We start from the raw sequence: 115343 nt of genomic DNA, 5'->3' as shown, positions 1-115343 counted from the left end.
GTGAGACAGCAAAACATCAAGTGTTGCCGGCAAGCGGTCCCGGGCATTAGTAATGATGACCGGCACATCTCTCCATTCATCATCAAAAAGCTCCCGACAGACAATCCATCCCGGGTCACCTATAAAAACAACCAATCGAGGAGGTATATCATGCTTTCGACGTAACTGTTCTACAATTGCAGTTGCCTCTTTACGGCTACAAAGGGCTGGTACAGACAGAGATTCAGCCGTTACGGCAACATCTTCCTTCTGCAATTCCTGATGTACATACCAATATATACTTTTTGCCCAGGGAAGATTAAAGTTAATAGAATTCAGAAACAACACATCTCCACCGGACCTGTCCTTGTGAGCCGATAGCCGACAGTTCATTCCTCCCAACAGAATCAGAAGGAAACAGAAATATCTGAATTGCATTTGTTTCATTTGTAACGGTCGATTGCTAAAATCGGTGACAAAGGTATCATTATTATTCGTATACAGAAAAAGGCACCCTATTATTTTAGAGTGCCCTTTTATATTTATCTTCTAAAAAGATCTTCTTACGCGTTTCTCAGAGATGCAATACTCTCTTTGAGCGATTTAATGATACTTTCGGCATCAGCCTGTTTCTTGCGTTCCATTTCAATAACGGCAGCCGGCGCATTACTCACGAATTTCTCATTGCTGAGTTTCTTCAAAACGCCCTGCAAGAAGCCCTCTTTATGTTTCAGTTCGGCTTCCATACGTGCTATCTCAGCTTCCACATCGATCATATTACCCAAGGGGACTGCAAACTCAGTCGTTCCGATCATGAATGAAGAAGCTCCGTCAGCTTTTACATCCACTACCTGAATAGCAGACAAGTTACACATTTTAAAGATAACAGGGTTCATTTTCTCTACCGGGTTTACTCCTACCACTTGTAACTCAAGCGGTTCTTTCATTGCAATATTCTTTTGCAAACGGATGGCACGCACACTACTGATTATCTCTTTAGCCGTTTCAAATTGTTTCAAAAACTCCTCGTTCACTTCTCCGACTTCTGCCAACGGTTCTACCATCAGACTTGCCCCCGGCTCACGCTCACGCAACTGCTGCCACAATTCTTCCGTAATAAATGGCATGAAAGGATGGAGCATAGCCAACAGACGTTCGAAAGCACTCAAAGTCATTGAATAGATAAATCCGTTTACAGGTTGTCCATAAGCAGGTTTCACGATTTCGAGCAACCATGAAGAAAATTCATCCCAGAACAGTTTATAAATCAGCATCAACGCTTCGCTCAAACGGTACTTGCTGAATAAATCGGCTACCTCAACTGCGGCAGCATCCAGTCTTTGGTCAAACCATTGTACAGCCAGGTGTGCATCCGCCGGAATATCGATTGTTCCCATTCCATTCTCCCAACCTTTCACCAGTCGGAAAGCATTCCATATTTTATTGCAGAAATTACGTCCCTGTTCGCAAAGTGCATCATCAAAAAGAATGTCGTTTCCGGCAGGAGCCGAAAGCATCATCCCCATACGTACACCATCTGCTCCGTATTTCTCTATCAACTCCAACGGATCCGGTGAGTTGCCGAGCGACTTGGACATTTTACGTCCCAATTTGTCGCGGACAATACCCGTAAAATATACATTTTTAAACGGCATTTTACCTTCATACTCATAGCCTGCCATAATCATGCGAGCCACCCAAAAGAAGATAATATCCGGACCGGTCACCAGGTCACTGGTAGGATAGTAATAGTTAATTTCTTCGTTACCCGGATTATTGATGCCATCGAACAAAGAAATAGGCCACAGCCAAGAAGAGAACCAAGTATCCAGACAATCTTCATCCTGACGAAGGTCAGCCATTGTCAGATGATCGTTGCCTGTTTTTTCTTTAGCCAGTTTCAATGCTTCTTCGTCAGTAACGGCTACTACATATCCGCCTTCCGGAAGGAAGTAAGCCGGGATGCGGTGTCCCCACCACAACTGACGACTGATACACCAGTCTTTGATGTTCTCCATCCAATGACGATAAGTATTTTTATATTTGGCAGGATAAAACTTAATCTCATCCTTCATCACCGGCTCAAGGGCAATCTGAGCCAAATGCTCCATCTTAAGGAACCACTGCATAGAGAGTTTAGGCTCTATCACTACATTGGTACGTTCAGAATAGCCGACTTTATTGGTATATGCCTCCGTCTTTTCAAGTAATCCGGCGGCTTCAAGATCTTTCTCAATCTGTTTGCGAACTTCAAAACGGTCCATACCGATATACATACCGGCAGCTTCGCTGATAGTCCCGTTATCATTGAAAATATCAATACTTGGCAAGTTATACTTCTCACCCAGCATATAGTCATTCACGTCATGTGCCGGAGTCACTTTCAGACATCCTGTACCGAATTCGATATCTACATAATCATCCTCAATCACCGGGATGACACGGCCTACCAGCGGAACAATAACCTTCTTACCTTTCAGGTGCTGATTTTTCGGGTCATTCGGATTGATACACATAGCGGTATCGCCCATAATCGTCTCCGGACGAGTAGTCGCAACAACGGCATAACTGTCTTCACCCTCTACCTTATATCTCAGATAATACAGCTTTCCATGCTCCTCTTTGTAAATCACCTCCTCGTCAGACAAAGCTGTCAATGCCTTCGGGTCCCAGTTTACCATACGCACGCCACGGTAAATAAGTCCCTTCTTGTAAAGGTCTACAAATACTTTCAGCACACTTTCGCTACGCTTTTCGTCCATAGTAAAAGCAGTACGGTCCCAGTCACAGGATGCCCCCAACTTACGGAGCTGTTTCAGGATAATCCCACCATGTTCATCTGTCCATGCCCAAGCATGCTTCAGAAACTCGTCACGAGTCAGATCAGTCTTTTTAATACCCTGTGCAGCCAACTTATTCACCACCTTTGCTTCGGTAGCGATAGAGGCATGGTCGGTTCCCGGCACCCAACAAGCATTCTTGCCTTCCATACGTGCACGACGAACGAGGATATCCTGAATGGTATTATTAAGCATGTGTCCCATATGCAGCACACCGGTGACGTTAGGCGGCGGAATAACGATGGTGTAAGGTTCACGTCCATCGGGTTTCGAACTGAATAATTTATGGTCCAGCCAATACTGATACCACTTTCCCTCCACGTCAGCAGGGCTGTACTTACTTGCTAATTCCATGTTGTATATATCTATTTTATTAGTTTATTGCGAAAGATTGGCGCAAAATTAATAAAAATAAGTAGAATATAGGGACAGGAATATGTACTTTTGTTCCTCGAAAGAAAGAAGTAGCAATGAAAAGCAAAAAGCGAGTCATACGGTACTCTGTTTTAGGAACTTTAATTATCCTTGTCTGGGTCACTCAGGCGATCCCGGCAATGGGGGAAGGATATGCACGCTCGGTCTATCCTGTTATCTCGTACGTCCTGTCCGGTTTTTCCAATTTCTTTCCTTTTGCTTTGGGTGACCTGTTCATAGCATTCAGTATTACAGGGATTATTCTTTATCCGGTATACGCACGCATCCGCCAAAAGTTAAGTTGGAAAACAATCCTGAGAAGGGATACGGAATATCTGGCATGGATCTATGTATGGTTTTACCTGGCATGGGGACTCAACTATTCGCAAAGAAACTTCTACGAGCGTACAGGGATACCATATATTACCTATACTCCGGAAAATTTTGACCACTTTGTAAACCAATACATCTATTTACTGAATGAATCATACGTTCCCATAACCCGGATCGACAAGGAAACCATCTGTAAAGAGGCAGTCAGCCAGTACAGTCTGATCAGTGACAGTCTCGGCGTACACCATCCTCCACACTCCATGCCACAGGTCAAAACAATGTTGTTCACTCCACTTATTTCAATGGTAGGAGTAACAGGAAGCATGGGACCGTTTTTCTGTGAGTTCACGCTGAATGGTGACTTGTTACCTCCACAATATCCGGCAACCTATACGCATGAACTGGCCCACTTATTGGGTATAACCAGTGAAGCGGAAGCCAACTTTTACGCCTATCAGGTCTGCACACGTTCTACAAATAGAGAAATCCGCTTTAGCGGTTACTTCTCTATCCTGGGACATGTGCTTGCTAATGCCCGCAGATTGATGACAGAAAATGAATACCGGGAATTATTCAGTCGGATACGTCCGGAAATCATCGAACTCGCCCGGAAGGATCAAGAGTATTGGATGGCTAAATATAGCCCGTTGATAGGTGATATTCAAGATTGGATATATGACTTATATCTGAAAGGAAACAAAATAGAAAGCGGACGGAAAAACTATTCGGAAGTCATCGGTCTGCTGATTTCATACAACGAATGGAAAAAAGAATCAAATAAAGAATAAACATGCATACAAGAGAAGAACAGATGGAAGCCTTCGGGCGCTTCCTGGATATACTCGACGAACTTCGGGTAAAATGTCCCTGGGATCGCAAACAGACCAACGAAAGTCTGCGCCCCAATACTATCGAAGAGACTTACGAATTGTGCGACGCATTGATGCGCGATGACAAAAAAGATATTTGTAAAGAGTTGGGAGATGTATTGCTGCACGTGGCCTTTTATGCAAAAATAGGCTCAGAAACCGGTGATTTCGACATGAAAGATGTTTGTGACAAACTCTGCGAAAAACTGATTTTCCGCCATCCACATGTTTTCGGAGAAGTAAAAGCCGACACAGCCGGACAAGTATCCGAAAACTGGGAACAGCTGAAACTAAAAGAAAAGGACGGAAATAAAACTGTATTAAGCGGAGTCCCTACTGCCCTACCCTCACTTATCAAAGCTTACCGGATGCAGGACAAAGCACGTAATGTAGGATTCGATTGGGAAGAAAAAGAGCAAGTCTGGGAAAAAGTCAAAGAAGAAATTGCAGAATTTCAGGTAGAAATAGCCCATATGGACAAAGATAAGGCGGAAGCCGAATTCGGTGATGTCATGTTCAGCCTCATCAACGCTGCCCGTCTCTACAAGATCAACCCGGACAATGCCTTAGAACGTACAAACCAAAAATTCATCCGCCGATTCAACTATCTGGAAGAACACACCATTAAGGAAGGCAAAAACCTGAAAGAGATGTCTCTCGCAGAAATGGATGCAATCTGGGATGAAGCCAAAAAGAAAGGACTGTAAAAAGTCCTCTCTCCTCTAAAAGGATAATACCAAAATTCCACTGCAAACTAACGGATTGCGCAGAGTATGTAATTGACGGATCAATAAATATCCCCAATTAGTGTTTATCTGTGCAATCCGTTAAGTCTGTGGTAAATTCTCCCGCTCTTGCAGGAAAGCAATTTTTCATTCTATTTTTTCTTTCCTTTGTTATCACGAACCCCTTTCAACAACTCTCGGTGAAAACGCATTTCCGCTCGCTGTATCAGATAAATTTTCTTACACGGAAGTATCTTTTTAAACTTCTCAAAATAAGTTTTATCCAGACGGTCTGAAGCAATACGGGCATCGTATACCCCTTCCAATATTTCTCCATATTGTGCGTCAGTGGTTTTATCATCTTTGCCACTACGAAGCAACTTCCAGGCCTCGTCATTCAGTTGTTTTTTCCGGTCCTGTAATTCAAAGTAAACCGGGAAGAACTTTGCTGCCTCTTCCTTAGTCAAACCGGCTTTTTCTGTTATAAATGCTCGTTGTTTGGCCCTGAATTCTTCGGGTGACAAATGTTGGTTAGGATCTCCCATGGCATTCAGTGCCGGGATACAACTACAAACTATAATCAATAGAATAATCAGTTTCTTCATTTTGCTTTATTAAATCAGTTTAGTTTACTTATTCAGCTGTAGCATCACTGAGATAGACGTACAAAGAGTAATCGTCCAGCATCGAGCGATCCAGTGCTACATCAATATATTCATCCGAAACAACTTCGGTTCCTGCATCATTTGCAGTCAGTTGATCATCCACCGTTGCCGGCTGGTGATTTGAAGAAGCCACACGGATAATCAATGCAGCTCCTATAAACATAGCCGCCATATAGAATAAAGGTTTCACCCTAGTCCACATTGTGGGTTGCTTCACTTCTTCAAAAGCAGGCTTCTCTTTTTCCGGAAGTTTACCCATCACCTCTGAAGTCAAGTTTTCAAAGTATCCCTCAGGTACTTTAAAGGAATTCTCCCTCCCCACTTTCTTCAATATGTTATCTTCTTCTTTCATACGTTCTTCTCCTCTCTTCTTCTTAGACATTATGCATATTAAAAGGTTTAATCAGCCTCCTCCAAAAACTTCTCGATTTTTTTCACGGCATGGTGATAAGAAGCTTTCAGAGCCCCCACCGAAGTGCCGAATATCTCCGACATCTCTTCATATTTCATTTCCTGATAATATTTCAGGTTGAACACCATCCGTTGCTTTTCAGGAAGGGTCAGCAATGCCTTCTGAAGCAATAACTCTGCCCGATCCCCCGAGAAGTAAGGATCGCTCTCCAGTTTCTGAGTCACGTCGGCCTCCGGATCGTCAATGGCAATTGTATTCATAGCCCGTTGTTTATTCAGGAAAGTGATACATTCGTTCAGGGCAATACGGTAAAGCCAGGTAGACAGCTTTGCCTCAGCCCGGAAATAGTCAATGTTTATCCATGCCTTAATGAAAGTATTTTGAAGAAGGTCATTGGCATCGTCATGTGAAAGTACCATCCGCCTGATCTGCCAGTATAATTGTTCGCTATACTGCGAAACGATCTGCTCAAATCCCTGCTTCTGTGTCCTCTCATCCTGAAGGAGTGCCAAAACCTCTCGTTCATTATAAGGGTTCATAGGTTCGTTTGTAATTCGTATATGTTATTTTAGACAATTCTATTCAACAAAGGTTTAATCGATCTCCCGAAATTAAAGACTTATACACAAGTTTTCTTTTGCAAGTATAGTATCCGGAAAGATAGCCGAAGCTTCTTTCAGCAAAACATTTTCATCTTCGTAGCGGGCAGAGAAATGACCGATCACTAATCGCCGTACACCAGCTTCCACAGCTATCCGGCCGGCTTGGGCGGCTGTAGTATGGTACGTTTCTTTAGCACGTGCCAGTTCCGATTCGGCAAATGTAGCCTCATGAAAAAGCAAGTCAACACCTGAGATCTGTTCCGCAATCTCCCGCCGGAAAATCGTATCCGAGCAATAGGCATACCGTCTGGGAGGATCCGAGGGGCGGGTCAAGCGCACATTAGCAATCACTTCTCCTTCCGGAGTTATGTAGTCTGCACCGTTCTTTATCCGATTCAGTTCATAGACCGGTACTTTATAGAAATCGATCATATCACGGATAATATGGTTCGGCCGGGTCTTTTCCGCAAACAAAAAGCCACAACAGGGAATACGGTGCTGGAGCGGGATGGTGGTGACTGTCATCGAACGGTCTTCATAAATCACCGACGCTTGTCTGGTGTCAAATTCATGGAAAATGACTTTATATGCCAACGTATGGCAAAAGAAATTAAGCATAGGAGCCAATAACTCCTCCAATCCTTTTGGAGAATGGATATGTAACTCTGCCGTGCGCCCCAATAACCCGAAAGTGGAAATAAGCCCCATCAATCCGAAGCAATGATCACCATGCAGATGCGAAATGAAGATATGGTTCAGCCGCGAAAATTTCAACCGCGACTTACGCAATTGCATCTGTGCCCCTTCTCCGCAATCGATCATAAAAAGTTTATCACGCAAGTTGACTACCTGCGAAGTGGCAAAATGCCGGGTAGTAGGCAATGCGGACCCACAACCCAATATATGTAATTCAAATTTTTCCATCTTTCAAACTGTATTTGCAAAGATAGACAATTAAAGTTCAGCGCAATGATTCAACATACAAAAAAATGAAGGGTATCCCATTGAATGAGATACCCTTCTATATCAATCTATGAAAGATTTGAATTACTTCTTACCTTCCAGCTGTTCTTTCAAAGCAGCCAAAGCATCGATATCACCCAAAGTAGTAGAAGCAGCCTGATTTTGGATAGCAGGAGTTTCTTCTCTCTTAGAAGATTTCTTTGCGTTAGAAGCAGCTTTCTTCTCAGCTCTTTCTTCCGCCTTGGCAACATCTTCGAAAATGCGGCTATGAGATAGGATGATTCTCTTAGCGTCTTTGTTGAACTCGATTACTTTGAATTCCAGTTTCTCGTCCATCTGAGCCTGTGAACCGTCTTCTTTAACGAGGTGTTTCGGAGTAGCGAAACCTTCAACGCCGTAAGGAAGAGCAACTACAGCACCCTTATCCAACATTTCGATGATTGTACCTTCATGTACAGAACCTACAGTAAATACTGTTTCAAATACATCCCAAGGATTTTCCTCAAGTTGTTTGTGACCAAGGCTCAGACGACGGTTTTCTTTATCGATTTCCAGTACCTGAACTTCAATATCAGCACCAATCTGAGTAAATTCTGACGGGTGTTTAACCTTCTTAGTCCAAGACAGGTCAGAGATGTGGATCAATCCGTCAACACCTTCTTCGATTTCTACGAATACACCGAAGTTAGTGAAGTTACGAACCTTAGCAGTATGTTTAGAACCTACAGGATATTTTTCTTCGATAGTTTCCCAAGGATCTTGTTTCAGTTGTTTGATACCCAAAGACATCTTACGTTCTTCACGATCCAGAGTCAGAACTACAGCTTCTACTTCGTCACCGACTTTCATGAAGTCCTGTGCAGAACGCAGGTGCTGTGACCATGACATTTCTGATACGTGGATCAGACCTTCAACACCCGGAGCGATTTCGATAAATGCACCGTAGTCAGCCATAACCACTACTTTACCTTTCACTTTGTCACCTACCTGGAGGTTCGGATCCAAAGCATCCCATGGGTGCGGAGTCAGTTGTTTCAGACCCAAAGCGATACGTTTCTTCTCGTCATCAAAGTCGAGGATAACTACGTTCAACTTCTGATCCAGCTCAACCACTTCCTTCGGATCGCTTACGCGGCCCCAAGACAGGTCAGTGATGTGGATCAATCCGTCTACGCCACCGAGGTCAATAAATACACCATAAGATGTGATATTCTTAACGGTTCCTTCAAGAACTTGTCCTTTTTCAAGTTTACCGATAATTTCTTTCTTCTGTTGTTCCAGTTCAGCTTCGATAAGAGCTTTGTGAGAAACAACCACGTTTTTGAATTCCTGGTTGATTTTAACAACTTTGAATTCCATTGTTTTGCCAACGAATACATCGTAGTCGCGGATCGGTTTCACGTCGATCTGAGAACCCGGCAAGAATGCTTCGATACCGAATACGTCAACAATCATACCACCCTTAGTGCGGCACTTGATGTAACCCTTGATAATTTCTTCATTTTCCAGAGCAGCATTAACGCGATCCCAAGAACGGGTAGCGCGGGCTTTTCTGTGAGACAGAACCAACTGTCCTTTTTTGTCTTCCTGGTTTTCGATGTATACTTCTACAGTGTCACCTACTTTCAGATCAGGATTGTAGCGGAATTCATTCAAAGGAATGATACCGTCTGATTTGTAACCGATGTTCACAACAACTTCACGTTTGTTCATTGCGATTACAGTTCCGTCAACAACCTCACGGTCATTTACTTTGTTAAGCGTACCGTCGTAAGCTTTTTCAAGTTCTTCGTGGCTGGCACCAGCGAAGCTCTCGCCGTTTTCATACGCATCCCAGTTGAAGTCTTCAATAGGAGCAACGTTCTTTAAGTTTTCCATTAATAATTAATTGTTTAGTAATTCTTTAATTAAATAAGACATTATATTGATTATATAAATCGGGCGCAAAGATAGAACTATTTTCTTGAATTAGAAAAGAATAACAAAAAAAATATCAAAAAGAGCTACAATCGGTATGTCTCACATCAAGCTCTTTAAAGCCGCGATAGAATCGGATACATATCGGTTATCCGGTTCTATGGAACGCCAGTAACACAGATTGCCCAATAAACGCTTCAGATAAACCGGATCGGTGGAGCCAATATGCTCCTGATGACTGGCCAATCCTTTTGTCAGGACGTAATGCACATTCTTACGGATCTCCCTCTTTTTAGTTTTGGGAATTGTCATCTTCGTGCCCGAACTAACTGATACTCCGGTAATTATCTTACGTTTATGCTCAGGCAGAAAACGGGTTTTCTTCACATTCATCGTAAACCCTTCCTCCCTGATAACCTGATCAATCCGTGACAAGACTTTATCCTTCGGCAGAAAATCTCCCGAAAAGGTCAGGTCATCGGCATACCTCGTATAGACCAGCCCGTATTCATCGGCTAACGCCATCATTTTTTTATCCATCGGATAAGCAATAATATTGCTGAGAGCCGGACTTGTAGGCGCACCCTGCGGAAGGCACCTGTTACAACAGCAGAGTTCCGCCAGTACTTTCGCTATAGGACGTGAATATCCCATCTCCCTGAATGTCGCTCTCACTTTGGGCGAACGTATGGAAGGGAAAAAGTCATGAAGATCTACTTTCAATACATTTTTTCGTCCCAAATGAACCCGCGCATTATCGGATACAGATTTACCAGGACAGAATCCGGTAACAGCAGGATGCACATTGGCTAACAATAAAACTCGTTGGTAAATGGTCTGCTGCATAACTCGCAACTGACCTTGGGGAGCTGTAATGATCCGGACTCCTCCGCTTCTCTTCTTTATATAGAACTGGGTGTATTGCCTCGGAACATAATCCAGCACCTCTCTCAACGTGTCTTCTTTGACTCCAAGTAAACTGGCACACCAACTGACAGCTCCGGCATCGAACCGCTTTGAGCCGAAAGCCACGGCTTTCCTACCAAAAATATTCTTCAGGGACGAAACACTTTCCTTCTTCTCTTTAGCATAAGGATTCTCACCGGCATAGTTTCCGGCTTTCCATCTTTTATATCCTTCCTGGCCTTTACTTGAACGAATGATACTAAAAACCAGCCAACCGGTAACGACAATCACAATAGCTAAAAGTAGTTCCATCCTTATACCTTAATTAATATATAGAAGCAAGTAAAAAAGAGGATGAGAGTATTTACTTTTCTTTATTATGAGTATCTTAATAAAGAAATCCAGAAAGACCCTGAATTCACGAGGCGACTGCACCTCTTTTTTGCTAAATCTTTATCTCATCCTCTTACGGGCAAAGATAAAGGTTTTCTCCTCCCCGACAAATAATAACAAGAATAAAATTAGCGGTTGAATAACTCAAACGTAAATTTACAGCCAACCTCGGTATACCTCCAGTTCTCACTTCCTACGAAAACGCCGAAATCGAAAATGTGAGTGCCGATTCCATATCCCAGCTCAATATAAGGCTGAAGATGGGGTACCGATAATATACTTGCATACAACCGTTCGTTTTGCACATAGCGTGTATACTTGATCAGATGCTTTAGAAGTAAAAAAGGAGCTTCATAGGTGAAATGCCCCCGTATGTACTTGCGTGAAGCATTGTACCAACGTCGGTCAAGAAGCTGAAATACTCCGCCAATTTCATCATTCCAACCTTCAGGAAGATTGCTACGGGTGAAATTATTAAAGTCAACAAAATACATTTCTTTCTGGTTAGTAAACATACCGAAACCAAAACGATAATAGATATTACGCATCAGTCCCAAAGGGATATGGTGTTGCAGGTCAAACTCCAGACGTTCATATTGCCCGGTGCTGCCAAACACCCCCTTGATACCCCTCTCCCAGTCTATTGAAAAAGTGGGGTATTTAGAACGCAGGTTGATCTTACGATGGCCGTTCATATAATAGTAAAGGCAAGGGGTCCACTCCAACCGGACCCGGGGAGCAAAGCTTAAATAGGTATTCCTGATTTTTCCCTGAATATCTTCGTTGGGAAGTTCCAGGCTCTTGGTCAATGGAACCAACTTGGAGGGTTTCACGGCTTTTCGTCTATGGGTGGAAAAGCCCACACTCAATTCCAGTCCATTAATAATTTCGATACTGTGCCTGAAGTTAAAGTATAAGTCATAGAAATAATCCAGATGAATCTGGTTGAAATCGAATACACTATCCGGTATGGCCTTCAGGTCATCGAGCACATCACTGCTGTAAATCCGGTTTCCGTTACCAAAGTCCACGTGGAAGGTCCCCATTTTCTCGGGCAGATAATTAAATTCGGAATTGACAGACCAATAAAACTCCTTGCGCGTAAAGTTGTAACCCAACTTAGGCACCACACGCAACAGCCGGTCGTGCTTAAAAAGCCGGTTGTACTTAAACGATTGCCTGTAAGAAAGCCCGTTACTCCCACTGTAACTCAATAAGAAAGGATTGATTATGGGCGAGCACTTCACACTTCCCAAATTGGACAGATTCAATTTATAATCACTGATCAGCACATCTCCTACCTGTCCCCAGAACACCTGGCTCTTACTCTTTGGCTTGATATTGCGCTGAATGGTGTCTTTACGCAGCGCATCTTCCTCGTACAATTTACGCTCACTTTCCGACAAGGGAATAGGCCGTAATGTTTCAAAGTAGGCACTATCCGTATGATAAGAAGCAGTCTCACATTGCAGGTTGTAAGAGTCTGAAAGATCATATTTACTTTTTCCTTTTGTCCTTGCCCTCACTTTTTCTTTCCATTCATTCTGGTTTTCTTCAAGTACGATGTCATGGTAGTTGAGTGATGCCACATAAACCCCGTTGATACGATTACCCAAGAAATTAAACTGTCCCTCGACATTGTAGCTGACAGGCAGAAATTCATCATCTTCTCCAACTCCTCCCATCTTTATCAGACAACTGAACAGCAAAAGCTCCGACCTGCCGGAAAATCGTATCTCGCGGACACTCCATACATCACTGCTCACAATCATATACCCGCCCACCAACTGGTCGCTTTTGCTTTTGGGGATAAACCGTATCTTATACTGCCGGTTATCTGTCCCACCCATAATGGAATCAATCAGATACTTATAATACTTCCGTCCATTTTTGGCCAAGGGCGAAAGCAACCGATCATAAAGCAGCGTAGACGAATAGAGGTTGATATTGAAATACTCCAGCATACCCGGCACTCCCCGGCTATTGTGTACCGTACCTACAGAGGCTTTCACTTTTTGGTCATAAATATTAGGAGCCGTAAAATGCAGGTCACTATATGTTTCCACCATATACTGGCGCACTCCTTTCTGAAGACGGAACATGGAAGGCACATACCGGAGAATAAAATTTTTGCGTTTGATGTCCATCGTACCTTTTATATAGAGGTCGGCTCGGTAGTCGGTCACCAACTTTTCATAAAACGGGGCAAAGGTCATCACATTATTTAAAATGGAATCGGCAGAAATCGGACGTTTGGTCTGAGGATCAAGAACAACGTTAGCCACTCCCTTTTGTGAAAAAGAGAGCAAGACAAGCCCAAACACCCATATCCATATCTTGTATCTCAAATAGTAATCTCCTTTATTCAAGGCAAATATAAAAAAAATCCGATTATACGACTAATAAATTAATGATTTATACGAATCCGATCTACCTTCTTAAAACAGGGTGTCATCTTAAAAAAGAGACTAATTATAGAAAATACCCCTATAAAAATAGGGGTTATCTCAGAAAAAACACATAATTTTGCGCCCAACAACCGATAAAAAAGGCACCATTATGTCAAAAATGAGATTTTTCGCATTACAAGAGCTATCTAACAGAAAGCCCTTAGAAGTTACCACTCCCTCAAACAAACTATCCGATTATTATGCCAGCCACGTATTCGACCGCAAGAAGATGCAGGAATATCTTCCCAAGGAAGCATACAAAGCAGTGGTAGACGCTACCGAAAAAGGTACACCCATCAGCCGTGAGATGGCCGATCTGATAGCCAATGGTATGAAAAGCTGGGCTAAATCGCTCAACGTGACACACTATACACACTGGTTTCAGCCACTGACGGACGGAACTGCCGAAAAGCACGATGGCTTTATCGAGTTTGGCGAAGACGGTGAAGTCATCGAACGCTTCTCCGGAAAATTACTGATCCAGCAAGAACCGGACGCTTCTTCCTTCCCCAACGGCGGAATCCGAAATACATTCGAAGCCCGCGGATATACAGCATGGGATGTATCCTCACCGGCTTTTGTGGTAGACACCACTCTTTGTATCCCGACAATCTTTATCTCCTATACGGGCGAAGCGCTCGACTACAAAACTCCGTTACTGAAAGCATTGGCCGCCGTTGACAAAGCTGCCACCGAAGTGTGCCAGCTTTTCGACAAAAACGTAACCCGCGTATTTACCAATCTGGGTTGGGAGCAGGAATATTTCCTGGTCGACACCTCTTTATATAATGCGCGTCCTGACCTCCGACTGACCGGACGTACCCTGATGGGACACTCTTCGGCTAAGGATCAGCAATTGGAAGATCATTACTTCGGCTCCATCCCTCCACGTGTCACAGCCTTTATGAAAGAGCTTGAAATAGAATGCCACAAACTGGGCATACCGGTGAAAACCCGTCACAACGAAGTAGCTCCCAACCAGTTTGAGTTGGCCCCCATTTTCGAAAACTGCAACCTGGCAAATGACCATAACCAGCTGGTGATGGATCTGATGAAGCGCATCGCACGCAAGCATCATTTCGCCGTACTCTTCCACGAAAAGCCATACAGCGGTGTCAATGGTTCGGGTAAACATAACAACTGGTCGCTTTGTACTGACACAGGTGTCAATCTCTTTGCACCGGGCAAGAACCCAAAAGGAAACATGTTGTTCCTCACCTTTCTGGTCAACGTGCTGATGATGGTTCACAAAAATCAGGACCTGTTGCGTGCTTCGATCATGAGCGCCGGAAACAGTCACCGTTTGGGAGCCAATGAAGCCCCTCCAGCCATCTTATCCATCTTCCTGGGTTCGCAACTGTCGGCTACTCTGGACGAAATTGTCCGCCAGGTGACCAATTCCAAAATGACTCCGGAAGAGAAGACTACCCTGAAACTGGGCATCGGACGTATCCCCGAAATCTTGCTCGATACTACCGACCGTAACCGCACCTCTCCATTCGCATTCACCGGAAACCGCTTTGAGTTCCGTGCCGCAGGTTCATCGGCCAACTGTGCCGCTGCCATGATTGCCATCAACGCTGCCATGGCCAACCAGTTGAACGAATTTAAAGCATCGGTAGACAAACTGATGGAAGAAGGCATTAGCAAGGATGAAGCCATCTTCCGCATCCTGAAGGAAAATATCATCGCCTCCGAACCCATCCGTTTCGAAGGGGACGGTTATTCGGAAGAGTGGAAGCAGGAAGCTGCTCGTCGCGGACTGACAAACATCTGCCACGTACCGGAAGCCCTGATGCACTACATGGACAACCAATCGAGAGCCGTACTGATCGGTGAACGCATCTTTAACGAAACCGAACTTGCCTGCCGCCTGGAAGTGGAACTTGAAAAGTACACCATGAAAGTACAGATCGAAAGTCGTGTATTGGGTGACTTGGCCATCAACCACATTGTCCCCATTGCTGTCAGCTATCAGAACCGCTTGCTGGAAAACCTTTGCAGAATGAAAGAGATCTTCCCAGCAGAAGAATACGAAATCATGAGTGCCGACCGGAAAGAGCTTATCAAAGAAATCTCGCACCGTGTGTCTGCCATCAAGGTACTGGTACGCGACATGACAGAGGCCCGCAAAGTGGCAAACCATAAAGAGAACTTTAAGGAAAAAGCATTTGCCTACGAAGAGACCGTACGTCCCTATCTGGAAAGCATACGCGATCATATTGACCACCTGGAAATGGAAATCGACGACGAAATCTGGCCGTTACCGAAGTATAGAGAACTACTATTCACAAAGTAAGCCCTATACTTTATAGAATAGGACTCTGTCAAAAGTCTTTTCACCACAGGTTACACAGATTATCACAGATTATCAATACTGATAATCAATGACTTAAAATTCACTCTGTGTTACTCTGTGGTGAGTTTCGACACACTTTCTTTTTTTATTTATAAATGTTCCACTACAAGCACTAATTCCTTCACCTTAAAACATCCTCATGTTTTACCATAAAACATCCGGATGTTTTACACAACAACATGGGGATGTTATCATCATAAACACCCGGATGTTTTAGATATAGAGATCAAAAGGTATACAAGGAACAGCCAAAGAATGCAATACAAAAGATACAGAGTTCACAGGCTTTTAATCATTTATGAATATATCTTCAAAAATATAGTTTCACTGTGCCCTCTCTACTTCTGTAATGAAAGAAATAAACCCTGCATACATCTGTGGAATCTGCGGTATTGCAATGCCAACATGGCAAACTTTTCCCAAAACTATTCCGTTTTTCATTTTTTCTTTCTACATTTGTGCTTTATAACACAGTTTTGCAGCAGTCATGGTAAAGATGAATTTGTCAGAAATAAACGTTCCCGAACGTATTGCAGAGATGTGGGCTCCTCTAAACGCAGAGCAGAGAGAGTTCCTGGCCAATAATTTCACTCTTCAGAATTACAAAAAGAACGAAACAATCTATTGCGAAGGCGAATCGCCTGCCTATCTGATGTGTCTCCTTAGCGGAAAAGTTAAAATCTACAAAGACGGTGTAGGAGGCAGAAGTCAGATTATCCGCATGATAAAACCTACGGAATATTTCGGTTACCGGGCTTATTTTGCCAAAGAAGACTATGTGACCGCTGCTTCTGCATTCGAACCTTCAACTATCTGCCTGATTCCCATGAGTGCCATCATGACACTGCTCGGCCAGAACAACGACCTGGCCATGTTTTTCATTCGCCAGTTGTCTGTTGACCTCGGTATTGCTGACGAAAGAACTGTGAACCTGACCCAGAAGCATATCCGCGGACGTCTGGCCGAATCGCTACTCTTCCTTAAAGAGAGTTACGGACTGGAGGAAGACGGCTCTACCCTGAGTATCTATCTGTCCCGTGAAGACCTGGCCAATCTGTCGAATATGACAACTTCCAATGCCATACGCACGTTGTCCAACTTCGCAACCGAACGCCTGATCACCATCGACGGAAGAAAAATCAAGATCATTGACGAAGAAAAGCTTAAGAAGATCAGCAAAATCGGTTAAGACGCTTCGTCACTATTTAATAACTTAACACATATTTATCAGACCATGAAAAAAGGAATTACTCTTCTTCTTTTGTCTCTACTTTTCATCGCCCCCGGATGTAAACAGTCAAAAGAAGCCATCGTGAACGAGTACAATATCGTTCCGTTGCCCAACCAAATGATTCCCCAACAGGGGCGATTTGAAATAAGTAAAAAAGTAAGAGTCATCACTACTGCTTGCACACCGGAAGTACAGACCATTGCCGACAGCCTTATCAACCGATTGAAGTTGACGTCCGGAATCACAATGAAACAGACTTTCGAAAACATAACGGACGAGCCCGTCATCCGCTTTGTCCCCCAGGACGGAATGCCCGAAGAAGGATATAAACTCTCGGTCACACCGCAGAATATCACTCTCAGCGCCTCCACCCCCAAGGGATTTTTCTATGCTTACAGACCCTTTACCAATTGCTTCCTCCCGCCGTATATGGCACAGAGAAAGTAAAAAACGCAGAATGGTCAGTGCCGGCTGTCGAGATAGAAGACGCCCCGCGCTTTGCATACCGCGGTATGATGCTGGACGTATGCCGCCACTTCTCTCCAGTGGAATATGTATATAAGTTCATTGACATGCTGGCCATGCATAAAATGAATACCTTCCACTGGCACCTGACCGATGATCAGGGATGGAGAATTGAAATCAAGAAATACCCGAAACTGACCGAGATAGGCTCCAAGCGCAAAGAGACACTGATAGACTATTATTATGTGAACTATCCGCAAATATTCGACGGCAAAGAGCATGGCGGATATTATACACAGGAACAGATCAAGGACATTGTAGACTATGCTGCCAGTAAATTCATCACTGTAATCCCTGAGATCGAAATGCCGGGACATGCAATAGCTGCCATCGCTTCTTATCCGGAGCTTTCGTGTACACCGGACAGTACATGCGATGTGACGGGAACCTGGGGCGTATTCGAAGAGGTATTCTGTCCTTCGGATACCACTTTCGAGTTCCTTGAAGGAGTGATGGACGAAGTAATGGATCTCTTCCCAAGCAAATATATCCACATAGGCGGTGACGAATGTCCGAAAACGGCCTGGATCAAAAGTGAATATTGCCAGTCACTGATTAAACAACTGGGACTGAAAGACGATGTCACTCCCAACGTTATTGACGGGAAGAAGCATACCAAAGAGGAGAAATTACAGAGTTACTTCATCACCCGCATGGAGAAATACCTGAACAGCAAAGGACGCAACATCATCGGGTGGGACGAAATCCTGGAGGGCGGGTTGGCCCCGAATGCTACCGTCATGTCCTGGCGGGGAGTAGAAGGCGGAATGAATGCAGCCAAAGCCGGTCACAACGCTATTATGACTCCGAATCCATACGCTTATCTGGATCAATATCAGGAAGAACCGGAGATAGCCCCCGTTACTATCGGCGGATATAATACACTTAAAAAGACCTACAGTTATAACCCGGTACCGGACGATGCAGACGACCTGGTAAAAAAACACATCATCGGAGTACAAGGCAACATTTGGACCGAATACATGCCGAGCGACAATAACCGCGACTATCAAGCCTTCCCGCGCGCAATAGCTATTGCCGAAACCGGTTGGACACTGAACGCAAACAAAAACTGGAATGACTTCTGCCAGCGCATGGTTGAAGATTTCCGGCGAATGGACGTGAAGAATGTAAAAGCCTGCCGTAATTTCTTCGATGTGAACATAAATACTCATGTAGACGAGAGTGATACGCTAAAAGTGATACTGGAAAGCTTTTATCCCAATGCGGAAATTCATTATACAACAGATGGAAGTACTCCAACCGTAGAATCGGCCCTCTACAATCGCCCTTTCACCCTCTCGGGCGAAATTGAAGTGAAAGCAGCCGCTTTCAAAGACGGACAGATGCTGGGCAAGGTCACCGGAAAGAAACTGTACGGCAACCTGATCAGCGGAAAGAGCTTCACAGTCACTCCGGCCATTGGAGGTGCCAAAGGCGACATCTTTGGTGAAAATGACGTTCTCGGCACGGACATAAGTACCTTCGGGCTTACCAACGGTAAACGCGGCAACACCGCCTCTATGACTCCGTGGAGCGGATTCCGGATGGATGATAACTGCAAAGAGATGGTATTCATCGTCGAATTCGATGAGCCCACTACTGTCAGCAAAGTAGTCTTCGGTTCTCTATACAACCCTGCGTCAGTTATCCTCCCTCCGAGTGTTGCCACCATCGAAACCTCTTCCGACGGACAAAAATACAGCAAAGTCGCAGAAGCTTCCTTCAAACGCAACTATCCGGAAAGAGGCAGAAAGGCATTTACAGACACCTTAGCCTTCGAACCGAGAGAAGTAACCTATCTCAAAGTCACCCTTCAGAATGGCGGTACTTTGCGAAACGGCATCGACTTCGTAAAAGACCCGGGCAGCAAAGAGGTGGTTCAGGCAAACCTGTATCTGGACGAAATTGAAGTATACTAATTTGTTTTTCCATCGATTGACGATTACATAAAAATAAATAATCCCAATTATCTTCTTCTCAATGTAATCTGTTAATCGGTGGTGAAATGAAAACTACCGGAAAAAGAACTTCATCTATCCGGATAAGTGATAAATATAAAACAGAATCAAGCCTGAGATGACTCTGATACAACATATAGAATTGAACAAGACGAATTTGCAGGGTGCCATAGGGGCTTGATCTCGCAAAATCAATAAAGAAATAAGAAGTTATAAAAAAACTACCGGACGCAACCAGCTCTCTTATCAAGCATGGTTGCGTCCGGTATATTAATAAACAATATCTTACGACTATCAGATCAAACCCTTCTCCGACAGATAACGCTCGGCCTCAATGGCAGCCTTACAGCCGCTTCCTGCAGCAGTAATAGCCTGGCGATAGTGTGAATCGGCTACATCGCCAGCCGCAAACACTCCGGGAACCTTAGTACGGGGACTATCACCGTCAGTGATGATATATCCCACCTCATCGGTATCCAGATAAGGTTTGAAAATGTCCGAATTAGGCTTATGACCGATGGCAAGGAAAAATCCGTCGATAGGCAACGAATAACGTTCTTCGTCCGGTTCTTCCCAACGTTTTACGAGATTCATACCTTCTACACCGTTATCTCCAAAGAGTCCGACTACATTATGCTCGAAAAGGACTTCAATCTTATCGTGCTTCATCACACGCTCTTGCATGATCTTTGAAGCACGAAGATAGGGTTTGCGTACAACCAAATAGACTTTAGAAGCGAGTCCGGCCAGATAGATGGCTTCTTCGCAAGCGGTATCGCCACCACCCACAACAGCAACTACCTTTTTGCGATAGAAAAATCCGTCACAAGTAGCACAAGCACTGACCCCCATACCGGCATATCTCTTTTCATCATCCAAACCTAAGTATTTGGCTGTGGCACCAGTAGCGATAATCAATGAATCGGCTTCAATTACTTTTTCACCATCAATCGTGATTTTGTAGGGAGCTTGGCCAAGGTCGGAAGCAGTAGCGATTCCAAAACGGATATCGGCACCGAATCGTTCGGCCTGTGTACGAAGATCTTCCATCAATTGCGGTCCGCTGATTCCCTGAGGATAGCCCGGGAAATTTTCTACATCGGTAGTCGTGGTCAACTGTCCACCCGGTTGTATTCCTTCGTAAAGCACCGGTGACAAATTTGCACGTCCTGCATAAATAGCGGCTGTATAGCCGGCTGGTCCTGAACCTATAATAAGGCATTTAATTCTTTCTGTTTCCATATTCCTATTTTACATTCTACGATTTATAATAAACGATCGAAGTTACTCCTCTTGACCTATCGGAGATCGATCACCTCGGCATGAGGATAGAGCTTCTTATCAAACACAAACATACTGTCGGCATATTTCAATCCTGCCTGATAGCTGGTCACCGTGATTTCGCTACGGCTCTTATCACGTTGTTCCATCAGAATGAAGAGTGGCTGGTAAGTGTCTTTACTGACATAAAGCACAATTCGTGATAAATCCCGTTTCTTGTCGGTAGCAGTCAGCACCACTTCATAAATCGATTTGCCACCAAAATTCTTCAGTGTTCCAAGCTTATAGCTGAAACCATGGCGATAAATCTGCAAAAGTGCGTACGGATTAAGACTTTGCAGTTCGACTCCGGTTGGATTGCTGATATTGACCTCGTCACTACCTGCCAGATAACTCCATTGGGTCTTGCCATCAAACCACGTGGTACCATCGTCCGTTTTCAGCACGAACTTCTCTCCCCTGAGTTCAATGACTCCGGCAGATTGTCCCGCCATCCGGCCTTTATTGAACACCGTCACGTTGAATCCCGCACGAATACCCCCTGCTTTCTCAAATGTGGCTGCCGTTTTATCAAGCACAACCTTTGCCTGCATTTGTTGTTGCGCAAACACAGGCAAAGTCAGTAAAGCTATCCAAATGCTAATTATAATCTGCTTCATTGTATACACTCATTTAACGTTTGATTATTGAATATTGTTCAAACGCATTTCAAGGTCGTTCTCGTCAACACAAAGTACGTCGCGCGCCTTGCTTCCTTGCGAAGGACCCACAATGCCGGCCTTTTCAAGCTGATCCATCAAGCGTCCGGCACGGTTGTAGCCAATGGAGAATTTACGCTGTATCAACGAAGTTGACCCTTGCTGATGAATTACGATCAGGCGGGCAGCATCTTCAAACAAAGGATCGAGGCGCCCCATATCGACATCTCCCAGATCGCTTCCGCTGTCTTCACTCACATATTCGGGCAGGAAGAAAGCGGTAGGATATCCTTGTTGGCGTGAAATATATTTGGTAATTTCTTCCACTTCCGGCGTATCGATAAAAGCACACTGCACACGCACCGGATCGGCCCCTTGCAAGAAAAGCATATCACCACGCCCAATCAGTTGATTGGCTCCCGGACGGTCAAGGATGGTACGTGAGTCCATCATGGCCGACACACGGAACGCAATACGCGCCGGGAAGTTGGCTTTGATAGTACCGGTAATGATATTTGTAGTCGGACGCTGGGTTGCAATAATCATGTGGATACCTACGGCACGTGCCAACTGCGCAATACGGGCAATCGGCAACTCGATCTCCTTGCCGGCAGTCATGATCAAGTCTCCGAACTCATCGATGACTACCACAATATAAGGCATAAATTTATGCCCTTTCTCCGGATTCAGGCGGCGGTTGATGAATTTCTCATTGTACTCTTTGATATTGCGTACATGTGCCATTTTCAACAGATCGTAACGACTGTCCATCTCTACACAGACTGAGTTGAGGGTCTGCACCACCTTGGTCACATCGGTGATGATAGCATCCTCACCATCGGGAAGCTTCGCGAGAAAATGATGCTCAATAACAGAATAAATACTGAACTCTACCTTTTTAGGATCCACCAGAACGAACTTCAGTTCGGCAGGATGCTTCTTGTAGAGCAATGAAGTGATGATGGCATTCAAACCGACAGATTTACCCTGTCCGGTAGCACCTGCCACCAGCACATGAGGCATTTTGCAAAGATCTACCATGAATACCTCGTTCGTAATGGTCTTACCAAGCGCAATGGGCAAATCGTAAGTCGATTCCTGAAACTTCTTACTGCCGATGATGGACTGCCCCGAAACAATCTTAGGATTTGAATTAGGTACCTCGATACCGATTGTACCTTTTCCCGGTATAGGAGCTATAATACGGATACCCAAGGCAGAAAGGCTTAAAGCGATATCATCTTCCAACCCACGAATCTTTGAGATGCGCACTCCCTGTTCCGGAGTGATTTCGTAAAGAGTCACCGTAGGACCTACCGTAGCTTTAATCGTACTGATTTCAATACCAAAACTACGCAATGTATTAATGATACGGTCTTTATTTGCGTTCTGTTCCTCCATATTGATGGTAGGCTCACTATTTTCATAGTGCTTCATCAAATCGATAGTAGGGAAATGATAGTTTTCCAGATCCAACTTTGGATTATAGGGTTCGGTTTCCGTTCCCTGATAACTTTCGTCATCGGCAGCAGCCTCTATTTCAAACTCAGGCCCGTTATCTGCCGACTCTGCCCGAAAAGGGGGCACAGGATCAGGAGTTGTCTGTTCGAAAGTCATGGTGACATCACCATCGGTTGCCGTATTTCTGCTTTCCGTAACTATTGGAGACTCAGAAGGAGACTCGACAAGCAGATCGGATACGGTAGGAGTTTCCACCTTCTTCACCGGTACCTCCTGACGGAAAGTGCGATTAACATCGAATTCCACTTCCTGAGGTTTCGGATTATCATATTCACGGGGATCGGAATCCTGCTTCACCTCTGAATGTTCTTCTTTTTGTTTACGTTTCAGGAAACTAAGAGTGAAAAGCTTACGCAACCAGATGACTGTGCGGGCACTCATATATATAAGAAAACAAATGCCTGTCACCAAAAGAATAAGCCAAACACCGGGAATACCGACCTGCGAAATAAGCCAGTTACTGATATTATATCCATGCAATCCACCCAGATAAATGAATGAATCCTGATAATGATCCATAAAAATAAAGCCCAGGAAAACGGAAAACCAAATGAGCAACAGCGTACATCCGATGAACCACTTCCAAAGACGCACCACACGCACACGCATCAGCTTCAATCCGGCTACAGCCAGATAAACCAAAATAAAGAAAGAGGAGACACCAAAACAGTCATTGATCAGATAACTTGCCAGCTGAGCTCCCCGGGAACCTGCATAGTTTTTTACATGATTATTTACAGCAGCAAGATCCTGGGCATTCCCGCTATCAATGATACTCTGGTCGGCTGCTCCGGTGAAAAAGAAGGAGGTAAAAGCCAGCAACAGATAGACTGAAAAGATGACCAATACCAATCCGATCACAAAGTGGATTGTTTCGTTTCTGAAGAAAGCCAAGTACTTATTAGTGGAAGCCGGCTTCTGTTCTGCTTCCTTATCTGATTTCTTTTTTGCCATGTGGATGAAGAATCTTAAGCTATATGATTAATGATGCAAAAGTAGTAAAAAAAAGAATTTCATTGGACTACCCACAACTTTTTCTTACCTTTGCGTTTCAATTCAAGCTGATATGAAAAAAGAAAGCCAAGTAATATTTGATAAGAATGTGGTAGAATTCGTTACGGTAGCTGCCGAGTTCTGCGCTTTTCTGGAACGTGCCGAAGGCATGAAACGTAGTATGTTTGTTGACACCACCCTGAAAATTCTTCCTTTACTTTATCTAAAAGCGTCCATGCTTCCAAAATGCGAAATGATAGGCGACGAAGCACCGGAAACATATGTGACGGAAGAAATATACGAAGTGTTGCGCATCAACCTGGCATCCGTATTGGCGGAAAAGGACGACTATCTGGAAGTATTCCTACCCGACATGGCTTACAGCGATGAACCCATCAAAAAGAATATTTCGGAAGACCTGGCCGATATCTATCAGGATATTAAAGATTTTATCTTTGTATTTCAACTGGGATTGAACGAGACGATGAATGACTCCCTTGCCATTTGCCAGGAAAACTTCGGACTCTTGTGGGGACAAAAACTGGTAAATACCATGCGTGCCCTGCATGACGTGAAATATAGTCCGAAGGCCCGGGGAGAAGACGAAGAGGAGGATGAATACGAACCCGAAAACAATGAAGACTGTCACTGTGAAGATGACGACTGCCATTGTCACGATCATGGCTGTCATTGCCACGACGATGAATAAACGAATATGATTTTAAAAAGAACCATAAGCAAAGAAGAGGTGAAGGAGATGCCCAAAGCGGCATTCCCCGGACGGATTCATGTAATACAAACTGAAAGTGAAGCGGAAAAAGCAGTGGCTTATCTGCAATCCCAGGCAATTCTGGGCATCGACAGCGAAACCCGTCCCTCATTCACCAAAGGACATTCCCATAAAGTAGCATTGCTCCAGATTTCATCTGACGAATGTTGCTTCCTGTTCCGCCTGAACATGACCGGGCTGACCCAACCCATCATAGAGTTGCTTGAAAATCCGGAAGTGATCAAAGTAGGACTCTCGTTGAAAGACGACTTTATGATGTTGCATAAACGGGCTCCTTTCAACCAGCAGGCATGCATCGAGTTGCAAGAGTATGTCCGTCCGTTCGGCATTCAGGATAAAAGCCTGCAAAAGATATACGGTATCTTATTCAGGGAAAAAATCTCAAAATCACAACGTCTTTCCAATTGGGAAGCAGATGTACTGACGGATGCCCAAAAGCAATATGCAGCTACAGACGCATGGGCTTGCCTCAACATATACCACCTACTGCAAGACCTAAAGCGTACGGGTAATTACGAACTGGCCCCGGAAGAAGAAACCGTAGAGACGGTGAAAGCAGGTTCGGATCAATGATAAAAATAAAAACAACATAATAAATTTATGCATAAAGTATATCTTAAACCCGGCAAAGAAGACTCACTGAAACGGTTCCATCCCTGGATTTTCTCCGGGGCCATTGCTCACTTCGACGGCGAACCCGAAGAAGGAGAAGTAGTGGAAGTGTATACCTCAAAAAAAGAATTCATAGCTAAAGGGCATTTCCAAATCGGAAGCATTGCCATACGTGTTCTTTCCTTTAAACAAGAAGAGATCGACCATGACTTCTGGAAACGCAAGTTGGAAGTGGCTTATGACATGCGACGCAGCATCGGCATCGCTACCAACCCGACTAACAACACTTACCGCCTGGTACACGGAGAAGGCGATAACCTGCCAGGACTTGTTATCGATGTTTATGCCCGGACCGCCGTAATGCAGGCACACTCTGCCGGCATGCACGTAGACCGCATGGCCATTGCCGAAGCATTGTCCGAAGTAATGGGCAACCAGATTGAAAACATCTACTATAAATCGGAAACGACTTTGCCATTCAAAGCGGACCTTCTTCCGGAAAACGGTTTCCTCAAAGGAGGAAGTAACGACAACATCGCTCAGGAATATGGATTAAAGTTCCATGTAGACTGGCTGAAAGGACAAAAAACGGGATTCTTCGTAGACCAACGCGAAAACCGTGCTTTGTTGGAACGTTATGCCAAAGACCGTTCGGTATTAAACATGTTCTGCTACACCGGCGGATTCTCCTTTTACGCCATGCGTGGAGGTGCCAAACAGGTACATTCGGTAGACAGTTCTGCCAAGGCCATTGATTTGACTAATAAAAATGTAGAATTAAATTTCCCGGGTGATACCCGTCATGCGGCTTTTGCAGAAGATGCTTTCAAATATCTCGACCGCATGGGCGACCAATACGATTTGATCATCCTCGATCCGCCGGCATTCGCCAAGCACAAAGACGCATTGCGCAACGCCCTCCAAGGTTATCGCAAACTTAATGCCAAAGCATTTGAGAAAATCAAACCGGGCGGTATCCTGTTCACCTTCTCTTGTTCACAGGTAGTGACCAAAGATAATTTCCGTACTGCTGTATTCACAGCAGCAGCCATGTCCGGTAGAAGTGTACGCATACTGCATCAGTTGACTCAACCAGCAGATCATCCGGTAAATATCTATCATCCGGAAGGCGAATATCTCAAAGGATTGGTACTGTATGTCGAATAATCGCCTTAATAGCATAAAAGCAGAAGCTACAAAGTTAATATGAGTTAACAAACAGAAGATTTTCACCAAATCGTTATGTTCTATAACATAAAACCCTTTATCTTTGCAATGTGTTTTTCATGGTATTAGATTTAAGGTTAATAAAGATTGGCTGTCTGGGATAGATAGCCTTCTTTTTTTATATACCCTTTCCTTCTTTGCATTTCCAATTTTCTTTTGCTATTTTTCCCTTTCTTCCTCCCTTTTATCCCGTGCTTTTTCCACTCTGTCAACTAAAAATATTATATTTGCAGCTGATCTGCCATATATTGGCACGACGGGAAACACATCAATAAAGTTATGAATATAAAAAATCGTTTGATTATTATGAACTTCCTGCAATTCTTTGTATGGGGGTCGTGGTTAATTTCATTAGGTGGCTATATGGAAAGAGGCCTCCATTTCGAAGGTGGACAAATCGGAGCTATCTTCGCTACAATGGGAATCGCATCTATCATCATGCCGGGAATAACCGGTATTATTGCCGATAAATGGTTCAACGCCGAACGTCTTTATGGTATTTGTCATTTATTAGGAGCCGGCTGTTTGTTTTACGCATCCACCGCTACCGACTATAATCAAATGTATTGGGCCATGTTACTCAACCTGATGGTTTACATGCCTACCCTTTCCCTTGCCAATACAGTTTCATATAACGCACTTGAACAATATAAATGTGATTTAGTAAAGGATTTCCCGCCTATCCGCGTATGGGGAACCATCGGTTTCATCTGTGCCATGTGGGCAGTAGACCTTACAGGATTCAAGAACTCCAGTGCACAACTTTATGTAGGAGCAAGTTCAGCCTTACTTTTGGGGATATATTCTTTCACGCTGCCTCCCTGTCCACCGGCGAAGAATGAAAATAAAACTTTATTATCTTCTTTCGGACTTGATGCCCTCAGCCTGTTCAAAAGAAAAAAGATGGCTATTTTCTTCTTTTTCTCTATGCTATTGGGTGCGGCATTGCAAATTACAAATACCTATGGTGATGCATTCCTGGGTAGTTTCGCCAAAATACCCGAATTTGCAGATTCCTTTGGTGTCAAACACTCGGTAATTCTACTATCTATCTCACAAATGTCCGAGACCCTGTTTATCCTGGCCATCCCCTTCTTCTTGAGACACTTCGGAATCAAGCGTGTCATGCTGATCAGTATGTTCGCCTGGGTATTCCGATTCGGGCTGTTTGGATTCGGTGATCCGGGTACGGGCATCTGGATGCTGATTTTATCCATGATAGTATATGGTATGGCATTTGACTTCTTCAACATTTCCGGTTCTTTATTTGTTGAATTGGAAACAAAACCTGAGACAAGGGCCAGCGCACAAGGCTTGTTCTTCATTATGACAAACGGACTTGGAGCCGTCATCGGAGGATATGCCAGCGGTGCTGTAGTGGACGCATTCTCCGTATACGAAAACGGAATGTTGGTAAGCCGAGATTGGCCGACCATCTGGTTTATATTTGCAGCATACGCACTGGCCATCGGCATTTTATTTGCCGTTGTCTTCAGATACAAACATCAACCGGGAGAACTTAAGAAAGTGAATAATTAACAATGGATAAGAAAGTAGAACTACAGGTATTGAACATTTCTAACAGCCAGGCGCAGGTGGGTGCCTATGCAATGGTACTGGGAGAAGTAGATGGCGAACGGCAGTTACCTATCATAATAGGACCAGCCGAAGCGCAAGCCACAGCCATTTGCCTGAAAGGAATAAAAGCCCCTCGCCCGCTGACACACGATTTATTTTACTCGTGTTTGAATGTTCTGGGAGCATCTTTGCTCCGGGTACTGATTTATAAAGCAAAAGAAGGTGTCTTTTATTCGTATATCTACTTTAAAAGAGACGAAGAGATTATCCGGATAGACGCACGTACTTCGGATGCGGTAGCATTGGCCGTGAGGGCAGATTGCCCCATATTTATATATGAATCTATCCTTGAACGCGAATGCATTCGGATGACAGACGGTGCTGAACGTCCTGATTCACCGGAAGAAGATGATAACTCACGTACGGAGGCAGTCAGCATCATTTCCCTTGAAGAAGCCTTAAGCAAGGCCATTCAAGAAGAGAATTATGAACTTGCCGCCCGACTGCGTGATGAGATAAACCGACATAAATAAAAGATATGCACGTATTTTATACCCCTGATATACAAACCAATGCTGAGCTTCCGGAAGAGGAGGCGCAGCATTGCGTGCGTGTGCTCCGTCTGACAGCCGGAGACGAAATCACCCTGACCGACGGTAAAGGAAACTTCTATCGGGCAGAGATCAGTGCAGCAACCAATAAACGTTGCCTGGTGAATATTAAAGAAACTATTCATCAAGAGCCTTTATGGCAGGGCCATCTGCATATTGCCATGGCACCGACCAAGAATATGGACCGTAATGAATGGCTCGCTGAAAAAGCGACAGAAATAGGTTTCGATGAATTGACGTTTCTGAACTGTCGCTTTTCCGAACGAAAAGTGATCAAGACGGAACGTATCGAAAAGATATTGGTATCGGCCATCAAACAATCATTAAAGGCACGCTTGCCCCGGTTGAACGAAATGACTGACTTCAATTCGTTCATTGAAAAAGACTTCTCAGGACAAAAATTCATAGCCCACTGTTATGAAGGAGAGAAACCTCTCCTGAAGGATGTACTGAAAAAAGGAGAAGATACATTAGTATTGATCGGGCCGGAGGGCGACTTCAGCGAAGAGGAAGTGAAAAAAGCCATCGAAAAGGGATTCATCCCGATCAGTTTAGGCAAATCACGACTACGAACAGAAACGGCGGCATTAGTGGCTTGCCATACAATGAATATGTAATTTACAGAACTAAATATATAGTAATTATGGTAAAACGAATGATTTCCCGACTTTCGGTACTGGGAGTACTGATTGTTTTCATGGCAGCCTGCTCAAAGAAAGCGGAATATATCCATGTGATTCCTGCTGACGCTTCGGCTGTTGCCTCCGTCAATCTGAATACGCTTGCCGACAAAGCCGGCCTGAATGATAAAGAAAACGAAGGAATGAAACAAAAAATGATGGAAGCCCTGAAAAGCGGAATGAATGCGGCCGCCTTCCAGCAATTGGAAAAGATAATGAAGGATCCTTCCCAATCGGGTATCGATATCAAGGCCCCCGTCTTTGTGTTTACTTCCAAAACGTTCATTACCCCCGCTATGGTTGCCAAGGTTAGCAATATCGACGACTTGCGTGCTTCTCTTGACTTAATGGCCAAAGAGGGAATCTGCCAGCCGATAGCAGAAGAAGACGGATACAGTTTCACTACTCTGCAAAAAAACAGCTTGTTGGTTTTTAATGAAAACGCAGCAGTCTTGACAGAAGCCTACGGAACTTCACAAATGGATGTTGCCAAACAAACCATCTCTACTTTACTAAAACAGACGGAAGAGAACAGTATCATGAAGAACAGCGGTTTCAAAAAGATGCAAAATCAAAAAGGAGACATTAACTTCTTTGCTTCAATGGATGCCGTTCCTAAGATATACTCACAACAAATCAGTATGGGACTTTCTTCACAACTCGATCTAAGCGAAGTAATGGCCGTAGGCAATCTCAACTTTGAGAAAGGAAAGATAGCTCTGCAGATTGAAACTTATTCGGATAACGCCGAAACAGACGCACTGCTAAAGAAGCAGGCTCAAGCTGTGAAAAAACTAAATACAACTTTCCTCCAGAATTTCCCGGAATCGACTCTTGCCTTTCTAAACATAGGAGTCAACGGGGCAGCATTCTATGACCTATTGCTCAACAACGAAGAATTCCGCAGAAACGTTTCACTTGCAAAAGCCGAGGAGGTGAAAAGTTTATTCGCATCTTTCGATGGTGATATCTCTATCGGTCTGATTAACGTAACCATGAACAGTGCACCCACTTTCGCTGCTTATGCCGACGCAAAGAACGGAAATGCCTTGAAAGCATTGTACAATAAAAAGAAAGAATTGAAATTAGGTAGAAATGAAGACATCATCCAACTGGGCGAAAATGAATACGTTTATAAGTCCAACACCAATAATGTGTTCTTTGGCATCCGTAACAAACAAATGTATGCCACCAATGACGAGCTCCTCTACAAGAATATCAGTAAGCCGGTAGACAAATCAATCAAAGATGCCGGATATGTATCGGATATGAAGGGCAAAAATGTGTTCTTTGTCATCAACATGGATGCCATTTTAGATCTTCCTGTCGTGAAAATGATAACCGGTTTCGGTGGCGAAGAATACCAGACTTACTATAAACTTGCTTCACAGATTTCTTATATTGAAGCATTCAGTGACAGCGAAGGTAAGACTGAAACAGCCATTCTCCTGAAAAACAAAGATGTCAACGCTTTAAAACAGATAGTAGACTTTGCCAAGCAATTTGCCGGCATGTAACCTTCAGCGTATGAACAGCATTCACTTACAGCAAACACTTCCCCAAGTGTTTGCTGACCGTAACTCGGTCATTTCGGATGTATGGCATCAAGACCTCTTTTTCCATAAAGGAAAATCTTACTTGATCGAAGCAGCATCCGGTACCGGAAAATCATCGCTATGCAGCTATATCTATGGCTACCGAAACGACTATCAAGGAATTATCAATTTCGATGAAACCAATATAAAAGCATACTCGGTGAAGCAATGGGTTGAACTCAGGAAGCATTCACTGAGTATGCTATTTCAGGATTTGCGCATTTTCACAGAGCTGACTGCCATCGAAAATATCCGGTTAAAGAATAACCTAACCGGATATAAAACCCGGAAAGAGGTATTGGCATTGTTCGAAGCACTGGGACTTTCGGACAAGTTGAATGTAAAAGCAGGAAAACTATCTTTCGGACAACAACAAAGAGTGGCGTTCATCCGGTCACTTTGTCAACCCTTCGACTTTATTTTCCTGGATGAACCCATCAGCCATCTTGACGATGACAACGCACATATCATGGAAGAGTTAGTGACGGGAGAAGCCGAGAAACAAGGGGCGGGTATCATCGTGACGTCCATCGGAAAGCATATCGAGTTAAAGTATGACAGAATATTAAAATTATGAACAACTTAGTCTGGAAGCTGCTCCGTCAGCATATCAGCATCGGTCAGTTGACCGGTTTCTTTTTTGCCAACCTTTTCGGGATGGTCATTGTGTTGCTCAGCGCACAATTCTACAAAGATGTACTTCCCATCTTTACCGAAGGAGATAGTTTCATGAAGAAAGATTATATTATTGCTACCAAGAAAATCAGTACATTAGGGACTTTCGCAGGTAAGAATAACACCTTCTCCCCCGAAGAAATCGAGGAACTGAAACAACAGTCATTCACCCTAACAGTAGGCGCTTTCACCCCTTCGCAATTTAAAGTATCCGCCGGTCTGGGAATGCAGGAAGCAGGAGTACACCTTTCTACGGAAATGTTTTTCGAAGCCGTCCCTGACGAATTCGTAGACGTCAACCTCGACAAATGGTACTTCGATGAAAATACCCATACCCTCCCCATCATCATTCCACGCAATTATCTGAACCTGTATAACTTTGGTTTTGCCCAAAGCCGAAACCTGCCTAAACTCTCGGAAGGCCTGATGAGTCTGATCCAGATGGACATCCTGATGAAGGGGAATGGACGGGTAGAGCAATACAAGGGGAATATCGTCGGCTTTTCCAACCGGTTGAACACCATTCTGGTTCCGCAATCGTTCATGGATTGGGCTAACAAGAACTTCGCACCGGATCGTCAGGCAGATCCTTCACGACTGATTGTTGAAGTAAACAACCCGGCTGACGCCTCTATCGCAAAATATTTTCAGCAGAAAGGTTATGAAACGGAAGACGGGAAACTGGATGCCGGTAAAACGACTTATTTCCTGAGACTGATTGTGGGTATCGTTCTGGCTGTGGGACTATTCATCAGCTTGCTCTCTTTCTATATATTGATGCTCAGCATTTTCTTGTTACTGCAAAAAAACACCACCAAGCTGGAAAGCCTGCTTCTGATAGGATACAGCCCTTCGAAAGTGGCACTCCCCTATCAGACCCTGACAGTAGGACTTAATATTGTAGTGATGTTATTATCCATAGGAATTGTTTCGTGGACACGTGCATCTTATCTCGAAACACTAAACTCACTTTTCCCACAGATACCCTCCGGATCACTTTGGCCCACATTCACTATCGGCATATTGCTGTTCTTACTGGTATCATTCATCAATATCATTGTTTTGAAAAAGAAGATGTTATCTATATGGATGCACAACGCATAAGAGAGATTAGGACATAAAAAAAGGAGCAACGCCTTGCTCCAACCTTTGTTAACCTTAAATCTAATACTATGAAAAACACATTGCAAAGATACGCACTCTTTGGTTATCTGCAAATAATACAAGAAAAAAAGCATGTTTTATAACACCATTTAAGAGTTTAACATCTGCTTTTCACTTCCTTTTTCATATCTTTGTCCAATCATTAATAAAGTTATGACCATGCCGGACTATGATCTGATTGCCATACTTGGCCCCACCGCTTCAGGTAAAACCCCTTTTGCTGCCGCATTAGCTGCAGACTTAGATACTGAAATCATCAGTGCCGATTCACGCCAGATTTACCGGGGAATGGACCTCGGAACAGGCAAAGATCTGGAAGATTACACCATCAACGGGCAGCAAATTCCCTATCACTTGATCGATATTGCCGACCCGGGTTATAAATACAATGTTTTTGAGTATCAACGTGATTTCCTGACAGCTTACGAGACTATTAAACAAAAAGGGCGCCTTCCCGTTCTATGTGGAGGTACGGGACTGTATCTGGAATCGGTACTGAAAGGATATCGCCTGATTCCCGTCCCCGAAAATCAAGAATTGCGCACACGTCTGGCGGAAAAATCATTGGAAGAACTGACCGGCATATTAAGCCAGTATAAGACACTTCATAACTCGACAGATGTAGATACCGTTAAACGGGCAATCCGCGCCATCGAAATTGAAGAATATTACGCAAAGACGCCGATAGAAGAAAGAGAGTTTCCACAACTGAACAGCCTGATTATCGGAGTGGACATCGACCGGGAGTTACGACGGGAAAAAATCACCCGCCGGCTGAAGCAAAGGCTGGATGACGGCATGATAGAAGAGGTACGCCGCTTATTGGCACAAGGAATCCATCCGGATGATCTGATTTATTATGGGTTGGAATACAAATACCTGACTCTGCATGTTATTGGGAAAATGACGTATAAGGAAATGTTCACGGGCTTGGAAACTGCCATTCATCAGTTTGCCAAACGGCAAATGACCTGGTTTAGGGGAATGGAGCGAAGGGGCTTTACCATTCATTGGGTAAATGCTTCACTTCCGATGGAGGAAAAGATTAACTTTGTAAAGCAGAAACTCAAAGAGTTTTAGTAACTTTGGCGAAGTTCTTAACAGCCTTTGCTTTGTTCATCAACTCGTCCCGCCTGCCTGGGCTCATTAGCCCGCGTACGCGGGCTAATGAGCCCAGGCAGGCGGGACGATGAGCCCGCGTATGCGGGACGAGCTAAAGGACGAGGGAAAAGCTAATAAATAACCAATGTCAGACGGTTAAAGTACGGTAAGTCCGTTGTTAATAAACGAATGATCTACCGCTTAAGCAAGAAACCGGTTCGCTGACAGAGAGATTGAATTAGAAGTACGAAATAATAAATGTAAAATCCATGAGCGTAGAACCTGGGAAATGGGGTGTAATCTACAATCCCAAAGCAGGCACACGAAAAGTGCAGAAACGATGGAAAGAAATTAAAAAGTACATGGACTCTAAAGGAGTGTCATACGACTATGTGCAGTCCGAAGGTTTCGGTTCAGTAGAACGACTTGCCGGAATTTTGGCCAACAATGGTTACCGAACCATCGTAGTTGTGGGGGGAGACGGTGCACTGAATGACGCCATCAACGGCATTATGAGCTCGAATGCAGAAAAAAAAGACGAAATAGCCATTGGTATCATCCCTAACGGAATTGGAAACGACTTTGCCAGATATTGGGAACTGAACCTGGAATATAAGCAGGCAGTGGACTGGATCATTAACAACCGCCGAAAGAAAATAGATGTAGGTTACTGCAATTTTTACGATGGCGAGAAGCATCGGCGACGTTATTTCCTGAATGCCGTTAACATAGGGTTAGGGGCACGTATCGTAAAAATCACCGATCAAACCAAACGTTTCTGGGGCGTAAAGTTCCTCTCCTACCTGGCAGCTCTTTTCCTGTTGATATTCGAACGTAAGCTATATCGCTCACATCTCAAGATTAACGACGAACATATACGCGGCCGGATCATGACAGTCTGTGTAGGAAGCGCTACCGGATACGGACAAACTCCAAGCGCTGTTCCTTATAATGGCTGGTTAGATGTATCAGTCATCTACCGTCCTGAGTTCCTGCAAATAATATCCGGACTTTGGATGCTTATCCAGGGACGTATCCTGAATCATAAAGTCGTGAAGTCTTATCGCACCCGGAAAGTAAAGGTATTGCGTGCACAAAATGCCGCAGTCGACCTTGACGGACGTCTCCTGCCACGTCATTTTCCCATCGAAATAGGAATTATTCCGGAAGCAACCACATTGATTATACCCAATTGATAAAATATAAATGTTATGATAGAACAACTGAAAAACAATAAGACGGGAAACTTTTTCCTATTGGCCGGACCATGCGTTATCGAAGGTGAAGAGATGGCCATGCGAATTGCCGAAAGAATAGTAAACATCACCGATAAACTGGGAATTCCTTATGTATTCAAAGGTTCATATCGCAAAGCTAACCGCTCACGCATGGATTCATTCATGGGAATTGGTGATGAAAAGGCATTAAAGGTTCTCGAAAAAGTGCACAAAACCTTCGGAATACCTACCGTAACAGATATTCACGCTGCCGACGAAGCGGCCATGGCGGCCAGTTATGTAGATATTCTGCAAATCCCGGCCTTCTTGTGCCGACAGACGGACTTGCTGGTGGCGGCAGCTAAAACCGGAAAAACGATTAATATCAAAAAAGGACAGTTTCTCTCCCCACTCGCCATGCAATTTGCAGCCGACAAAGTGATAGAAGCCGGAAACAAGAACGTGATGCTGACTGAACGTGGAACAACATTTGGTTATCAGGACTTGGTGATTGATTACAGGGGTATACCGGAAATGCAATCTTTTGGTTATCCGGTCATTCTGGATGTAACCCACTCATTGCAACAACCTAATCAGACAAATGGAGTAACGGGAGGAATGCCGCAATTGATTGAGACGGTGGCCAAAGCCGGTATCGCTGTCGGCGTCGACGGACTTTTCATTGAAACGCACGAAAATCCCACAGTAGCCAAGAGTGACGGTGCCAATATGCTGAAGCTTGACCTATTGGAAGGATTATTGACTAAACTGGTGAAAATTAGAGAAGCGATTATGTGATTTACTTCCCGGCAATGCGACTGATAGAAAAAACAGAAACAAGATTATTCACCACAGAACGCACTGAAAGCACAGAATCTTGTATATAAAAACATCAAAAACGAGAGTGTGATCAGTGTATGCTGCGGTAGATAGAATTCAAAAACAGTATAGCAATGAAACATTTATTCCGTGGTTTACTTTTCGTTGCAGTCATCCTGTGCTGCAACTTCCAGCAGGCCTTTGCACAGCAAATGCCGCCCATCCCTATTGACAAGAATGTACGTATCGGAAAGTTAGACAATGGTCTGACTTACTACATCCGTAAGAACAATCTGCCCGCCAACCGTGCCGACTTCTACATTGCCCAGAAAGTGGGCTCTATCCAAGAAGAAGAAAACCAACGTGGATTGGCACACTTTCTGGAACATATGTGTTTCAATGGGACCACTCACTTCCCGGGTGATGCGCTGAAACAGTATCTGGAACGTATCGGAGTAAAGTTCGGTGAGAATCTGAATGCATATACTTCCATCGACGAAACGGTTTACAACATCTCCAATGTACCGGTCAACACCCCCGGAGCAGTAGATTCTTGTTTACTGATCCTCCACGACTGGAGCAATGACCTGACCCTCGATCCGAAGGAAATTGATAAAGAACGAGGTGTCATCAATGAGGAATGGCGTACCCGTATGAGTGCCATGATGCGTATGCAAGAGAAACTTCTACCGATGATGTATCCGGGCGATAAATATGCCAACAGTTTCCCCATTGGAACCATGGACGTAGTGATGAACTTCAAACCACAAACACTGAGAGACTACTATGAAAAGTGGTACCGTCCGGACCTACAGGGAATCGTCATTGTCGGTGATATCGACGTAGATGCCGTAGAAGCCAAGATCAAAACAATGTTCGCCGATATTCCGGCACAGCCGAATGCCGCCGAACGCATCTATTATCCGGTTGCCGATAATAAAGAACCGATCATCTGTATCCTGAAAGATAAGGAACAACCTCATGTACAGGTTCTTCTTTTCAATAAGCACGAAGCAATTCCTGATAATCAGAAAGGCAATGTGGACTACCTGATACAGCAGTATGCCAAGGATCTGATCAGCAGTATGCTGAACGCACGTTTAAATGAATTGGCACAAACGGCTAACCCGCCTTATATCTATGCCGGAACGCAAGACGGCAACTTTTTCGTATCCAAAACCAAGGATGCCTTTCTCGGAGTTGTGGTCTGCAAAGAAGACAGCATAGATAATGGTATCGCCACCCTGCTGCGCGAAATAGAACGTGCCCGCCAGTTCGGCTTTACCGAAACAGAATACAACCGTGCCCGTGCAGAATACCTACGCCAATTGGAATCGGCTTACAACGAACGGGATAAACAGAAAAATAATAAATATGTGGACGAATATGTCCGTCACTTCCTTGATAACGAACCAATACCGGGTATTGAAAACGAATATACTTTTATCAATCAGATAGCTCCAAATATTCCGGTGGCAGCAATCAACCAATTGATGAAAGGGCTTATTACGGACAATAATCAGGTAGTAGCTCTTTTCGCTCCTGAAAAAGAAGGTCTGAAACTGCCTTCCGAAGCGACCATAAACAAACTGCTGAAAGATGCAAAAGCGGAGAAACTGACTGCTTATGTAGACAAGGTATCAGACGAACCTTTGATGGCCGAAGCTCCGAAAGGGGGGAAAATTGTTTCCGAAACGAAAGATGATATCTTTGGAACAACTACTCTGACTCTATCTAACGGGGTAAAGGTAATTATAAAAAAGACCGATTTCAAAGCAGACGAAATCCGTATGAAAGGTGTCAGTCTGGGAGGCAGTTCTTTATTCCCCGATTCGGAAATCATTAATATAAGTGGTCTGGATGCTGTCGGCGCCGGTGGCTTAGGTAACTTCAGTGCGGTAGATCTTGAGAAAGTGCTTGCCGGAAAGAAAGCATCGGTCAATTACAATATCTCACTCACGACCGAAAACGTTTCAGGAAGTTGCTCTCCCAAAGATTTTGAAACGATGATGCAACTCACTTACCTCACATTCACCGCCCCGCGCAGAGACAACGATGCATTTGCATCTTATAAAAGTCGTAGTAAAGCCACGTTAAAGAATCAGGAACTGAATCCGAATGTGGCATTCAACGACTCCATTCAGGCCGGTGTTTATATGAATCATCCGAGAGCCAGACGCATAAAAGCCGATATGGTGGATCAGATGGATTACAATAAGATTCTGTCTATGTATCAGGATCGTTTTAAAGATGCAAGCGACTTCACATTCATCTTTGTCGGTAACGTAGACGTAGAAAAGATGAAACCGGTCATTGCAGAATATCTGGGTGCACTCCCTGCCATCAATCGTCAGGAGACTTTTAAAGATAACAAAATAGAAGTGCGTCAGGGTGTTTACAAGAACGAATTCACCAAGAAACAGGAAACGCCCAAAGCTTCGGTATTCGTGTTTTATAGCGGAGACTGCAAATATGATCTGAGAAACAACCTTCTGCTCGGCATGACAAGCCAGATACTTGATCTGGTTTACACAGAAAAAGTACGTGAAGACGAGGGAGGTACCTATGGAGTATACGTAGGTGGAAGGTTACAAAAATATCCCAAAGAAAAAATATTTTTGCAGATTATCTTCGATACAGCCCCCGACAAGAAAGAGAAATTGATGAAAATCATCTTTGACGAGATAACCGACATAGCGAAAACCGGTCCGTCAGAAACCAACTTGAATAAGGTGAAAGAGTACATGCTGAAAAAGCATACCGAGGACCTGAAAGAGAATAGCTACTGGTTGGGAAGTATCGACGAATACCTGTATACCGGCGTTAACCGTGTGAATGACTACGAAAAGATAGTCAACAGCATTACGGTAAATGATATCCGGAAATTCGCAGACGACCTGTTCAAACAAAAGAACGAGGTGGAAGTGACAATGGTCAGTGCAGAAAATAAATAATCAATCCTAAAAGCAAAGAGCATCAAAAAATCTTTTCCACCACAGATTTCACAGATTAGAATCACAGTCATTCAAAATCCGAGAATGAAACTCAGACAATGAAAACCGGTGTAATCTGTGGTGGTTTTGCTCTCCCCCCTCCCTTAAACTATAACAAACTATGCTATTCAACGAATTGCGTCGACACGGCAAACTTGCTGCCAAACGGCATCCGATGTACGAAAAGAATAAAATCGGCAAATACATCATGTATGCCTCCTTTATTTTCTGGGGTGCTTACTTTATATTTATTGGCATCGGTCTGGCAAAAGCCATCAGCACAGAAGTTCCCAATATGGAAGCCTATCATATTTTGAACAGTGGACTGATATTTGCGCTTGCCCTGGACTTTGTAATACGTTTCCCCTTCCAAAAAACTCCTACACAAGAAGTAAAGCCTTACCTGCTACTTCCGGTAAAACGAAGCCGTATACTCGACTTTCTGCTTCTCCGCCACGGACTCAGCTCTTTCAATCTTATCTGGCTGTTCCTGTTCGTGCCGTTCGCAGCACTCACAGTCTTTCCTTTTTATGGAATATCAGGAGTTCTCACTTACAGCATCGGCATTTGGTTACTGATGGTTTTCAATGGATATTGGTATCTGCTTTGCCGTACGCTGATTAACGAACATATTTGGTGGGTGTTACTTCCCATCGTTGTCTACAGTGGAATTGCCATCGCTATTTTTATTCCCAAAACGGAATTTATAAGTGACTTTTTCATGAACTTGGGAGAAGGTTATATCGAAGGAAATCTACTTGCTTACCTGGGTACATTGGCAGCCACTGTTCTGATATGGTGTATCAACCGTAAAGTGATGACCGGTTTAATATACAACGAAATCAATAAAGTAGAAGACACAAAAGTAAAAACCGTATCCGAATACCGTTTTCTGGAACGTTACGGAGAAGTGGGCGAATACATGCGCCTGGAGTTGAAAATACTCCTACGAAACAAACGCTGTAAGGCCTCACTCCGATCGGTAGCAATGCTCGTAATCATCTTCTCCATCATACTGAGTTTCAGCAGTACGTATGACCACATGAAGAGTTTTGTCCTGGTATACTCTTTCCTTGGATTCGGTATGGTGATTCTGATACAACTTATGGGATTTGAAGGAAACTATATCGACGGACTGATGACTCGCAAAGAATCTATCAAAAGCCTGTTGACAGCCAAATATTATATCTATAGCTTGGCGGAAATCATTCCGCTGATCCTGCTGATACCGGCTTTTGTGATGGGAAAAGCCAGCCTGCTGGGTGCTGTCGCACTAATCTTTCTGACAACAGGTCCCGTCTATTGCATCTTGTTCCAACTGGCGGTATACAACCATAAAACCGTACCACTCAATGAAAGCATCACAGGCAAACAAAGCACGAATAGCGGAATGCAGATGCTAATCAGTCTTGGAGTTTTCATCGTACCAACCACACTCTATGGTACGCTCCCCATGCTGCTGGGACAAACATGGGCCTACATTGTTATATTAATCATCGGATTAGGCTTCACCCTGACCTCCCCTATGTGGATAAACAATGTGTATGTCCGTTTCATGCAACGCCGCTACGAAAATATGGAAGGATTCAGAGATAGTAAATAACGATTCAATATTTATCAAACAAAAAAGAATATGATTACCATACATAACCTCCGAAAAAATTTCGGTACCCAAACAGCTATCGATATCGATAGCTACACAATCAATCAAGGAGAAATGATTGGCCTGGTAGGTAACAATGGAGCCGGAAAAACAACTTTATTCCGTTTAATGTTAGATTTGCTGAAAGCTGACTCCGGAGAGGTCATTATTAATGACATCCATGTGAATCAAAGTGAAGACTGGAAAAGTTTCACCGGTGCATTTATCGATGATGGTTTTCTGATCGGCTACCTGACTCCGGAGGAGTATTTCTATTTCATCGGCAAAATGTATGGACTGAAAAAAGAGGAGGTGGATGAACGTTTGACCGCTTTCGAACGTTTTATGAACGGAGAAGTACTGGGGCAAAAGAAGTTTATCCGTAATTTTTCCGCGGGAAATAAGCAAAAAATAGGAATCATATCGGCCATGTTGCATTATCCCAAATTGATAATTTTGGATGAACCATTCAACTTTCTCGATCCGAGTTCGCAATCCGTAATCAAGCACCTGCTGAAAAAGTATAATGAAGAACATAATGCCACAGTCATCATTTCGAGCCATAATCTGAACCACACGGTAGATGTTTGTCCCCGCATCGCAGTACTTGAACACGGAATTATCATCCGTGACATTGTGAACGAGAATAATTCGGCTGAAAAAGAACTGGAAGATTACTTTAATGTAGAAGAATAAAAACGTATGAAGAGACATCTTTTTAATCTGCTGCTCCTTACTGCTTTGGTTGTCAGCCTGAGTGCTTGCCGTACTTCTGTCCCCAGACTTGATTATAAGGCACTCGCCCGCGCTTCTGTACGCCTGGGTGTGGACATCGGAATGGAAGATAATCACAAACTTTATCTGGAGGCGGCCCAGTGGATAGGTACCCCTTACCGGGGAGGTGGGGAGACGAAACGTGGTACTGACTGCTCGGGAATGACTTGCCAGATTTATAAAAAGGTGTATCACATCAAACTGCAACGAAGTACAGACGGCCAGAAGAAAGAGAGCAGCAAAGTTGCCCGGCGGAATCTTCGGGAAGGTGATCTGGTATTTTTCAGCAGCCGGAAATCGCGCAGAAAAGTGGCCCACGTGGGCATCTATCTCAAGGATGGAAAGTTTGTTCATGCCAGCACCAGCCAAGGGGTAATTGTCAGCAGCCTCAACGAGCCTTATTACCGTACCCATTGGATATCGGGAGGCAGAGTGCGCAAATAAGCTTTATTGAAATAAAAAAATCACTATCTTTGCCGAAAATTCCGCAAATGAAATACACGGTTTATTTATTCGACTTTGACTATACGTTAGCAGACTCTTCACGCGGTATCGTAACCTGCTTCAGAAGCGTGCTCGAGAGACACGGCTACACCGGTGTCACCGATGATACCATTAAACGTACCATTGGGAAAACGCTTGAAGAATCATTCAGCATCCTTACAGGAATTACTGACGCCAGTCAACTGGAAGCATTCAGACAAGAGTATGCCAAAGAGGCAGATGTATATATGAATGCAAACACCATCCTTTTCCCGGATACTCTCCCCACGCTTACGTACCTGAAAAAACAAGGGGCCCGTATCGGAATCATTTCAACCAAATACCGGTTCCGGATACTGAGTTTCCTGAAAAATCACATGCCGGATGATTGGTTTGACATTATTATCGGAGGTGAAGATGTGACACATCATAAACCCGATCCTGAAGGTTTGTTACTTGCCATTGACCGATTGAAGGCATGCCCCGAAGAAGTATTATACATCGGTGACAGTACAGTGGATGCAGGAACGGCCGCCGCTGCCGGAGTTTCTTTTGTCGGTGTTACCAGCGGTATGACCACTGCCGAAGAGTTTCAGGCTTATCCCTACGACAGAATCATCAGTTCCCTTGGTCAGCTAATTTCCGTTCCGGACGACAAAGCCGACTGTTCGCTCTGAGCAATCAACCGGATGTTATCCATTCGCCGAATAACGGTGCAAAAAGAAAGCAAACATCTGTTTTTTATAACAGAGTCCTTGTCCGTTTCCAATGCTCTGAGAGAAGAAAAAAGCCCAACGGAGGCTTAAGGGGCCGGAGAGCCGGGCTTCCGAGGTTGAAAAGCCGGGCTTTTTGCGAAAAGAAGCAGGCATTTTAGCAGAAAGAAGTAAGCATTTACCCGGAAAGAAGTAAGCATTTACCAAAAATGTCCTTGTGTTTTGAAAATATCTCCTATTGTTTTCTCCAATATCTCCTATTGTTATTCAAAATCCGGCTTGAAAGGAACACTCCATCTTCCGGTTGGCACCCGCAGGCAGAGCTTTCTGGAATGACAGAATAACCGGGATACGATCTCATCCGCAACACTTTCACCGCCGTCAAGACATTTTTCTTTCCTCATGTATACAATCAATCAAAAATCCAAAGAAATATGTCATCAGGAAAAAACTGTAGAATGCGTTTTTTCATTTGGGCAAGCGTCCCCGTCCGAAATAAACGATTCTGAGGAGTTCCGATTATCAAAGTGACAGAATGAATAAAGTCATATTCCATTTAGTAATCAACCTTCTAACTGCCCTTGCCTGAAAGAAGAAAAAGAGTAAAATAACATACTGAACAACAAAAAAGAAAAAGAAAAACTTGTCCGAAACAAATAAAAGCAGTAATTTTGTGCCCTGATTATTCCGCACCGGGTTTGAGCAAGTGTTTTTTAAGTGATTAAAGACCACCCGACGGAGCTAACTTACATTTATTTATATAAGATGTACGCAATTGTAGAAATCAACGGTCAGCAATTTAAAGCTGAAGCTGGCCAGAAATTGTTCGTTCACCACATTCAGAATGCAGAGAATGGTGCAACTGTAGAATTTGACAAAGTTCTTTTGGTAGACAAAGACGGAAACGTTACTGTAGGTGCTCCTACTGTAGACGGTGCAAAAGTAGTTTGCCAGATTGTTTCAAGCCTGGTTAAAGGTGACAAAGTACTTGTTTTCCACAAGAAAAGAAGAAAAGGTCACAGAAAGTTGAACGGTCACCGTCAGCAGTTCACAGAGTTAACAATTACAGAAGTAGTAGCTTAATCAATTTTTAAAAGTAAGAAGAAATGGCACATAAGAAAGGTGTCGGTAGTTCTAAGAACGGCCGCGAATCACAGAGCAAAAGATTAGGCGTTAAGATATTTGGTGGCGAAGCTTGCAAAGCAGGTAACATCATCGTTCGTCAAAGAGGTACTGAATTCCACCCGGGTGAAAACATCGGTATGGGTAAGGACCACACTCTTTTCGCTTTAGTAGACGGAACTGTAAGTTTCAAAGTAGGTAGAGAAGACAGAAGATATGTTTCTATCATCCCTGCTGAAGCAACAGAAGCATAAATTTCCGGAGTTTAAAGGAAATTGTAAGAAATTGAAGAAAGAGATGCAATCGGTTGATTGCGTCTCTTTTCTTTTTTATACAAGACGTATCCTCTTATCTTATTTTTATATATCTTTGTAAACTCAAAGAAGAAAGTTCATAAATAAAGTATAGATATGCTTACCATTAAACAAATTACAGAAAACACAGATGCGGTAATCCGCGGTCTGGAAAAGAAACACTTCAAAGGGGCCAAAGAAACAATTGCCCAAGTGATTGAAGTGAATGACAAAAGACGTAATACACAAAACCAATTAGATAAAAACCTGGCAGAGGTAAATTCGCTCTCGAAAACCATCGGCCAGCTAATGAAAGAAGGAAAAAAGGAAGAAGCCGAAGCTGCGAAAACCCGTGTAGCCGAAATAAAGGAGACCAACAAAACACTACAGGCTGACATGGATCAGGCGGCCAACGACATGCTGAATCTGCTGTATACTATTCCCAATATTCCTTATGACAGCGTACCCGAGGGTGTTGGCGCCGAGGATAATGTTGTAGAAAAAATGGGAGGCATGGAAACTCAACTCCCAACAGATGCACTTCCTCACTGGGAGCTGGCTAAGAAATACGACCTGATCGATTTCGACCTGGGTGTAAAAATCACCGGTGCAGGTTTTCCGGTATACAAAGGTAAAGGTGCTCAATTGCAGCGTGCACTGATTAACTTTTTCCTGGATGAAGCACGTAAATCGGGATATACTGAAATCATGCCCCCAACGGTTGTCAATGCAGCTTCCGGTTACGGAACGGGACAACTTCCGGACAAAGAAGGACAAATGTACCACTGCGAAGTAGACGATCTTTATTTGATCCCGACAGCCGAAGTTCCGGTAACCAACATCTACCGTGACGTGATTCTGGATGAAAAACAACTTCCTATTAAAAACTGTGCTTACACACAGTGCTTCCGCCGTGAAGCCGGTTCCTACGGTAAAGATGTACGCGGCCTGAACCGTCTCCACGAATTTTCTAAAGTAGAATTGGTACGTATAGATAAGCCTGAGCACTCCCGCCAGTCACATCAGGAAATGCTGGATCACGTTGAAGGTTTGCTCCAGAAGTTAGAACTTCCTTACCGCATTCTCCGTCTTTGTGGCGGTGATATGAGTTTTACCGCCGCTCTCTGCTTTGATTTCGAAGTATACTCCGAAGCACAGAAACGCTGGCTGGAAGTCAGCTCCGTATCCAACTTCGATACTTACCAGGCTAACCGGTTGAAATGCCGTTATCGCAGCGGAGAAAAAAAGACCGAGCTTTGCCATACACTGAACGGATCAGCGCTGGCGTTACCCCGTATCGTAGCAGCCCTGCTGGAAAATCATCAGACCCCGGAGGGCATTCGGATCCCGAAAGCATTGGTTCCTTACTGCGGATTTGACATTATCGACTAAAAACAAAACAAGATAAAAGAGCAACCCCTGTATCGGAGTTGCTCTTTTTTTACCTTAAAACACATTTTTACTAACCTCAAAACTCCTATTTTATGAGCTCTACTCAAAAAAACTTTGCTCTGCCGTTAGCATTTATCGGCATCATGTTCTTTGCCATCGGATTCGCATTAGGAATTAACTCCGTTCTGATTCCGGTTTTACAAGGTTCTTTAGGCATCACTTCCGCTGAATCTTATCTTATTATCGCAGCTACTTTCGTACCTTTTCTTATTTTTGGTTATCCGGCTTCGATGACTATCAAAGCTATCGGGTACAAACGTACCATGGCACTCTCATTCGCCATGTTTGCCATTGCTTTCGGTTTGTACATTCCGTCTGCCAGTCAGGAAAGTTTCGCACTTTTCCTGGTAGCATCTTTCGTTAGCGGTACGGCAAATGCATTCTTACAAGCATCTGTTAATCCGTATATCACTATCCTCGGTCCATTGGACAGTGCCGCCAAACGTATCAGCATCATGGGTATCTGTAACAAGTTAGCATGGCCGATTCCTCCATTGTTCCTGGCCTTCCTGATCGGTAAGGAAGTCAGCGACATTACCGTATCAGACTTATTTACTCCGTTTTATGTAATCATCGCCGCCTTCATCTTATTAGGAATCATCTCGCTGATGGCTCCACTGCCGGAAGTAAAAGCAGCCGGCGAAGACGACAGCGAAGGTGGTGCAGAGGCTTGTCCGTATGCAGCCGGCAAAACGTCTGTATGGCAATTCCCGCATCTGCTGTTGGGATGTCTTGCACTCTTCCTCTACGTAGGTGTAGAAACGGTTTCATTGGGTACTCTTGTTGACTACGCCAACAGCCTGCATCTGGAAAACGCAGCAGCTTATGCCTGGATTGCTCCAATCGGAATTGTAATCGGATATATCTGCGGCATCATTTTCATACCTAAATACCTCAATCAGGCTACAGCATTGAAAATCTGTTCCATTCTTGCCATTGCAGGTTCTATCCTGGTAGTATTGACTCCGGCTGATATCTCGATCTACTTCATAGCATTCATAGCATTGGGATGTTCACTGATGTGGCCTGCACTTTGGCCACTCGCCATGGCAGACTTAGGCAAATTCACCAAGGCCGGTTCTTCTTTGTTGATAATGGCTATGGCCGGCGGTGCTGTCATTCCTACCCTGTTCGGATATATCAAAGATATAGCAGGAGCACAAAATGCTTACTGGATCTGCCTCCCCTGCTTCCTCTTTATCCTCTATTATGGAATGGCGGGGTATAAAATCAGAACAAAATAAACAAATATACTCACCTTGAGGACAAAGCCATCCCTTCAAAAGGATGGCTTTTCTTTTGTTATTTACAAATTAGCAGTATCTTTGCACACTAAGAACATTCTGATAGCAATTACGTAATAAATCCAACAAATTAATTAGATAATGAACAAAATCATTAGCAAAGAACATTTCTCGGAGAAAGTATTCAAACTTGTAATTGAAGCTCCGTTGATAGCAAAATCACGCAAGGCTGGTCATTTCGTGATTGTGCGTGTCGGTGAAAAGGGAGAACGTATGCCACTGACCATTGCAGCCGCCGACCCGAAGGCAGGAACCATCACACTGGTTGTTCAGGAGGTAGGACTCTCTTCTACCCGCCTTTGCGAACTAAACGAAGGAGACTATATCACTGACGTAGTAGGCCCGCTGGGACAGGCTACACACATTGAAAACTTCGGAACCGTTGTATGTGCCGGAGGAGGTGTGGGAGTTGCTCCGATGCTACCGATCGTACAAGCGCTTAAAGCAGCCGGCAACCGTGTGATCACTGTATTGGCCGGACGCAGCAAAGAACTGATTATTCTTGAAAAAGAAATGCGCGAAAGTTCGGATGAAGTGATCATAATGACCGATGACGGATCATATGGCCGTAAAGGTCTGGTTACAGAAGGAGTAGAGGAAGTGATCAAGCGGGAGAAAGTGGACAAATGTTTTGCTATCGGCCCGGCTATCATGATGAAATTTGTTTGTTTGCTGACGAAAAAATACGAAATTCCGACCGAAGTATCGTTGAACACAATTATGGTGGACGGTACCGGAATGTGTGGTGCTTGCCGAATCACCATCGGAGGAAAAACCAAATTCGTATGTGTAGACGGTCCGGAGTTTGACGGTCATCAGGTGGATTTCGACGAAATGTTGAAACGCATGGGCGCTTTTAAAGCCATTGAACGTGAAGAACTGCACAAACTCGACGAATGTGAAGCAACTAAAACCATAGACGAAAACGGACGTACCGCTCCTTGGCGCGAAGAACTCCGTAAAGCAATAAAAGCAAAAGACCGTGCAAACATCGAACGCTGCAAAATGAATGAACTCGATCCGGAGTATCGTTCACACAGCCGCAAAGAGGAAGTTAACCAGGGATTAACTAAAGAACAGGCAGTCACAGAAGCACAACGTTGTCTGGATTGTGCCAATCCAGGTTGTATGACCGGTTGTCCGGTAGGTATCGATATTCCCCGTTTCATCAAGAACATCGAACGTGGAGAAATTCTTGAAGCGGCTAAGACACTGAAAGAAACCAGTGCCCTGCCTGCCGTATGTGGCCGTGTATGTCCACAAGAAAAACAATGTGAGTCAAAGTGCATCCATTTGAAAATGGGTAAAGAAGCTGTAGCCATCGGTCATCTCGAACGGTTTGCCGCCGACTACGAACGCGAAAGCGGACAAATCTCTGTTCCGGAAATTGGTGAGAAGAACGGTATCAAAGTAGCTGTCATCGGTTCAGGTCCTGCCGGACTGTCATTTGCCGGGGATATGGCCAAATACGGATATGATGTAACTGTATTCGAAGCGCTGCACGAAATCGGCGGTGTACTTAAATACGGTATTCCTGAATTCCGTCTGCCCAACAAGATTGTAGACGTTGAAATAGAGAATCTTGCCAAAATGGGGGTTACTTTCATCAAGGATTGCATCGTAGGAAAAACAATCGGTGTGGAACAATTGGAGGAAGAAGGCTTCAAAGGCATTTTTGTAGCTTCCGGTGCCGGACTCCCTAACTTCATGAATATACCGGGAGAAAATTCTATCAATATTATGTCTTCCAATGAATATCTGACTCGCGTAAACCTGATGGATGCGGCCAGTCCCGATTCCGATACTCCGGTAGCTTTCGGTAAGAACGTTGCTGTAATTGGGGGTGGCAACACCGCTATGGACTCTGTCCGTACAGCCAAACGCCTGGGAGCAGAACGTGCCATGATTATCTACCGTCGTTCGGAAGAAGAAATGCCGGCACGTCTGGAAGAGGTGAAGCATGCTAAAGAAGAAGGGATAGAATTCCTGACCCTGCACAACCCGATCGAATATCTGGCTGATGAGCAAGGACGTGTGAAACAAGTGGTTTTACAGAAAATGGAACTGGGTGAACCGGATGCTTCAGGGCGACGCAGTCCGGTGCCCATTCAAGGAGCGACAGAAACCATCGACATCGATCTTGCCATTGTCAGCGTAGGCGTGTCACCCAATCCCATTGTTCCCAGCTCTATCAAAGGTCTGGAATTGGGACGTAAAGGTACGATTACCGTTAATGACCAGATGCAATCGTCTATCCCTACCATTTATGCAGGAGGAGACATTGTACGCGGAGGGGCTACCGTAATCCTTGCCATGGGAGACGGACGCCGTGCTGCAGCAGCGATGAACGAACAGTTAAGCTCTAAATAAAGAATCGGAAATCTGCGTTGGTAAGTAATCTACGGTTCGTGATCTCACAACCAATTGCTTACCGACCGCAAATAGACTCTTTGGGCAGAAAGTAACATCAACACGGATCTACCCAATAAAACAATCCCTGCTAATATTCTGATATTAGCAGGGATTGTTTATATTCTTCGGTTGAACGGTTTCTTACTTCACCACACTGTTTGTAGTTGGATCCGGAAAAATCACCGTTGGTTTAAATGTCTTTGCTTCCTCAAAATCCATCAACGCATACGACATAATAATCACAATGTCGTCCGGTTGTACTTTTCGGGCAGCAGCACCATTCAAGCAGATTTTACCTGATCCGCGTTCACCTTTGATAATGTAGGTCTCAAAACGCTCACCGTTATTATTATCAGCGATGTATACTTTCTCACCGGCAATCATATTGGCTGCATCCAGCAAATCCTCATCAATCGTGATACTACCCATATAATTCAGATTGGCTTCCGTAACACGGGCACAATGAATTTTCGACTTCAACACTTCAATCATCATAAGGACTTCGTCTTTTTTAGTTTAAGATTCTTTGTATTTAATATTATCAATCAGTCTGACATCTCCACAGAATACTGTAATACAGCCTACTGCATAGGATGTTTGGTCCCAATTCCCAACCTTCTGCAAAGTGTTTCCATCTACTATCTCAAAATATTCCAGGCGTAATCCCGGTGCAGCAGCAATAGCATCTTCCACAAACTTTTGCGTTTCGCTCACTGTGTGAGTAGCTGCAAAGGTACGACTTTTAAATAAGGTCTGAGATATTTTTAATGCATTTTCACGTTCTTCTGCCGACAGTCGCGCATTCCGGCTGCTCAAAGCCAGCCCGTCCTCTTCACGGACAATGGGACAGCCTACAATTTCAAGATCGAACTGCATCTGGCGAACCATCTCATGGATGATGGCCAACTGCTGAAAATCTTTTTCACCAAAATATGCGCGATGTGGTTTTACTGCTTCAAACAGTTTACTTACGATCTGGCATACCCCATTAAAGTGGCCTGGACGGAAAGCCCCCTCCATCACAGTATCCAGAGGAGCATAACTGAATTGGCGAGTATCCGGTTCCGGATACATTTCTTCCACCGAAGGAGCAAAAGTATAAGTCGCTCCGCAAGCCTCGAGTAATTTGCAATCGGCATCCAACGTACGGGGATACTTTACAAGGTCATTTTTATCATTAAACTGGGTAGGGTTCACAAAAACACTCACCACCGTTACTTCATTCTCGTTTACACTACGTTTTACAAGAGATGCGTGCCCTGCATGCAAAGCACCCATAGTAGGTACCAAACCTACCTTTTTACCCTGGGCTTTCAAAACCGACAGTTCAGCCTGCAAGTCCTTGATCGTATGTATTACTTTCATTTTAATTGGTTTATGATTCTTAGTCGTTTGAAAAACGGTGCAAAATAAACCATAATTTACCATATAAAGAAGAAATATCGTAAATTAATGCAAAAGATACCGAAGTAGGAACCTCAACAACCAGACGGTTTACAACTGAAAAACAAGCACTTAACAATTCATAAGGAATTATACCGCCTGAGAACTTGCTTTAATGCCCGTTTTTTTTTATATCTTTGCAGAATATTTACGAGAACGATTGTTATTATGACAAAGGCTAACAAGGTTTTATTTATTACACAAGAGATTACTCCTTACGTTTCAGAATCCGAGATGGCCAATATAGGCAGACATCTACCACAAGCTATCCAGGAAAAAGGCAGAGAAATCAGAACATTCATGCCCAAATGGGGAAATATCAACGAACGCAGAAATCAATTGCACGAAGTGATACGACTCTCCGGTATGAACCTGATTATCGATGACACCGACCATCCTCTTATCATCAAAGTAGCTTCCATCCAGTCAGCACGTATGCAGGTTTATTTTATCGACAACGATGATTACTTCCAGAACCGGCTACAAACAGCAGACGAAAACGGAGTAGAATACGATGATAACGACAGCCGGGCTATTTTTTATGCAAGAGGAGTGTTGGAAACGGTAAAGAAACTACGTTGGTGTCCGGATGTGATTCACTGTCACGGCTGGATGACTGCTCTGGCTCCTTTATATATCAAAAAAGCGTATAAAGACGAACCTTCGTTCCGTGATGCGAAAGTGGTATTCTCCGTATACGAGGATGATTTCAAAGGTACGTTCAACCCTGATTTCGCAACTAAACTGATGCTGAAAGGCATTAATAAAAAGGATGTGGCTACTTTGAAAGATCCGGTAGATTACGCTACACTTTGCAAATTGGCTGTTGATTACTCAGACGGAGTAGTACAGAATAGCGAACATGTAAATGAAGAAGTCATGAACTATGCCCGTCAATCGGGTAAATTGGTTCTTGACTATCAGGCTCCCGACGCTCTTGCAGACGCTTGCAACAGCTTCTACGATCAGGTGTGGGAAGCTGAACAAAAATAATAAGAACCAAGATACGACGATCATGAAAGCAAAATATGTATGGGTAGCACTGCTTGCCTTGACTTTCTTCGGGTGTGATGATAATACAGGTACTCTCGGATTGGGAATGCTTCCGGAAAGCGACCAAAATATCAATGGAAGATACACCACTTACGAGTTGACTACAAATTCCGATTTATCAGGTCCTGTTTTTGCCAAAACCAGCGTAGGTTATGTCGGTAAATTCACCGATAAGGAGTTCGGAGATTACGAAGCCAGTTTCCTCGCACAATTGAATAGTCCGGACGGGATTTCCTTTCCCTCGGTTTACGATCCGGAAACCAATCCCAAAGGTGTTATGGCAGGAGACTCTATCCACACTGCTGAATTGATATTGTACTATCAAAACTATTTTGGCGATTCTATAAGCCCGTGCCGTATGGCTGTGTACGAACTGGACAAAAACCTAACCCAGAATTATTATACAGACATAAACCCATTGGAATATTATAATCCGAACAACTTACTTGCGCGGAAAGCCTACACTGCGGTCGATCAATCACTCAGTGATTCCATCAGAAAAACTGAGAATTTTTATCCCAATGTCCGTCTGACTTCTGAGGAGATTACTAATTTAGGTAAAAAGATTTATCGATTAAACAGAGATCATCCTGAATATTTCAAAAGTTCGGAAGCTTTTATCAACAATGTGTTCAAAGGTATTTATGCAAAAAATGATTATGGTAACGGAACAGTTCTTTATGTTGATCAAATCAACCTGAACGTTGTAATCAGATGCCATGAAAAAGACAGTTTAGGAAATAACCTGAAGAAAAAAGACGGTACTGATTCTCTGTACTACACAACCCGTACTTTCGCTACAACAAAAGAGGTTATTCAAGCCAACAAGTTTACGAACTCCGCTAAGTTAGAGGAAATAGCCAAAAAGACCGATTGTACTTATCTGAAATCTCCGGCAGGTATCTTCACTCAAGCTACACTGCCCATCAACAAGATTTATGAGGAATTAAGCAACGACACCATTAATGCAGTGAAGTTGACTTTCAACAACTATAACCAAGTAGATAATGGGCAATTCAGCATGCAAGCACCTACATATGTGTTGTTATTGCGTGAAAAAGAACGGCAAAGTTTCTTTGAGGAGAATAAACTTACAGATAATATCACTTCTTATCTGGCGGTACACAATGCAACAATTAACAGTAAACCTACAACCAATCAGTATGTGTTTACCAATTTGACTCGTCTGATCAACACTTGTGTCAACGAAAAACTGGAAGCCAAGAAAAAAGCTGGGGCCAGTTGGAATGAAGCTGCTTGGGAAGCCGAAAACCCGGATTGGAACAAAGTAGTACTCATTCCGGTACTTGTACAGTATGACAGTTCTTCCAACAAGAACATGATCAGTATTCAGCACGATTTACAACCGGGATATGTAAAACTGGAAGGTGGCCAGAATGGTCCAAAACTGAAGTTAGAAGTGACATACACCAACTTCAACGGTAAATAATAACAAAAGATTTTCATTATATAATCAGGGCGGTGTGAATAGTTTCCCTTTACACCGCCCTGATTGTTTTCTATACGCCCCCTTCCTTTTCATTAATTCTGAGATGAGACAAAAATCTAATCATCAAATGCCCCTTCTATACTAAAAGAGGGTGGAGAATGTAAATCCTCCGCCCTCTCTATTTGAAAAGCTTTCGCTAAAGCAAACTTGCACTATATTCAGTCTTCTTTCTTTGCAGCTGTCTTCTTTGTTGCAGGTTTCTTTGCTGCTGCCTTTTTAGGAGCAGTAGCTTTGGGTTCCGCTTTTGCTTTGGTAGCTTTTGCTGCCTTTGCTTCCAGTTTATCAACCTCCTTATGCAACTCGGCAATTTCTTCTCCCTGATTCTTGATCGTTGTCAACAATGAATTCAACTCTTCATTGTCAATATCTTCAGGATAGAGAGAATTTACACGCTTAATGAAATCACCCAAAATATTCATATAGTTGGTAAACGCATCATAAGGAGAATCATAAATACCACGATTCAACCCTACACCGGTATTCTTGGTAGTCATAAAGCGGAAGTTGTTGCTGGCCTGCAGATAATCCCAATCTTGCTTGATACGGCGATCATCACAGAGATGTACACGCTCGGCCACACTATATAACTTATTGAAAGCTTCACGCTGCAGGACATTACCCAACCAGCTGCTGGTATCTCTTTCTTCATCCACCCATGACATCGGATATGGTACGTCCAATTGAGAAACTGATTTCAATTTTGAAACAATCTCCGATGGGGTAGAGAAAGTAATTCCTTTTTCTTTTGCACAATACGGAAGAGCTTTCAGGAATTCCAAGATATTGGATGATAACGGCTGAGCCAGCCCCAGTGCTTTCAGTTCCATAAAGATATTGATAACTTGTTCTTCTTGCGGCAAAGCATCGATCCAACCAATATATTTATCAGCGAATAACGGATACTCGCTCCAATCGGAATTAGAGAAGCGCAGGCTGATATCATCGGACAACTTAAAATCTCTCAACAGCAGTTTCAGGCTGGGAGCCTGATTGCAATGGTATACATAATGCGGGCTCTTCCAACCCAATATGTGTTTAGCGCCTTCAGTCAGCATACCTTTGAAACCCATGCTTGCTACCGTAGCTCCTATTTCATCCGAATAGATCAGACTGGAATTGCGGAACACTTTCGGTGCTTTACCAAACATCTGTTTCATCTTGTCGCTCTGACGCATCACTTCTTCACGGAAACAGTCTTCATTGGCCAATGATGATAATCCATGGGAATATGGCTCGGCCAAAAATTCGCAGCAGCCTGTATCGTTTAATACATGTAACAAGTCAATTACAGCAGGTGCATGAATTTCAAGTTGTTCCAATGCTACTCCCGAAATAGAAAGAGCTACTTTAAAGGCCCCCCCGGAATTCTTCACCATTTCAATCAATGCATTGAGAGCCGGAATATAAGAACGTTCGGCAACCTCATTTATACCTGTCTCATTGGCATAATCATCATAATAGTAATGATCGGCACCAATGTCGAAGAAGCGGTAACGTTTCAGATGAATAATTTGATGTATCTCAAAATAAAGACAGATTGTTCTCATATCTATATTGTTTTATTGTTTTCCATAATTTTTTATAACCTCGTCGTAGATGCCGCGAACTTTGTAGCCTACATTCTCCCACTTAATTTCATCCACCTCTTTCTTACCTTCATCACGGAGATACTCGTACATAGCCGGATAGGTACAGATAGAATAGATAGCATCCGCCATAGCATGTATGTCCCAGTAATCGGTCTTAATACACTTTTCCAGAATCTCGGCACAACCGGATTGTTTGGAAATGATGCTTGGCACACTACACTGCATGGCCTCTAACGGAGAGATACCAAAAGGTTCGGATACCGAAGGCATAATGTATACATCACTGGCTTTTAGTACCTCGTATACTTGTTTTCCTTTCATAAATCCCGGGAAATGGAAACGGTCCGCAATCCCCCTTTCAGCAGCCAGACGAATCATCTGATCCATCATATCACCGCTACCGGCCATCACAAAACGTACATTCCGCGTACGCTTCAACACCATTGCAGCTGCCTCCACAAAATATTCCGGTCCTTTCTGCATCGTGATACGTCCCAGAAAAGTGACAACCTTTTCTTTCAGATTCTTATTGGGTACGATATCCTGTATCTCTTGTGATAAAGGAGAGACTGCATTGTGCACTGTCGACACTTTCTTCGGGTCTTGGAAGTATTTATGAATCACTGTCTGACGAGTCAGTTCACTCACACACATGATATGATCGGCGTGATCCATACCATTTTTTTCGATGGCATATACAGTTGGATTCACATTGCCACGGCTACGGTCGAAATCGGTAGCATGTACATGAATCGCCAATGGTTTACCCGATACCTGTTTTGCATGTATTCCTGCCGGATAAGTTAACCAGTCATGTGAGTGGATGATTTCAAACTCCTGCTGGCGTGCTATTACTCCTGCCACAATCGAGTAGTTATTGATTTCTTCGTGCAGGTTATCCGGATAACGCCCAGAGAACTCAATACATCCCAGATCGTTTGCATTCAGATAATTGAAATCAGCATAAATATGATCGCGCAGGTCAAAATATAACTGGGGATCCATGTACGAACCGACACGTCCTTTCACATAATCCCAGTCTACATTCCTCCACACAATCGGTGTACTATTCATACCGATTATTCTCAGGAAACTTTGGTCTTCATCCCCCCAAGGTTTGGGAATACAGAACGTAATCTCCATATCCTCTTGTTGAGACATCCCTTTCGTCAAACCATAGCTGGCAGTTCCTAAACCTCCTAAGATATGCGGGGGGAACTCCCATCCAAACATTAAAACTTTCATCTTCGTCCCTCCTCCTATAAATTATATTTAGACAACAGCTTCAAGATACGCAAAATCTCTGCCACATTCATTGCAAACGATACCGCTCCTCTACCTTTGAAAGGCGGGTTTCCATCAAACAACTCGGGCAGTGAACCAACGCAATGGCTGGTCATCTCGTCTTCAAAGCCGATTAACTGGCGTTCTACAAACGAGATACCGCTCATCTTATAGATTCGCAGATAAGCCTCCATGTAGAACCCCATCAACCACGGCCAAGCCGTACCTTGATGATAAGCATAGTCTCTCTGGATCTGAGGACCCACATAATTCGGATTATATCCGCCGCTCTTCGGACTCAATGTTCGAAGTCCCTTCGGAGTAAGCAATTCCTTCGTCACAGTATCGAGTACCTGTTTTTTCTGTACCCGGTCAAGAGGAGAATAATCGAAGGCAACCGTAAATATCATGTTGGGACGTACGCTCCAGTCCATCATATTTCCGTCTACATAATCCAACAGATAACCATATTCATTACGGAATACTTCCACAAACGATTTTCCGGTTATTTCAGCCTGTGCATCCAGCGAGTCGGCCAACAATCCGTTACCACCCTCGCGAACTAAATCGGCTATAAACCGCAAAGCATTATACCACAAAGCATTTATCTCTACAATATAACCCGTGCGTGGAATAACCGGACGCCCGTTAACCGTGGAATTCATCCATGTGATCGCCCTATCTGCACCATTGGCATAAAGCAACCCGTTTTCGTGCAGGAACAGATTATCATGTTTACGCTGACGAATAAAATCAATGATTTCTTCTAACAAAGAACCATATTTAGCACGACATTGTTCACGACTTGTCTCCTTTGCATATTGCTGCAAGGCCCATACAGCCCACAACAATACATCCGGATCATCCATCTCGTATATCTTACAGCCAATCGGTTCACCTTTAATATAGTTACCAATCGCTTTGCGGGCTGTCTCCATCACATCTTCAAATTCATCTGTCTCGTCCACAGCAAGCGTCAATCCCGGCAAAGCCACGAACATATCGCGGGCACGGCATTTAAACCAGGGATATCCGGCCAGAATATAATGGTCATCTTCCTGCTTATTATGGAATTGATGGGCAGAATTCTTCAGGCAGTGATAGAAGCTATCACGCGGCGTACGGTCGGCCACTTCCGCATCAAAAGTTTGCTTTAGCCGACGTGGAGAAATTTCTGAAATACCGGCAGAGAAAATAATACTCTCTCCTTTCTTTATATCAACTTCAAAATATCCGGGAACATAAAGGTCTTCATTGAAGTCATATCCTCTCTCTTGTTCTTTCGGATATTCAATTCCTCTATACCAATTCGGATCAAAGTGGAATTCATTCTTCTTATTCAATTGCATGAACAGTTCCGGATATCCGGGATACATACAAGTTTTAATGCCGTTCTCTACCAATTGATAGTCACGGCTCGCCTGCGAATTCTCGTGTGTATATTCTCGTACACTACGGAAAGCGAGGAACGGGCGGAAGCGAAGAGTGGTAGCAGAGTGTGCATCGACCAAGGTGTAACGGATCAGGATCCGATTCTCATGATGTACAAAGATTTTTTCTTTACGAAGTATGACTCCTCCCACACGGTAAGTTGTTGCCGGAATATGTTCGCAGTCAAACTCACGGATATACTTATGTCCATTCGGACTAAAGTGATTTCCTTGATACTTATGCAATCCCAGGTTAAACTCCGCACCGTGTTGAATTACCGTTTCATCCAAAGAAGACAGCAGCACATGATTTTCATCGTCCAGATTGGGTACGGGAATCACCAGCAATCCATGATATTTGCGTGTGTTACAATCTACAATCGTTGTACAATGATAAGCTCCTGATTTATTCGTCCGGAGAATCTCCCTTGGTAAAGATTCCTCAAGATTTATCATCAGAGTCTTGTCAAAATGTAAATAACTCATAGTTGTGCATTATTTAAAGGTTAATTATTTCGGTTATCATAGTATATAATATAAGTATGATGCCCAAAAATACGAATTAAAGGTAAAAAACAAAATAAAAAGGAACTTTATTTTTTATTTTCAAGGCAAATATTCGTAGCATTGTATAAAATTTAAAGAAATATGCCAATATGAAGTCAGATGTTCGACGAATCCTGATAGCGATGGTGCTTCCTATGTTCCTAATTTTTATCCTTTATACAATAAAAGTTTTAGAGGTGGGCATGGACTGGGACTTTACCAGATTAGGAGTATACCCATTGTCAAAAAAAGGGATGTTTGGTATTTTCGCGCATCCTCTTATACACAGTGGCTTCAAACATTTACTGGCCAACACTTTACCTCTATTCTTCCTTTCATGGTGTCTTTTTTACTTTTACAGGAGCATTGCACCTCTGATTTTTTTTATCATCTGGATAGGATGCGGAACCATCACGTTCCTTATCGGTAAGCCCGGTTGGCATATCGGGGCCAGCGGCATTATTTACGGTTTGGCTTTTTTTCTTTTCTTCAGCGGACTCTTACGAAAATATGTCCCCTTGATCGCGATCTCTCTTTTAGTAACCTTCCTCTATGGTGGACTGGTGTGGAATATGCTTCCTTATTTCGCACCATCGGGTACTTCGTGGGAGGGACATCTGAGTGGAGCTGTCACCGGTACCATCTGTGCCCTTGCTTTTATGAATCATGGTCCACAAAAGCCTGAACCATTCGCAAATGAAGAGGAAGAGGAGGAGGTTGCCAATGAAGCAAATGAAACCGATAACGACGAAATCAATAGCGACGAAACGGACCAAAAAGACACAGAGTGTGAAAAAGAATAGTTTTTCACCCCGGTTTCTACAACAGATTAATGGGGATACCTATTACTTCTGTAATGCAGCAATCAATAATGTGATATTGGCGGTAAACAATCTGACAGAAATAGCCAACAGAATGATACCAAAGAATTTACGAATAATATAGATGCCTCCCTTGCCCAAAAAGCGTTCCACACGTCCTGTCATACTGACAACGAAATACACCCACAACATATTCAGGATCAAAGCGATCACAATATTGATACTGGCATATTCGGCCCGCAAAGAAAGCAATGTAGTAAATGCACCGGCACCTGCCAGCAGAGGGAATACCAAAGGTACAAGCGTAGCCTCTTTTATCGGTCCCTGGTTCTTAAAGATTTCCACATCCAGAATCATCTCCAAAGACATCAGGAAGATAACAAATGCTCCCGCCACGGCAAAGGACTCAATATCAACATGGAACAGTTTCAGCATAAAGTCACCGGCATAAAAAAAGCCAATCATTAATGCAAACGAAATAACGGTCGCTTTCGTGGCATTCACATCTTTTCCCTTCTCCTTCAGATTGATGATAATAGGAATAGAACCAATAATATCAATCACAGCAAAAAGCACGATAAACGCACTGACCATCTGTTGAAAATTAAAGTTTGCAAACATGACTTCCTCCTTTTTCCCGCAAATATACTTCATTTTTATGCATCTCGCAAGAGATTGTTTTAGGTAATCACTACCATCTTTAAGAAATAATAAAAAAAACAAAAAGAAGGGGAAGATGGTTTCAGTCAACCCCTATTATCGTTACATTTGCCTTCAAATTAGAAGATTACGATATATGGAAACCATGTTCGACACCTTGTTACAACTCCCCCTGTTTCAGGGACTTTGTCATGAGGATTTCACAAATATATTAGAAAAAGTAAAACTTCATTTCACCCGTCATAAAGCAGGAGAACCGTTGATAAAAAGTGGTGAAGTATGTGACCAGTTACTTTTTTTGCTAAAAGGTAAGCTCTCTTCCGTCACCGTATCGGAAGACGAGACACTGACTGTCATAGAGTATTTCGAAGCTCCTGCCGTATTGGAACCTTACTCCATGTTTGGAATGAACACCCGGTATATATCTACCTACATTCCTCATAATGAAGAAGCACAAATGGTAAGCATCAGCAAATCATTCGTTATGGGTGAACTGTTCAAATACGATATTTTCCGCCTCAACTATATGAATATTGTCAGCAATCGTGCACAGAACCTTTACACTCGTTTGTGGGATAGAGCTCCCAAGGACATTGAAGATAAAATAATATGTTTCATATTGGCCCATATCGAAAGAATGACAGGTGAAAAACTGTTTAAAGTGAAAATGGATGATCTGGCACGCATACTGGATGATACTCGCCTGAACGTATCAAAAGCCCTCAACGGATTACAGGAATTAAATCTGCTGGAACTCCACCGGAAAGAAATCCGCATACCCGACTTAGCACTCCTGACAGAGTGGAACGAAAAACGATAAAGAGCCGGTGCTAATCCCTCTATCAGTCGTTTGGCCCCACCTTTGTCATTATCCTCACACTATCCTTGCGAACAGTTGCTCTACAGGCATTGTGCTCCGACAAACGGTAAACCACGATTTGCCTGTCGAGTCTCTGAAAAACGAGTCCCGATCCTTCTAAAACCTTCTCCATCACTCTTTGGATAGGTTCTTCCGAAACACAAATACTTATTTCCTTATGAATCTCGGTGTCTATATCGCAAGCCCACGCAAAGACAAAATCACTCTTTTGCTCGATTTCATCAAAAACCCGGATGATCGGCACACGTTTCAGATTAAAAGAAAATTTCCAGTCCGGCATCTTAACATCCTCTGACGATAAAGCTGCCCCATTACAGCACATAATGAAAATAAAGCCAAACAATACTCTATATTTTATTCTCTGTTTATCAATGTTTTCAGTTCTTACTATACGTTCTCTTTTCATGCTTTGTTCCAGTTGTTATAATACTAATTTCAGGCCATTGCATCCCTTCCCGGAGGGCATAACCATGCTTCCCGGCTCTGATATGTAGTCGTGTGTGTAAGTTAGAGGAAGGATATCACTCTATCCTTTTTGTGGGGGTTGTGTGTGTGCGTGTGTCATAGTGTTCAGTGTCATTCCATAGGCTCTACCATTTTATGGGTTCTCAGATATAAAAATAGTCCGCTCTTCTTTCCTGTAATCAGTAGAATACAGCAATGATATAGTCGTCAATACATTATCAATATTATCGGATAAATAGATCTTTCCCGAACATCTCTTACCGGTCAGTTGCTTCTTGTCACCGAAGTTAAACGACAGATTATAATATCGTCCTATCCGATTCAGTACATCCACCATATTGGCATCATCCAATTCCAGATAACCTTCCTTCCAACAGGTATATCTGGAGGCACTAACTTTTCTTTTTTCACATTGCTTCCCATCGTAGAGCACTTTTTCATTTGCTTTCATGCGTATCTCAGGACCGGACTCCGGCCGAAATCCAACTATGCCGTCCACAAGTACACACGAAGGAACCGCCTCGTCTTCATAAGCCGATACATTAAATCGGGTGCCATATACCTGCACATCGAAATGTGCCGTATGCACTATGAAAGGCTTCTTGCTATCTGCGGCTACTTCGGCATACATTTCGCCTTTCAGGCTCACTTCCCTTTTCTCTCCCGAGAAATGGGTAGGAAACTTAAGAACAGAACCGGAATTCAACCAGATTTCTGTTCCGTCCTCCAGCTTCACCTTCGACCGTTTACCGTAAGGAACCACCAACTCATTGACCTCATTCTGTTCCATCCTGATCTTTTCTTGCCCGCTGTTGGGGTGGTAGACCATGGCTGATCCATCCTTACTCAAGAGCAGGTGTACATTTTGCCGGAACGAAGTTATACTGTCGCCACTTACCAGACGAATATCTTCTGATTTCAAAGGTTGCCATACAATCTCCGCTTTTTGTTCAGCAACAGGCGCTACCGGTTCCACCCTCTCATAACGATTCAAATAAGAAATGATTCCTAATGCAATAACGATGCACACGGATATACCATAATAAGCGCCCCTCCTGATGGTTCGTTTTCGTCGAAACATACGCAGAGAAGCATGGATCCGCTGACGAAGACGCTCATGATCATCTTTCGAGAGGCGCTCCCTGTTCATCCGAACGCTCTTGAATTTTAACCACTGGAAGAATTTCTCTTCATCTTTCAAAGGATCAATATGTCTGCTATCCCGCTTCGTTTTTTCCATTCAGAATAGGTGCTTAAAGAGTTTAATAACACTATTGTCTGCATAGAACACGAACGGGCACAGGTTTCATACCCACTTTTCCCGAATAAAATTTAAATTGGTGCCTTATTTAACCAACATTAATAGAAAGCAAGAGATAGAAGAGCACTAACGTATTATTGTGCTTCAGTTTAAGTAAGGTCCGATAGAGCAGTTTACGACAAGCAGGAACACTGATTTGCATGATCTCCGCAATTTCCTCATAGGAACATTCCTGCATATAGCGTAAATAAATAATCTCGCGTTGGCGTTCGGTCAGCACACTCAGAATTTCATCGACTTTCTGTGACACTTCCGCCTGTTCTTCCGCCGCGATCATTTCATCCTCCACGGTGATTTTGATTCTGTATGGAAGTTCATCGGTAATCTCACCGGTAAGAACCTCCGAATAGTTCCGTTTAAGTTTATAGGTGTCAATCAATTGGTTTCGCAGGGCACGCAACAAGTAAAATTTAGGATTCTGTATCTCCTGAACATCCTTCTCACGAATACATACCCTGCAAAACACGTCATGAATGGCATCCATCGCTGCCTGTTTATCAAACCCGAATCCTAAAGCATACGAAAACAAGTCGTCGACATAGTCCTTATACAGACTATCAACCGTATGTTTCGTTCTCTCTTTTTCTTCCAGGTTTTCTTTTTTTGGCAGCATTGTATAAAGTTTGTAAATGATAAATTTAGCTTTTCAGAGCCTGTATGATATCTTCCAGCAGGTCATCAGTCCGTTCCAGCCCCACCGAAAGGCGAATGGTTTTCTGACTGATGTCCATATCCCGGCGCTGCTCCTCGGTAAATGAACCGTAGATTGTGCTTGCCGGATGGATAGCTAACGTTTTATTATCAAATAAGTTCGTGGCCCTACGTATGATTCTCAACCGATTTATGAAACGAAAACATATTTCACGCGATGGAAGGTCGAACGTCAACATCGCGCCCGGAAGAGAACCAAACTGCCGGGTACTTAATTCATAAAACGGATTGGTCTCCAAACCGGTATAATTCACCGACTCAACCTCCGGCAGTTCTTGCAAACACCGTGCCAGTTTCAAACATGTTTCCGCCTGCCGGGCAAACCGGACTTCCATTGTTTCAAGCCCGAGTGTCTGCATATAAGCTACCTGGGGAGTCATGTATGCTCCGAGATTACGATGAATCTCCCTACGGAGTTTGGCGGTAAAAGCCTCCTTCCCGGTATCTGTACTCAAAGCTGCCAACTTACCGGAATGCCCCCAATCAAAGGTGCCATAGTCAATTATCAGTCCTCCAATGCAGGTAGCACCTCCCGAAATATATTTCGTACTGGACACAATCTCAATATCGACTCCGAAATCCGCCGCACGAAACACATGGAAAGGAACCGCCGTTGTATCTGCCAGCAATGGTACTCCGGCACTATGGACAATACCGGCAAGGGCTTTCAAATCGGCCACTTCCAGCTGCGGATTGGTAATAACCTCCAGAAAAAGCGCACAAGTATTTTCATCGATCTGCCTCTCCACTTCTTCAAGGCATGTCAGGTCACAGAAACGTACTTCTACTCCAAAAGCTCCTAACGTACTTTTCAGGAATGAATAGGTATTGCCGAATAAATGCGCCGAAGTCACGATATTAGCTCCTGCACTTGCCAAAGTGATCAGAGCATTGCTGATGGCAGCCATTCCGGAATTCAACGCCGTCACGCTCAGCGCACCGGTCACAGCCTGTACACGTTGCTCGAAGTACTGCACCGTAGGGTTTGTAATTCGTGAATAAGCATGTCCGGCTGTCCGTCCACAGAAAGCAGCTTCCATCTCTTCAGCAGTTTCAAATTCATAAGCAGCAGTATGATATACCGGCATGGAAAGAGAATGATATGCATCCTCTTTCTCAAAAGGAGTATGCAGTATTTGTGTCTCGAAACTATTTTTTTTCATCCTGAAAGTCTTTTTATATAAATTCCACAAATTATGCTATTGTGTCATGCTTCTTCCCGTATGCCTGCTTTATCTGATCCAGTGCCTGCTTCAGCACACTTCGCGGACAAGCCACGTTAAGACGCATAAATCCTTCTCCCTCTTTACCAAACATTGCACCATCGTTCAGTGCCAGATGTGCATCATCAACAAAGAAACTTACTAATTCTTTCTGCGACAGTCTCAGTTCGCGACAGTCCAGGAAAATCAAGTAAGAAGCCTGGGGACGAATCATCCGTATTGCAGGGATATTCGCTTTCAGATACTCGTCCGTAAAATCAATATTTCCCTGAATGTATTCCAACACCTGATCCAACCACTCCGTTCCATTACTATAAGCAGCGGCCACTCCAAGATAAGCAAACAAATGTCCTTCACTGAACTCACTGGCCTCCATATACGTCTGGAAACGACGACGAATGTCTTCATCCTCTATGATACAGTACGAACTGGCAAGTCCAGGCATATTGAAAGCTTTACTGGGCGACATAAACACGAGTGAATTCCGACGGGCTTTCTCCGATACCAACGCAAAAGTGGGATGCGTATATCCGGGCAATGTCAGGTCGGCATGGATTTCGTCCGAAATGACCAAAACCTGATTATCATAACAGATTTCCGCAATCTCAGCCAACTCTTCCCGGGTCCATACACGTCCTCCCGGATTATGCGGATTACTAAGGATCAGTATTTTGCATCCTTTCACATCGGTACGGAAACGTTCGAAATCGATCTGATACTGTCCATCTTCCAAGACCAACGGGCTATAGACCACTTCCCGATGATTATGTTCCGTTACCAGAAAAAACGGATGGTAGACAGGAGGCATCACCATCACCCGATCGCCCGGAGCAGTGAAACATTGCAAAGCAAAAGCCAGTCCACGCACAATTCCCGGAGTAAATGTCAGCATCTCCCGGGTAATATTCCACCCATGGCGTTCTTTCTGCCAATTGATAATGGATGTATACCAGGCTTCGCAGGCAAAAGTGTATCCCAACACTTCATGATCCAACCGGCGACGGATAGCTTCTATCACAAAAGGTGGAGTACGGAAATCCATGTCGGCCACCCACATCGGAAGCAGGTCATTTCTTCCCCAACGTTCCAGCACTGCGTCATACTTCACCGAGTCTGTCCCCCGGCGTTCTATCACTTCATCAAAGTTATACTTCATAAGGGTTCTCTTTTTAAGTTCAGCCTGCAAATGTACAATTCATCTGTTTCATAATGAAACCAAATGAGCTATTTTAGCAGACAGCAGTTAAAATTTACCATCATTGTGCTATTCAGTTACTCTATATCAGGCTTTTTCAGTACATTTGTGCTCCATTAAAGAAAAGACGTATGATAAAAGCCCTGTTTTTTGATATAGACGGGACGTTGGTTAGTTTCAACACGCACGAAATTCCTTCGTCTGCCCTCTCGGCCATAACCGAAGCCAAAGCTAAAGGAATTAAGATTTTCATTGCTACCGGACGTCCGAAAGCGATTATTAACAACCTGTCGGCCCTCCAGAAACAAAGTTTGATAGACGGTTACATCACCATGAACGGAGGATACTGCTTTGTAGGAGATGAAGTGATTTACAAACATTCCATCCCGGCAGAAGATGTCAAGACACTTGCTGCCCTTTCGGACGAGAAAGGTTTTCCCTGCATCTTTGTCGCCGAACATACCGTAGCCGTCTGCAACCCCAACGAACTGGTAAACCAAATTTTCCACGAGTTCCTGCATGTAGACATCCTGCCCGTTCAGACTACTGCCGAAGCTACCCAAACCGAGATTTTCCAGATGACCCCGTTCATCACCACCGAAGACGAAAAAAACATATTGCCTTTACTCCCGCACTGTGAGTCCGGACGCTGGTTTCCGGCATTCACAGATGTTGTGGCAAAAGGTATCCGTAAGCAAAAAGGGATAGACGAAATCATCCGCCATTTCGGCATCCGCCTGGAAGAGACAATGGCATTCGGCGACGGAGGCAACGACATCAGCATGCTGCGCCATGCAGCCATCGGAGTGGCCATGGGCAATGCAAACGACGAAGTCAAAGAGGCAGCCGATTATGTGACTGCATCGGTGGACGAAGACGGCATACAAAAAGCATTAAAACATTTCGGTATCATCTGACGTGGAATTTACTATAGACACCGGCAATAAAGAATTTCAGGATGCACTGAACCTGATTCAGTACACCCGGCAATCGGTTTTCCTCACCGGAAAAGCGGGGACGGGTAAATCGACTTTCCTGAAGTATATCTGCAAGAACACCAAGAAAAAGCATATCGTACTGGCCCCCACCGGCATCGCCGCCATTAATGCCGGTGGCAGTACTTTACACAGTTTCTTCAAGCTCCCCTTCCATCCATTGCTGCCCGACGACCCCAACCTAAGCCTGCAACGGGGACGTATCCACGAATTCTTCAAGTATACCAAGCCCCATCGGAAGCTGTTGGAACAGGTAGAGTTGGTCATTATCGACGAGATATCGATGGTGCGGGCAGATATGATTGATGCCGTAGACCGCATCCTGCGAGTATACAGCCGCAACCTGCGTGACCCATTCGGCGGGAAACAGGTTTTACTGGTGGGCGATGTATTCCAGCTGGAACCGGTGATCAAAGGAGACGAACGAGAAATTATCAACCGCTTCTATCCCACTCCTTACTTTTTTTCGGCACGGGTTTTCAACGAAATAGAGTTGGTATCCATCGAATTGCAAAAGGTATACCGGCAGTCGGACGCGGTTTTTGTCAGCGTACTCGATCACATTCGCAGCGGAGCTGCCGGAGCCGCCGACCTTCAGTTGCTCAATACCCGTTATGGCGCTCCCATCGATGCCTCGGAAGAGGATATGTACATCACCCTTGCCACCCGTCGCGATACGGTGGAAACCATCAATGACCGACGGCTTGCCGAACTCCCCGGAGATCCGGTAGTATTCGAAGGCGAAATCAACGGAGATTTTCCCGAAAGCAGCCTGCCGACATCCAAGGACCTGACTTTGAAACCCGGAGCACAGATCATCTTTATCAAGAACGATTTTGAACGCCGCTGGGTGAACGGGACCATCGGTGTAGTAAGCGGAATCGATAACGACGGTATCATCTATGTCATCACCGATGACGGTAAAGAGTGCGATGTCCACCGTGAATCATGGCGAAACATTCGCTATAAGTACAATGAAGAAAAGAAAGAGATCGAAGAAGAAGAGTTAGGCACCTTCACTCAATATCCCATTCGGCTGGCATGGGCCATCACCGTACACAAAAGTCAGGGATTGACCTTCAGTCGCGTAGTTATCGACTTCACCGGCGGAGTGTTCGCCGGAGGACAGGCATACGTAGCTCTCAGCCGTTGTACCTCGCTCGAGGGCATTCAATTAAAAAAGCCTGTCAGCCGTGCCGACATCTTTGTCCGTCCCGAAATCGTAAGTTTTTCCGGAAGGTTCAATAACCGGCAAGCTATCGACAAAGCTCTGAAACAGGCACAAGCCGATGTGCAATATGCCGCAGCTGCCCGTGCTTTCGACAAAGGAGATTTCGAATCGTGTCTTGAACAGTTTTTCTTGGCCATCCACTCCCGTTACGACATAGAGAAGCCTACCGCCCGGAGACTGATCCGCCGGAAACTGGGTGTCATCAACCTGTTGCGTGAACAGAAAAGGAAGTTACAGGAACAAATGGCCGCACAGCAAAAAAGTCTGCAAAAGTATGCGCGGGAATATCTGCTGATGGGCAACGAATGCATCACCCAGGCACATGATACCCGGGCTGCACTGGCCAATTACGACAAAGCAATCGAACTGTATCCCGAATACACCGATGCATGGATACGGAAAGGAATCACACTTTTCAACGAGAAAGAGTTCTTTGATGCCGAGAGTTGCCTGAACCGGGCAGTAAGTCTTCGTCCGACAGATTTCAAGGCACTCTACAACCGGGGCAAACTCCGTCTGAAAACAGAGAATACGGAAGGCGCCTTGGCCGATCTCGACAAAGCAACCACCTTGAAACCGGAACATCCGGGTGCACACGAACTTTTTGGAGATGCACTGCTGAAAGTGGGGAAAGAGACAGAAGCGGCCATACAATGGCGAATCGCAGAGGAATTACGAAAAAAGAAGAAATAAGATAAGTTCATTTCTTCAATGGTCTTGAAGTCGATTCACCACAGAGTAACACGGAACTTCACAGAGTTTTAATCTTTTATTATAGGTACTTAAATTTTCTGTGAGACTCCGTGTTACTCTGTGGTAAGCTTAACTTGCTCCTATCCAAACATAATCCATCATCACCTTGGACTTCTCGTCTTTTATTATTAACTTTGTTACCACTATCAACCTAACAACCAGTGCAATTATGAAAAAAGGACTCAAAATTACAGCAATCGTCATCGGTGTCATCCTGATACTGATGTTTCTCCTTCCTTTTGCCTTCCGCGGCAAAATTGAAGGTATCGTAAAAACCGAAGGAAACAAAATGCTGAACGCCCGGTTCGATTTCAGCAGCCTCGACATCAGCCTGTTCCGTAATTTCCCGAAAGCTTCCGTTACCCTAAACGATTTTTGGCTGAAAGGAACAGGAGCGTTTGAAAACGACACGCTGGTGAAAGCCGGTGAAGTTACTGCCGCCATTAACCTGTTTTCGCTCTTCGGAGACAGCGGATACGACGTTTCCAAAGTATCTGTCACAGATACCTGGCTACATGCCATCGTACTTCCTGACGGCAAAGTCAACTGGGATATCATGAAACCCGATTCAGCCGCCGTCAGCGAGACATCGGAAAGCAGCGAATCTTCTCCCTTCCGGATTAAACTTCAGCGTTTTGTTATCAAGAACATGAATGTGGTGTATGACGACCGACAGTCCGCCATATATGCCGACATACACAATTTCAACGCGCTTTGCTCGGGCGACCTGGGCAGCGACCAGACTTTGCTCAATTTAGAAGCAGAGACCGAAGCCCTGACTTATAAGATGAATGGTATTCCCTTCCTCTCACAAGCCAACATCTATGCCAAAATGGATGTGGACGCTGACCTCGTACATCACAAATTCACACTGAAAAAGAATGAATTTCGCCTCAACGCCATTAAGGCAGGCATCGACGGATGGGTAGAACTGAAAGATCCTGTCATCGACATGGACCTGAAGCTCAATACCAGCGAAGTGGGCTTTAAGGAAATTCTGTCCCTGATACCAGCCATCTACTCCAAAGAATTCAAGAATCTGAAAACAGACGGAACCGCTACCCTCGAAGCCACGGCAAAAGGAGTATTGCAAGGTGATACCGTCCCCCGGTTCGATGTGCGGTTATCAGTAAAGAATGCCATGTTCCGTTATCCGTCCCTGCCGGCAGGAGTCGACCAGATCAACATTGACGCACAAGTACGTAACCCGGGAGGTAATATCGACCTGACAGAAATCAACATTCGTCCTTTCAGCTTCCGTCTGGCAAACAACCCGTTTAGCCTGACTGCCGATATAAAGACACCGGTCAGCGATCCGGACTTTACAGCCGAAGCAAAGGGAGTGCTTAATTTAGGAATGATCAAGCAAGTATACCCGTTGGACGACATGGAACTGAATGGCACCATTCGTGCGGATATGAAGATGGGCGGACGCCTTTCGTACATCGAAAAAGAGCAATATGACCGTTTCTCCGCATCGGGTACCATCGCCCTTAGCGACATGAAACTAAAAATGAAAGAGATACCTGATGTAGAAGTCAGACAATCACTGTTCACTTTCACTCCGAAATATCTGCAACTCAGCGAGACCACAGTAGTTATTGGCAAGAACGACCTTAGCGCCGACAGCCGGTTCGAAAATTACATGGGTTATGCTCTGAAAGGCACTACATTGAAAGGTACATTGAATGTCCGGTCGAACCATCTCAACCTGAACGACTTTATGACAGCCTCAACCGATACTACCACCCAAACGGCACAGGCAGTTTCGCCCGATGAAGCAGCCAGCCTGATAGAGGTTCCACGCAATATCGATTTCCAGATGGATGCCAACCTGAAAGAGGTATTGTTCGACAAGATGGCCTTTACGAATATGAATGGAAAACTGGTTGTAAAAGACGGAAAAGTGGATATGAAAAACCTGTCGATGAACACCATGGGAGGCAAGGTTATTATGAACGGATATTATTCTACCGCCGACTTAAAAAAACCGGAGATGAATGCAGGGTTCCGCCTGGAGGGACTCAGCTTTGCACAAGCCTACAAAGAATTGAATATGGTACAGCAAATGGCTCCTATTTTCGAGAATCTGAAAGGAAACTTCTCCGGCAACATGCATGTGCAGACTTTGCTCGACAACCGGATGGAGCCCGTCATGGATACGATGCAAGGCAATGGCAGCCTTTCGACCAAAGACCTTAGCCTCAGCGGTGTAAAGGTCATCGACCAGATAGCCGATGCCGTGAAGAAGCCTGAACTCAAAGAAATGAAAGTGAAGGACATGACGCTGGACTTCACCATCAAGGAGGGAAGAGTGTCTACCGAACCGTTCGACATTAAGTTAGGAGACTATGTGATGAACCTTTCAGGAAGTACGGGACTTGACCAGACCATCGACTACTCGGGAAAAATCAAGCTACCGGCATCAGCGGGTGATATTGCCAAACTGACTACACTCGACCTGAAAATAGGGGGCACTTTCTCTTCGCCCAAAGTTTCACTGGATACGAAAAGCATGACCAACCAGGCAGTGGAAGCAGTCACAGATAAGGCAATCAGCGAAATAGGGAAAAAACTGGGACTAGATTCGGCAACTACGGCCAATAAAGATTCCGTGAAGGAAAAAGTAAAGGAAAAAGCCGTAGAAAAAGCACTTGATTTCTTAAAAAAGAAGATTAAATAACGAACAATTATGATACTCAAACTTTACGAGAAAAACAATAATCCCCAGGACCTGCAACGGATTGTGGACCTGCTGAATGACGGGGGACTGATTATCTATCCCACAGATACCATGTATGCCATCGGTTGCCACGGCCTGAAGGAACGTGCCATCGAACGCATCTGCCGGATTAAGGAAATAGACCCAAAGAAAAACAATCTCTCTATCATCTGCTACGACCTGAGCAGTATCAGCGAATATGCCAAGGTAGACAATAATATCTTCAAACTGATGAAACGCAACCTGCCCGGTCCCTTCACCTTTATTCTGAACGGAACGAACCGGTTGCCTAAAATCTTCCGTAACCGGAAGGAAGTGGGTATCCGTATGCCGGACAGCCACATCATCCGGGAGATCGCGCGTCTGCTGGATGCTCCGATCATGACCACTACCCTGCCCCATGACGAACATGAAGACATAGAGTATATCACTGACCCGGAGCTGATAGACGAGAAGTTCGGTGACCAGGTAGATCTTGTGATCGACGGAGGAATCGGCGGAATCGAACCTTCGACCATCGTAAACTGTACTGACGGAGAGGTAACCATCGTCCGGCAAGGCAAAGGGGAACTGGAAGAATCCTGACCCGGGCAAACAATTTTCAAATACACGGTGTTAATATATAAAACCTAAACAATAGTATTTGATTATGAAGAAAGTATTATTCCTTGCATTAGTACTGGCCATTGCCACCGCATGCAGCCAAACAAAGGAGTCGTATCTGGACGGCTTCAAGCTTTTTGTCGAAAACGTACAGAAAAACGCCCAGGACTATACAAAAGCCGACTGGGAAAAAGCTGACGAGCAATTTACGAAGCTAAAAGACAGTTATAACAAATTCAGTGAGCAAATGACCTCGAACGAAAAGGACGAGATAGTAAAACTGGAATCCACTTATGCCGCCCTGAAGCTGAAGAAAATAGGCAATGACTTGAAAGAGGGTGCCAAAGACGCTTTTGAGAAAGCCAAAGACACAGCGAAGGATGCAGCAAAAGATGTGAAAGAAGGTACCCAAAAAGCTGTGAAGAAAGGCGAGAAAGCAATGGAAGGGATCAAAGACGGTCTGAAAGATTAGCCCCGCCCAACCGGGCTTCATGTATCAGACCGATAAAAAGAAGAGGATAGGCCGAAAAAACGATTGACCTATCCTCTTCTTTATTTTTATGCTTATGTATTACTTCAGCAACGATTGCGGATCGAGATGATCTGCTTCGATGTCCTTGAAGTAACGGTAAGTACCTACTTTCAGTTCGGCAGTAGCAGCATCGTCACAAACGATGATACCCTTCTCGTGCATCTGTAACGCACTGATAGTCCACATCTGAGTAATAGCACCTTCTACGGCATGATACAATGCACGTGCTTTGTTGTGGCCGTTTACGATAATCATCACCTCACGGGCAGAAAGCACAGTACCTACTCCGACTGTCAACGAAGTTTTGGGAACCTTGTTGATATCATTATCGAAGAAGCGGGAGTTAGCGATAATCGTATCCGTAGTCAGTGTCTTCTGACGAGTGCGAGAGCTCAGTGAAGACCCCGGCTCGTTGAAAGCGATGTGACCGTCGGGACCAATACCTCCCATAAACAGGTCGATACCACCATACGATTTGATCTTCTCTTCATAACGTGCACATTCAGCATCCAGATCGGCAGCATTCCCATTCAGAATGTTCGTGTTCTCCGGTTTGATGTCGATATGGCTGAAGAAGTTGTTCCACATAAAAGAATAGTAGCTTTCCGGATGTTCCTTCGGCAGTCCCACATATTCGTCCATGTTGAAAGTAACAACATTCTGGAACGATACGATTCCTTTTTTATTCAGGTCGATCAGTGCCTTATACATACCCAGAGGAGATGATCCGGTGGGGCAACCCAATACGAAAGGTTTTTCCGGAGTAGGATTGGCAGCTTTGATCTTAGCAGCAACATAATGTGCTGCCCATTGAGAAACGGACTGATAGTCCGGCTGAATGATTAGTCTCATGTTCGATTGTTTTTATCAGGTTAATAAATTAGGGGTAACTTATACTCTGTCTTTTTTTAAACGGTCGGCCATGGCACGTGCCAGATTCTCACACTGTTGATAGGTGATATCATTCATGGCCTGTTTCATCTCTACAGGGTCGCCGACCAGTTCGAATTTACTTTTTTCGGCAAACTCGGCCATACGTTTCACGGCGGCACCGGCCCATGTGAACGAACCGAAATAGCCCAGATAACGTCCTTTCAACTCACGTACTAGTATTTTGGACAAAAGCGACTCTATTTCCGGGAAAATCTGGTTGCTGTAAGTCGGGCTACCGACAATCAATCCTTTGTAACGGAAGATATCGGCAAGGATATAAGAAGGATTGCTCTTGCTGACGTTGTGCATCACGATGTTTTTAATGCCCTGGGCCGACAGTTCGGCAGCAATGGCCTCCGCCATCTGTTCGGTATTGCCATACATGCTTCCGTAAGCAATCACCACACCTTCGTCTGCATCGTAACGGCTCAGTTTATCGTAAATGCCTACCACCTTAGTGATATTTTCAGTCCATACCGGACCGTGTGTAGAGCAAATGGTCGAAATGGGAAGTCCTCCCAGTTTTTGCAAAGCTTTCTGTACGGGCGAACCGTATTTTCCGACGATATTGGAATAATAACGCACCATTTCGCCCCAATAGTGATCGATGTTCATGCGTGTATCCACAAACCCGCCATCCAGCGTACCGAAGCAGCCGAACCCATCACCGGAGAAGAGTACACCATCCGTTTCGTCGAATGTCATCATCGTTTCCGGCCAATGCACCATCGGAGTAAGGTAAAAACGCAGTTTATGACGTCCGAGAGCAAGGAAATCACCATCTTTTATCAGATATTGCTCGCCGGTCACACCATAGAAGCCTTCGATCATTCCGAAAGTCTGCTTATTGCCAACGATTACAATATCGGGATAGTGCTGTTTAATCAATCGGATAGAACCTGAATGGTCCGGTTCCATGTGATTTATAATCAAATAGTTGATAGGACGGTCGCCTATGATACTTCTAATTTTACGAAGATATACTTCGAAATAGCAAATATCCACTGTATCAATCAGTGCCACCATTTCATCATCAATCAGATAAGAGTTATATGAAACTCCATAGGGTAAAGGCCACATTCCCTCAAAGAGGTGCCTGTTACGGTCGTTAACTCCCACATAATGAACGTTTCCTTTAATTCTTGTTTTCTGTTCCATTCTATATTTTAGTTTAATTAATTACGGGGCACGAGTAACAACACCCAACGGCACTCTAAACTTGCAACTCGTAACTCGCAACTCATTCGCTTCGCAAAAATAGTTCTTTTTTTCTAAACCGAGTATGCCTTTCCCTGATAAGCACCTCTTTCTTTCATTCTTTTTTGCACGCGGGCCGTAAATTCATAATTCTTCAATCCCCAGTCGGGTGCAATCAAGAGTTCTTTAGGTGATTGTGAAACAAAACGTTCGAGTATCAGGTCGGGACGCAGATGTTCCACATAATCGATTACCAGATCGATATACTCGTCGACACTAAAGAGATGAAAATCTTCGGGATGGAGTTCAAACTCACGTGCCATTTTCGTGCCACGTATCAGCTGCAACTGATGCATCTTGAGAGTAGTCAGGGGCAAACGTGACAACTCTGCCGCCTGGGCAATGATTTCTTCGCGGCTCTCTCCCGGAAGACCGAGAATGACGTGTCCCCCGGTTAAAATACCACACGCTGCGGTCCGGTGGACAGCTTCTACCGTATCGGCATAGGTATGCCCCCGGTTAATACGTTTGAGTGTAGCATCCCGGGTGGTTTCAATGCCATACTCCACCAAAAGGAAAGAGTGTTTATTCAGCTCTTCCAGATAATGCAGCAGAGGATCCGGCATGCAATCGGGACGTGTACCGATGACCAATCCCACTACACCATCTACGCTCAGAGCTTCTTCGTATTTCCGTTTCAGTCCTTCAAGTTCGTCATAAGTATTGGTATAAGCCTGAAAATAAGCCAGATATTTCATATCCGGATATTTATGGGCAAAGAACTGCTTCCCCTCTTCAAGTTGCCGGGTGACGGATTTCTCCGTTTTGCAGTATTCGGGATTGAATGTCTGGTTATTACAATATGTACAGCCTCCCAGTCCCTTCGTTCCGTCCCGGTTGGGACATGTAAAACCCGCATTGAGAGATATCTTCTGCACCTTGTAAGGAAAATATTTTTTCAGAAAGAAAGTAAACTCGTTGTATAAAGGCATCGGAGCCGATTCAGTCATAGAATATTATATTTTTGCAATTAGTGCAAATATAATAAATCTATTCCGGCTACCGGTCCTTTCTCCATAAGATTTTTATGAAAGGGTGTAGCCATCCGGAGGAAAGGGTGTAGCCCCAGGCACAAAAGGGTGTAGCCATCCGCTTCGTATGGCTACACCCTTCCGTTTATTCCCAGATAGGAGTTATTATAGCTCCAGCCGTTCTTTCAGCAGCTTATATCCGGAGTTACTCACTTTCAGCTTGACCCCATTTTTCAGTAAGAGTTGATAGTTCTCTTTCCCGAAGAGTTCCACCCGTGATATTTGTGTCACGTTTACTATCGTAGAGCGATGTACACGCACAAATCCGGCCGACGGCAGATGGGCATCGAAGTACTTCATCGTCTGCTCTTTGACATATTGTCCCGAAGGGGTCACTAATGTGACGTAATCGCCACATGCCTGTATGTACAGCAATTCGTCGGTACAGATCAGGTGAATATGCGTACCGTCTTTCACCGTGATGCGGTCAATGCATTCCGCCTCTTCCGACGACGCTTTCTCTTCGCGGCATCCGGCCTGCTTCAGTTCTTCACGAAGGGCTTCTTCTCTTGAAACAGCCTCTTCTAATATCTCCTCCTGAACAGTGCTCAACGACTGTAAACGATACCACAACATCATCACTCCCCAAGCCAATGCTCCGAACAGTATGCGGAAAGGGAGCGTCTCTCCGAAAGACGCATAGACTTGTCCCAGGTTCTGTTCCATCACATATTGCACGGCAAAGCCTCCCGCCAGCCAAAAAAGCAGCGCCAGGGCGGCTATCAGCAGATCTGTTTGCAATATGGAGACGAGGCCGATGACATACCATGCCAGATAGGCCAGGAGGCAAAGCAAACCGACGGATAAAAAGCCGTCTATTGCAGCCGGAAGCGTGTCGGCCCCGGCATAGCCCCAAAGTAATGCTGTTTGTATCCCTGCTGCGGCAACGGCCAATATCAATGCCGTCATCCACCGTCGGGAAGATTCTTGTATAGGATGTATATCCATGTTTTATTTTCAACTTTTTATTTCAATACCTCCGAATGTCAAGTCGCCCCGGATGACCAATATCCGGTTCTGGTCGATCACACCTCCACCAAAACGTTTGTCTTGACATCCGCCCAGGCAGGTGTTACACCGAAACACTACTTTCCAATCGGAAGGCACATAAATTTCTATTCCACCAAATGTACAATCAATATCGAGAAACGTTTCACCTTCGGGAAGGGTCGTACGCCGCAGGTCAATAATCGTCCCGCCAAACGAATTCTGTATCGTCCCGCCTTTAAAGAATTCATCGAGCACCACTTGTCTGATACCGCTGAAGGTATTCTCCGAGTGAAGCACTCCATCCGTAGAGTTATATTGGCTGCTGGCAAAGTTTCCCCTCCGCATCCGTTCGTGCCGGGCACGTTTCGGCCTGAATAAAAAAGCGAGTCCAATAACAATCAATATAATCGGGAAAAGAGTGATATGGACTCCCGCCGGAAACCATCCCAGATGCGGGCTTATTAAATAGGCCCCGATGCCAACCAGAATCAATCCCCGCAGAATCTGACGGCGCAGCATCAGGTATACTCCCAAGAGAATCAGAAGCATTTGCCAGGACACCAATAGGTCAAACAGGGCATAAGTAATCCATCCCAGATTACGGGCCAGTAGAAGCACTCCTGCCGTTATAAAAATAAAGGCAATAAAAAACTTACCGTATCTCCGAGCGGGAGATGAAAACTCTTTCTTTTCCATATATCATTTCATTGTTAATTATTTCATTTAATCTTCGTCCACAAAGATAGGTCATTTGCCACCACCCGGAAAGGCTTTTTCGTCAATAACGGTAGCAAAACCGATGAAAGGGGGATAACTCCCGACAAATCCGGAATCATTTCTCACCGATTGCGCACGATCTGAACTGATATATTCATATATCTTTTTTTGTTAGTATTTATTATATGGCCCACCAATCGACTTCAGTCAGTTTTTCGAACACGCTCAAACGCCCATGAATAAAGGGATACAGCACTGTTCGAGAGGTGGCTCGGAGGCTGGCCCACTTTCCGTGTCTCCAACGTCTGGGACGGAGCCTCCGTTTCTGCTCTCCGGAGGCTCTGTCTGTACCCGGAAGAGCCTCTGCCCGGAGCCAACAGAGGCTCTGTTTTTTTCGTTTCCGAACGCTATTTCACAGATATTTTAACCCTCTCGTTTTGAAGGCTCACCGTTTATCCTTACCTTTGCCGGCACTATAGAAACAACCTAAAAATCATCTAAAGCCAATGAAAAGAAAATTCATTTTTCTGTTTTTCTGTCTGTGCTGCCTTGCCGGCTTCGCACAAGGAGGCAAAGCGCTCGACCTGAAAGAGATCAACTCAGGCAAGTTCAGTCCCGAAAACATCTATGGTGTGGTTCCCATGCCGGACGGCGAACACTACACACAAAGAAATGCCGAAGGCACACAAATCGTGAAATATTCCTTCCGCACGGGTGAACCGGTGGAAGTGGTATTCGATGTGGCCAAAGCTCGCGAATGTCCTTTCAAGAAATTCGACAGCTATCAGTTTTCACCGGACGGATCAAAAATTCTGATTGCAACGGAAACAACCCCTATCTACCGTCACTCTTATACGGCAGTCCACTATCTGTATCCGGTGAAACGGAACGATAAAGGGGTTACTACCAACAATATCGTAGAAAAACTCTCGGACGGCGGCCCGCAACAAGCTCCGGTATTCTCACCGGACGGCAATCTGGTGGCATTTGTCCGCGACAATAACATCTTCCTGGTGAAGCTCCTGTATGGCAACAGCGAATCGCAGGTGACAGAAGACGGCAAACTAAACAGCGTGCTGAACGGTATTCCCGATTGGGTATATGAAGAAGAGTTCGGTTTCAACCGTGCCCTGGAGTTCAATGCCGACAATACCATGCTGGCTTATGTCCGCTTCGACGAGTCGGAAGTGCCATCATACACCTTCCCGCTGTTTGCCGGCGAGGCTCCACGCAACAATGCGTTGCAGGACTACCCGGGCGAGTATACGTACAAATATCCCAAGGCAGGTTATCCCAACTCTAAGGTATCGGTACATACGTTCGACATCAAATCAAAAGTGACCCGTCAGGTAAAACTGCCGATAGATGCCGATGGTTATATCCCACGCATCCGTTTCACACAAGATCCGAACAAACTGGCCATCATGACACTGAACCGTCATCAAAACCGCTTCGACATGTATTTTGCCGATCCCCGCAGTACAGTATGCAAGCTGGCTTTACGTGATGAATCTCCTTATTACATCAACGAGAACGTATTCGACAACATCCGGTTCTATCCGGACAATTTCAGTTTTGTAAGCGACAAGAGCGGATATCCGCACCTGTACTGGTATAGCATGAACGGCAATCTGATTAAGCAGGTGACCAGCGGCAATTATGAAGTAAAAAACTTCATCGGATGGAATCCGGATACCAACGAGTTCTATTACACCAGCAACGAAGAGAGTCCGATGCGCCAGGCTGTATACAAGATAGACCGTAAAGGCAAGAAAGTGAAACTGAGCAATCAGCAAGGAACCAACAGCCCGATCTTCAGCAGTTCGATGAAATATTTTATGAACAAGTTTACCAGCCTCGATACTCCGATGCTGATTACACTGAATGACAATACGGGTAAAGTATTGAAAACTCTGGTGACCAATGATAAACTGAAAGAAAAGTTAGCCGGATATGCCATACCGCAAAAGGAATTCTTCACTTTCAAGACCACAGAAGGAGTAGACCTGAACGGATGGATGATGAAACCTGTGAACTTCGATCCCTCAAAACGCTATCCGGTACTGATGTTCCAGTATAGCGGTCCGGGTTCGCAACAGGTTCTGGACGAATGGGGAATCAGCTGGGAAACATACATGGCAAGTCTTGGCTACGTAGTGGCTTGTGTGGACGGTCGCGGCACAGGAGGCCGTGGAAGCGAATTCCAGAAGTGCACCTATCTGAACCTGGGCGTAAAAGAGGCAAAAGACCAAGTGGAAGCTGCCAAATATCTGGGTGGCCTGCCTTATGTGGACAAAGGACGCATCGGCATCTGGGGATGGAGCTTCGGCGGATACATGACCATCATGAGTATGAGCGAAGGTACACCGGTATTTAAAGCCGGAGTCGCTGTTGCCGCACCTACAGACTGGAAATATTACGATACTGTATATACCGAACGCTTCATGCGTACTCCGAAAGAAAATGCCGAAGGCTACAAAGCTGCCTCAGCATTCAGCCGTGCAGACAACTTGCATGGAAACCTGCTTTTGGTACACGGTATGGCAGATGACAACGTTCACTTCCAGAACTGTACCGAATATGCCGAACACCTGGTACAGCTTGGAAAACAGTTCGACATGCAGGTATATACCAACCGGAATCACGGCATTTATGGCGGAAATACCCGGAACCATCTGTATACGAGGTTAACGAACTTTTTCCTGAACAATTTATAAGAAATCGTTCGAAGAGATGTCAGAGTTCACCACAGATTACACAGATTAACACAGATTATTCATGTTGATAATCAACGATTTGAAAACTAATACTGTGTTAATCTGTGTAATCTGTGGTGAATATAACTTTTGAGACAGCCTCTCTATCATTAAACAAAACAGTACTATCATATGGGAAACGATCAACGGGTACGCAAACCCGAATGGCTTAAGATCAGTATCGGAGCCAACGAACGCTATACGGAAACCAAACGTATTGTCGAATCGCACTGCCTGCACACCATTTGCAGCAGCGGGCGCTGCCCCAACATGGGCGAGTGCTGGGGAAAAGGTACGGCCACGTTCATGATTGCCGGTGACATCTGTACCCGCAGTTGCAAATTCTGTAATACCCGGACCGGGCGTCCTTTGCCTCTGGACCCTGACGAACCGTTGCACGTTGCGGAATCGGTTGCCTTGATGAAGCTCTCACATGCAGTCATCACATCGGTGGACCGCGATGATTTACCCGACCTGGGCGCCGCCCATTGGTCGCAAACAATTCGTGAAATCAAACGCCTGAATCCGGAAACGACCACCGAAGTACTGATCCCCGACTTCCAGGGGCGCAAGGAACTGGTTTCCCAAGTGATAGAAGCCGGTCCGGAAATCATTTCCCACAATATGGAAACCGTAAAACGTATCAGCCCACAAGTGCGTAGTGCGGCCAATTATCACACCAGCCTGGAGGTGATCCGTCAGATAGCCGAGAGTGGTACAACAGCCAAATCGGGTATTATGGTCGGTTTGGGCGAAACTCCTGCCGAAGTGGAGGAGTTAATGGACGACTTGATTGCCGTCGGTTGCAAAATCCTTACCATCGGACAATACCTGCAACCGACCCATAAACACTATCCGGTTGTGGCATACATTACCCCGGAACAATTCGCCATCTATAAAGAAACAGGGCTCAAAAAGGGATTCGAACAAGTAGAAAGCGCACCATTAGTACGTTCATCATATCATGCGGAAAAACATATCCGATTTAATAAGAAGTAGTAAGAACATAACAGGCTCCTTGTTTGTTTTACAAGTAAACGGCAAAATAATACAATAAAAAACATATGGGTAACAAAGGAGTACTTTCTTCCGCATTTAATATGTCATTGGGCTTTATCCCTGTTATTGTTTCCATCCTTTTATGCGAATTTATAACACAGGACATATCAATCTATATCGGTACAGGTATCGGACTTATCTTTTCATACAGGTCCCTGTCCCGTAACGGGGCGCGTATACCCAATTTTATCCTTTATATCTCTACGGGAATTTTGACACTATTGGCTCTGGCAAGTCTCATTCCCGGAGATTTTGTCCCGGTAGGAGCTTTGCCCCTGACACTTGAAGTCAGTATACTGATTCCAATGGTTATTCTTTTCTTACACAGGAGAAGGTTCATTAACCACTACCTGCGCCAGAGTGCCCAGTGCAACCGCCGACTGTTTGCCCAGGGAGCGGAATCGGCTGTCGTATCGGCACGGGTTGTTTTGATTCTGGGTATTCTGCACTTTGCCGTTATCAGTCTGACTATCCTGATAGCACACCCTCTCACTCCGACTTCCACGCTGGTGCTTTACCACATATTGCCGCCTGCCATATTTATCCTCAGCATTCTGTTCAACCAGATAGGCATCCGTTATTTTAATCATGTAATGGCCCATACAGAATATGTGCCCATCGTCAACACCCGTGGCGACGTCATTGGAAAAAGCCTGGCCGTAGAAGCCATCAACTACAAGAATGCTTATATCAACCCGGTAATACGCATTGCCGTCTCTACCCATGGCATGCTGTTCCTTTGCAATCGTCCGCAAAGCTGTATTCTCGACAAGTTCAAAGTGGATATACCGATGGAATGTTATCTCCGGTACGGAGAGACGTTGACCGAAGGTGCCAACCGCTTATTGAGTAATGCTTTCCCAAAAGCATCGGATCTGAAACCTACATTTACCATCTCCTATCATTTCGAAAATGCACAGACCAACCGTCTGATTTATCTGTTTATTGTCGAAATGGAAGATGATTCTATCCTCTGCGATCCACGGTTCAAAGGAGGAAAACTGTGGACTTTCCAACAGATAGAACACAACTTAGGCACTCACTTCTTCAGCGAATGCTTTGAGTTGGAATATGAACACCTGAAACAGGTTATTGGTATAAGAGAAAAATACAAGGTATCTTAGTCAGGTCGGGCACTTTTCCCTGCCACTCTTTGATGGTCTTGGTGCGGATGTACTCACCCTCACAGGTGATATTCGCTGCAATGCAAAGACGTGTTTGCGGACGGCAGTTATGCAAAATATCCTCCACCATCTTATTATTCCGATAGGGCGTTTCTATAAACAGCTGTGTCTGATGTTCGGCATATACCCGTTGTTCAAGAGCTTTAAGCTTTTTGGCACGCTCAGCCGGCTCTATAGGCAGATATCCGTGAAAGGCAAAGCTTTGTCCGTTAAATCCCGATCCCATCACAGAAAGAATGATAGACGAAGGGCCCACCAACGGCACTACCTTCAGGTTCTTACGTTGCGCAATAGCCACGACATCGGCTCCCGGATCGGCAACGGCCGGACAACCGGCTTCCGAAATCACTCCCATAGACAATCCACCGATCAACGGTTTCAGGTAACCGGAAATATCTTCAGGAGAAGTGTGCTTGTTTAAGGGATAAAAGGTGAGCGAATCGATGTCAATCTCACGATCCACCTTTTTCAGGAAACGGCGGGCCGAACGGACATCTTCGACAATAAAATGCTTGATTCCCAGAATAATTTCTTTATTGTAGGGTGGTAATACAGACTCGATGGGAGTGTCGCCCAATGTAACGGGCAAAAGATAGAGAGCGGTATCCATGAACAAGGGATTTTTATAATAAGAATTTTACGGATTAAAACGAGATTCGGTGAACATACGTTCGTAATCGTTCATTTCGAGCAATTGCCGTAAGGTTGTTTTTTTATGATGTTTCATATACGAAGTGATGATTTTTGTACCAATCCAGGTACCCACCATCGAAGGCGCATTCTCGCCCAGAGTATTAGTGAAAGGAGCCGGACGGGTATATTGGCGTACCACCATCGGATCTGTTGCATGCAGATGATCTTTTTCAAGAATATATCTCCACATCTGCTGCTGGTTCTCTTTGCACCATTCTCTCTCTACATCCGAATAGCCCAATGCTTCTTCCGAAGAGGAATAATCCAACAGGTGCTGCACCACATAATTAATTTTACCGAAGTGCATCATCACATCGAGCAGTGTACGGGAGTAATCCATCGGGAAAGGATACTGGCTCATCAGATAGTATACCAGACAATCGGGTACAATCCGGTCGGGACGCATGGTGCGTCGCTGATAACCATAATAGAAACGCTTGTAAAGCGGATAATCTTCGCCCATATACTTGTCAAGGCTGATGCCCAGTACGCTATCGGACAGAACGATGGATTCATTGAATGCCGAAATTTGTGTGTATATCATGGGGATCATAATATCCGGCACTTCCTTTTGCAGTTTCCCGAAGCCTTTGGTCAACTCTTTCTCGACAGATCCCAATTCGGGATATCTGGTTTCCACATCCTCTATCAGACGGATCAGAGTGGTGTCCGAATAGAATGTTTTCAGTCGCTGGAATATATGATCGTCACTTACCTGCCCGATGGCCAATACATCTTCAATCAGCAGTTTAGTAGGCAGAGAATATTCCAGATTCATTTTTTGTAAAGCAGAAAAGCTGTTGAAACGAACGTATTCGTCCAACAGCTTATCATATCTGACTACGGAAATCCCCTCTTCCTCCATTGGGTCTGCGACAGGCTCTGCCTTCCCCACCCGGCAGGATGCGAAAAGCAGACTTAGCAAAACAAGGAGAATATAGTTCTTCCGTATTTTCATTGCCTTAACCGTAAATGATATTACCGTTTTCGTCTTTATATTCGTCCAGACCCTTTTCGTAAGTAGCCATCGCCCGAAGACTCATACCAACACTCGAGAAACCACCATCGTGGAACAGGTTCTGCATGGTCACCTTACGGGTAAGATCAGAGAACATTACGATGCAATAATCTGCACACTCGTCGGCAGAAGCATTGCCCAACGGAGACATGCGGTTGGCAAAATCATACAGTTTGTCCATGCCCTTCACACCGGAACCGGCTGTGGTAAAGGTAGGCGACTGAGAAATCGTATTTACACGTACATTGTGCTCACGACCATAAATGTAACCAAAGCTGCGGGCAATAGATTCAAGCAATGCCTTAGCGTCAGCCATATCGTTGTATCCATAGAAAGTACGCTGTGCAGCTACATAACTCAATGCCACGATAGAACCGTATTCGGCAATTGCGTTTTGTTTCTTGGCAGCCTGGATCATTTTATGGAATGAAACAGCTGAAACATCCAGGGTAGTATTCAACATATTATAGTCGAGATCATCGTAAGTACGTTTCTTACGAACGTTCGGTGACATACCGATAGAGTGCAATACAAAATCAATCTGACCACCGAGAACTTCCATCGAGCGTTTAAATACGTTCTCCAAATCTTCTACGTTAGTGGCATCTGCAGCAATCACTTCGCAATTCAACTTCTCAGACAAAGCAGAAACCTGTCCCATGCGGACAGCAACAGGAGTATTTGATAATGTAATAACAGCACCTTCTTCAACGGCTCTTTCGGCTACTTTCCAGGCAATAGACTGCTCGTTTAATGCACCGAAAATAATACCTCTTTTTCCTTTCAACAAATTGTAACTCATACCTTTTAATGTTAAATTAGGTTGCAAAGATATAGATTTTCTGCATAAAAGCATGAAAAGTGTGCAAAGAAAAGACCGAAACCACAAAAAATACACTAAAATAGGGTATTTATTACATATAACAGCCACTCCTGTCACTACAAAGGCCGGATTATTAAAGCAACCGTCTGTCGCCTTAAATGACGGCAGCATTCGTCGTTAATGCCGGTTGCATTTACAGAGTCTCCTGCCCTGTCCATATCAGTAGTCCATAAGAGCAGATATATTATTCACAATTGTTTATCGGGATTGAAGATCAAAGAGATCGGTCGTGGAAACAAAGAAAGAGAAGTAATTCAAGAAAAATAAAAAAATAGCAAAGTTCTGATGGTACTTTACTATAACTGCTTTTCGCCATCAATGGGTTTTCTAATATTAAGTTAATAAACCCATTTTATTCGTAACAAATAGCTACCAACGGGACAAAGATAATAATATATTTTAATAAATCACAAACAACGCTTCTATTTTTTCAAATATATCATAAAAAAACATTTCGTCCAAGATATAATAACTCACTTATTAAAAAAAACAGGTAGACCTTTGGTAATTTAATAAATTAAAGTTATAAGGACTATTACAGGCAACCGACATTCACTATAATCAACTAATATACAACAGATAGCAGTTTTAGCGTTCAACACTTATCCGCACTCCTTTTACAGTATTTCTGTTTGTCATAATCAATTAAGTACCATCAGAACTTAATAGAAACTTGAAATTAGAAACAATTGTAAATATATGTCATAAATCACAATCAATACAACAACCCTAATAAAGAAGCTTATGAAATAAAACAGAGAAAAGACTTTAGCACAGATTCCGAAGGAACCGATTCCCCGGAAAATTTAAGAAACAAACTATTCAAAATGATGTTTAACCGAACAATTTAGTGTATGACAGAAAAAACTAACCTGTTTCCGAGCCTAATCCGGCTTCGAGAAACAAATCGCCTGAAAATGGCAATCGCTGCTTCTATCATGCTATGGTGCGCAACACCGCAGCAAGCAGCAGCCAATACTTACGAAGAACACGGAATTGAAACTGTACAGCAGGCCAACACCAAAGTGAAAGGTACAGTAGTGGACGAAACCGGAGAACCGATGATCGGTGTATCCGTTAAAGTCCTGGCAAATAACACAGGTACGATTACGAACCTGCAAGGGCAATTCTCTATCGATGCCCCCAAAGGAAGCAACATCGAAATCTCGTTCATCGGCTACAAAACCGTTACAGTAAAAGTAACCGGCGCTCCTATTAACGTTACCATGAAAGAAGACTCGCAACAACTGGATGAAGTGGTCGTTGTAGGTTATGGCTCACAGAAAAAAGTCAACGTGACAGGTGCCGTAGGTATGGTCAATTCCGAAGTGCTTGAGGCACGTCCGGTACAAAATGTATCACAAGCCCTGCAAGGTGTGGTACCGGGTTTGAACCTCTCGGTCAACAACGGTGGGGGTGCACTGGATAGTGAAATGAACATTAATATTCGTGGTACAGGTACTATCGGTGACGGTTCCGGTTCATCTCCATTAATATTAATCGACGGTATCGAAGGTAGCCTGAACACGGTAAACCCCAATGACATTGAATCTGTATCAGTGCTGAAAGATGCCGCATCAGCCTCTATCTATGGTGCACGTGCGGCATTCGGCGTGGTACTGGTAAAAACAAAAAGCGGACAGTCGGGAAAAGCAAGAGTTACCTATTCCGGTAATGTACGTTTCTCGGATGCAACCAATCTGCCTGAAATGCTGGACTCTTATACTTTTGCACAATATTTCAACCGTGCGGCATTAAATCACAATGGTGGAGCAGTTTTCAGTAAAGAGCAGCTGGAACGTATCAAGGCGTACCAGGATGGTACCCTTAAATCATCAGCGACCTTTGACGAACAGTCACGTAACTGGAACTACTATACAGGTTCAAATGCCAATACAGACTGGTTTAAGGAAGTATACGAAGACTGGGTTCCTTCCATGGATCATAACATCAGCATCAGTGGTGGTACGGATAAAACCCAATATATCGTCAGTGGAAGTTTTCTCGACCAAAAAGGCCTGATACGCCATGGGAAAGATACTTTCCAACGCTATACCCTGAATGGTAGAATAACAAGCAACATCACAGACTGGTTTACATTGGGATATTCAACCAAATGGACACGCGAAGATTTTGAACGTCCAAGTTATCTGACAGGACTGTTCTTCCACAATGTGGCACGCCGCTGGCCAACTGTACCCGTATATGATGACAACGGGTACCTGACCGGACCTTCTGAATTGATTCAACTGGAAGACGGAGGTAGGCAAATTAATCAAAAAGATCTTTTCACCCAACAATTGCAACTGACCTTCGAACCAATCAAGAATTGGAAAATTTATGTAGAAGGAAGTTTGCGTGTGACTGCCAATAACCAACATTGGGAAGTACTTCCCGTCTATCAACACAATGTAGATGGCGAACCGGTAGGTATGACTTGGGATGCAGGTGTGGGCAGTTATCCGATCGGCGGTTCAAAGGTATCTGAATACGCATATAAAGAAAATTATTACTCTACTAATATCTATTCGGATTACTTCAAGCAATTGGATAATGGGCACTACTTCAAAGCAATGGTAGGTTTCAACGCCGAATTGTACAAAGACCGTAGCGTGAATGCAGACAAATCGACCTTGATTACCCCTTCTGTACCGACTATCAACACGGCAGTAGGTGAACCCAGCGTAGCAGGCGGATACAGACACACTTCAGTAGCCGGCTTCTTCGCCCGCTTGAACTGGAACTACAAAGACCGTTATATGCTGGAAGCTAACGGACGTTATGACGGTTCTTCACGCTTCATAGGTGACAAACGCTGGGGCTTCTTCCCTTCTTTCTCCGGTGGATGGAATATCGCCCGCGAAGCATTCTTCGAAGAGGCTGCCAACAAGTTGAATATCGGAACCTTAAAACTAAGAGCATCGTGGGGACAGTTGGGTAATACCAATACCAATGATGCCTGGTATCCTTTCTACCAGACTTTACCCCAGGGACAGAATTACGGTTGGTTAGTGAACGGCACACGCCAGAACTATGCCAGCAATCCGGGTATCGTGAGCAGCGAAAAAACTTGGGAAACCATCGAGACGTGGGATGTGGGTTTAGACTGGGGATTACTCAATAACCGCCTGACAGGGTCATTCGATTATTTCGTACGTTATACTTACGACATGATTGCGACTGCTCCGGAACTTCCATCAATTTTAGGTACAGGTGTTCCTAAAATCAACAATGCCGACATGAAATCGTACGGCTTTGAGTTAGAAGTAGGATGGAGAGACAGAATCAAAAACTTCTCTTACGGAGTAAAATTCGTACTCTCGGATGCACAACAGAAGATACTGAAATATAATAATCCGGATAAAAGCCTCAGCAATCCCTACTATGAAGGACAAAAATTAGGAGAGATCTGGGGATATAAAACGATCGGCATTGCACAAAGTGATGAAGAAATGAACCAGCACCTTGCCAACGCTAAACAACCGATGGGCCAAAAATGGGCAGCAGGTGACATCATGTATGCCGACCTCGACAACAGCGGTTCGGTAGACCAAGGCAACTACAAAGTGGGAGACTCGGGCGACTGGCAGATAATCGGTAATAACACACCTCGTTTCAACTACGGTATCACAATAGATGCCGCTTGGAAAGGTTTGGATTTCCGTGCTTTTGTGCAAGGTATCGGTAAACGTGACTACTGGCTGAATGGCCCGTACTTCTGGGGATTCTCCGGAGGCGGCGAATGGGCTTCTGCCGGATTCAAAGAGCACTGGGACTTCTGGCGTCCGGAAGGCGATCCTTTAGGAGCCAACACCAACGCTTATTTTCCACGTGTCATCCGTAATACATCAAAGAACCAACAACGTCAGACACGCTACTTACAGGATGCTTCGTATTGGCGCCTGAAAAATATCCAGATCGGATATACATTGCCCAAAGTATGGACAAAGAAAGCGGGAATGGAATCAGTACGCGTCTATGTATCAGGCGATAATTTACTGACTGTATCTGATATCACCGGAGTATTCGATCCGGAAAATCTCGGAACACAATGGACTGACCCGGGTAAAGTATATCCGTTACAGAAAGTGATTGCAATTGGTTTAACCGTAAATTTCTAAAAAACGAATCATTATGAAACTAAAAAACAGAATCATACAACTATGCGTACTGACAGGGGGAGTATTACTTTTCCCTTCGTGTAATGACTTTCTGGACAGAGAACCGCTGGATCAGGTTACGCCAGAATCTTATTTTCAGAATGCAGACCACCTGGCAGCCTACAGTATCTCACAATACCAAAGCTTGTTCTCAACACATGGCGGGTTCAATGCAGGTACCGTGAATAACGACGGAGCTACCGATAACATGGTTTCAGGTGAAAGTAGCGGAAGCGGAGTCCAGAACTACTATACCAAGGATGTATGGAAAACAGAAGCAGCCAATGGCAACTGGGATTTCTCTTTCTTCCGTTATTGCAACTATTTCTTTGAGAAAGTACTTCCCAAATATGAAGCAGGCGAAATATCGGGTAACGCCGATGACGTGAAACATTACATCGGTGAAATGTATTTTATCCGTGCATGGAAATATTTCCAGAAGCTAAGATTGTACGGAGACTATCCCATTATCACTGAAGTATTGCCGGACAACGCAGAAATACTGATAGAAAAAGGAGTGCGCCAACCACGTAATAAGGTGGCACGCTTTATTCTTGAAGATCTCGACAAAGCCGCCGAATATATGCATGACCACGGCTTTGCAGGCAATAACCGCCTGAATAAGCAGTGTGCATTGTTAATCAAATCGCGTGTAGCTCTCTATGAAGCCACTTTTGAGAAGTATCATCAAGGGACAGGACGTGTACCGGGTGATGCTAACTGGCCCGGCAAACGGGTTCATCCTGACTATAAATATGATGCTAACACAGAAATAAACTTCTTTCTGGATGAAGCCATGGCAGCTGCCGAACAAGTGGCTGATGTCGTCAAACTGACCGCTAACAGCGGTGTATTCAATCCGGCAAACGATAATGATATTTCCGGCTGGAATGATTATTTCGATATGTTCTCCGCCGAAGACATGAGCGGATTCGAAGAAGTACTCTTCTGGCGCGACTACTTCTCCGGCGATTTTACCATTGCGCACGGTGCTACAGCCTATATAGCTTCAGGAGGAAATAATGGAATGCTACGTAATTATGTTCAGTCTTTCTTAATGAAAGACGGCATGCCTTGGTATGCAGCTACTGCCGCATGCCCCTTCAAAGGTGACCAACGGGTAATGGACGAAAAAGCAAACCGAGACGAACGCCTGCAGCTCTTCCTGTTCGGCGAAGAAGATATGATACCAGCTGTATCGAATGCTACAACCAATGCAATGAAGACATATCAAGAATCGGATTATCCCAGGATAATTATAGCAGAATCAGAAGTTAGAGATTTGACTGGATACCGCATTCGTAAATGTCTCTCCTACGACCAGAAACAATACGTTTCAGGACAAGCACAATCAACAACCGGTTGCGTTATCTTCCGTGCAGTTGAAGCATACTTGAATTATTTGGAAGCCTATTGTCTGAAAAATAATGGAAATATTGCAGGCAAAGCTGCCGAATACTGGAGAGCCGTACGCATTCGTGCAGGGGTTGATCCGGATTTCAATAAAACCATTGCTGCAACAGATCTGAGCAAGGAAAACGACCTGGCTAAATATAAAGGTGAAAACGAAATGATCGATGCAACACTTTACAATATCCGCCGCGAACGCCGTTGTGAGTTTATTGGTGAAGGTATGCGTATGGACGACCTGATCCGTTGGAGATCATTGGACAGATTATTAGTTGAAAGATTCATTCCCGAAGGATTCAACTTCTGGGGAAGCGACGCTTACAAACGTTATGAAGGAGAAGATGCTAAATTTGAATACATCGAAGGTCCGGATAATGCAATGGCTAATGTTTCGTCCAGAAAGTTATCCAATTATTTACGTCCATATTCGGTTGTAAAAAAGAACAACGAAATATATGACGGCTATAGTTGGGCTAAAGCACATTATCTCTACCCGGTACCTATCCGGCAAATAGAGTTGTTATCCCCGTCAGGTGATATATCTTCGTCAGTTATCTATCAGAACCCATATTGGCCTGAAGAGAGAAATGCACAAGCTGTAGAGTAGATATATCTATTAAAAAAGTATTGATTTTTAGTATAATAATAAGATGTTGCGGTAAGAGATTTATAGCAACTACATAAGGTTTAAAAAAGGAAAAAGGGAAGGGAGGTCCGTGAGGATGTCCCTTTTCTGTTAAATCATAATCGCATTGTACATACATTTAAAAAAGAAAGCCGCCCGAATTTCTCCGAACGGCTGTCTTTTATATATACCATCTTCAAACGGCTTATTCCCATTCAATCGTTGCAGGTGGTTTTGAACTGATATCGTAGGTTACACGGTTTACACCTTTTACCTTATTTATAATATCATTTGACACTTTACCGAGGAATTCATAAGGCAAATGCGCCCAGTCGGCTGTCATGGCATCTGTTGAAGTCACAGCACGCAAAGCTACTGCACGCTCGTATGTACGTTCGTCTCCCATTACTCCTACAGACTGAACCGGAAGCAAGATAACACCTGCCTGCCATACCTGATCGTATAATCCCCAGTCGCGTAAACCTTGAATGAAAATATCGTCAGCATCCTGTAAGATACGCACCTTTTCGGGAGTAATATCACCTAAAATACGAACCGCAAGTCCCGGCCCCGGGAAAGGATGACGGGTAATCAAGTGCTCGGGCATACCTAACTCACGGCCTACACGACGAACTTCATCCTTGAACAGCAAACGAAGCGGTTCACAAAGTTTCAGGTTCATCTTTTCAGGAAGTCCCCCCACATTGTGGTGACTCTTGATAACAGTACCGGTGATGGAAAGAGACTCGATACAATCCGGATAGATGGTACCCTGAGCCAACCATTTCACATCTTTCAGTTTATGTGCCTCTTCATCGAATACATCGATAAAGCCTTTACCTATAATTTTACGTTTGCGTTCGGGCTCGGTTACACCTTCCAGTTCTGAGAAGAACTTACGGCTGGCATCTACACCGATCACATTCAGTCCGAGGCATTCGTAATCATGCATTACATTCTTGAATTCGTCTTTGCGGAGCATACCGTGGTCAACGAAAATACAAGTCAGATTCTTACCGATGGCCTTGTTGAGCAGCACAGCGGCTACTGAAGAATCAACTCCTCCGCTTAAGCCTAATACTACTTTGTCATTGCCCAACTGAGCCTTCAATTCGGCAACAGTACTTTCGATGAACGATGCCGGGCTCCAGTCCTGCTTGCATCCACATACATCGACAACGAAATTACGAAGCATCTGTGTACCGTCCTCACTGTGGAAAACTTCCGGATGGAACTGTACGCCCCACACTTGTTCACCTTCCACCTGATAAGCGGCAATAGCCACTTTGTCTGTAGACGCAATCGTTTTAAAATTCTCAGGAACAGCAGTAATGGTATCACCGTGGCTCATCCATACCTGCGTACCCTCTCTCACACCTTTGAACAACACATTGTCCTTGCAGAAAGAAGTCAGGTGAGCACGTCCATACTCACGGGTACCTGCCGGTTCTACTTTGCCACCATTGGTATACGCCATAAACTGTGCACCATAGCAGATGCCCAGAATGGGGTATTTACCTCTGATTTCGCTCAAATCAACCTTGAACGCACTCTCGTCATACACGGAGAAGGGGCTTCCCGACAGAATCACTCCCTTGACAGTTTCGTCGTCTTTGGGGAACTTGTTATAGGGGACAATCTCGCAATACGTATCCAACTCGCGCACCCGGCGACCGATAAGCTGCGTGGTCTGTGAACCGAAATCAAGTATTATAATTTTCTCTTGCATATATAGATATGTTATGAATTTGGCGCAAAATTACTGCTTTTCTTTCAATAAATCACGTATTTCAGTCAACAATATCTCTTCTTTTGTAGGTGCGGGCGGTGCAGCAGGAGCAGCAGGCGCCTCAGCTTTCTTCTGGGTCAGCTTTGTAATCAGTTTAATAAATAAGAATATAGAAAAAGCGATAATAAGAAAATCGAAAGTTGCTTGCAGAAAGTTACCATAATTCAAGGTAACAGCAGCCGCAGTTTCTTTCCCATCGGCTCCGTACTGCGCAGCTTTCATTACCCATTTCAAGTCCGTAAAGTTCACTCCCCCAATGAGTAACCCCAGGGGAGGCATAATGATATCGGCTACAACCGACGAAACGATTTTGCCAAAGGCACCACCAATAATCACACCGACAGCCATATCCACCACATTCCCTTTCATGGCGAAAGCTTTAAAGTCTTGTAAAAAAGTACTTTTTCCCATCTTTTTTTATATTTAATATGAATTTAATATGCGAATATAAAAACATTTTCTTACTTTTGCACCGCATTCTAATGAAACAAATGCGAATTTAGAAAAGTATTTGAACAAATATTATAAAACCCTTAAAAGTTTAAACAAAATGATTAAAGTAGGTATTAACGGTTTTGGCCGTATCGGACGTATGGTATTCCGTGCAGCAGTTAAGAACTTTGGTAACGACATTCAGATCGTAGGTATTAACGACTTGTTGGATGCTGAATACTTGGCATACATGCTGAAATATGATTCAGTACACGGTCGTTTTGAAGGCGAAGTTGCTGTAGAAGACGGTGCTCTGATTGTAAACGGAAACAAAATCCGTCTGACTGCAGAGATGGATCCTGCTAACTTGAAATGGAACGAAGTTGATGCTGACGTTGTAGTTGAATCAACTGGTTTCTTCCTGACTGACGAAACAGCTCGCAAACATATCCAGGCTGGTGCTAAGAAAGTTATCATGTCTGCTCCTTCTAAAGACTCTACTCCTATGTTCGTATATGGTGTAAACCACACTTCATACGCTGGACAGGACATTATCTCTAACGCTTCTTGTACTACTAACTGCTTGGCTCCTATCGCTAAAGTATTGAACGACAAGTTCGGTATCGTTAAAGGTTTGATGACTACAGTTCACGCTGCTACTGCTACTCAGAAAACAGTAGACGGTCCTTCTAAGAAAGACTGGAGAGGTGGCCGTGGTATCCTGGAAAACATCATCCCGTCTTCTACAGGTGCTGCTAAAGCTGTAGGTAAAGTATTGCCGGTATTGAACGGTAAACTGACTGGTATGGCATTCCGCGTTCCGACTTCTGACGTTTCTGTAGTTGACCTGACAGTTGTTTTGGAAAAAGCTGCTACAATGGAAGAAATCAACGCTGCTATGAAGGAAGCTTCTGAAGGCGAATTGAAGGGTATCCTGGGCTACACTGAAGATGCAGTTGTTTCAACTGACTTCCGTGGTTGCGCTAACACTTCAATCTACGACTCTAAAGCAGGTATCTCTTTGGATTCTAACTTCGCTAAAGTTGTTTCTTGGTATGACAACGAATGGGGTTACTCAAACAAAGTTTGTGAAATGGCTCGCGTTATCGCTGCTAAATAATCAAGCTAAGATACAATATATGGAAAGCTGTTTCGGGAAACCGGAACAGCTTTTTTATTTTACAGCTCACCCTAAAAAACGTACGAAGACACGGAATGCTTATTTTACAGTTCTGCTCTTCTCTCCGTCTCCCATAGCAAAAACTACAGTGAAACACGTTAAATAAGAAGAAAACTATACGGAAGTCTGTGATACTCTGTGGTGAAATTTGTAATTTTGTAAATGTAACATTGATATTACTTGATATGACAAATATAGCAAATGCACAAAATCCATTCTTCGAGAAATATACAACTCCGCATGGAACCGTTCCTTTTGATAAAATAAAAACAGAACATTATGAACCGGCCATTCGCGAAGGTATCAGCCGTCAGGCAGCAGAAATAGATACCATCGTCAACAATCCGGAAACTCCTACATTTGCTAACACCATTCTGGCCTACGAACAGTCCGGAGAATTACTCGACCGGGTAACAACCGTATTCGGCAATTTACGCAGTGCCGAAACTAATGATGACTTGCAGCAGATTGCCCAGGAAATGGTGCCGCTGCTAAGTGAGCACAGTAATAACATCAGCCTGAACGAGGCACTGTTTGAACGCATCAAAGCTGTATACCTGCAGAAAGATTCTTTAGGACTGACTCCGGAACAAATGAAACTTCTGGAAAATGCCTATGACGGATTCATACGTCGCGGAGCCAACCTACAAGGCGAAGCCAAAGAAAAATACCGTGAATTAACCAGAGAGCTGAGCAAACTAACGTTGGACTTCAGCGAAAACAACCTGAAAGAGACCAATAACTATCAGCTGGCACTGACAGACAAGAGCCAACTGGACGGTCTGCCTGAAAGTGCTATAGAAGCCGCAGCCGAAACAGCACGGGAAAAAGGAGTGAATGGATGGGTATTCACACTGCATGCCCCCAGTTACATCCCCTTTATGACGTATGCCGATAACCGCGATTTACGCCGCGAACTCTATATGGCCTACAATACGAAGTGCACGCACAATAATGAATATAACAACCTGGAAATTGTAAAAAGGATAGTCAATATCCATATGGAAATCGCACAATTACTGGGTTATGACAATTATGCAGAGTATACACTGAAGAAACGCATGGCCGAAACCAGCGATGCTGTATATACCCTTCTCAACCAACTGCTGGATGCTTATACTCCCACAGCACGCAAAGAATATGAAGCAGTACAGGAGTTAGCCCGCAAAGAGCAGGGAGACGATTTTGAGATAATGCCCTGGGATTGGAGCTACTACTCCAACAAGCTGAAGGATCAGCAATTCAACATCAACGAAGAGATGCTTCGTCCCTACTTCGAACTGAACAAAGTGAAAGCGGGAGTCTTCGGATTAGCCACTCGATTATACGGAATCACATTCCACAAGAACCCCGATATTCCGGTATATCATAAGGATGTGGATGCTTATGAAGTAATGGACAAAGACGGTAATTTCCTTGCTGTGCTCTATACGGATTTTCACCCGCGTGAAGGTAAACGCTCCGGTGCCTGGATGACAGAATTCAAAGGCCAATGGATAGAAAGCACAGGCGAGAACAGTCGCCCGCACGTATCGGTAGTGATGAACTTCACCAAGCCGACAGAAAGCAAACCGGCTTTGTTGACTTATGACGAAGTAGAAACTTTCCTCCACGAGTTCGGACATGCTTTGCATGGAATGTTTGCCAACTCAACTTACCAGAGCCTGAGCGGGACGAATGTCTATTGGGATTTCGTAGAACTCCCCTCACAGATTATGGAAAACTTCGGCATCGAGAAAGAGTTTCTTCATACCTTTGCCAGCCATTATCAGACAGGAGAGCCTTTGCCCGACGAATTAATCCGGAGACTGGTAGATGCCTCTAACTTTAATGTAGCGTATGCCTGCCTCCGCCAAGTCAGCTTCGGTCTGCTGGACATGGCATGGTATACCCGCAACACTCCATTCGACGGAGACGTAAAAGAGTACGAACGCCAGGCATGGTCCAAAACACAGATACTGCCTATGGTACCGGAAACTTGTATGAGCACTCAGTTCTCACACATATTTGCCGGAGGATATTCGGCCGGATACTATAGCTACAAATGGGCGGAGGTTTTGGATGCGGATGCGTTCTCTCTGTTCAAGCAAAAAGGAATCTTCAACAAAGACGTAGCTGACTCCTTCCGAAGTAACATCTTGTCGAAAGGAGGAACAGAGCACCCGATGGTACTATATAAACGTTTCCGGGGACAAGAGCCTACCATCGATGCATTACTTATCAGAAACGGAATAAAAAAATAGAAAGATATGAAATATAAATACTTATTATTACTACTTTTGATGCTCCCTTTTGTATGCGGATGCAATGATTCGGACGATGTGAATGGTATCTTTACCGGAAAAGTATGGAAACTGACGTACATAACTAAAAAGAATGATCATAAACCTTATGATTTCTGGGGTGACAAAGATAAATACGAGCAGTCCATCAAGAATTATATCAATAAGGAGGGTGCATACACCATCAAGTTTGAGGGAGAAAACATAGACAATGTCATCAGCGGAAAATTTAACGGAACGCTTCTGACACATACCTATACAGGAACCTGGAGCGCCAACGGTGAAAGCAATGCCTTCTCCGCCTCAGTAAAAGGTTCTGAGAGTGATCCGTTAGGATTCAGCAACAAGTTTGTCGAAGGACTCAACAGAGCTACTTCGTATAAAGGAAATTACGACAACCTTTTCATCTATTACAAGGATGAGGGAGGCAGGGACTTATGTCTTGTATTTCATGTTGATAAATAATATAGCAGCGAATGGACACAGCAAACAGAAAACAATCAGATTTAGACAAACGTTATATCCGAATGGCTGCCATCTGGTCAGAAAATTCTTATTGTCAGCGCCGTAAGGTAGGAGCGCTGATTGTCAAAGATAAGATGATTATCTCGGACGGATACAATGGGACGCCATCGGGCTTTGAGAATATTTGTGAAGATGATAACAATGTGACTAAACCCTATGTCCTGCACGCCGAGGCCAATGCCATCACCAAAATAGCACGCTCCAACAACAGCAGTGACGGAGCCACGATGTATGTTACAGCTTCGCCTTGCATCGAATGTGCTAAACTCATTATACAGGCAGGCATCAAACGAGTGGTATACTCCGAGCACTACCGCCTGGAAGACGGAATAGAATTGCTGAAACGTGCAGGTATCGAAGTCGTTTTCGTCGATACAAGTGAAAAATGAAACAACATACATAAATAACTGACTACAACACAGCTCTACCCTGCAGTTTGTCGTCTGTAGCCAATAATGATTAAAGATATGAGTACAAAGAACTCTTCACGATTTACCCCTGTCATCATTGCTATCAGTGTGGTAATCGGAATTCTGATAGGTACATTTTATGCCAAGCACTTTGCCGGTAACCGGCTCGGCATTATCAACGGATCTTCAAACAAGTTGAATGCCCTGCTACGCATTGTCGACGACCAGTACGTGGACACTGTCAACATGACCGACCTCGTGGAGAAGGCAATGCCACAGATTCTGGCAGAGTTGGATCCCCACTCCACCTACATCCCGGCACAAAATCTGGAAGAAGTGACATCGGAACTGGAAGGCAGCTTCAGCGGTATCGGTATCCAGTTCACCATCCAGGACGACACCATACACGTGAACAGCGTTATTCAGGGAGGTCCTTCGGAAAAAGTAGGACTGATGGCAGGTGACCGCATCGTAATGGTGGACGACAGTTTATTCGTAGGGAAGAAAGTGACCAATGAACGTGCCATGCGCACTCTGAAAGGCCCGAAGGGTACTCAAGTGAAACTGGGCGTGAAGCGCGCTACGGAGAAAGAACTTCTGAACTTCACCATCACACGTGGTGATATTCCGCAAAACACCATCGACGCAGCTTATATGTTGACAGATGACTTCGGCTATATACAGGTCAGTAAATTCGGTCGTACCACACATGTGGAACTACTGAACGCCATTGCTCTCCTGAATCATAAGAACTGCAAAGGGCTGATTATCGACTTACGTGGCAACACAGGAGGATACATGGAAGCCGCAGTGCGCATGGTCAACGAATTCTTACCCGAAGGTAAACTGATCGTATACACAGAAGGACGCAAATATCCTCGTGCCGACGAGTTTGCCAACGGAACAGGCAGCTGCCAGAAGATGCCTATCATCGTACTGATCGACGAAGGTTCGGCTTCAGCCAGCGAAATCTTTACCGGTGCTATCCAGGATAACGACCGCGGTATGGTTGTAGGACGCCGTTCGTTCGGCAAAGGTCTGGTACAGCAACCCATCGATTTCAGCGACGGTTCAGCTATCCGCCTGACCATTGCCCGCTACTATACTCCATCCGGACGCTGTATCCAACGTCCTTACCAGAATGGCAAAGACCGCAACTACGAAATGGATTGGCTGACGCGTTATGAACATGGAGAATACTTCTCGAAAGACAGTATCAAGCTCGACGAAAATCTGCGCTACTCTACAGCTCTGGGACGTCCGGTATACGGTGGTGGCGGTATCATGCCGGATGTATTCGTTCCACAAGATACAACGGGTGTTACTTCATATCTGACCGAGGTACTGAGTAAGGGACTTACCATTCAGTTCACGTTCCACTATACGGATAACAACCGCGATAAACTGAAGAAATATGAAGATGAAGAATCATTGTTGAACTACCTGCGCCGCCAGGGACTGGTCGAACAGTTCATACGCTATGCTGACAGCAAAGGAGTCAAACGGAGAAATATTCTGATTCAGAAATCATATAAGTTACTGGAAAAGAGCATTTACGGTAATATCATCTACAATATGCTGGGAAAAGAAGCCTATATTCAATATCTCAACCAAAGCGATCAGACTGTGAAAAAGGCCGTCGAACTACTTGAGAGCGGAGAAGCATTCCCCAAGGCTCCCGTCAGCGTAGAACCTCAAAAGGAGGAAAAGAAAGATGGAAAGAAAAAAACAACTGCGCAAGTGGATAGCACAGGAGAAGAAGAAATACTCCGACTCTACGCTTAAGGCATTGTCGGAGAAGGTGCTAACCACCCTTGAAGCATACCCTGAATTCCAAAAAGGGCATACCATACTGCTCTATCACTCAATGAAGGACGAAGTACAGACTCACGCCTTCATTGAGAAATGGAGCCGGTCAAAGAAAATTATACTTCCCGTAGTGATAGGTGACGAATTGGAACTACGTGTCTACACAGGACCTCAGGATCTTGCCATAAGTTCGTATGGCATTGCCGAACCGACAGGAACACGATTCACCGATTACCGGGCGATCGATCTGGCAGTCATTCCGGGTGTCGCTTTTGATCGGCACGGACATCGTTTAGGGCGCGGCAAAGGTTATTATGACCGTTTACTCCCTCAGATCGCGGCACCCAAAGCCGGAATTTGTTTCCCGTTTCAATTGATTGAAGAAGTTCCTGCAGAAGAATTTGACTTCCGCATGGATACCGTCATAGCACAATGAAAACGAATTATCATACACATACCACTCGCTGTATGCATGCCGTAGGAAACGACGAAGACTATGTGCGCAGCGCTATCAAAGGTGGTTTTCAGGAACTGGGCTTCTCTGACCATAGTCCGTGGAAGTATCATACGGACTTTGTATCAGATATACGTATGCTGCCAGAGGAATTACCGGAATACGTAGAAAGTATCCGCGCCTTGAAAGAAAAATACCGCAACCGGATCAGTATCAGAATCGGATTGGAATGCGAATATTTTCCCGAATACACCCATTGGCTGAAAGAAATCATTAGAGAGTACCGGTTGGACTACATCCTTTTTGGGAACCATCATTACCACACCGACGAAAAGTTTCCATACTTCGGACACCACACTACCAACCGGGACATGCTCGACCTCTATGAGGAAAGCTCTATTGAAGGAATGGAGAGCGGACTATTCGCCTATCTGGCCCACCCCGACCTCTTTATGCGCTCCTATCCGGAATTCGATACACATTGCACCAGCATTAGCCGCCACATCTGCCGGGCTGCGGCACGACTGAACATCCCGTTGGAATACAATGTCGGTTATATGGCCACCAATGAGGCCCGGGGAATAATGACCTATCCCTGTCCACAGTTTTGGCACATTGCGGCCAATGAAGGATGTACGGCCATCATCGGACTGGATGCACACAACAATCTCGATTTAGAAAATCCGGTCTATTACGACCGGGCCTGCAAAGAGCTGAAAGAGTTGAAAATGCCGGTCATAGATACCATTCCATTCCTGGAATATTAAGCAAACAACGTTTCACTGAAACAGAGGCTTTATCCACTCCGGACAGAAGCTCTGTTAACCCAAAACGAAGGCTCTGTTTGTATCAAACAGAGCCTTCGTTCTTGGTAGAGATAACGGCTGTCAGCGAAAAATAATATTAGTAATCACCGTAGCACCGACTTTCTGGTTAAGATTACGAACCAGCAGTTCCCTTCCCATCATCAACTCCTGACGAAGGGCAGCAGAAGTCAAATGCACATATAATACTTGATTACGAATATATAAATCTCTTGTATACGACATTATGGTAGGTCCCAACACTGTTTCCCAAGAATCCAGCAAACGCTGTTCGTTCAGTGGAGATTCCAGACTCTCTTGACGTAGATATTTCTGAATCAGTTTGCCAATAGGCTCCGCATCATTCCGTTTCATTGGTCTTTTTCCTCCATTTCATTAATTGCCCCGTTTTCTACACGGAACATTTTATAATCACTGCCTACCTTATATAATATACGATCCAAATGCTCACGATTTGTATCCGTTATAAAAATCTGCCCGAAATTGTCACCCGCTACCAACTTCACGATTTGTTCTACGCGCGAAGCATCCAGCTTGTCGAAAATATCATCCAACAGCAACAAAGGCACCGTGCTTCCCGTACGTTTCAGAAAATCAAACTGGGCAAGCTTCAACGCTACCAGATAAGTCTTGTTCTGCCCCTGTGAACCTTCCCTTTTAATGGGAAAGTCACCCAGTAACATATTCAACTCGTCCTTATGTATCCCCCGGAGTGAATATCCCATAATCTTATCCCGTACCCGACTCTCCTTCAAGACTTCAAGCAGAGCCCCCCCCCTTGCATGTGACTCGTAAGTCAGCCCTACCTGCTCCTTATCCTGCGAGATATACGAATAGAATGACTGGAATATAGGGATAAACTCACTGATGAATGCCTCCCGCTTCCGGAACACCACCTCACCGGCCTGTGCCATCATTTCCTCCCAAACCAAAAACAATTCTTCTTCCACCGGCTGTTCACTCTTCAGCAGCGTATTTCGTTGCACCAATGCTTTATTGTAACGGATCAAAGCATCCAGATACTCTTTGTCATACTGTGAAATAACCACATCCATAAACCGGCGCCGCTCGTCACTACCACCGGCTATCAATTCCGAATCGGCCGGCGAAACCATTACCAAGGGAATAAATCCGATGTGATCCGACAAACGGGAATATTCTTTCTTATTGCGTTTGAATTGTTTTTTCGACCTGCGCTTCATTCCACAATAAATCTCCTCAGGCGTTCCGTCCATCGCCTCGTAGAACCCCTGAATCACAAAAAAGTCCTGTTCGTGACAAATATTCTGCGAATCAATCGGATTTCCGGCACTTTTACAAAAAGACAGAAAGTAGACAGCATCGAGCAGGTTGGTTTTTCCCATCCCGTTCTGTCCGAAAAAGCAGTTCAACTTAGCCGAGAAATTCAGTTCCACCTGCTCCAGATTCTTATAATTCAGTATAGATATACGCTTCAGTATCATGTATGCACATTGAGTTTGGTTACAAAAGTAGAAAGATTTTCGGGGTTTTAGGCCGTAAAACAAAAAAAGATGCCTCTAAATTTCGTTTATATATATAAAAAAACTACTTTTTCTTGGAAACGCAATTCATTTATTATGAGCGTTGTTTTTAAGTGAGTTAATCAGTAAAAAGCTCGTTTTGCCATAAAAAGAACTAAGTTAAGAACGAGAATCAATCTCAAACTTTAAGAACAATATGGAAGAACAGCTTTTCTTGAATTTCAATTTAAACTTTAACCTACGCAATCAAAAGTGTGAAAAACCAAGTCTTATATATAGTGTTGTGACGTGGCAAGGAAAACAACTAAAAGTAAGTACGGGCATAAAAGTTTTTCCCGACCAATGGGACAAGAAAAAACAACTATGCAAAGTAGGAACAGGGTTAAGCAAATTGGATAATCGAAATAACACCATCGCAAATAACAAAATTAAAGATACATTATTTGCATTTTCAGAGCTAAAACTTTTCCTTTGTGAACAAGACGAATTCAATTATGAAGACTTTTATACAATCTTACGCAAATATTTAAATCCCACATTAAAAACAAAGAAATTAATTACAAAGAATATGGAAAATGCAACAATTACAATATCAAGGCACATAGATAAAGGTAGTCAGTCTGAACAAAGTAAGAAAATCTATCATGGAAACATCAATACTTTTAAAAAATTTCTAAATGTCAGTGGCATACAAGACACATGGGCTAATATAAATAAAGATACTATAGAAAAATACAAGCAGTGGTGCATTGATAAACACGAAGTTTGGAATACTACAAATAATAAAATAGATTTTATTAAAAACATTCTTAAAGAAATTGATGAAATAAACGGAATATGGGATTACAATAAGAGTAAAATAGATAAAATCAAAAGAATTCCCTGTAAACTTTCCAATAAAGAACAACACGAATTACAATTGGCATTAAATGAAAAGGAAATAATAACCTTATATCGTCTTAACCAACTAAGTGAAGAAGAAACTGAAATAAGAGACATTTTCATATTACAAACCTTAGTAGGGCAGCGCATTGGAGATATGCACAAAGTTTTTGATGGAAGTATAGCCATAAACGAAAATGCTACAATCACAATTACACAGCAGAAAACAAAAGAAAGTGCCACTATACCAATTTTCCCACTAACCCAAGAATTACTACAAAAGTACCAACAGGGATTTCGGTATATTGATACAAACCTAAAAAAAGACCAAGATAAAATCAATACAGCCATCAAAAAGATAGCTGCACAAGCAGGACTAACCACATTGCAAACATACGTACAACAATACGGATATGACAGAAAAAATATAAGTAAAAGAATGTGTGACAGAATTCACACACATACAGCAAGACATTCATTTATTACTATGATGTGCCTATGTAATGTGCCAAAAGAAGATGTTATTATTGCTACGGGACATACAGATACCAAAATGATAGATAAGGTCTACTTGCATCTACAAGATGCAGACAAAAGGAATAAAGTTAGTAAGTCATTCGCTAATTTAGACAGTTCCATATTCGGAGGATATAACTCTGATTGTATATCCGAAAAACAAAATAACAATCCTCCCACTTCTTTAAGTAGTAATTCTGAAATAGGTGCAATCAAAGAATTAGCCAAAGAAAATGTCATATTAGAACAAAATAACAAGAAAGTACAAGAAAAACTCAACTCAATATTAAATATAAATGAAATAGTTAAACAACATGATGAATATACCACAGAACGTCTGCAAGAGTTTATAGAGTATGGTTCTCTTAGCGGATTTGAGGATAATGACATTGATGATGATTTGGACATTGATATATCCGATAATAGCCTGAAATAATACAGTTTGGCAGGTGTATTGTTTTTCAATTTGTCGGGTTATTATATTTCTTCAAATCATTGTTTGACATATTTACAACGCGGTTTGGGGGGATTGGAGAGGTTGATAATGAAACAAAAACACGCAAGTATGGTACTACGTATCCCCGCTTTTAAAATAGCAGAATATCTTCAACCTTTCTACTTCACAGCCGTTTGCCGTGTAAATCATTTTTTTTTCAGAAAATAGTGCAGTTAAATATTGAACTTTCCTACTCTTTTAACTACTTATCTATATAATATTAGATTAATATATGAAAGAGGAAACAAAAAAGAAAATTAGTATGCGTTTGCGAGGACGAAAAAAATCTGCAACTCACTGTAAGCACATCTCCCAAAGTCTTCAAGCATTGAAGAAGACTAAAGAGCACAAAGAACATCTTAGTGCTTCGTTACGAGAGTACCATAAGAATAATAAAACAAAAATAGAAAGAGATGAGAAAGAAAAAGAGTCTAATTAGCATCGATAAGTTAACCCTCTGTTATCGAGCAACGGATGAAGTTATACAAAAATTAAACGAATATAACGAATTGGTTGATAGTGATGATAGTTTTACGCTTGTGCGTGTGCCAAGTGATGAGGCTTTGTTTGCCAATAGTTTTCATGTAATGATTAAGTTTCCTTTCGGCGAAGCCGGTAACGGCTTCGTTGAAAGGAAATTTGCTACACTAAAGACTAAATTACGTAGCATGGAAGATGATAAAGTTAATTATGTGTGGTTGTATATCGAAAATTGGGTCTTCTATGAAGTGTTTGGTATATATGATGGTGGTAAATTTAATTGGTTGGCTTGTGTGGATTACGTTGCGGACGAATTGGGGTTAAGCCTCAACAACATTACAGATGTACACGTAGCGTTAGATACGAATATTAATTTCGCAAAGAAGATTAGACATGCACAGTTTGATGATGATTATGAAGTGATATTGAACGGAAAGGCGCGTTTAGACAAGAAAGAAGTGTTGGATGAAATTTTGCATGTACAAACGGGAGACCAATGTCGCTTAAAAACTTTAACTATTTATATTAATCCAAAAAAACAAGACGGGTTGTCGTTGAAGATATACGATAAGAAAAGAGAATTGGAGAAATCGAATAAAAATTATATTCCACAATGGAACGGACTTAAAGATAAAAACTACCGAGTAGAATTAACGATAAAAAATGAGCATCTAAAAGAGTTTTGTCAGTGGAAAGGCGAAGCTATCCCTGATGAATTGCTGATGGCTACGCTAACATCACAATCCCAAAGTCAAGACATACTCTTTGATATGCTGTATTATTTCTCCAATAGATTACTACGTTTCCGTTATGGTGGAAAGGTTATCTCAATTTTCCAACTCTGATTTGGACGTATAAGGTTGGTCTCGTGGGGGTATTAGCAAAGCCCCCTGCGAGAGCAGCCTTTTTTGATTTAATTAATTATCAATTAAAGTCTTATATGGTACAAAAATGCGTAGCATTATATTTTCTGTATTCAAATTAAAAGTGTATTCAAAAAAATCAGTAAACCATTAAAAAGAATACTATATTTTGTATTCAAAATATTCTTTGATTAATTTGCATACAATAAAAGGAAGTGTTATCTTTGTTGCATAATAAAAAGCCAAATTATGAAAGCAGTAATATATGCACGTGTGAGTTCCACAAATGACCGTCAATCAACAGATAGACAAGTGGTTGAGCTTATGAAGTATGCTGAATATGTAAAAATGGATGTTGTCAAGGTGTTTGAAGAAAAAGTATCGGGTGCGAAACGGAACTCTGAACGCCCTGTTCTTACTGAAGCATTGAACTATTGTCGAACGGAACATATTGATATGTTATTGGTTTCAGAATTAAGTAGATTAGGAAGAAATGCTCTTGAAGTTCTTTCAACCGTAAAAGATTTGGCTGATGATAAGATTAATTTATATCTTCATAAAGAAAAGTTTACCTTACTTGATGATAATGGTGAATTAGCAACATTTGCAACAATAATGCTTGCAACACTAAGTACTTGTGCACAACTTGAACGAGAGAATATTAAATACCGTTTGAGTAGTGGACGGAAACAATATATTGAAAAAGGCGGTAGGCTTGGCAGAAAGGAAGGCAGTACTAAATCTATGGACAAGAAGAAAGAAGAGTACAAAGGTGTCCTTAAGTACCTTAAACAGGGATTACCTATAAGGCAAGTTGCAAAATTAACTGATGTGTCAGCCTCAACAGTACAACGACTAAAGAAAGAGTTCGAGTTGTAAATTAAAAGAGCCTCACTTGGAGGCTCTTTTTTGTCGTGTACAATATCAGTCAGGGATATACTGTATTGTACCATTAATGATTGTTTCAGCCTTACCTTTGTAGTTTGTAAAACTAAAATCTTTAAGTTCAAGTGTCAAATTCTTGCCATTGATACTTTTTACAATTACAGTACCACGTGGACTTGAAGCACCATAAGTCTCTTCATCACTCATGCTCGCTCCTAAGAAGAAGAATAGTTTGCGTGAAGAAATTATTAAATGACTTCCTGCTTTTAAATTACCAATCCCTGTAAAGTCTTTAACTTCGCCATTATCCGTATCTTTATATTTTTCGACAAGGAACTGAAACTCATACCAAGAGGTGGCATTTTCACTTTCTTTAAAAACTGCACTAAAGCAGATTTCATTGCTTGATACAATTTGACTTGCTGAATAGTCTACATAGTCAGCACTAATGACCTGATAGGTATTAACTGTACCTGTAGCAGCATACTTAACAGATACTTTACTGCTGCCATTACCGTCATCTGTGTTGTCGTCATCATCATTACTACAAGCAGATAATGCGAACGATAAAATAGCTACAAGAACCATAAACGATACTTGGAGAACACTAATAAAATTCTTTTTCATTTTATATAAGATTAATTTGTTCAGCAGACCCGACCGAACATTTATAAAAATAAGGAGGCGTGGGCACTGTAGTTTATCCGTTGTCGGGTATCGCCAAACACCTTGCTACAAACAAACAACAATAGCCCACGCCATAAAACAAGCGTGGGCGTTCAGTTGTTCATCCTCGTAGCAGTTGGAAATTGGCGATTTCGACAACAAGGATTTCACTAAACGCTTCCGTTTATACTCTTAAAATCGTTGCAAAGATACAAAGTTTTTTTTGTTTGGCATGGAAGAAAAGAATAATTCATTATCTTTGCGCAGAATTTATGGCAGCAACAGTAACAGGTGCTAATAACCAACTTTATAATTAGTTGTTTTTCAGTACCCAATATAAAAAAACTACTTTTGCTGACCAAAATATCCAGTTGAAAAAATAACAAAAAGAATCATATAAAAATGGCAGAACAAAAGAACCACAACAACGAACTGAATGTGGAAGATGCACTGACACAGTCGGAAGCATTTCTTGTTAAAAACAAAAAAGCAATCATTGGCGCCGTTGTAGCCGTAATCGTAATCGTAGCAGGCGTGATCCTCTACAAGAATTTCTATGCAGAACCCCGTGAAGAAAAAGCGCAGGCTGCTCTTTTCAAAAGCGAACAGTACTTTGAACAAAGCGCATACGAGCAGGCACTGAACGGTGATAGTATCGGTTCTATCGGTTTCCTGAAAGTAGCCGATCAATTCAGCGGAACCAAAGCAGCCAACCTGGCAAAAGCTTACGCCGGCATCTGCTACCAGAATTTAGGTAAATATGACGAAGCAATCAAAGCACTCGACGGCTTCAGCGGAGACGACCAGATGGTGGCTCCTGCCATTCAGGGTGCCATTGGCAACTGCTACGCTCAGTTAGGCCAACTCGACAAAGCAGCTTCAACCCTTCTGAAAGCAGCAGACAATGCTGATAACAGCACTCTGAGCCCCATCTTCCTACTGCAAGCCGGAGAAATCCTGATGAAGCAAGGCAAAAACGATGATGCTGTAAAAGCCTTCACCAAGATCAAAGACAAATACTTCCAGTCTTATCAGGCTATGGACATCGATAAGTACATCGAGCAAGCCAAACTGCTGAAAAAATAATAACGGGGTATATACCTTATTATATAGAAAGCTACCCAAACGAACCTGGGTAGCTTTTTTTAAACCAACCAAAAACATATATATTATGGCAACAGCATATCATAACTTATCTGATTACGATTTTAATTCGGTTCCGAATGCAGAAGAAATGAAATTCGGTATCGTTGTTTCCGAATGGAACGCCCATATCACCGGCGCCCTGCTGGACGGAGCTGTGAAAACTTTAAAGAAACACGGAGCAAAGCAAGAAAATATTCTGGTGAAAACAGTACCGGGAAGTTTCGAACTAACTTTCGGCGCCAATCAAATGATGGAAAATTGCGATGTAGATGCAATTATTATCATTGGTTGCATAATTAAAGGAGATACTCCACATTTTGATTATGTTTGCATGGGAGTGACACAAGGCGTAGCACAACTGAACGCAACTGGCGATATACCAGTTATTTACGGATTAATTACTACTAATACCATGGAGCAGGCTGAAGATAGAGCCGGCGGCAAACTGGGTAATAAAGGAGACGAATGTGCAATTACTGCAATAAAAATGATCGATTTTGTTTGGAGTTTAAATAAATAGTTGTATCTTTGCATCGCAATTGAGAAACAAACCTACTTAAGAGAAAGCAAAGGGACTCAAAAGCGAACAAAAGGGCAAATACCAGAGTGGCCAAATGGGGCAGACTGTAAATCTGCTGTCTTTCGACTTCGGTGGTTCGAATCCATCTTTGCCCACAAAAATTGCGGAAGTAGCTCAGTTGATAGAGCATTAGCCTTCCAAGCTGAGGGTCGCGGGTTTGAGCCCCGTCTTCCGCTCTAAAGAGAATCTGAGAAATTAGATTCTCTTTTTTTATATATAACCCTAACATCCTAACCACATATGAGAACTCCTTCACAAACACATGTGCTCGGACTGGCACATCCTCCCATCCCCATTGTGCGCCTTGCTTTCATTGGGCTTGGCAATAGAGGTGTATTGACTTTACAGCGTTATCTGCAAATCGAAGGAATCGAGATTAAAGCACTATGCGAAATCAGGGAAGGTAACCTGACTAAAGCGCAGAAAATTCTCTGGGAAGCAGGCTATCCCCAGCCGGATGGTTATACCGGGGCGGATGGATGGAAACAAATGTGTGAACGGAATGATATTGACCTGGTGTTTATCTGTACCGATTGGCTGACACATACTCCCATGGCAGTTTATGCTATGGAACACGGTAAACACGTAGCCATCGAAGTTCCGGCAGCCATGACCGTAGAAGAATGCTGGAAGCTGGTAGATACAGCCGAGAAGACAAGGCAACACTGTATGATGCTTGAAAACTGTTGCTACGATCCATTTGCATTGACCACACTGAATATGGCACAACAGGGTGTATTCGGAGAGATAACGCACGTAGAGGGAGCATACATACATGATCTGCGCTCTATCTACTTCGCCGACGAAAGTAAAGGAGGATTTCACAATCATTGGGGGAGGAAATATAGCATAGAGCATACCGGTAACCCCTATCCTACTCACGGCTTAGGCCCCATTTGCCAGGTACTGAATATTCATCGGGGAGACCGCATGAATTATCTCGTTTCATTATCGAGTCTGCAAGCCGGCATGACGTCGTACGCCCGTAAGACATTCGGAGAAAATTCTCCCGAAGCCCGTCAAAAGTATCGGTTGGGAGATATGAACACCACCTTGATTCACACAATGAAAGGCAAGAGTATCATGGTTCAGTATAATGTCGTCACTCCACGCCCGTACAGCCGCCTCCATACAATCTGTGGTACAGAAGGCTTTGCCCAGAAGTATCCCGTTCCCTGTATCGCCCTTGAACCCGATGCAAGTGCTCCTCTCGAAGGAAAAGCGCTTGAAGATATTATGGAACGCTACAAACACCCTTTTACAGCTACTTACGGTGCAGAAGCCCATCGGAGAAATCTGCCCAATGAAATGAATTATGTCATGGATTGCCGTTTGATTCATTGCCTGCGCAACGGGCTCCCATTGGATATGGATGTATACGATGCCGCCGAATGGTCATGCATCACAGAACTAAGCGAGCAATCGGTATTAAACGGTAGTATTCCTGTAGAAATACCGGATTTTACAAGAGGAGCATGGGAAAATAATTAAAACTATATAAAAACAAGAAAAGGGACCGGTTTTAAAACCGATCCCTTTTTTTCAACCTTTAATTAAGAGATATCTGTGTTAAATTAATATCCCGGGTTCTGATCATTTTCCAATAATGGATTAAGAGTAATGGCAGTCTGAGGGATCGGTTTCAGACGCATACGTGAACTCCATTTCATAGTTATCACGGTTTCACCATCAGGCATAGAGATAGGCACATTATTCATCTCACTTTCCCAATAAGAATCTTCATAACGAGTCATATCGTCTCCACGGAAACCTTCACCCGCCAATTCTACACGACGTTCACGACGAATCAAGTTAAGAGCTTCATCCTTAGTTAATGTAGCAGGTACATCCGGCATACCGCAACGATCACGCAAATCATTCAAGGCATCACGCACACTCTGATCATAACCTGTTGTTTGTGTATGAGCTTCAGCATAAATCAACAGAATCTCAGCATAACGAATACACGGATAGTCACCCGTAGCATTAGCATTATCTTTTGAGTCTGTAGTTAATGCAACCATCTTACGATAGTTAAAACCGGTCTTCGATTCATTGTTACCACCCTTAATCCATTCATAAGCATATCCGGCACCATAGTTTGTTTCATGCCATGTTTTGAATGGAAACAGAATAGACGCATACATACGACTATCGCGATTACGATACTCTTTCATATAGTCATATTTTGTCAATGTTCCATCAGCAGTCTTCTTAGCTACAAATGTCAGGAAAGGAGTAGAACCTTCTTCTGCTGTTTCTTTTTTTACATCGGCAACTATCTTATCATAAGCCGCAGCACGTGCCTCAATAGAAGGAGCGGCAGGAACAGTATGACCATCGGCACTCCAATAAGCATCTACCAGATTCTGTGTCGGAGTTACAGATGACCAACCTCCCAACTGATTAGGACGCATTGCTGTATAACGCACCCAATCTTCCTGATCAGGATCAACATACTGGCGAGCCAAGATATACTCAGGATTATCTACTGTAGCATTTTCAGTGAACCATAAAGATTCGTAATTAAACATGCCCTTCACAAACTTCTCTTTCGCAGCTTCATCTGCAAAATCTACATAAATAGACATCTCTTCACCTTCCTTCTTCTGAGCATCTGTTAGACTGGAAATTCTCCACAAAGAATATCCGCCATTATCCATCACATCTTTAGCAGCAGCTTCAGCAACATCATACTGACCGAAATAAAGAGCTGCTCTTGCTTTAATTGATAAAGCAGCGTATTTAGTGATACGTCCTTTTTCATTAAACTCACCACCTCCGCTGTAAGACTCAGGAAGATCTGCTGCAGCTTCTGTCAGTTCTTTAAGAATGAATTCACGAACTTTACTCACTTCATCACGCGGCACATTCGGAGTATCATAAGCAGGTACATCTGTAATGATAGGTACTTTTCCGAACGTCATAGTCATAGCTAAGTACTGTAATGCCCGCATCGTACGCACTTCAGCTTTGGTACGTGTTTTAAGTGCCGCATCCATGTCGCAATTATCTACTTCATTCAAGTACACATTACATTTGCGGATCGCTTCAAAATTCCATCCTTCATCATTCAATGCACTAAATCCATCCTGCTGGAAAATAGCTCCTGCAGACTCCCAAGAGTATTGGCAATAGCCATCAGTAGTATAAGTTTCACCATATACCCCGACTCCAGATATTGTATTGGCATATACAGCATTCAAATTGTACCAGGCATCTTTTGAAGTCTTCCAATAGGTTTCAGCTGCAATGTTAGAAGGTGGATTTACATCCAGATCGCAACTTGTAACCGTTGCACCGATCAGAGTGCAAAGCGTTAAATATTTTATTGTTTTACCAAATCGTCTCATAATAATCTTTCTTTTTAGAATGTAACGTTAACACCAAGTGATATAGTTCTCGTTCCACGAACCATACTACCACGACCGGTAGCAGATTCCGGATCAAAATCTTTCATGCGATGATCACCACGGATAGTAAACGGATTTTCAGCTGCTACATATACTTTCAATGCATCCAGACTGATGTTGCTTAACATCGCTTTTGGGAATGTATAACCGAAAGTAATATTCTTGATTCTGAAATAGTCTGAATTAAATAACCAGAAATCAGATAAGCGGTTATTGAAAGTAGAGTGTGAGCTGGTACGAGAATAAATTCTAGGATAAGCAGCATTCGGATTCGGATTCTCGGTAGTCCATCTCTGTAAGTGCCATTTACGGGGGCTGGCATAGTCAGAGAATGCCCAAGCCTGTTCTTGCCAGAAATACACTTTGGTACCTTGAACTCCCTGCCCAAACATACTCAACTCAAAGCCTTTATATTGCAGATTCAAGTTCACACCATATGTGAATTTAGGAACATCACAACCGATAAAGTCTTTGTCACCGGCATCCAGCTTTCCATTATCATTCAAATCGACATATTTAATATCACCCGCATTAGGCTTAATACCATCAGTAATATAGTTACCACTGTCAATATCCTCTTGAGTCAACAGACCGTTTGTACGGAAACCATAAAATGTTCCGATAGGTTGTCCTACTGCTTCAATCCATGTAGAGCTACCATCATACAAATCATCTACCCCACCCAAATTAGTTACTTTGTTCCAATTACGAGTGAAGTTTGCTCCTACAGAGTAAGTAAACTCACCAATTGTATTATTATGTGTAATACCTATTTCCAGACCTTTGTTACTTACACTACCGATATTCTGTGAAGGCCAGTAATCTTTTTTAATACCGACTTCCATTGGAACTCTATAACCCAACAGGATATCATCCGTCACTTTATTATACCAGTCCGCTGTAAAACGCAGTTTACCATTCAGTACATCAAAATCAAGGCCGATATCTGTGATAGTAACGGTTTCCCATCCTAAATTCTTATTAGCGGGTTTAGCTTCAATGATACCGTTTCCTACTACATCATTAAAGTTATAGTTATCACCCTGGATATAAGAAGAGAAGTAGTCATAATCACCTACGTTGTTAATATTACCTAACTGTCCCCAAGACCCGCGGATCTTCAAATTATCAATCCATTCGATATCTTTCATAAATCCTTCCTCACTTACACGCCATCCGGCTGAGAATGAAGGGAAGTATCCCCAACGATTGTCTTTATGGAAACGTGAAGAAGCATCAGCACGCATATTTACCTCTAACAAGTAACGGTCCATCAATGTGTAATTCACACGTCCGAAGTAAGACATCAATTTATTTTCATTGCTGCCACCTTCTGTATGAGTATCACTTGATGCACTTGAACCACCGTTCATATCCGTCATATTGTTAGTCGGAAAATTCTTACGTGAAGATTTCTGTTTCTGGAACTGATAATGTTCATAAGATACACCCAGTAATGCATTGATGTTATGAATGTCTTTACTCCAAGTATAATTAGCCAGTCCATTGTATATCAAGCGGGTAGACTCTTGCCAATCATATTCCATCTTAGAGTTCTCAACAGCAACCTGTGTACCGTTCAGTTCCTGACCGGTAAGGAAATCTTTGATCTTCGAACGACTTGCAGTATATGTTTTAGCTTTGTAATCCCAAATACGGTAAGACATTTCACCCGTAACAGTCAAACCTTTTACAGGCTTCAAATCTAAAGCAAAATCCATTAAAGTATTTTGCGTTCTGCTATTCGACCAGTCGCCTGACTCAATACGCCGTAATGGATTACGTTGCATACTTACTTGTGAAGCTGGTTTACCGGCTTCATAACTACCATATTCACCATTACTTTGACGAGCCACATAAGTAGAAGGAACAGTCAACATTTCTACATAACTGACTCCACCTTTTGAATTATCGTTATAGGTTTGGTTATAGTTGATATTTGCACGGAATGCCAACCACTCCTTAACATCAGCCGAGATATTAGTAGTCATATTATAACGATCAGTAGTAGCTCCAGGAGTGAACTTGTCATTATACAAATATCCTAAAGATGTATAATATTTCACCTTATTACCTCCACTGATACTTACAGTATGCTTTGTTATTGTAGCATTATCTTTCAATACAAGATCATACCAGTTTGTATTCGGATACAAATCAGGATCAGTTCCATCGCGGAATTTGGCAATTTCTTCGTCTGTATAAGGTAGTTTGGCATTAGGATTATCATTTAATGCGGCTTCGTTGGATAAACGAGCATACCATTCAGAACTCAATACGTCAGGAGTGTAAAGAGCCGATTTAAAACCTACATATCCGTCATAAGTCACCTTCAAATCACCTTCTTTACCACCTTTTGTTTTTACCAATACAACACCATAAGCAGCACGCGAACCGTAAATTGCAGAAGATGCTGCATCTTTCAAGAACGAAATGCTTTCAATAGAGTTCGGGTCAAGGCTTGAAAAGAAATTTGCATCAGCAATTGCACCGTCAATTACATACAGAGGTGATGAAGTTCCCAAGTTACCGCGACCACGGAAGTTAATACTTGTAGAACCATCCGGACGGGCAATAACCGTGACACCCGGAACCTGTCCCTGTACTGATGCTAATACGTCTGTATTTACACGACTTTTTAACTCTTCAGTACCAACAGAAGATACTGCACCTGTCAGGTTGACCTTTTTCTGAGTACCATAACCAACAACTACAACTTCATCCAAAGTTTTTGTATCTTCCTTCATTATGACATTGTAATTGTTAACTCCCGGTTTAAGTACGATGGTCTGAGGTACGTAACCGATATAAGTAATCTGAAGTTCCTTACCGACAGTATTCAAGGTAAATTCACCTTCAATGTTAGTGATAGTACCATTAGAGGTAGTACCTTTTTCTACTACAGATGCTCCGATGATGGCTTCACCCATTGCGTCTTTCACGACTCCGGTAATTTTTCTCTGCTTCTGCTGTTGAACAGCCTGCACATCCTTGGCAGCTGCAGTCACAGTAGATACTACGATCTGATTATCCACGATCTTATAAGTGTATCCCGAATTCTTGAATACTTCGTTCAGTACAGTTTCGATCGGAGCATCCGACACGTTGATGGATACTTTCTTGTTCAGCTTTACCTGATTGTCATTGTAGAAGAAAGTATACTCGCTTTGTTTTTCAAGTTCACGCAGTACACTCTCGATGGATACGTTTGTCTTCGTCATTGAAATCTTTA

92 protein-coding genes, 2 tRNA genes and 1 pseudogene (1 of these 95 running past the window's edge) are annotated in these 115343 nt (G+C 43.6%); 57 read left to right on the top strand and 38 right to left on the bottom strand.

The genetic code is table 11. The features are described 5' to 3' along the window. Both QK890_RS15985 and QK890_RS15980 read right to left on the bottom strand, forming a co-directional pair. Positions 1-426: the beginning of an ATP-binding protein gene (locus QK890_RS15985; protein WP_367627456.1), read on the bottom strand. It extends 1470 nt beyond the left edge of the window; 426 of the gene's 1896 nt are visible here — the first part of the coding sequence; it begins with the start codon at positions 424-426; its stop codon lies off the left edge, out of view. 116 nt (positions 427-542) lie between these two features. Then, positions 543-3173 carry a valine--tRNA ligase gene (locus tag QK890_RS15980; protein ID WP_032531809.1) on the bottom strand — a complete coding sequence of 877 codons (2631 nt, stop codon included), beginning with the start codon at positions 3171-3173 and terminating at the stop codon, positions 543-545. Positions 3174-3289: 116 nt separating this feature from the next. Here QK890_RS15980 and QK890_RS15975 point away from each other — a divergent pair, with 116 nt between their 5' ends. Further along, positions 3290-4354 (top strand): DUF3810 domain-containing protein, encoded by a 1065-nt coding sequence (locus QK890_RS15975; RefSeq protein WP_032531808.1) that lies wholly within the window; start codon positions 3290-3292, stop codon positions 4352-4354. Between the two features lie 2 nt (positions 4355-4356). Then, on the top strand, positions 4357-5142 hold the full coding sequence (gene mazG, locus QK890_RS15970; protein ID WP_005775787.1) for a nucleoside triphosphate pyrophosphohydrolase: 786 nt from the start codon (positions 4357-4359) through the stop codon (positions 5140-5142). Between the two features lie 170 nt (positions 5143-5312). Here the strand turns inward: mazG and QK890_RS15965 are convergent, their stop codons facing one another. From QK890_RS15965 to QK890_RS15935, 7 genes are all read right to left on the bottom strand, one after another. Next, positions 5313-5765, bottom strand: a complete 453-nt coding sequence (locus tag QK890_RS15965) for a hypothetical protein (RefSeq protein WP_005775786.1) — start codon at positions 5763-5765, stop codon at positions 5313-5315. Positions 5766-5793: 28 nt separating this feature from the next. Continuing rightward, the gene (locus tag QK890_RS15960) at positions 5794-6207 is read right to left on the bottom strand and encodes a hypothetical protein (protein WP_005810006.1); all 414 of its coding nucleotides are present in this window, start codon (positions 6205-6207) and stop codon (positions 5794-5796) included. A 17-nt stretch (positions 6208-6224) separates the two neighbouring features. Then, positions 6225-6776, bottom strand: coding sequence for an RNA polymerase sigma factor (locus tag QK890_RS15955; RefSeq protein WP_005810008.1), 552 nt, complete (start codon positions 6774-6776; stop codon positions 6225-6227). 72 nt (positions 6777-6848) lie between these two features. Further along, positions 6849-7763 (bottom strand): ribonuclease Z, encoded by a 915-nt coding sequence (locus QK890_RS15950; RefSeq protein ID WP_032539653.1) that lies wholly within the window; start codon positions 7761-7763, stop codon positions 6849-6851. 123 nt (positions 7764-7886) lie between these two features. Then, positions 7887-9680, bottom strand: coding sequence for a 30S ribosomal protein S1 (rpsA, locus tag QK890_RS15945; RefSeq protein ID WP_005775782.1), 1794 nt, complete (start codon positions 9678-9680; stop codon positions 7887-7889). A 141-nt stretch (positions 9681-9821) separates the two neighbouring features. After that, positions 9822-10937: a retron St85 family RNA-directed DNA polymerase gene (locus tag QK890_RS15940; protein WP_032539654.1), complete on the bottom strand. Its 1116-nt coding sequence runs from the start codon at positions 10935-10937 to the stop codon at positions 9822-9824. 209 nt (positions 10938-11146) lie between these two features. Continuing rightward, positions 11147-13366 (bottom strand): DUF5686 family protein, encoded by a 2220-nt coding sequence (locus tag QK890_RS15935; RefSeq protein WP_005810014.1) that lies wholly within the window; start codon positions 13364-13366, stop codon positions 11147-11149. Positions 13367-13577: 211 nt separating this feature from the next. On the opposite strand from QK890_RS15935, the gene QK890_RS15930 reads away from it, so the two are divergent. From QK890_RS15930 to QK890_RS15920, 3 genes and pseudogenes are all read left to right on the top strand, one after another. Continuing rightward, positions 13578-15767 (top strand): glutamine synthetase III, encoded by a 2190-nt coding sequence (locus tag QK890_RS15930; RefSeq protein ID WP_005775778.1) that lies wholly within the window; start codon positions 13578-13580, stop codon positions 15765-15767. A gap of 547 nt (positions 15768-16314) precedes the next feature. Continuing rightward, positions 16315-17016: a Crp/Fnr family transcriptional regulator gene (locus QK890_RS15925; RefSeq protein ID WP_005775777.1), complete on the top strand. Its 702-nt coding sequence runs from the start codon at positions 16315-16317 to the stop codon at positions 17014-17016. Between the two features lie 45 nt (positions 17017-17061). After that, a pseudogene (locus QK890_RS15920) lies at positions 17062-19505 on the top strand (beta-N-acetylhexosaminidase). Between the two features lie 333 nt (positions 19506-19838). Here the strand turns inward: QK890_RS15920 and trxB are convergent. The 3 genes from trxB to QK890_RS15905 are packed head-to-tail and all read right to left on the bottom strand — an operon-like array spanning position 19839 to position 23998. Then, positions 19839-20786: a thioredoxin-disulfide reductase gene (trxB, locus tag QK890_RS15915; protein ID WP_005775774.1), complete on the bottom strand. Its 948-nt coding sequence runs from the start codon at positions 20784-20786 to the stop codon at positions 19839-19841. A gap of 56 nt (positions 20787-20842) precedes the next feature. Next, positions 20843-21484, bottom strand: a complete 642-nt coding sequence (locus QK890_RS15910) for a LolA-like putative outer membrane lipoprotein chaperone (RefSeq protein WP_005810020.1) — start codon at positions 21482-21484, stop codon at positions 20843-20845. A 24-nt stretch (positions 21485-21508) separates the two neighbouring features. Then, positions 21509-23998, bottom strand: coding sequence for a DNA translocase FtsK (locus tag QK890_RS15905; RefSeq protein ID WP_005775772.1), 2490 nt, complete (start codon positions 23996-23998; stop codon positions 21509-21511). Positions 23999-24110: 112 nt separating this feature from the next. On the opposite strand from QK890_RS15905, the gene QK890_RS15900 reads away from it, so the two are divergent. From QK890_RS15900 to QK890_RS15795, 22 genes are all read left to right on the top strand, one after another. After that, positions 24111-24746: a DUF5063 domain-containing protein gene (locus QK890_RS15900; protein ID WP_005810024.1), complete on the top strand. Its 636-nt coding sequence runs from the start codon at positions 24111-24113 to the stop codon at positions 24744-24746. 6 nt (positions 24747-24752) lie between these two features. Continuing rightward, positions 24753-25400 carry a 3'-5' exonuclease gene (locus QK890_RS15895; protein WP_005775769.1) on the top strand — a complete coding sequence of 216 codons (648 nt, stop codon included), beginning with the start codon at positions 24753-24755 and terminating at the stop codon, positions 25398-25400. Between the two features lie 27 nt (positions 25401-25427). Then, complete coding sequence (locus QK890_RS15890) at positions 25428-26606, top strand: class I SAM-dependent rRNA methyltransferase (protein WP_032539655.1); 1179 nt, start codon at positions 25428-25430, stop codon at positions 26604-26606. A gap of 339 nt (positions 26607-26945) precedes the next feature. Further along, a complete protein-coding gene (locus QK890_RS15885) occupies positions 26946-28205 on the top strand; it encodes a nucleoside permease (RefSeq protein ID WP_032538140.1) in 1260 nt (419 codons plus the stop codon). A gap of 2 nt (positions 28206-28207) precedes the next feature. After that, positions 28208-28777, top strand: a complete 570-nt coding sequence (locus QK890_RS15880; RefSeq protein WP_005775764.1) for a bifunctional nuclease family protein — start codon at positions 28208-28210, stop codon at positions 28775-28777. Positions 28778-28782: 5 nt separating this feature from the next. Beyond that, positions 28783-29472, top strand: coding sequence for a 16S rRNA (uracil(1498)-N(3))-methyltransferase (locus tag QK890_RS15875; RefSeq protein ID WP_005810031.1), 690 nt, complete (start codon positions 28783-28785; stop codon positions 29470-29472). A gap of 26 nt (positions 29473-29498) precedes the next feature. Then, positions 29499-31052: a DUF4836 family protein gene (locus QK890_RS15870; protein WP_032539656.1), complete on the top strand. Its 1554-nt coding sequence runs from the start codon at positions 29499-29501 to the stop codon at positions 31050-31052. 10 nt (positions 31053-31062) lie between these two features. Further along, entirely contained in the window at positions 31063-31707 is a 645-nt protein-coding gene (locus tag QK890_RS15865) for an ATP-binding cassette domain-containing protein (protein ID WP_032537439.1), read from the top strand. Continuing rightward, positions 31704-32909 (top strand): hypothetical protein, encoded by a 1206-nt coding sequence (locus QK890_RS15860; RefSeq protein WP_032539657.1) that lies wholly within the window; start codon positions 31704-31706, stop codon positions 32907-32909. The genes QK890_RS15865 and QK890_RS15860 overlap by 4 nt, the downstream gene beginning before the upstream one ends. A gap of 219 nt (positions 32910-33128) precedes the next feature. Beyond that, positions 33129-34049: a tRNA (adenosine(37)-N6)-dimethylallyltransferase MiaA gene (miaA, locus tag QK890_RS15855; RefSeq protein WP_005775759.1), complete on the top strand. Its 921-nt coding sequence runs from the start codon at positions 33129-33131 to the stop codon at positions 34047-34049. Positions 34050-34339: 290 nt separating this feature from the next. Next, entirely contained in the window at positions 34340-35266 is a 927-nt protein-coding gene (locus QK890_RS15850; protein WP_367627455.1) for a diacylglycerol kinase family protein, read from the top strand. 15 nt (positions 35267-35281) lie between these two features. Then, a complete protein-coding gene (gene kdsA / locus QK890_RS15845; protein ID WP_005775756.1) occupies positions 35282-36085 on the top strand; it encodes a 3-deoxy-8-phosphooctulonate synthase in 804 nt (267 codons plus the stop codon). 155 nt (positions 36086-36240) lie between these two features. After that, a complete protein-coding gene (locus tag QK890_RS15840; RefSeq protein ID WP_005810040.1) occupies positions 36241-39060 on the top strand; it encodes a pitrilysin family protein in 2820 nt (939 codons plus the stop codon). A gap of 160 nt (positions 39061-39220) precedes the next feature. Beyond that, entirely contained in the window at positions 39221-40702 is a 1482-nt protein-coding gene (locus tag QK890_RS15835) for a DUF5687 family protein (RefSeq protein WP_367627454.1), read from the top strand. A gap of 30 nt (positions 40703-40732) precedes the next feature. Then, positions 40733-41437, top strand: a complete 705-nt coding sequence (locus QK890_RS15830; protein WP_005818635.1) for an ABC transporter ATP-binding protein — start codon at positions 40733-40735, stop codon at positions 41435-41437. A gap of 6 nt (positions 41438-41443) precedes the next feature. Beyond that, the gene (locus tag QK890_RS15825; protein WP_005810046.1) at positions 41444-41959 is read left to right on the top strand and encodes a C40 family peptidase; all 516 of its coding nucleotides are present in this window, start codon (positions 41444-41446) and stop codon (positions 41957-41959) included. Positions 41960-42006: 47 nt separating this feature from the next. After that, positions 42007-42675 (top strand): HAD family hydrolase, encoded by a 669-nt coding sequence (locus tag QK890_RS15820; RefSeq protein WP_032531803.1) that lies wholly within the window; start codon positions 42007-42009, stop codon positions 42673-42675. 801 nt (positions 42676-43476) lie between these two features. Then, a complete protein-coding gene (gene rplU / locus QK890_RS15815; RefSeq protein WP_005775748.1) occupies positions 43477-43794 on the top strand; it encodes a 50S ribosomal protein L21 in 318 nt (105 codons plus the stop codon). 23 nt (positions 43795-43817) lie between these two features. Then, complete coding sequence (gene rpmA, locus QK890_RS15810; protein ID WP_005775747.1) at positions 43818-44087, top strand: 50S ribosomal protein L27; 270 nt, start codon at positions 43818-43820, stop codon at positions 44085-44087. 156 nt (positions 44088-44243) lie between these two features. Continuing rightward, positions 44244-45518, top strand: coding sequence for a serine--tRNA ligase (gene serS, locus QK890_RS15805; RefSeq protein WP_005775744.1), 1275 nt, complete (start codon positions 44244-44246; stop codon positions 45516-45518). A gap of 92 nt (positions 45519-45610) precedes the next feature. Further along, the gene (gene gluP / locus QK890_RS15800; RefSeq protein WP_005775743.1) at positions 45611-46822 is read left to right on the top strand and encodes a glucose/galactose MFS transporter; all 1212 of its coding nucleotides are present in this window, start codon (positions 45611-45613) and stop codon (positions 46820-46822) included. A gap of 141 nt (positions 46823-46963) precedes the next feature. Further along, positions 46964-49252 (top strand): bifunctional dihydroorotate dehydrogenase B NAD binding subunit/NADPH-dependent glutamate synthase, encoded by a 2289-nt coding sequence (locus tag QK890_RS15795; protein WP_022012386.1) that lies wholly within the window; start codon positions 46964-46966, stop codon positions 49250-49252. A 183-nt stretch (positions 49253-49435) separates the two neighbouring features. On the opposite strand, the gene panD is transcribed toward QK890_RS15795, so the two are convergent. Then, a complete protein-coding gene (gene panD, locus QK890_RS15790; protein WP_005775741.1) occupies positions 49436-49789 on the bottom strand; it encodes an aspartate 1-decarboxylase in 354 nt (117 codons plus the stop codon). A 21-nt stretch (positions 49790-49810) separates the two neighbouring features. Beyond that, positions 49811-50659, bottom strand: coding sequence for a pantoate--beta-alanine ligase (gene panC / locus QK890_RS15785; RefSeq protein ID WP_032539658.1), 849 nt, complete (start codon positions 50657-50659; stop codon positions 49811-49813). A 246-nt stretch (positions 50660-50905) separates the two neighbouring features. Here panC and QK890_RS15780 point away from each other — a divergent pair, with 246 nt between their 5' ends. Both QK890_RS15780 and QK890_RS15775 read left to right on the top strand, forming a co-directional pair. After that, entirely contained in the window at positions 50906-51730 is an 825-nt protein-coding gene (locus QK890_RS15780; protein ID WP_005775739.1) for a glycogen/starch synthase, read from the top strand. Between the two features lie 22 nt (positions 51731-51752). Then, a complete protein-coding gene (locus tag QK890_RS15775; protein WP_032539659.1) occupies positions 51753-53240 on the top strand; it encodes a DUF4270 domain-containing protein in 1488 nt (495 codons plus the stop codon). A gap of 218 nt (positions 53241-53458) precedes the next feature. Here the strand turns inward: QK890_RS15775 and QK890_RS15770 are convergent, their stop codons facing one another. Genes QK890_RS15770 through QK890_RS15760 form a run of 3 tightly spaced genes read right to left on the bottom strand, consistent with a single transcriptional unit; the run spans position 53459 to position 58089 of the window. Next, positions 53459-54847 carry a glycoside hydrolase family 57 protein gene (locus QK890_RS15770; protein WP_022012383.1) on the bottom strand — a complete coding sequence of 463 codons (1389 nt, stop codon included), beginning with the start codon at positions 54845-54847 and terminating at the stop codon, positions 53459-53461. Positions 54848-54859: 12 nt separating this feature from the next. Continuing rightward, positions 54860-56134 carry a glycosyltransferase family 4 protein gene (locus QK890_RS15765; RefSeq protein WP_367627453.1) on the bottom strand — a complete coding sequence of 425 codons (1275 nt, stop codon included), beginning with the start codon at positions 56132-56134 and terminating at the stop codon, positions 54860-54862. Between the two features lie 14 nt (positions 56135-56148). After that, positions 56149-58089, bottom strand: coding sequence for a glycogen debranching enzyme N-terminal domain-containing protein (locus QK890_RS15760; RefSeq protein ID WP_032539661.1), 1941 nt, complete (start codon positions 58087-58089; stop codon positions 56149-56151). A gap of 170 nt (positions 58090-58259) precedes the next feature. On the opposite strand from QK890_RS15760, the gene QK890_RS15755 reads away from it, so the two are divergent. Beyond that, entirely contained in the window at positions 58260-58952 is a 693-nt protein-coding gene (locus QK890_RS15755; protein WP_032539662.1) for a rhomboid family intramembrane serine protease, read from the top strand. A gap of 42 nt (positions 58953-58994) precedes the next feature. On the opposite strand, the gene QK890_RS15750 is transcribed toward QK890_RS15755, so the two are convergent. Next, entirely contained in the window at positions 58995-59591 is a 597-nt protein-coding gene (locus QK890_RS15750) for a MarC family protein (RefSeq protein ID WP_005775732.1), read from the bottom strand. Between the two features lie 115 nt (positions 59592-59706). Between QK890_RS15750 and QK890_RS15745 the strand changes: the two genes are divergently transcribed. After that, on the top strand, positions 59707-60450 hold the full coding sequence (locus QK890_RS15745; protein WP_032539663.1) for a Crp/Fnr family transcriptional regulator: 744 nt from the start codon (positions 59707-59709) through the stop codon (positions 60448-60450). A gap of 22 nt (positions 60451-60472) precedes the next feature. Here QK890_RS15745 and QK890_RS15740 read toward each other — a convergent pair whose 3' ends face one another. From QK890_RS15740 to QK890_RS15720, 5 genes are all read right to left on the bottom strand, one after another. Next, positions 60473-60916 carry an STN domain-containing protein gene (locus QK890_RS15740; protein ID WP_005810074.1) on the bottom strand — a complete coding sequence of 148 codons (444 nt, stop codon included), beginning with the start codon at positions 60914-60916 and terminating at the stop codon, positions 60473-60475. A 192-nt stretch (positions 60917-61108) separates the two neighbouring features. Further along, entirely contained in the window at positions 61109-62215 is a 1107-nt protein-coding gene (locus QK890_RS15735) for a FecR family protein (RefSeq protein ID WP_032539664.1), read from the bottom strand. A 109-nt stretch (positions 62216-62324) separates the two neighbouring features. Next, positions 62325-62909 (bottom strand): RNA polymerase sigma factor, encoded by a 585-nt coding sequence (locus QK890_RS15730; RefSeq protein WP_005810078.1) that lies wholly within the window; start codon positions 62907-62909, stop codon positions 62325-62327. Between the two features lie 25 nt (positions 62910-62934). Further along, entirely contained in the window at positions 62935-64170 is a 1236-nt protein-coding gene (locus QK890_RS15725) for a PLP-dependent transferase (RefSeq protein ID WP_005810082.1), read from the bottom strand. A 31-nt stretch (positions 64171-64201) separates the two neighbouring features. Further along, the gene (locus tag QK890_RS15720; protein ID WP_032539665.1) at positions 64202-65386 is read right to left on the bottom strand and encodes a MalY/PatB family protein; all 1185 of its coding nucleotides are present in this window, start codon (positions 65384-65386) and stop codon (positions 64202-64204) included. A 170-nt stretch (positions 65387-65556) separates the two neighbouring features. Here QK890_RS15720 and QK890_RS15715 point away from each other — a divergent pair, with 170 nt between their 5' ends. The 5 genes from QK890_RS15715 to QK890_RS15695 all read left to right on the top strand — a co-directional run bounded on the left by QK890_RS15715 (position 65557) and on the right by QK890_RS15695 (position 72201). Then, complete coding sequence (locus QK890_RS15715) at positions 65557-66342, top strand: Cof-type HAD-IIB family hydrolase (RefSeq protein WP_005775725.1); 786 nt, start codon at positions 65557-65559, stop codon at positions 66340-66342. Position 66343: 1 nt separating this feature from the next. Then, a complete protein-coding gene (locus tag QK890_RS15710; RefSeq protein WP_032539666.1) occupies positions 66344-68344 on the top strand; it encodes an AAA family ATPase in 2001 nt (666 codons plus the stop codon). Between the two features lie 229 nt (positions 68345-68573). Beyond that, positions 68574-71087, top strand: coding sequence for an AsmA-like C-terminal region-containing protein (locus tag QK890_RS15705; protein ID WP_032539667.1), 2514 nt, complete (start codon positions 68574-68576; stop codon positions 71085-71087). Positions 71088-71096: 9 nt separating this feature from the next. After that, a complete protein-coding gene (locus tag QK890_RS15700) occupies positions 71097-71711 on the top strand; it encodes an L-threonylcarbamoyladenylate synthase (protein WP_032539668.1) in 615 nt (204 codons plus the stop codon). Positions 71712-71775: 64 nt separating this feature from the next. After that, positions 71776-72201 carry a DUF6565 domain-containing protein gene (locus QK890_RS15695; RefSeq protein ID WP_005810092.1) on the top strand — a complete coding sequence of 142 codons (426 nt, stop codon included), beginning with the start codon at positions 71776-71778 and terminating at the stop codon, positions 72199-72201. Positions 72202-72300: 99 nt separating this feature from the next. Here QK890_RS15695 and nagB read toward each other — a convergent pair whose 3' ends face one another. From nagB to QK890_RS15670, 5 genes are all read right to left on the bottom strand, one after another. Continuing rightward, positions 72301-73113: a glucosamine-6-phosphate deaminase gene (gene nagB, locus QK890_RS15690; RefSeq protein WP_005775719.1), complete on the bottom strand. Its 813-nt coding sequence runs from the start codon at positions 73111-73113 to the stop codon at positions 72301-72303. A gap of 39 nt (positions 73114-73152) precedes the next feature. After that, a complete protein-coding gene (locus QK890_RS15685; RefSeq protein WP_005775718.1) occupies positions 73153-74352 on the bottom strand; it encodes an FprA family A-type flavoprotein in 1200 nt (399 codons plus the stop codon). A gap of 113 nt (positions 74353-74465) precedes the next feature. Next, positions 74466-75401: a TIGR01212 family radical SAM protein gene (locus tag QK890_RS15680; RefSeq protein ID WP_032539669.1), complete on the bottom strand. Its 936-nt coding sequence runs from the start codon at positions 75399-75401 to the stop codon at positions 74466-74468. Between the two features lie 186 nt (positions 75402-75587). Then, positions 75588-76430: a LytTR family DNA-binding domain-containing protein gene (locus QK890_RS15675; protein WP_032539670.1), complete on the bottom strand. Its 843-nt coding sequence runs from the start codon at positions 76428-76430 to the stop codon at positions 75588-75590. A 9-nt stretch (positions 76431-76439) separates the two neighbouring features. Then, positions 76440-77168 (bottom strand): DUF5668 domain-containing protein, encoded by a 729-nt coding sequence (locus QK890_RS15670; protein ID WP_005810098.1) that lies wholly within the window; start codon positions 77166-77168, stop codon positions 76440-76442. Between the two features lie 527 nt (positions 77169-77695). On the opposite strand from QK890_RS15670, the gene QK890_RS15665 reads away from it, so the two are divergent. The 3 genes from QK890_RS15665 (at position 77696) to QK890_RS15655 (ending at position 82128) form a co-directional block, all read left to right on the top strand. Continuing rightward, positions 77696-79906 (top strand): S9 family peptidase, encoded by a 2211-nt coding sequence (locus tag QK890_RS15665; RefSeq protein WP_032539671.1) that lies wholly within the window; start codon positions 77696-77698, stop codon positions 79904-79906. A gap of 171 nt (positions 79907-80077) precedes the next feature. Then, positions 80078-80944: a lipoyl synthase gene (lipA, locus tag QK890_RS15660; protein ID WP_032531788.1), complete on the top strand. Its 867-nt coding sequence runs from the start codon at positions 80078-80080 to the stop codon at positions 80942-80944. Between the two features lie 65 nt (positions 80945-81009). Beyond that, positions 81010-82128, top strand: coding sequence for a hypothetical protein (locus tag QK890_RS15655; RefSeq protein WP_032531787.1), 1119 nt, complete (start codon positions 81010-81012; stop codon positions 82126-82128). Here the strand turns inward: QK890_RS15655 and QK890_RS15650 are convergent. Genes QK890_RS15650 through QK890_RS15640 form a run of 3 tightly spaced genes read right to left on the bottom strand, consistent with a single transcriptional unit; the run spans position 82094 to position 84701 of the window. Further along, on the bottom strand, positions 82094-82798 hold the full coding sequence (locus tag QK890_RS15650; protein ID WP_005810106.1) for an SAM-dependent methyltransferase: 705 nt from the start codon (positions 82796-82798) through the stop codon (positions 82094-82096). The genes QK890_RS15655 and QK890_RS15650 overlap by 35 nt on opposite strands. Before the next feature lie 27 nt (positions 82799-82825). After that, positions 82826-83839: a gliding motility lipoprotein GldB gene (gldB, locus tag QK890_RS15645; protein WP_005810107.1), complete on the bottom strand. Its 1014-nt coding sequence runs from the start codon at positions 83837-83839 to the stop codon at positions 82826-82828. Between the two features lie 4 nt (positions 83840-83843). Beyond that, on the bottom strand, positions 83844-84701 hold the full coding sequence (locus QK890_RS15640; protein ID WP_005775707.1) for an enoyl-ACP reductase: 858 nt from the start codon (positions 84699-84701) through the stop codon (positions 83844-83846). Between the two features lie 935 nt (positions 84702-85636). Between QK890_RS15640 and QK890_RS15635 the strand changes: the two genes are divergently transcribed. Next, the gene (locus QK890_RS15635; protein WP_032531786.1) at positions 85637-88903 is read left to right on the top strand and encodes a TonB-dependent receptor; all 3267 of its coding nucleotides are present in this window, start codon (positions 85637-85639) and stop codon (positions 88901-88903) included. Between the two features lie 13 nt (positions 88904-88916). After that, positions 88917-90959: a RagB/SusD family nutrient uptake outer membrane protein gene (locus tag QK890_RS15630; protein WP_032531785.1), complete on the top strand. Its 2043-nt coding sequence runs from the start codon at positions 88917-88919 to the stop codon at positions 90957-90959. 223 nt (positions 90960-91182) lie between these two features. Here the strand turns inward: QK890_RS15630 and guaA are convergent, their stop codons facing one another. Both guaA and mscL read right to left on the bottom strand, forming a co-directional pair. Further along, a complete protein-coding gene (guaA, locus tag QK890_RS15625; RefSeq protein WP_005775702.1) occupies positions 91183-92706 on the bottom strand; it encodes a glutamine-hydrolyzing GMP synthase in 1524 nt (507 codons plus the stop codon). 30 nt (positions 92707-92736) lie between these two features. Next, a complete protein-coding gene (mscL, locus tag QK890_RS15620; protein ID WP_005775701.1) occupies positions 92737-93177 on the bottom strand; it encodes a large-conductance mechanosensitive channel protein MscL in 441 nt (146 codons plus the stop codon). 139 nt (positions 93178-93316) lie between these two features. On the opposite strand from mscL, the gene gap reads away from it, so the two are divergent. From gap to QK890_RS15585, 7 genes are all read left to right on the top strand, one after another. Then, positions 93317-94318, top strand: a complete 1002-nt coding sequence (gap, locus tag QK890_RS15615) for a type I glyceraldehyde-3-phosphate dehydrogenase (RefSeq protein WP_005775699.1) — start codon at positions 93317-93319, stop codon at positions 94316-94318. 245 nt (positions 94319-94563) lie between these two features. Next, positions 94564-96621 (top strand): M3 family metallopeptidase, encoded by a 2058-nt coding sequence (locus tag QK890_RS15610; RefSeq protein WP_005810113.1) that lies wholly within the window; start codon positions 94564-94566, stop codon positions 96619-96621. Between the two features lie 6 nt (positions 96622-96627). After that, the gene (locus QK890_RS15605; protein ID WP_005775696.1) at positions 96628-97125 is read left to right on the top strand and encodes a DUF4847 domain-containing protein; all 498 of its coding nucleotides are present in this window, start codon (positions 96628-96630) and stop codon (positions 97123-97125) included. 11 nt (positions 97126-97136) lie between these two features. Then, entirely contained in the window at positions 97137-97574 is a 438-nt protein-coding gene (locus tag QK890_RS15600) for a dCMP deaminase family protein (protein ID WP_005775695.1), read from the top strand. Positions 97575-97652: 78 nt separating this feature from the next. Continuing rightward, the gene (locus QK890_RS15595) at positions 97653-99380 is read left to right on the top strand and encodes a S41 family peptidase (RefSeq protein WP_005810117.1); all 1728 of its coding nucleotides are present in this window, start codon (positions 97653-97655) and stop codon (positions 99378-99380) included. Next, positions 99310-99840, top strand: coding sequence for a 5-formyltetrahydrofolate cyclo-ligase (locus QK890_RS15590; protein WP_032535650.1), 531 nt, complete (start codon positions 99310-99312; stop codon positions 99838-99840). The genes QK890_RS15595 and QK890_RS15590 overlap by 71 nt, the downstream gene beginning before the upstream one ends. After that, the gene (locus tag QK890_RS15585; RefSeq protein ID WP_032535649.1) at positions 99837-100625 is read left to right on the top strand and encodes a histidinol-phosphatase; all 789 of its coding nucleotides are present in this window, start codon (positions 99837-99839) and stop codon (positions 100623-100625) included. The genes QK890_RS15590 and QK890_RS15585 overlap by 4 nt, the downstream gene beginning before the upstream one ends. A 120-nt stretch (positions 100626-100745) precedes the next feature. Here QK890_RS15585 and QK890_RS15580 read toward each other — a convergent pair whose 3' ends face one another. Then, the gene (locus tag QK890_RS15580; protein ID WP_005775689.1) at positions 100746-101036 is read right to left on the bottom strand and encodes a DciA family protein; all 291 of its coding nucleotides are present in this window, start codon (positions 101034-101036) and stop codon (positions 100746-100748) included. After that, positions 101033-102145 carry a DNA replication/repair protein RecF gene (locus QK890_RS15575; protein WP_032539676.1) on the bottom strand — a complete coding sequence of 371 codons (1113 nt, stop codon included), beginning with the start codon at positions 102143-102145 and terminating at the stop codon, positions 101033-101035. The genes QK890_RS15580 and QK890_RS15575 overlap by 4 nt, the downstream gene beginning before the upstream one ends. Before the next feature lie 235 nt (positions 102146-102380). Between QK890_RS15575 and QK890_RS15570 the strand changes: the two genes are divergently transcribed. The 4 genes from QK890_RS15570 to QK890_RS15555 all read left to right on the top strand — a co-directional run bounded on the left by QK890_RS15570 (position 102381) and on the right by QK890_RS15555 (position 106300). Then, complete coding sequence (locus QK890_RS15570) at positions 102381-104018, top strand: tyrosine-type recombinase/integrase (RefSeq protein ID WP_367627452.1); 1638 nt, start codon at positions 102381-102383, stop codon at positions 104016-104018. Positions 104019-104310: 292 nt separating this feature from the next. Continuing rightward, complete coding sequence (locus QK890_RS15565; protein WP_367627451.1) at positions 104311-104517, top strand: hypothetical protein; 207 nt, start codon at positions 104311-104313, stop codon at positions 104515-104517. Continuing rightward, positions 104492-105403, top strand: coding sequence for a hypothetical protein (locus QK890_RS15560; RefSeq protein ID WP_367627450.1), 912 nt, complete (start codon positions 104492-104494; stop codon positions 105401-105403). The genes QK890_RS15565 and QK890_RS15560 overlap by 26 nt, the downstream gene beginning before the upstream one ends. Before the next feature lie 264 nt (positions 105404-105667). Then, positions 105668-106300: a recombinase family protein gene (locus QK890_RS15555; RefSeq protein ID WP_367627467.1), complete on the top strand. Its 633-nt coding sequence runs from the start codon at positions 105668-105670 to the stop codon at positions 106298-106300. Between the two features lie 45 nt (positions 106301-106345). Here the strand turns inward: QK890_RS15555 and QK890_RS15550 are convergent, their stop codons facing one another. After that, a complete protein-coding gene (locus tag QK890_RS15550; protein WP_367627449.1) occupies positions 106346-106933 on the bottom strand; it encodes a hypothetical protein in 588 nt (195 codons plus the stop codon). Between the two features lie 441 nt (positions 106934-107374). On the opposite strand from QK890_RS15550, the gene QK890_RS15545 reads away from it, so the two are divergent. The 5 genes from QK890_RS15545 to QK890_RS15525 all read left to right on the top strand — a co-directional run bounded on the left by QK890_RS15545 (position 107375) and on the right by QK890_RS15525 (position 110189). Further along, positions 107375-108058, top strand: coding sequence for a tol-pal system YbgF family protein (locus QK890_RS15545; RefSeq protein ID WP_005775687.1), 684 nt, complete (start codon positions 107375-107377; stop codon positions 108056-108058). A gap of 85 nt (positions 108059-108143) precedes the next feature. Further along, on the top strand, positions 108144-108638 hold the full coding sequence (gene ribH, locus QK890_RS15540) for a 6,7-dimethyl-8-ribityllumazine synthase (protein WP_032539677.1): 495 nt from the start codon (positions 108144-108146) through the stop codon (positions 108636-108638). A 72-nt stretch (positions 108639-108710) separates the two neighbouring features. Beyond that, positions 108711-108793: transfer RNA gene (locus QK890_RS15535), tRNA-Tyr, on the top strand. Positions 108794-108801: 8 nt separating this feature from the next. Then, positions 108802-108874, top strand: a tRNA-Gly gene (locus QK890_RS15530). 64 nt (positions 108875-108938) lie between these two features. Beyond that, a complete protein-coding gene (locus QK890_RS15525; protein ID WP_032539678.1) occupies positions 108939-110189 on the top strand; it encodes a Gfo/Idh/MocA family protein in 1251 nt (416 codons plus the stop codon). An 83-nt stretch (positions 110190-110272) separates the two neighbouring features. Here the strand turns inward: QK890_RS15525 and QK890_RS15520 are convergent, their stop codons facing one another. Next, on the bottom strand, positions 110273-112051 hold the full coding sequence (locus QK890_RS15520; RefSeq protein ID WP_367627448.1) for a RagB/SusD family nutrient uptake outer membrane protein: 1779 nt from the start codon (positions 112049-112051) through the stop codon (positions 110273-110275). Positions 112052-112065: 14 nt separating this feature from the next. Then, positions 112066-115343, bottom strand: a 3278-nt coding sequence (locus QK890_RS15515) for a TonB-dependent receptor (protein ID WP_032539683.1), incomplete at its 5' end; no start/stop codon positions are given.

The organism is Bacteroides sp. NGMCC 1.200775 (assembly GCF_040798045.1).
Classification (GTDB): Bacteria; Bacteroidota; Bacteroidia; order Bacteroidales; family Bacteroidaceae; genus Bacteroides; species Bacteroides hominis.
Note: the sequence above shows the minus strand (reverse complement) of the source record. Positions and strands in the feature narration are given on the sequence as shown.

Excerpts from the sequence above, each read along its gene's own strand:
- mscL (WP_005775701.1), bottom strand. The coding sequence starts at position 93,177 with ATGGGAAAAAGTACTTTTTTACAAGACTTTAAAGCTTTCGCCATGAAA.
- QK890_RS15705 (WP_032539667.1), top strand. The coding sequence starts at position 68,574 with ATGAAAAAAGGACTCAAAATTACAGCAATCGTCATCGGTGTCATCCTG.
- gap (WP_005775699.1), top strand. The coding sequence starts at position 93,317 with ATGATTAAAGTAGGTATTAACGGTTTTGGCCGTATCGGACGTATGGTA.
- QK890_RS15545 (WP_005775687.1), top strand. The coding sequence starts at position 107,375 with ATGGCAGAACAAAAGAACCACAACAACGAACTGAATGTGGAAGATGCA.
- QK890_RS15745 (WP_032539663.1), top strand. The coding sequence starts at position 59,707 with ATGGTTTCAGTCAACCCCTATTATCGTTACATTTGCCTTCAAATTAGA.
- QK890_RS15930 (WP_005775778.1), top strand. The coding sequence starts at position 13,578 with ATGTCAAAAATGAGATTTTTCGCATTACAAGAGCTATCTAACAGAAAG.
- QK890_RS15700 (WP_032539668.1), top strand. The coding sequence starts at position 71,097 with ATGATACTCAAACTTTACGAGAAAAACAATAATCCCCAGGACCTGCAA.
- QK890_RS15640 (WP_005775707.1), bottom strand. The coding sequence starts at position 84,701 with ATGAGTTACAATTTGTTGAAAGGAAAAAGAGGTATTATTTTCGGTGCA.
- QK890_RS15520 (WP_367627448.1), bottom strand. The coding sequence starts at position 112,051 with ATGAGACGATTTGGTAAAACAATAAAATATTTAACGCTTTGCACTCTG.
- gldB (WP_005810107.1), bottom strand. The coding sequence starts at position 83,839 with ATGAAAATACGGAAGAACTATATTCTCCTTGTTTTGCTAAGTCTGCTT.
- trxB (WP_005775774.1), bottom strand. The coding sequence starts at position 20,786 with ATGGAAACAGAAAGAATTAAATGCCTTATTATAGGTTCAGGACCAGCC.
- kdsA (WP_005775756.1), top strand. The coding sequence starts at position 35,282 with ATGATAGAACAACTGAAAAACAATAAGACGGGAAACTTTTTCCTATTG.
- QK890_RS15560 (WP_367627450.1), top strand. The coding sequence starts at position 104,492 with ATGAGAAAGAAAAAGAGTCTAATTAGCATCGATAAGTTAACCCTCTGT.
- ribH (WP_032539677.1), top strand. The coding sequence starts at position 108,144 with ATGGCAACAGCATATCATAACTTATCTGATTACGATTTTAATTCGGTT.
- QK890_RS15655 (WP_032531787.1), top strand. The coding sequence starts at position 81,010 with ATGGGTAACAAAGGAGTACTTTCTTCCGCATTTAATATGTCATTGGGC.
- QK890_RS15860 (WP_032539657.1), top strand. The coding sequence starts at position 31,704 with ATGAACAACTTAGTCTGGAAGCTGCTCCGTCAGCATATCAGCATCGGT.
- lipA (WP_032531788.1), top strand. The coding sequence starts at position 80,078 with ATGGGAAACGATCAACGGGTACGCAAACCCGAATGGCTTAAGATCAGT.
- mazG (WP_005775787.1), top strand. The coding sequence starts at position 4,357 with ATGCATACAAGAGAAGAACAGATGGAAGCCTTCGGGCGCTTCCTGGAT.
- QK890_RS15610 (WP_005810113.1), top strand. The coding sequence starts at position 94,564 with ATGACAAATATAGCAAATGCACAAAATCCATTCTTCGAGAAATATACA.
- QK890_RS15925 (WP_005775777.1), top strand. The coding sequence starts at position 16,315 with ATGGTAAAGATGAATTTGTCAGAAATAAACGTTCCCGAACGTATTGCA.
- QK890_RS15595 (WP_005810117.1), top strand. The coding sequence starts at position 97,653 with ATGAGTACAAAGAACTCTTCACGATTTACCCCTGTCATCATTGCTATC.
- QK890_RS15975 (WP_032531808.1), top strand. The coding sequence starts at position 3,290 with ATGAAAAGCAAAAAGCGAGTCATACGGTACTCTGTTTTAGGAACTTTA.
- QK890_RS15885 (WP_032538140.1), top strand. The coding sequence starts at position 26,946 with ATGAATATAAAAAATCGTTTGATTATTATGAACTTCCTGCAATTCTTT.
- QK890_RS15840 (WP_005810040.1), top strand. The coding sequence starts at position 36,241 with ATGAAACATTTATTCCGTGGTTTACTTTTCGTTGCAGTCATCCTGTGC.
- QK890_RS15875 (WP_005810031.1), top strand. The coding sequence starts at position 28,783 with ATGCACGTATTTTATACCCCTGATATACAAACCAATGCTGAGCTTCCG.
- QK890_RS15685 (WP_005775718.1), bottom strand. The coding sequence starts at position 74,352 with ATGGAACAGAAAACAAGAATTAAAGGAAACGTTCATTATGTGGGAGTT.
- QK890_RS15765 (WP_367627453.1), bottom strand. The coding sequence starts at position 56,134 with ATGAAAGTTTTAATGTTTGGATGGGAGTTCCCCCCGCATATCTTAGGA.
- QK890_RS15955 (WP_005810008.1), bottom strand. The coding sequence starts at position 6,776 with ATGAACCCTTATAATGAACGAGAGGTTTTGGCACTCCTTCAGGATGAG.
- QK890_RS15715 (WP_005775725.1), top strand. The coding sequence starts at position 65,557 with ATGATAAAAGCCCTGTTTTTTGATATAGACGGGACGTTGGTTAGTTTC.
- QK890_RS15605 (WP_005775696.1), top strand. The coding sequence starts at position 96,628 with ATGAAATATAAATACTTATTATTACTACTTTTGATGCTCCCTTTTGTA.
- QK890_RS15870 (WP_032539656.1), top strand. The coding sequence starts at position 29,499 with ATGGTAAAACGAATGATTTCCCGACTTTCGGTACTGGGAGTACTGATT.
- panC (WP_032539658.1), bottom strand. The coding sequence starts at position 50,659 with ATGAAAGTAATACATACGATCAAGGACTTGCAGGCTGAACTGTCGGTT.
- QK890_RS15830 (WP_005818635.1), top strand. The coding sequence starts at position 40,733 with ATGATTACCATACATAACCTCCGAAAAAATTTCGGTACCCAAACAGCT.
- QK890_RS15735 (WP_032539664.1), bottom strand. The coding sequence starts at position 62,215 with ATGGAAAAAACGAAGCGGGATAGCAGACATATTGATCCTTTGAAAGAT.
- QK890_RS15770 (WP_022012383.1), bottom strand. The coding sequence starts at position 54,847 with ATGAGAACAATCTGTCTTTATTTTGAGATACATCAAATTATTCATCTG.
- QK890_RS15665 (WP_032539671.1), top strand. The coding sequence starts at position 77,696 with ATGAAAAGAAAATTCATTTTTCTGTTTTTCTGTCTGTGCTGCCTTGCC.
- QK890_RS15820 (WP_032531803.1), top strand. The coding sequence starts at position 42,007 with ATGAAATACACGGTTTATTTATTCGACTTTGACTATACGTTAGCAGAC.
- QK890_RS15750 (WP_005775732.1), bottom strand. The coding sequence starts at position 59,591 with ATGTTTGCAAACTTTAATTTTCAACAGATGGTCAGTGCGTTTATCGTG.
- QK890_RS15575 (WP_032539676.1), bottom strand. The coding sequence starts at position 102,145 with ATGATACTGAAGCGTATATCTATACTGAATTATAAGAATCTGGAGCAG.
- QK890_RS15780 (WP_005775739.1), top strand. The coding sequence starts at position 50,906 with ATGACAAAGGCTAACAAGGTTTTATTTATTACACAAGAGATTACTCCT.
- nagB (WP_005775719.1), bottom strand. The coding sequence starts at position 73,113 with ATGAGACTAATCATTCAGCCGGACTATCAGTCCGTTTCTCAATGGGCA.
- miaA (WP_005775759.1), top strand. The coding sequence starts at position 33,129 with ATGCCGGACTATGATCTGATTGCCATACTTGGCCCCACCGCTTCAGGT.
- QK890_RS15565 (WP_367627451.1), top strand. The coding sequence starts at position 104,311 with ATGAAAGAGGAAACAAAAAAGAAAATTAGTATGCGTTTGCGAGGACGA.
- QK890_RS15960 (WP_005810006.1), bottom strand. The coding sequence starts at position 6,207 with ATGTCTAAGAAGAAGAGAGGAGAAGAACGTATGAAAGAAGAAGATAAC.
- rpsA (WP_005775782.1), bottom strand. The coding sequence starts at position 9,680 with ATGGAAAACTTAAAGAACGTTGCTCCTATTGAAGACTTCAACTGGGAT.
- rpmA (WP_005775747.1), top strand. The coding sequence starts at position 43,818 with ATGGCACATAAGAAAGGTGTCGGTAGTTCTAAGAACGGCCGCGAATCA.
- QK890_RS15905 (WP_005775772.1), bottom strand. The coding sequence starts at position 23,998 with ATGGCAAAAAAGAAATCAGATAAGGAAGCAGAACAGAAGCCGGCTTCC.
- QK890_RS15695 (WP_005810092.1), top strand. The coding sequence starts at position 71,776 with ATGAAGAAAGTATTATTCCTTGCATTAGTACTGGCCATTGCCACCGCA.
- rplU (WP_005775748.1), top strand. The coding sequence starts at position 43,477 with ATGTACGCAATTGTAGAAATCAACGGTCAGCAATTTAAAGCTGAAGCT.
- QK890_RS15775 (WP_032539659.1), top strand. The coding sequence starts at position 51,753 with ATGAAAGCAAAATATGTATGGGTAGCACTGCTTGCCTTGACTTTCTTC.
- QK890_RS15760 (WP_032539661.1), bottom strand. The coding sequence starts at position 58,089 with ATGAGTTATTTACATTTTGACAAGACTCTGATGATAAATCTTGAGGAA.
- QK890_RS15570 (WP_367627452.1), top strand. The coding sequence starts at position 102,381 with ATGGAAGAACAGCTTTTCTTGAATTTCAATTTAAACTTTAACCTACGC.
- QK890_RS15835 (WP_367627454.1), top strand. The coding sequence starts at position 39,221 with ATGCTATTCAACGAATTGCGTCGACACGGCAAACTTGCTGCCAAACGG.
- gluP (WP_005775743.1), top strand. The coding sequence starts at position 45,611 with ATGAGCTCTACTCAAAAAAACTTTGCTCTGCCGTTAGCATTTATCGGC.
- QK890_RS15680 (WP_032539669.1), bottom strand. The coding sequence starts at position 75,401 with ATGACTGAATCGGCTCCGATGCCTTTATACAACGAGTTTACTTTCTTT.
- QK890_RS15650 (WP_005810106.1), bottom strand. The coding sequence starts at position 82,798 with ATGGATACCGCTCTCTATCTTTTGCCCGTTACATTGGGCGACACTCCC.
- QK890_RS15795 (WP_022012386.1), top strand. The coding sequence starts at position 46,964 with ATGAACAAAATCATTAGCAAAGAACATTTCTCGGAGAAAGTATTCAAA.
- QK890_RS15910 (WP_005810020.1), bottom strand. The coding sequence starts at position 21,484 with ATGAAGCAGATTATAATTAGCATTTGGATAGCTTTACTGACTTTGCCT.
- guaA (WP_005775702.1), bottom strand. The coding sequence starts at position 92,706 with ATGCAAGAGAAAATTATAATACTTGATTTCGGTTCACAGACCACGCAG.
- QK890_RS15725 (WP_005810082.1), bottom strand. The coding sequence starts at position 64,170 with ATGAAAAAAAATAGTTTCGAGACACAAATACTGCATACTCCTTTTGAG.
- QK890_RS15895 (WP_005775769.1), top strand. The coding sequence starts at position 24,753 with ATGATTTTAAAAAGAACCATAAGCAAAGAAGAGGTGAAGGAGATGCCC.
- QK890_RS15950 (WP_032539653.1), bottom strand. The coding sequence starts at position 7,763 with ATGGAAAAATTTGAATTACATATATTGGGTTGTGGGTCCGCATTGCCT.
- QK890_RS15670 (WP_005810098.1), bottom strand. The coding sequence starts at position 77,168 with ATGGAAAAGAAAGAGTTTTCATCTCCCGCTCGGAGATACGGTAAGTTT.
- QK890_RS15580 (WP_005775689.1), bottom strand. The coding sequence starts at position 101,036 with ATGAAACGGAATGATGCGGAGCCTATTGGCAAACTGATTCAGAAATAT.
- QK890_RS15740 (WP_005810074.1), bottom strand. The coding sequence starts at position 60,916 with ATGAAAAGAGAACGTATAGTAAGAACTGAAAACATTGATAAACAGAGA.
- QK890_RS15850 (WP_367627455.1), top strand. The coding sequence starts at position 34,340 with ATGAGCGTAGAACCTGGGAAATGGGGTGTAATCTACAATCCCAAAGCA.
- QK890_RS15865 (WP_032537439.1), top strand. The coding sequence starts at position 31,063 with ATGAACAGCATTCACTTACAGCAAACACTTCCCCAAGTGTTTGCTGAC.
- QK890_RS15965 (WP_005775786.1), bottom strand. The coding sequence starts at position 5,765 with ATGAAGAAACTGATTATTCTATTGATTATAGTTTGTAGTTGTATCCCG.
- QK890_RS15825 (WP_005810046.1), top strand. The coding sequence starts at position 41,444 with ATGAAGAGACATCTTTTTAATCTGCTGCTCCTTACTGCTTTGGTTGTC.
- QK890_RS15940 (WP_032539654.1), bottom strand. The coding sequence starts at position 10,937 with ATGGAACTACTTTTAGCTATTGTGATTGTCGTTACCGGTTGGCTGGTT.
- QK890_RS15590 (WP_032535650.1), top strand. The coding sequence starts at position 99,310 with ATGGAAAGAAAAAAACAACTGCGCAAGTGGATAGCACAGGAGAAGAAG.
- QK890_RS15900 (WP_005810024.1), top strand. The coding sequence starts at position 24,111 with ATGAAAAAAGAAAGCCAAGTAATATTTGATAAGAATGTGGTAGAATTC.
- QK890_RS15585 (WP_032535649.1), top strand. The coding sequence starts at position 99,837 with ATGAAAACGAATTATCATACACATACCACTCGCTGTATGCATGCCGTA.
- QK890_RS15880 (WP_005775764.1), top strand. The coding sequence starts at position 28,208 with ATGGATAAGAAAGTAGAACTACAGGTATTGAACATTTCTAACAGCCAG.
- serS (WP_005775744.1), top strand. The coding sequence starts at position 44,244 with ATGCTTACCATTAAACAAATTACAGAAAACACAGATGCGGTAATCCGC.
- QK890_RS15635 (WP_032531786.1), top strand. The coding sequence starts at position 85,637 with ATGACAGAAAAAACTAACCTGTTTCCGAGCCTAATCCGGCTTCGAGAA.
- QK890_RS15630 (WP_032531785.1), top strand. The coding sequence starts at position 88,917 with ATGAAACTAAAAAACAGAATCATACAACTATGCGTACTGACAGGGGGA.
- QK890_RS15755 (WP_032539662.1), top strand. The coding sequence starts at position 58,260 with ATGAAGTCAGATGTTCGACGAATCCTGATAGCGATGGTGCTTCCTATG.
- QK890_RS15730 (WP_005810078.1), bottom strand. The coding sequence starts at position 62,909 with ATGCTGCCAAAAAAAGAAAACCTGGAAGAAAAAGAGAGAACGAAACAT.
- QK890_RS15550 (WP_367627449.1), bottom strand. The coding sequence starts at position 106,933 with ATGAAAAAGAATTTTATTAGTGTTCTCCAAGTATCGTTTATGGTTCTT.
- QK890_RS15980 (WP_032531809.1), bottom strand. The coding sequence starts at position 3,173 with ATGGAATTAGCAAGTAAGTACAGCCCTGCTGACGTGGAGGGAAAGTGG.
- QK890_RS15600 (WP_005775695.1), top strand. The coding sequence starts at position 97,137 with ATGGACACAGCAAACAGAAAACAATCAGATTTAGACAAACGTTATATC.
- QK890_RS15525 (WP_032539678.1), top strand. The coding sequence starts at position 108,939 with ATGAGAACTCCTTCACAAACACATGTGCTCGGACTGGCACATCCTCCC.
- QK890_RS15720 (WP_032539665.1), bottom strand. The coding sequence starts at position 65,386 with ATGAAGTATAACTTTGATGAAGTGATAGAACGCCGGGGGACAGACTCG.
- QK890_RS15890 (WP_032539655.1), top strand. The coding sequence starts at position 25,428 with ATGCATAAAGTATATCTTAAACCCGGCAAAGAAGACTCACTGAAACGG.
- panD (WP_005775741.1), bottom strand. The coding sequence starts at position 49,789 with ATGATGATTGAAGTGTTGAAGTCGAAAATTCATTGTGCCCGTGTTACG.
- QK890_RS15675 (WP_032539670.1), bottom strand. The coding sequence starts at position 76,430 with ATGGATATACATCCTATACAAGAATCTTCCCGACGGTGGATGACGGCA.